The organism is Streptomyces sp. NPDC040545, from assembly GCF_055595065.1.
Genome location: NZ_JBVIWA010000016.1, coordinates 1 through 114,370 on the forward strand (window position 1 = coordinate 1; position 114,370 = coordinate 114,370).

General features: G+C 73.0%; 98 protein-coding genes, 1 rRNA gene and 4 pseudogenes (1 of these 103 cut by a window edge). 60 read left to right on the plus strand and 43 right to left on the minus strand.

Features of this window, described 5'->3' with window-relative positions:
- From rrf to ACZ573_RS26785, 3 genes and pseudogenes are all read left to right on the plus strand, one after another.
- Positions 1-91: ribosomal RNA gene (gene rrf, locus ACZ573_RS26775) — 5S ribosomal RNA — on the plus strand; the annotation flags it as partial.
- A gap of 168 nt (positions 92-259) precedes the next feature.
- A pseudogene (locus ACZ573_RS26780) lies at positions 260-1,441 on the plus strand (hypothetical protein); the annotation flags it as partial.
- 312 nt (positions 1,442-1,753) lie between these two features.
- Positions 1,754-2,566 carry a tetratricopeptide repeat protein gene (locus ACZ573_RS26785; RefSeq protein ID WP_471308827.1) on the plus strand — a complete coding sequence of 271 codons (813 nt, stop codon included), beginning with the start codon at positions 1,754-1,756 and terminating at the stop codon, positions 2,564-2,566.
- 81 nt (positions 2,567-2,647) lie between these two features.
- Here ACZ573_RS26785 and ACZ573_RS26790 read toward each other — a convergent pair whose 3' ends face one another.
- A complete protein-coding gene (locus ACZ573_RS26790; RefSeq protein WP_471308469.1) occupies positions 2,648-3,919 on the minus strand; it encodes a DUF1015 family protein in 1,272 nt (423 codons plus the stop codon).
- 87 nt (positions 3,920-4,006) lie between these two features.
- Between ACZ573_RS26790 and ACZ573_RS26795 the strand changes: the two genes are divergently transcribed.
- The 4 genes from ACZ573_RS26795 (at position 4,007) to ACZ573_RS26810 (ending at position 8,121) form a co-directional block, all read left to right on the plus strand.
- Positions 4,007-5,086: an HAD-IIA family hydrolase gene (locus tag ACZ573_RS26795; RefSeq protein WP_471308471.1), complete on the plus strand. Its 1,080-nt coding sequence runs from the start codon at positions 4,007-4,009 to the stop codon at positions 5,084-5,086.
- A 49-nt stretch (positions 5,087-5,135) separates the two neighbouring features.
- Positions 5,136-6,203: a FecCD family ABC transporter permease gene (locus tag ACZ573_RS26800; protein ID WP_471308474.1), complete on the plus strand. Its 1,068-nt coding sequence runs from the start codon at positions 5,136-5,138 to the stop codon at positions 6,201-6,203.
- A gap of 71 nt (positions 6,204-6,274) precedes the next feature.
- Positions 6,275-7,294, plus strand: coding sequence for a FecCD family ABC transporter permease (locus ACZ573_RS26805; protein WP_471308830.1), 1,020 nt, complete (start codon positions 6,275-6,277; stop codon positions 7,292-7,294).
- Positions 7,295-7,314: 20 nt separating this feature from the next.
- A complete protein-coding gene (locus ACZ573_RS26810) occupies positions 7,315-8,121 on the plus strand; it encodes an ABC transporter ATP-binding protein (protein ID WP_161292528.1) in 807 nt (268 codons plus the stop codon).
- A 214-nt stretch (positions 8,122-8,335) separates the two neighbouring features.
- Here the strand turns inward: ACZ573_RS26810 and ACZ573_RS26815 are convergent, their stop codons facing one another.
- Positions 8,336-8,683 (minus strand): SCP2 sterol-binding domain-containing protein, encoded by a 348-nt coding sequence (locus ACZ573_RS26815; protein WP_471308476.1) that lies wholly within the window; start codon positions 8,681-8,683, stop codon positions 8,336-8,338.
- 64 nt (positions 8,684-8,747) lie between these two features.
- On the opposite strand from ACZ573_RS26815, the gene ACZ573_RS26820 reads away from it, so the two are divergent.
- From ACZ573_RS26820 to ACZ573_RS26840, 5 genes are all read left to right on the plus strand, one after another.
- Positions 8,748-9,017 carry a hypothetical protein gene (locus ACZ573_RS26820; RefSeq protein ID WP_471308479.1) on the plus strand — a complete coding sequence of 90 codons (270 nt, stop codon included), beginning with the start codon at positions 8,748-8,750 and terminating at the stop codon, positions 9,015-9,017.
- 7 nt (positions 9,018-9,024) lie between these two features.
- A complete protein-coding gene (locus ACZ573_RS26825; RefSeq protein ID WP_471308482.1) occupies positions 9,025-9,840 on the plus strand; it encodes a TlyA family RNA methyltransferase in 816 nt (271 codons plus the stop codon).
- Positions 9,837-10,781, plus strand: coding sequence for an NAD kinase (locus tag ACZ573_RS26830; RefSeq protein WP_471308486.1), 945 nt, complete (start codon positions 9,837-9,839; stop codon positions 10,779-10,781). Before ACZ573_RS26825 ends, ACZ573_RS26830 begins: the two co-directional genes overlap by 4 nt.
- Positions 10,782-10,888: 107 nt before the next feature.
- Complete coding sequence (gene recN, locus ACZ573_RS26835) at positions 10,889-12,613, plus strand: DNA repair protein RecN (protein ID WP_471308832.1); 1,725 nt, start codon at positions 10,889-10,891, stop codon at positions 12,611-12,613.
- A 195-nt stretch (positions 12,614-12,808) separates the two neighbouring features.
- Complete coding sequence (locus tag ACZ573_RS26840) at positions 12,809-13,933, plus strand: glycosyltransferase family 4 protein (protein WP_471308490.1); 1,125 nt, start codon at positions 12,809-12,811, stop codon at positions 13,931-13,933.
- Positions 13,934-13,959: 26 nt separating this feature from the next.
- Here the strand turns inward: ACZ573_RS26840 and ACZ573_RS26845 are convergent, their stop codons facing one another.
- The 5 genes from ACZ573_RS26845 to ACZ573_RS26865 form a co-directional block, all read right to left on the minus strand.
- A complete protein-coding gene (locus ACZ573_RS26845) occupies positions 13,960-14,766 on the minus strand; it encodes a hypothetical protein (RefSeq protein WP_471308492.1) in 807 nt (268 codons plus the stop codon).
- 32 nt (positions 14,767-14,798) lie between these two features.
- Entirely contained in the window at positions 14,799-15,305 is a 507-nt protein-coding gene (locus ACZ573_RS26850; RefSeq protein WP_471308495.1) for a SigE family RNA polymerase sigma factor, read from the minus strand.
- Positions 15,306-15,432: 127 nt separating this feature from the next.
- The gene (locus tag ACZ573_RS26855) at positions 15,433-17,058 is read right to left on the minus strand and encodes a PucR family transcriptional regulator (protein ID WP_471308498.1); all 1,626 of its coding nucleotides are present in this window, start codon (positions 17,056-17,058) and stop codon (positions 15,433-15,435) included.
- Positions 17,059-17,093: 35 nt separating this feature from the next.
- Entirely contained in the window at positions 17,094-18,476 is a 1,383-nt protein-coding gene (locus tag ACZ573_RS26860; RefSeq protein WP_471308500.1) for an FAD-binding protein, read from the minus strand.
- A 149-nt stretch (positions 18,477-18,625) separates the two neighbouring features.
- The gene (locus ACZ573_RS26865) at positions 18,626-20,455 is read right to left on the minus strand and encodes a glycoside hydrolase family 15 protein (protein WP_390173241.1); all 1,830 of its coding nucleotides are present in this window, start codon (positions 20,453-20,455) and stop codon (positions 18,626-18,628) included.
- Positions 20,456-20,934: 479 nt separating this feature from the next.
- Here ACZ573_RS26865 and ACZ573_RS26870 point away from each other — a divergent pair, with 479 nt between their 5' ends.
- The 14 genes and pseudogenes from ACZ573_RS26870 to ACZ573_RS26935 form a co-directional block, all read left to right on the plus strand.
- Entirely contained in the window at positions 20,935-22,572 is a 1,638-nt protein-coding gene (locus tag ACZ573_RS26870; RefSeq protein ID WP_471308503.1) for a CTP synthase, read from the plus strand.
- Between the two features lie 83 nt (positions 22,573-22,655).
- Positions 22,656-23,291 carry an NUDIX domain-containing protein gene (locus tag ACZ573_RS26875; RefSeq protein ID WP_471308834.1) on the plus strand — a complete coding sequence of 212 codons (636 nt, stop codon included), beginning with the start codon at positions 22,656-22,658 and terminating at the stop codon, positions 23,289-23,291.
- Positions 23,292-23,453: 162 nt separating this feature from the next.
- Positions 23,454-25,442, plus strand: a complete 1,989-nt coding sequence (locus tag ACZ573_RS26880; RefSeq protein ID WP_471308505.1) for a tetratricopeptide repeat protein — start codon at positions 23,454-23,456, stop codon at positions 25,440-25,442.
- A 152-nt stretch (positions 25,443-25,594) separates the two neighbouring features.
- On the plus strand, positions 25,595-26,710 hold the full coding sequence (gene ald / locus ACZ573_RS26885) for an alanine dehydrogenase (protein ID WP_471308507.1): 1,116 nt from the start codon (positions 25,595-25,597) through the stop codon (positions 26,708-26,710).
- A gap of 368 nt (positions 26,711-27,078) precedes the next feature.
- Positions 27,079-28,197, plus strand: a complete 1,119-nt coding sequence (locus ACZ573_RS26890) for a ParA family protein (protein WP_471308509.1) — start codon at positions 27,079-27,081, stop codon at positions 28,195-28,197.
- On the plus strand, positions 28,182-28,703 hold the full coding sequence (locus tag ACZ573_RS26895) for a hypothetical protein (RefSeq protein ID WP_471308511.1): 522 nt from the start codon (positions 28,182-28,184) through the stop codon (positions 28,701-28,703). Before ACZ573_RS26890 ends, ACZ573_RS26895 begins: the two co-directional genes overlap by 16 nt.
- Positions 28,704-29,006: 303 nt before the next feature.
- A complete protein-coding gene (locus ACZ573_RS26900) occupies positions 29,007-30,158 on the plus strand; it encodes a segregation and condensation protein A (protein WP_471308514.1) in 1,152 nt (383 codons plus the stop codon).
- Complete coding sequence (scpB, locus tag ACZ573_RS26905) at positions 30,155-30,790, plus strand: SMC-Scp complex subunit ScpB (RefSeq protein WP_471308515.1); 636 nt, start codon at positions 30,155-30,157, stop codon at positions 30,788-30,790. The genes ACZ573_RS26900 and scpB overlap by 4 nt, the downstream gene beginning before the upstream one ends.
- Positions 30,790-32,217, plus strand: a complete 1,428-nt coding sequence (locus ACZ573_RS26910; protein WP_471308516.1) for a pseudouridine synthase — start codon at positions 30,790-30,792, stop codon at positions 32,215-32,217. The genes scpB and ACZ573_RS26910 overlap by 1 nt, the downstream gene beginning before the upstream one ends.
- A 145-nt stretch (positions 32,218-32,362) precedes the next feature.
- Positions 32,363-32,971: a nicotinamide riboside transporter PnuC gene (gene pnuC, locus ACZ573_RS26915; protein WP_471308518.1), complete on the plus strand. Its 609-nt coding sequence runs from the start codon at positions 32,363-32,365 to the stop codon at positions 32,969-32,971.
- Entirely contained in the window at positions 32,968-34,047 is a 1,080-nt protein-coding gene (locus ACZ573_RS26920; protein WP_471308521.1) for an AAA family ATPase, read from the plus strand. Before pnuC ends, ACZ573_RS26920 begins: the two co-directional genes overlap by 4 nt.
- Positions 34,044-34,772, plus strand: a complete 729-nt coding sequence (locus ACZ573_RS26925) for an NUDIX hydrolase (protein WP_471308522.1) — start codon at positions 34,044-34,046, stop codon at positions 34,770-34,772. The genes ACZ573_RS26920 and ACZ573_RS26925 overlap by 4 nt, the downstream gene beginning before the upstream one ends.
- Entirely contained in the window at positions 34,769-35,779 is a 1,011-nt protein-coding gene (locus ACZ573_RS26930; protein WP_471308524.1) for an ADP-ribosylglycohydrolase family protein, read from the plus strand. Before ACZ573_RS26925 ends, ACZ573_RS26930 begins: the two co-directional genes overlap by 4 nt.
- A 3-nt stretch (positions 35,780-35,782) precedes the next feature.
- Positions 35,783-35,899, plus strand: a pseudogene (locus ACZ573_RS26935) (DNA polymerase beta superfamily protein); the annotation flags it as partial.
- Between the two features lie 168 nt (positions 35,900-36,067).
- On the opposite strand, the gene ACZ573_RS26940 reads toward ACZ573_RS26935, so the two are convergent.
- The 3 genes from ACZ573_RS26940 to ACZ573_RS26950 all read right to left on the minus strand — a co-directional run bounded on the left by ACZ573_RS26940 (position 36,068) and on the right by ACZ573_RS26950 (position 37,688).
- The gene (locus ACZ573_RS26940; RefSeq protein WP_471308527.1) at positions 36,068-36,748 is read right to left on the minus strand and encodes a nucleotidyltransferase domain-containing protein; all 681 of its coding nucleotides are present in this window, start codon (positions 36,746-36,748) and stop codon (positions 36,068-36,070) included.
- Between the two features lie 28 nt (positions 36,749-36,776).
- On the minus strand, positions 36,777-37,265 hold the full coding sequence (locus ACZ573_RS26945) for a Rieske (2Fe-2S) protein (RefSeq protein WP_471308528.1): 489 nt from the start codon (positions 37,263-37,265) through the stop codon (positions 36,777-36,779).
- An 81-nt stretch (positions 37,266-37,346) separates the two neighbouring features.
- On the minus strand, positions 37,347-37,688 hold the full coding sequence (locus ACZ573_RS26950) for a DUF952 domain-containing protein (protein WP_471308532.1): 342 nt from the start codon (positions 37,686-37,688) through the stop codon (positions 37,347-37,349).
- A gap of 319 nt (positions 37,689-38,007) precedes the next feature.
- Between ACZ573_RS26950 and ACZ573_RS26955 the strand changes: the two genes are divergently transcribed.
- The 4 genes from ACZ573_RS26955 (at position 38,008) to der (ending at position 42,146) form a co-directional block, all read left to right on the plus strand.
- Positions 38,008-39,096, plus strand: coding sequence for a prephenate dehydrogenase (locus tag ACZ573_RS26955; RefSeq protein ID WP_471308535.1), 1,089 nt, complete (start codon positions 38,008-38,010; stop codon positions 39,094-39,096).
- A 158-nt stretch (positions 39,097-39,254) separates the two neighbouring features.
- The gene (cmk, locus tag ACZ573_RS26960; protein ID WP_471308537.1) at positions 39,255-39,962 is read left to right on the plus strand and encodes a (d)CMP kinase; all 708 of its coding nucleotides are present in this window, start codon (positions 39,255-39,257) and stop codon (positions 39,960-39,962) included.
- A gap of 56 nt (positions 39,963-40,018) precedes the next feature.
- Positions 40,019-40,606, plus strand: coding sequence for a lysophospholipid acyltransferase family protein (locus ACZ573_RS26965; RefSeq protein ID WP_373041677.1), 588 nt, complete (start codon positions 40,019-40,021; stop codon positions 40,604-40,606).
- Positions 40,607-40,682: 76 nt separating this feature from the next.
- The gene (gene der / locus ACZ573_RS26970) at positions 40,683-42,146 is read left to right on the plus strand and encodes a ribosome biogenesis GTPase Der (protein ID WP_301372070.1); all 1,464 of its coding nucleotides are present in this window, start codon (positions 40,683-40,685) and stop codon (positions 42,144-42,146) included.
- Positions 42,147-42,179: 33 nt separating this feature from the next.
- Here der and ACZ573_RS26975 read toward each other — a convergent pair whose 3' ends face one another.
- Entirely contained in the window at positions 42,180-42,542 is a 363-nt protein-coding gene (locus ACZ573_RS26975) for a hypothetical protein (RefSeq protein ID WP_471308541.1), read from the minus strand.
- Between the two features lie 209 nt (positions 42,543-42,751).
- On the minus strand, positions 42,752-43,558 hold the full coding sequence (locus ACZ573_RS26980; RefSeq protein WP_373041413.1) for a hypothetical protein: 807 nt from the start codon (positions 43,556-43,558) through the stop codon (positions 42,752-42,754).
- Between the two features lie 296 nt (positions 43,559-43,854).
- On the opposite strand from ACZ573_RS26980, the gene ACZ573_RS26985 reads away from it, so the two are divergent.
- The 3 genes and pseudogenes from ACZ573_RS26985 to ACZ573_RS26995 all read left to right on the plus strand — a co-directional run.
- Positions 43,855-44,601, plus strand: a complete 747-nt coding sequence (locus tag ACZ573_RS26985; RefSeq protein WP_471308544.1) for a transglycosylase family protein — start codon at positions 43,855-43,857, stop codon at positions 44,599-44,601.
- A 103-nt stretch (positions 44,602-44,704) separates the two neighbouring features.
- Positions 44,705-45,259, plus strand: coding sequence for an MTB12 C-terminal domain-containing protein (locus tag ACZ573_RS26990; RefSeq protein WP_471308547.1), 555 nt, complete (start codon positions 44,705-44,707; stop codon positions 45,257-45,259).
- Between the two features lie 37 nt (positions 45,260-45,296).
- A pseudogene (locus ACZ573_RS26995) lies at positions 45,297-46,250 on the plus strand (helix-turn-helix transcriptional regulator); the annotation flags it as partial.
- 313 nt (positions 46,251-46,563) lie between these two features.
- Here the strand turns inward: ACZ573_RS26995 and ACZ573_RS27000 are convergent.
- Together ACZ573_RS27000 and ACZ573_RS27005 are read right to left on the minus strand one after the other, a co-directional pair.
- Positions 46,564-47,694 (minus strand): phosphatase PAP2 family protein, encoded by a 1,131-nt coding sequence (locus tag ACZ573_RS27000; protein ID WP_471308549.1) that lies wholly within the window; start codon positions 47,692-47,694, stop codon positions 46,564-46,566.
- 242 nt (positions 47,695-47,936) lie between these two features.
- Positions 47,937-49,052 (minus strand): hypothetical protein, encoded by a 1,116-nt coding sequence (locus ACZ573_RS27005; RefSeq protein WP_471308551.1) that lies wholly within the window; start codon positions 49,050-49,052, stop codon positions 47,937-47,939.
- A gap of 303 nt (positions 49,053-49,355) precedes the next feature.
- Between ACZ573_RS27005 and ACZ573_RS27010 the strand changes: the two genes are divergently transcribed.
- Together ACZ573_RS27010 and ACZ573_RS27015 are read left to right on the plus strand one after the other, a co-directional pair.
- Complete coding sequence (locus tag ACZ573_RS27010; protein ID WP_471308554.1) at positions 49,356-51,032, plus strand: MFS transporter; 1,677 nt, start codon at positions 49,356-49,358, stop codon at positions 51,030-51,032.
- Positions 51,033-51,237: 205 nt separating this feature from the next.
- On the plus strand, positions 51,238-52,410 hold the full coding sequence (locus tag ACZ573_RS27015) for an acyl-CoA dehydrogenase family protein (protein ID WP_030730023.1): 1,173 nt from the start codon (positions 51,238-51,240) through the stop codon (positions 52,408-52,410).
- 9 nt (positions 52,411-52,419) lie between these two features.
- Here ACZ573_RS27015 and ACZ573_RS27020 read toward each other — a convergent pair whose 3' ends face one another.
- Positions 52,420-52,869, minus strand: coding sequence for a cell division protein SepF (locus tag ACZ573_RS27020; RefSeq protein WP_052875748.1), 450 nt, complete (start codon positions 52,867-52,869; stop codon positions 52,420-52,422).
- 285 nt (positions 52,870-53,154) lie between these two features.
- Between ACZ573_RS27020 and ACZ573_RS27025 the strand changes: the two genes are divergently transcribed.
- The 4 genes from ACZ573_RS27025 to ACZ573_RS27040 all read left to right on the plus strand — a co-directional run bounded on the left by ACZ573_RS27025 (position 53,155) and on the right by ACZ573_RS27040 (position 56,505).
- The gene (locus tag ACZ573_RS27025; protein ID WP_471308557.1) at positions 53,155-54,462 is read left to right on the plus strand and encodes a DUF5685 family protein; all 1,308 of its coding nucleotides are present in this window, start codon (positions 53,155-53,157) and stop codon (positions 54,460-54,462) included.
- Between the two features lie 77 nt (positions 54,463-54,539).
- Positions 54,540-54,905 carry a DUF1684 domain-containing protein gene (locus ACZ573_RS27030; RefSeq protein WP_471308560.1) on the plus strand — a complete coding sequence of 122 codons (366 nt, stop codon included), beginning with the start codon at positions 54,540-54,542 and terminating at the stop codon, positions 54,903-54,905.
- A 135-nt stretch (positions 54,906-55,040) separates the two neighbouring features.
- Positions 55,041-55,928: a S1 family peptidase gene (locus ACZ573_RS27035; protein WP_471308562.1), complete on the plus strand. Its 888-nt coding sequence runs from the start codon at positions 55,041-55,043 to the stop codon at positions 55,926-55,928.
- Between the two features lie 97 nt (positions 55,929-56,025).
- Positions 56,026-56,505 carry a hypothetical protein gene (locus ACZ573_RS27040; RefSeq protein ID WP_393782279.1) on the plus strand — a complete coding sequence of 160 codons (480 nt, stop codon included), beginning with the start codon at positions 56,026-56,028 and terminating at the stop codon, positions 56,503-56,505.
- A 34-nt stretch (positions 56,506-56,539) separates the two neighbouring features.
- Here ACZ573_RS27040 and ACZ573_RS27045 read toward each other — a convergent pair whose 3' ends face one another.
- The 8 genes from ACZ573_RS27045 to ACZ573_RS27080 form a co-directional block, all read right to left on the minus strand.
- Positions 56,540-57,436, minus strand: a complete 897-nt coding sequence (locus tag ACZ573_RS27045; protein WP_471308565.1) for a DUF4231 domain-containing protein — start codon at positions 57,434-57,436, stop codon at positions 56,540-56,542.
- Between the two features lie 85 nt (positions 57,437-57,521).
- Positions 57,522-61,520 carry an FxSxx-COOH system tetratricopeptide repeat protein gene (fxsT, locus tag ACZ573_RS27050; RefSeq protein ID WP_471308568.1) on the minus strand — a complete coding sequence of 1,333 codons (3,999 nt, stop codon included), beginning with the start codon at positions 61,518-61,520 and terminating at the stop codon, positions 57,522-57,524.
- Positions 61,504-62,880: a TIR-like protein FxsC gene (locus ACZ573_RS27055; protein ID WP_471308571.1), complete on the minus strand. Its 1,377-nt coding sequence runs from the start codon at positions 62,878-62,880 to the stop codon at positions 61,504-61,506. Before ACZ573_RS27055 ends, fxsT begins: the two co-directional genes overlap by 17 nt.
- Before the next feature lie 80 nt (positions 62,881-62,960).
- Positions 62,961-63,794 carry an AAC(3) family N-acetyltransferase gene (locus ACZ573_RS27060; protein WP_471308574.1) on the minus strand — a complete coding sequence of 278 codons (834 nt, stop codon included), beginning with the start codon at positions 63,792-63,794 and terminating at the stop codon, positions 62,961-62,963.
- Positions 63,791-66,043 carry a radical SAM/SPASM protein FxsBH, inactivated beta-hydroxylase extension form gene (gene fxsBH, locus ACZ573_RS27065; RefSeq protein WP_471308577.1) on the minus strand — a complete coding sequence of 751 codons (2,253 nt, stop codon included), beginning with the start codon at positions 66,041-66,043 and terminating at the stop codon, positions 63,791-63,793. Before fxsBH ends, ACZ573_RS27060 begins: the two co-directional genes overlap by 4 nt.
- A 28-nt stretch (positions 66,044-66,071) precedes the next feature.
- Positions 66,072-66,236: a hypothetical protein gene (locus tag ACZ573_RS27070; protein ID WP_471308578.1), complete on the minus strand. Its 165-nt coding sequence runs from the start codon at positions 66,234-66,236 to the stop codon at positions 66,072-66,074.
- A gap of 238 nt (positions 66,237-66,474) precedes the next feature.
- Positions 66,475-66,738 carry a hypothetical protein gene (locus tag ACZ573_RS27075; RefSeq protein ID WP_471308582.1) on the minus strand — a complete coding sequence of 88 codons (264 nt, stop codon included), beginning with the start codon at positions 66,736-66,738 and terminating at the stop codon, positions 66,475-66,477.
- Between the two features lie 147 nt (positions 66,739-66,885).
- Positions 66,886-67,788: an alpha/beta fold hydrolase gene (locus tag ACZ573_RS27080; RefSeq protein ID WP_301372113.1), complete on the minus strand. Its 903-nt coding sequence runs from the start codon at positions 67,786-67,788 to the stop codon at positions 66,886-66,888.
- Positions 67,789-68,178: 390 nt separating this feature from the next.
- Between ACZ573_RS27080 and ACZ573_RS27085 the strand changes: the two are divergent.
- The 4 genes and pseudogenes from ACZ573_RS27085 to ACZ573_RS27100 all read left to right on the plus strand — a co-directional run.
- Positions 68,179-68,559 (plus strand): annotated as a pseudogene (locus ACZ573_RS27085) (amidohydrolase family protein); the annotation flags it as partial.
- Positions 68,560-69,295: 736 nt separating this feature from the next.
- The gene (locus tag ACZ573_RS27090) at positions 69,296-72,817 is read left to right on the plus strand and encodes a DNA polymerase III subunit alpha (protein ID WP_471308585.1); all 3,522 of its coding nucleotides are present in this window, start codon (positions 69,296-69,298) and stop codon (positions 72,815-72,817) included.
- Positions 72,814-73,833, plus strand: a complete 1,020-nt coding sequence (locus tag ACZ573_RS27095) for a DinB/UmuC family translesion DNA polymerase (RefSeq protein ID WP_471308588.1) — start codon at positions 72,814-72,816, stop codon at positions 73,831-73,833. The genes ACZ573_RS27090 and ACZ573_RS27095 overlap by 4 nt, the downstream gene beginning before the upstream one ends.
- A 180-nt stretch (positions 73,834-74,013) precedes the next feature.
- The gene (locus ACZ573_RS27100; RefSeq protein WP_471308590.1) at positions 74,014-74,874 is read left to right on the plus strand and encodes an esterase/lipase family protein; all 861 of its coding nucleotides are present in this window, start codon (positions 74,014-74,016) and stop codon (positions 74,872-74,874) included.
- A 32-nt stretch (positions 74,875-74,906) separates the two neighbouring features.
- Here ACZ573_RS27100 and ACZ573_RS27105 read toward each other — a convergent pair whose 3' ends face one another.
- From ACZ573_RS27105 to ACZ573_RS27120, 4 genes are all read right to left on the minus strand, one after another.
- Complete coding sequence (locus ACZ573_RS27105) at positions 74,907-75,986, minus strand: lytic polysaccharide monooxygenase auxiliary activity family 9 protein (protein WP_471308593.1); 1,080 nt, start codon at positions 75,984-75,986, stop codon at positions 74,907-74,909.
- A 221-nt stretch (positions 75,987-76,207) separates the two neighbouring features.
- The gene (locus ACZ573_RS27110) at positions 76,208-76,879 is read right to left on the minus strand and encodes a histone deacetylase (RefSeq protein WP_471308597.1); all 672 of its coding nucleotides are present in this window, start codon (positions 76,877-76,879) and stop codon (positions 76,208-76,210) included.
- A 189-nt stretch (positions 76,880-77,068) separates the two neighbouring features.
- The gene (locus ACZ573_RS27115) at positions 77,069-77,551 is read right to left on the minus strand and encodes a ribonuclease FAU-1 family protein (protein ID WP_471308600.1); all 483 of its coding nucleotides are present in this window, start codon (positions 77,549-77,551) and stop codon (positions 77,069-77,071) included.
- Positions 77,548-78,489, minus strand: coding sequence for a GNAT family N-acetyltransferase (locus ACZ573_RS27120; protein WP_471308603.1), 942 nt, complete (start codon positions 78,487-78,489; stop codon positions 77,548-77,550). The genes ACZ573_RS27115 and ACZ573_RS27120 overlap by 4 nt, the downstream gene beginning before the upstream one ends.
- Before the next feature lie 71 nt (positions 78,490-78,560).
- Between ACZ573_RS27120 and ACZ573_RS27125 the strand changes: the two genes are divergently transcribed.
- The gene (locus tag ACZ573_RS27125) at positions 78,561-78,950 is read left to right on the plus strand and encodes a GntR family transcriptional regulator (protein WP_471308606.1); all 390 of its coding nucleotides are present in this window, start codon (positions 78,561-78,563) and stop codon (positions 78,948-78,950) included.
- Between the two features lie 80 nt (positions 78,951-79,030).
- On the opposite strand, the gene ACZ573_RS27130 is transcribed toward ACZ573_RS27125, so the two are convergent.
- Complete coding sequence (locus ACZ573_RS27130) at positions 79,031-80,128, minus strand: DUF5925 domain-containing protein (protein ID WP_471308609.1); 1,098 nt, start codon at positions 80,126-80,128, stop codon at positions 79,031-79,033.
- A gap of 206 nt (positions 80,129-80,334) precedes the next feature.
- On the opposite strand from ACZ573_RS27130, the gene ACZ573_RS27135 reads away from it, so the two are divergent.
- On the plus strand, positions 80,335-81,141 hold the full coding sequence (locus ACZ573_RS27135; RefSeq protein ID WP_471308837.1) for an SGNH/GDSL hydrolase family protein: 807 nt from the start codon (positions 80,335-80,337) through the stop codon (positions 81,139-81,141).
- Here the strand turns inward: ACZ573_RS27135 and ACZ573_RS27140 are convergent.
- Complete coding sequence (locus ACZ573_RS27140) at positions 81,111-82,928, minus strand: serine/threonine-protein kinase (RefSeq protein WP_471308611.1); 1,818 nt, start codon at positions 82,926-82,928, stop codon at positions 81,111-81,113. The two genes, ACZ573_RS27135 and ACZ573_RS27140, sit on opposite strands and share 31 nt — an antisense overlap.
- Before the next feature lie 279 nt (positions 82,929-83,207).
- Here ACZ573_RS27140 and ACZ573_RS27145 point away from each other — a divergent pair, with 279 nt between their 5' ends.
- Positions 83,208-83,477 carry a hypothetical protein gene (locus ACZ573_RS27145; protein WP_076046471.1) on the plus strand — a complete coding sequence of 90 codons (270 nt, stop codon included), beginning with the start codon at positions 83,208-83,210 and terminating at the stop codon, positions 83,475-83,477.
- 48 nt (positions 83,478-83,525) lie between these two features.
- On the opposite strand, the gene ACZ573_RS27150 is transcribed toward ACZ573_RS27145, so the two are convergent.
- The 3 genes from ACZ573_RS27150 to ACZ573_RS27160 form a co-directional block, all read right to left on the minus strand.
- The gene (locus ACZ573_RS27150; RefSeq protein WP_471308614.1) at positions 83,526-84,728 is read right to left on the minus strand and encodes a CaiB/BaiF CoA transferase family protein; all 1,203 of its coding nucleotides are present in this window, start codon (positions 84,726-84,728) and stop codon (positions 83,526-83,528) included.
- 78 nt (positions 84,729-84,806) lie between these two features.
- Complete coding sequence (locus tag ACZ573_RS27155) at positions 84,807-85,595, minus strand: ABC transporter permease (RefSeq protein WP_471308617.1); 789 nt, start codon at positions 85,593-85,595, stop codon at positions 84,807-84,809.
- Complete coding sequence (locus ACZ573_RS27160; protein ID WP_471308619.1) at positions 85,592-86,608, minus strand: ATP-binding cassette domain-containing protein; 1,017 nt, start codon at positions 86,606-86,608, stop codon at positions 85,592-85,594. Before ACZ573_RS27160 ends, ACZ573_RS27155 begins: the two co-directional genes overlap by 4 nt.
- A gap of 73 nt (positions 86,609-86,681) precedes the next feature.
- Between ACZ573_RS27160 and ACZ573_RS27165 the strand changes: the two genes are divergently transcribed.
- Entirely contained in the window at positions 86,682-87,407 is a 726-nt protein-coding gene (locus ACZ573_RS27165) for a TetR/AcrR family transcriptional regulator (RefSeq protein WP_471308621.1), read from the plus strand.
- Between the two features lie 26 nt (positions 87,408-87,433).
- Here ACZ573_RS27165 and ACZ573_RS27170 read toward each other — a convergent pair whose 3' ends face one another.
- The gene (locus tag ACZ573_RS27170; protein ID WP_471308841.1) at positions 87,434-88,558 is read right to left on the minus strand and encodes a type ISP restriction/modification enzyme; all 1,125 of its coding nucleotides are present in this window, start codon (positions 88,556-88,558) and stop codon (positions 87,434-87,436) included.
- Positions 88,559-88,694: 136 nt separating this feature from the next.
- Between ACZ573_RS27170 and ACZ573_RS27175 the strand changes: the two genes are divergently transcribed.
- A complete protein-coding gene (locus ACZ573_RS27175) occupies positions 88,695-88,856 on the plus strand; it encodes a hypothetical protein (protein ID WP_189739804.1) in 162 nt (53 codons plus the stop codon).
- A 68-nt stretch (positions 88,857-88,924) separates the two neighbouring features.
- Here ACZ573_RS27175 and ACZ573_RS27180 read toward each other — a convergent pair whose 3' ends face one another.
- Together ACZ573_RS27180 and hmgA are read right to left on the minus strand one after the other, a co-directional pair.
- Entirely contained in the window at positions 88,925-89,674 is a 750-nt protein-coding gene (locus ACZ573_RS27180; RefSeq protein WP_471308624.1) for a GntR family transcriptional regulator, read from the minus strand.
- A 96-nt stretch (positions 89,675-89,770) separates the two neighbouring features.
- Entirely contained in the window at positions 89,771-91,084 is a 1,314-nt protein-coding gene (gene hmgA / locus ACZ573_RS27185) for a homogentisate 1,2-dioxygenase (protein WP_471308625.1), read from the minus strand.
- Positions 91,085-91,293: 209 nt separating this feature from the next.
- Between hmgA and ACZ573_RS27190 the strand changes: the two genes are divergently transcribed.
- The 8 genes from ACZ573_RS27190 (at position 91,294) to ACZ573_RS27225 (ending at position 103,325) form a co-directional block, all read left to right on the plus strand.
- Positions 91,294-93,432 (plus strand): right-handed parallel beta-helix repeat-containing protein, encoded by a 2,139-nt coding sequence (locus ACZ573_RS27190; RefSeq protein WP_471308628.1) that lies wholly within the window; start codon positions 91,294-91,296, stop codon positions 93,430-93,432.
- A 148-nt stretch (positions 93,433-93,580) separates the two neighbouring features.
- Entirely contained in the window at positions 93,581-94,453 is an 873-nt protein-coding gene (locus tag ACZ573_RS27195) for a cupredoxin domain-containing protein (protein WP_471308844.1), read from the plus strand.
- A 256-nt stretch (positions 94,454-94,709) separates the two neighbouring features.
- The gene (locus ACZ573_RS27200) at positions 94,710-96,011 is read left to right on the plus strand and encodes a hypothetical protein (RefSeq protein ID WP_471308846.1); all 1,302 of its coding nucleotides are present in this window, start codon (positions 94,710-94,712) and stop codon (positions 96,009-96,011) included.
- A gap of 36 nt (positions 96,012-96,047) precedes the next feature.
- Complete coding sequence (locus tag ACZ573_RS27205) at positions 96,048-96,668, plus strand: TetR/AcrR family transcriptional regulator (RefSeq protein WP_471308848.1); 621 nt, start codon at positions 96,048-96,050, stop codon at positions 96,666-96,668.
- Positions 96,669-96,862: 194 nt separating this feature from the next.
- Positions 96,863-99,061, plus strand: a complete 2,199-nt coding sequence (locus ACZ573_RS27210; RefSeq protein WP_471308630.1) for a molybdopterin oxidoreductase family protein — start codon at positions 96,863-96,865, stop codon at positions 99,059-99,061.
- A 73-nt stretch (positions 99,062-99,134) separates the two neighbouring features.
- Positions 99,135-100,628, plus strand: coding sequence for a CitMHS family transporter (locus ACZ573_RS27215; protein WP_471308633.1), 1,494 nt, complete (start codon positions 99,135-99,137; stop codon positions 100,626-100,628).
- 98 nt (positions 100,629-100,726) lie between these two features.
- Complete coding sequence (locus ACZ573_RS27220; RefSeq protein ID WP_471308637.1) at positions 100,727-102,139, plus strand: aldehyde dehydrogenase family protein; 1,413 nt, start codon at positions 100,727-100,729, stop codon at positions 102,137-102,139.
- A 100-nt stretch (positions 102,140-102,239) separates the two neighbouring features.
- Positions 102,240-103,325, plus strand: coding sequence for a Zn-dependent alcohol dehydrogenase (locus tag ACZ573_RS27225; RefSeq protein WP_471308853.1), 1,086 nt, complete (start codon positions 102,240-102,242; stop codon positions 103,323-103,325).
- Between the two features lie 28 nt (positions 103,326-103,353).
- Here the strand turns inward: ACZ573_RS27225 and ACZ573_RS27230 are convergent, their stop codons facing one another.
- From ACZ573_RS27230 to ACZ573_RS27245, 4 genes are all read right to left on the minus strand, one after another.
- On the minus strand, positions 103,354-104,601 hold the full coding sequence (locus tag ACZ573_RS27230; protein WP_471308639.1) for an FAD-dependent monooxygenase: 1,248 nt from the start codon (positions 104,599-104,601) through the stop codon (positions 103,354-103,356).
- 34 nt (positions 104,602-104,635) lie between these two features.
- The gene (locus ACZ573_RS27235; protein WP_471308642.1) at positions 104,636-107,611 is read right to left on the minus strand and encodes a BTAD domain-containing putative transcriptional regulator; all 2,976 of its coding nucleotides are present in this window, start codon (positions 107,609-107,611) and stop codon (positions 104,636-104,638) included.
- Between the two features lie 65 nt (positions 107,612-107,676).
- Complete coding sequence (locus tag ACZ573_RS27240; RefSeq protein ID WP_471308855.1) at positions 107,677-108,483, minus strand: SDR family oxidoreductase; 807 nt, start codon at positions 108,481-108,483, stop codon at positions 107,677-107,679.
- Positions 108,484-108,613: 130 nt separating this feature from the next.
- On the minus strand, positions 108,614-109,252 hold the full coding sequence (locus ACZ573_RS27245; RefSeq protein WP_471308646.1) for a TetR/AcrR family transcriptional regulator: 639 nt from the start codon (positions 109,250-109,252) through the stop codon (positions 108,614-108,616).
- A 76-nt stretch (positions 109,253-109,328) separates the two neighbouring features.
- Between ACZ573_RS27245 and ACZ573_RS27250 the strand changes: the two genes are divergently transcribed.
- The 3 genes from ACZ573_RS27250 (at position 109,329) to ACZ573_RS27260 (ending at position 111,556) form a co-directional block, all read left to right on the plus strand.
- Entirely contained in the window at positions 109,329-110,480 is a 1,152-nt protein-coding gene (locus ACZ573_RS27250; protein ID WP_471308648.1) for an acyl-CoA dehydrogenase family protein, read from the plus strand.
- 59 nt (positions 110,481-110,539) lie between these two features.
- Complete coding sequence (locus tag ACZ573_RS27255) at positions 110,540-110,827, plus strand: YiaA/YiaB family inner membrane protein (RefSeq protein WP_030720269.1); 288 nt, start codon at positions 110,540-110,542, stop codon at positions 110,825-110,827.
- 93 nt (positions 110,828-110,920) lie between these two features.
- Positions 110,921-111,556 carry a TetR/AcrR family transcriptional regulator gene (locus ACZ573_RS27260; RefSeq protein ID WP_471308650.1) on the plus strand — a complete coding sequence of 212 codons (636 nt, stop codon included), beginning with the start codon at positions 110,921-110,923 and terminating at the stop codon, positions 111,554-111,556.
- Here the strand turns inward: ACZ573_RS27260 and ACZ573_RS27265 are convergent.
- A complete protein-coding gene (locus ACZ573_RS27265; RefSeq protein WP_471308652.1) occupies positions 111,547-112,008 on the minus strand; it encodes a MaoC family dehydratase in 462 nt (153 codons plus the stop codon). The genes ACZ573_RS27260 and ACZ573_RS27265 overlap by 10 nt on opposite strands.
- A 106-nt stretch (positions 112,009-112,114) precedes the next feature.
- Between ACZ573_RS27265 and soxR the strand changes: the two genes are divergently transcribed.
- Positions 112,115-112,558, plus strand: a complete 444-nt coding sequence (soxR, locus tag ACZ573_RS27270; protein ID WP_471308655.1) for a redox-sensitive transcriptional activator SoxR — start codon at positions 112,115-112,117, stop codon at positions 112,556-112,558.
- Here soxR and ACZ573_RS27275 read toward each other — a convergent pair.
- From ACZ573_RS27275 to ACZ573_RS27285, 3 genes are all read right to left on the minus strand, one after another.
- Complete coding sequence (locus tag ACZ573_RS27275; protein WP_471308659.1) at positions 112,539-113,291, minus strand: 3-keto-5-aminohexanoate cleavage protein; 753 nt, start codon at positions 113,289-113,291, stop codon at positions 112,539-112,541. The genes soxR and ACZ573_RS27275 overlap by 20 nt on opposite strands.
- Positions 113,292-113,329: 38 nt before the next feature.
- Positions 113,330-113,929: a hypothetical protein gene (locus tag ACZ573_RS27280; protein ID WP_471308663.1), complete on the minus strand. Its 600-nt coding sequence runs from the start codon at positions 113,927-113,929 to the stop codon at positions 113,330-113,332.
- Between the two features lie 95 nt (positions 113,930-114,024).
- Positions 114,025-114,370, minus strand: partial view of a serine-threonine protein kinase gene (locus tag ACZ573_RS27285; RefSeq protein ID WP_471308667.1) — the final stretch only. It continues 1,004 nt past the right edge of the window; only the last 346 of its 1,350 coding nucleotides appear in the window; the start codon falls outside the window, past its right edge; its stop codon occupies positions 114,025-114,027.

The window sequence follows — 114,370 nt, forward strand, 5'->3', positions numbered from 1 at the left end:
GCCCGGTTACATTCCGAACCCGGAAGCTAAGCCTTTCAGCGCCGATGGTACTGCAGGGGGGACCCTGTGGGAGAGTAGGACGCCGCCGAACAATCTTTCAAAGGACCCTTGGTCCAGCGTTCAACGCTGGACCAAGGGTCCTTTTTTGTTTTTACCTCTTTACGCCGAAGCGCGGCCATGGGTTGGTTGCGCGAGAATGACTAGCGGTACCCCGAAGACAGGAGTCACACCCATGTCCAACTCTCCCGACGATCGTCCGGAGCGCGAGCCTCGGCGCAACGACGGCGGTGACAGGGGCGGCTACCGCGGGGGCCGTGACGACCGTGGTGGCGACCGCCCCGCGTTCCGTCGTGACGACCGTGGTGCCAGTGGCCGACCGTCCAGTAGCGGTGGCGGCTTCCGTCGCGATGACCGCGGTGGTCGCCCGGCCGGCGGTGGCGGCGGCGGTTTCCGTCGTGACGACCGTGGTGGCGACCGTCCGTCCTACCCGCGTCGTGAGGACGACCGTGGTGGCCGTCCCTCCGGCGGTGCCGGTGGCGGCGGTTTCCGTCGCGACGACCGCGGTGGCGACCGTCCCAGCTTCCCGCGTCGCGATGACCGTGGCAGCGACCGTCCGTCGTACCCGCGCCGTGACGATGACCGTGGTGGGCGTCCCTCCGGTGGCGGCGGTGGCTTCCGTCGTGACGACCGCGGTGGCGACCGTCCGTCCTACCCGCGTCGCGATGACCGTGGTGGCAGCGACCGTCCGTCGTACCCCCGTCGTGACGATGACCGTGGTGGCTTCCGTGGCGGTCGTGACGACCGTGGCGGCGACCGCCCGTCCTACCCCCGTCGTGATGACCGTGGCGGGGACCGTCCGTCGTACCCGCGCCGTGAGGACGACCGTGGTGGGCGTCCCTCCGGTGGCGGCGGCGGTTTCCGCCGTGACGACCGCGGTGGCGACCGTCCGTCGTACCCGCGCCGTGAGGACGACCGTGGTGGGCGTCCCTCCGGTGGCGGCGGTGGCTTCCGCCGTGACGACCGCGGTGGCGACCGTCCGTCGTACCCCCGTCGTGACGACCGTGGCAGCGACCGTCCCTCGTACCCTCGTCGCGATGACGACCGTGGTGGCTTCCGTGGCGGTCGTGACGACCGTGGCGGCGACCGCCCGTCCTACCCCCGTCGCGACGACCGCGGTGGCGACCGTCCGTCCTACCCGCGCCGCGAGGACGACCGTGGTGGCCGTCCCACCGGTGGCGGCGGCGGTTTCCGCCGTGACGACCGCGGTGGCGACCGTCCGTCGTACCCCCGTCGTGACGACCGTGGCAGCGACCGTCCCTCGTACCCCCGTCGTGACGATGACCGTGGTGGGTTCCGTGGCGGCCGCGACGACCGTGGCGGCGACCGTCCGTCGTACCCCCGTCGTGAGGACGACCGTGGTGGCCGTCCCGCCGGCGGTGGCGGTGGCGGCGGCTTCCGCCGCGACGACCGCGGTGGCGACCGTCCCTCGTACCCCCGTCGCGATGACGACCGTGGTGGGTTCCGTGGCGGCCGCGACGACCGTGGCGGCGACCGCCCGTCCTACCCCCGTCGTGACGACCGCGGTGGCGACCGTGGCGGGTTCCGTGGTGGCCGCGACGATCGCGGTGGTGACCGTGGTGGCTACCGTGGTCGCGATGACCGCGGCGGCGACCGCGAATACCGCTCCGACCGCGACCCGGTCAAGCGGCTTCCGATCGACGAGGACGTCACCGGCCTCGAGATCGACGCCGATGTGCGCCAGGAGCTGCTGAGCCTGCCCAAGGGCCTGGCCGAAGAGGTGTCCAAGAACCTCGTCATGGTCGCGCGGCTGATCGACGACGAGCCCGAGCAGGCGTACGCGTACTCGCGCATCGCCCTGCGGCTGGCCTCCCGCGTCGCCGCTGTCCGCGAGGCCGCCGGCTTCGCCGCGTACGCCACGCAGAAGTACAGCGAGGCCCTCGCGGAGTTCCGCGCCGCCAAGCGCATGACCGGTTCGGTCGACCTGTGGCCCGTCATGGCCGACTGCGAGCGCGGCCTCGGCCGTCCGGAGCGGGCGCTGGCCATGGCCGGCGAGCCCGAGGTGCAGAAGCTGGACAAGGCCGGTCAGGTCGAGATGCGTCTGGTCGCGGCCGGTGCCCGGCGGGACCAGGGCCAGCTCGAAGCGGCCATCGTGACCCTGCAGAGCCCGGAGCTGGCCTCCAGCTCGGTCCAGCCCTGGACCGCGCGCCTGCGGTACGCCTACGCCGACGCCCTGCTGGCGGCCGGTCGTGAGGACGAGGCGCGCGAGTGGTTCGGCAAGACCCTCGAGGCCGACAAGGACGGGGCCACCGACGCCTCCGACCGTCTGGCCGAGCTCGACGGTGTCGAGTTCGTCGACGCCTCGGTCGACCTGTCCGACGTCGTCGAGGACGAGGACGAGGATGACGACGAGGGCGAGGACGCGGCGGAGATCGCCGCGGCCGAGCGCGCCTCCGACGTCGCCGAGTACTACGACGAGGACGACGAGGAGTACGAGCCGCTGGAGCAGTCCGAGGCGGACGCCGACGTCGAGGGCGACAAGGCCTGAGGCACGGTGACATGAAGAAGGGCGGTACCCCGGTCGGGGTACCGCCCTTCTTCATGTCCGGAAGTTCATGTCCGGAAGCGGTCAGCCGAGGCCGCGCAGGACCAGGCCGGTGGCCGGTTTCGGTCCGAAGGACGTGGACTTGCGGGGCATGGTGACGCCCTGGCGGGCCAGGTCCCGCACGACTTCCTCGCGTACGGGATGCAGCAGGACCGCCGTGCCGCCGTGCCGCTCGGCCATGGCCACCGTGGACGCGGCGTCGTGGATGTACGTGATCTGGTCCGGGGCGTCCGGGATGTGCCAGAGGGCGTCGAGCAGGGTCGCGTGCAGGACGGTGGCGTCCAGCCGGCGCCAGGCCTCCGGGCGGTCGTGGCGGACCGTGGTGTCGAGGAGCGCCAGGTCAGGGTCGGTGACCAGGTGGAAGGCGCCGTCGCCGGCGATCAGGAAGGCGTTGCCGCGTTCCGAGGCGTCCGCGAGGGTGTCCAGGGCCAGCGGGAGCGGTCCGTCGACCGGGCGGACGCGGAAGTGGCCGTCGAGGGCCGCGAGGGCGTCCGGCACCGGGAGGCGGCGCAGCATCCGGTGGATGGCGCGGACCTGGAGCGGATAGCGGGCGGTGTCCACGAGCAGGACCAGGCCGAAGTCCCAGGCGGTGGGAGAGCCGTGCTCCTCCTGGAGGCGCAGGTACGTCGCCCAGCGGTGGTGGCCGTCGGCGATGAGGGCCTGGCGGTGGCTGAGGTCCGCCATCACGGTGGCGAGTTCGGCCGGATCCGTGATGGCCCACAGGCGGTGCTGGAAGCCGTCCTCGGTGGTGGTCGACAGGAGGGGGGCGAGCTGGGCGGTCCGTTCGACGACCGCGGCCGCTCCCGCGCCCGGGTCGTCGCCCCGGTAGGTGAGCAGGAGGGGTTCGAGGTTGGCGGAGGTGGCCCGCATCAGGCCGGCCCGGTCGGTGACCACGTCCGGCATGACGTCCTCATGGGGCAGGACGATGCCGGCGTCGGCGGCGGACAGGGCGAGGGCGCCGATGAGACCGCGCTGGAGCAGGCCGGCCCGGCGCTGCTCGTACACGTAGAGCGCGGGCTCGGGATCGGCGCTGAGGATGCCCTCGGCGAGCCAGTCGTGCAGGGTGCGGGCGGCCTGCTCGTTGCGCGCGGCCGGGGTGCCCGCCTGCGGCAGGATCAGGCGGACGATGTTGTGCGGGTCGGCGGATTCGAGGTGGTCGACTCCGTCGGGGCGCACGACCACGTCGTACGGCGGCGAGGTGACGGCGGCGAGGCTGCCGACACGCTCGGGGACGTAGCGCAGGCCATGAAACGGGATCAGGCGCAGCCCATGCTCCGCGGTACCAGATGTGGTCATTGGTGCATGGTAAGACGCGTCTCGCCATGCGGGATGATCGGGGGAGTACGGAATCGGACAAGGTCGATCTCATGAGGAGCGGACAGGATGACCCGGCAGAACAGGACCAGCCCCGCGGCGAGTGAGCAGAGTCTGCACCAGGCGTACGACACCGCACTGCTGGATCTGGACGGGGTGGTGTATGCGGGCGGCGAGGCCATCGCGTACGCCGTGGAGTCCCTCGCCGCGGCACGGGCGGACGGGATGCACCTCGCGTACGTCACGAACAACGCGCTGCGGACGCCGGACGCGGTCGCGGAGCACCTGGGCGAGCTGGGCATTCCGACGGAGGCGGCGGAGGTGATCACCTCGGCGCAGGCGGTGGCCCGGCTGATCGCGGAGCAGGTGGCTCCGGGGTCGAAGGTTCTGGTGATCGGCGGGGACGGGCTGCGGGTCGCGCTGCGCGAGCGGGGGCTGGTGCCGGTGGAGTCGGCCGAGGAGGAGGGGCTCGCGGCGGTCGTCCAGGGGTACGGGGGTCCCGACCTGCCGTGGGGGCGGTTCGCGGAGGCCTCGTACGCGATCAACCGCGGGGTGCCGTGGTTCGCGTCGAACACCGACCTGACGATTCCGGGGGCGCGGGGCATCGCGCCGGGCAACGGGGCCGCGGTGGAGGTCGTACGGATCGCCACGGGCGCGGAGCCGCAGGTGGCGGGCAAGCCGCTGCCCCCGATGCACCGGGAGACGGTGCTGCGTACCGGGGCGGAGCGGCCGCTGGTGGTGGGGGACCGGCTGGACACCGACATCGAGGGCGCCTTCAACGGGGAGGTGGACTCGCTGCTGGTGCTGACCGGGGTCACGGACGCGGAGCAGCTGCTGCGGGCCGAGCCCAGGCACCGCCCGACCTATGTGGACCGGGATCTGCGGGGGTTGCTGACCGGGCAGCCCGAAGTGGAGCCGTGCGCGGAGGGTTTCCGCTGCGGAGGCTGGACGGCGGTCGCGACGAATGGCGGCGTGCTGGAACTGCGAGAGGCCGGAGAGGGCGGGGAGGGCGGAGAGGCCGGGCAGGGCGGGGAAGGCGGGGATCCGCTCGACGCGCTGCGGGCGCTGTGCGCGGCGGCCTGGACGGTGGCCGGGGACGGGGCCTGCACGCTGGATATGGCGAAGGCGCTGGCCAGGCTGGGTCTTTAGGGTCCTCCGGGGGATCCGCCCGTGTGGAAGGTAGGTTAGCCTAACCTGCGTGTTGGTCGAGAGCCCCCCTGAACCCGAACGGAGCGCGGCGCCCCAAGAGGGCGCCGGCGCCGCCGTAGCCCGCCCGCGCCATGCCGCGCGCGCCGCCGGTCTGCTCGCCGCTCTCGCGGTGCTGGCACTGATCGCCGTCGTGAGCATCGCCGTGGGCGCCAAGCAGATGTCCCTGGACGAGGTCTGGCACGGCCTGTTCGCCTACGCGGGTACGCCCTCCGACGTGGTGGTGCGGGATCTGCGGATCCCGCGCACCCTGCTCGGGCTGATGGTCGGGCTCGGACTCGGCCTGTCCGGTGCCGTGATGCAGGCGTTGACCCGTAACCCGCTGGCCGAGCCCGGCATCCTCGGCGTCAACGCGGGTGCCGCGGCCGCCGTGGTCTCCGCGATCAGCTTCTTCGGCGCGACTTCGCTGAGCGAGTTCGTGTGGTGGGCCTTCCTCGGCGCCGCCTTCGTCTCGGTCCTCGTGTACGTGCTCGGCGGCAGCCGCAGTGCGACCCCGGTGCGCCTCGCGCTCGCCGGTACGGCGGCCAGCGCGGCGCTCGTCGGCTACATCAACGCCGTGCAGCTGATGGACAGCAAGGCGCTGGACAAGCTGCGCTTCTGGACGGTGGGTTCGCTGGCCTCGGCCAACATGGACACCGTCCGGCAGGTGGCCCCCTTCCTGCTCGTCGGCGCGGTGCTCGCGCTGGTGCTGGGCCGGCCGCTCAACGCGATGGCGATGGGCGACGACACGGCGCGGGCGCTCGGCGCCCACCTGACGCGGACCCGGATCGGCGCCATGGTCGCCATCACCCTGCTGTGCGGTGCGGCGACCGCCGCGTGCGGTCCCATCGTGTTCATCGGGCTGATGGTCCCGCACCTGGTGCGGGCCTTCACCGGTCCTGACATGCGCTGGGTGCTCGCGTACTCGGCCGTCCTGGCGCCGGCGCTGCTGCTCGGATCCGACATCGTCGGCCGTGTCGTCACCCGGCCCGCCGAGCTGCAGGTCGGCGTCGTGACCGCGCTCATCGGCGGTCCGGTCTTCATCTACCTGGTTCGGCGCAAGAGGATGGCCCAGCTGTGACCGCGACCGCGTCCGCGCCCACGACCGTGACCGACACCCCCCGCAAGGGCCGCAGGTCCGGCCTCCGTCCGATGCGCCTGCCCGGCGGGGTCTCGTTGCGCGTCGAGCGGCGCGCCCTGGCCGTGGGGGTCCTGCTGACCCTCGTGGCGCTCGCGATGTCCGTCGTGCTCATCGGCACCGGCGACTTCGAGATCGCGCCGTGGGACGTCGTGCAGACCCTGCTCGGCAACGGCACCCCCGCCACCGACTTCATCGTCAACGACCTGCGGTTGCCGCGGGCCCTGGTCGCGCTGCTCGTCGGCGCGGCGCTCGGGATCTCCGGAGCCGTCTTCCAGTCGGTCTCCCGCAACCCGCTGGGCTCCCCGGACATGCTCGGCTTCGGCTACGGCTCGGCGGTCGGCGCGCTCGTCGTCATCGTCCTGTTCAAGGGCGGCGCCACCGAGGTGGCCGTCGGAGCGCTGGCCGGTGGTCTGCTGGCCGGAGTCCTCGTCTACCTGCTCGCCTACAAGCAGGGCATCCAGGGCTACCGGCTGGTGCTGGTCGGCATCGGAGCCTCCGCCATCCTGATCGCCGTGATCCAGTACCTGATCACGAAGGCCCAGCTGTTCGAGGCCACCCGCGCCATGGTCTGGCTGACGGGCTCGCTGGCCGGCCGGGACTGGGCGCAGGTGTGGCCGCTGCTCGCGGTGTGCGCGGTGCTCTTCCCGCTGGTCCTCGGGCAGGGCCGGGCCCTGCGGATGATGGAGATGGGCGACGACGCCGCGTACGCGCTCGGGGTGCGGGTGGAGCGGACGCGGCTGCTGCTGATGCTCGCGGCGATCCTGCTCACCACCGCGGCGAGCGCGGCGGCCGGGCCCATCAGCTTCGTCGCGCTGGCCGCGCCGCAGCTGGCCCGGCGGCTGACCCGCTCGCCCGGCGGGAACCTGGTGAGCGCCGCCCTGATGGGCTCGGTGCTGCTGATGGTGTCCGACTGGGCCTCGCAGCGGGCCTTCGGCGCCGACCAGCTGCCGGTGGGTGTGGTGACCGGCCTCGTCGGCGGTGTCTACCTGCTCTGGCTGCTCGTCACCGAGCGCAAGGCGGGACGTATATGAACCTGATGAGGAGTACGCAAGTGCAGCGGCTGACCGCGGAGAACGTGACCCTCGGCTACGACCAGCGGGTCATCGCCGAGAACCTGTCGGTGGAGATCCCCGACAACTCCTTCACGGTGATCGTCGGCCCCAACGCCTGCGGCAAGTCCACGCTGCTGCGGGCCCTGTCGCGAATGCTGAAGCCGTCCACCGGGCGGGTGCTGCTGGACGGGCAGGCCATCGGGTCGATGCCCGCGAAGAAGGTCGCCAAGACCCTGGGCCTGCTCCCGCAGTCCTCGATCGCGCCCGACGGCATCACGGTGGCCGACCTGGTCTCGCGCGGCCGGTACCCGCACCAGGGGCTGCTGCGGCAGTGGTCGGCCGAGGACGAGCGGATCGTGAACGAGTCGATGGCGTCGACCGGGGTCGCCGAGCTCGCCGACCGGGCCGTGGACGAGCTGTCGGGCGGGCAGCGGCAGCGCGTGTGGATCGCGATGGCGCTGGCCCAGCAGACGCCGCTGCTGCTGCTCGACGAGCCGACGACGTACCTGGACATCCAGCACCAGATCGACGTGCTGGACCTGTGCGCGGAGCTGCACGAGACGCAGGGGCGGACGCTGGTGGCGGTGCTGCACGACCTGAACCACGCGGCCCGGTACGCCACGCACCTGATCGCGATGCGGGGCGGGAAGGTCGTCGCGGAGGGGCCGCCGGCCGAGGTGGTGACGGCGGAGCTCGTGGAGAAGGTGTTCGGGCTGCGCTGCCAGGTGATCCCGGATCCGGAGACGGGGACGCCGCTGGTGGTTCCGGCGGCGCGCAAGGCCCGTGCGGTGGCCCGGGCGGAGTAGTCCCCGGCCGGGCGGGCGGCGCCGGACGCGGGTGCGGCGCCGTTGCCGGGGGCGCCGCCCCCGGACCCCCGCGCCTCAAACGCCGGCGGGGCTGGAAGACCGGGGCTCCGCCCCAGACCCCGCGCCTCAAACGCCGGCGGGGCTGGAAGAGGAGGCCGGCGGGGCTGGAGGGGACCGGCGGGGGTGGAAGGGGTCGGGGCGGGGCTGGAGGAGGCTAGAGCAGCGTCTTGAGGCGGAGGAGGTCGCGGAAGCCGGCCTCCAGTCTGACGCGGCCCGAGGCCCAGGCCTTCGCGAACTTCAGCTCGCCCGCGACCAGCGCCACGAGGTCGTCGCCCGTCATCGCGAGCCGGATCTCGGCCTTCGCCGCGGGCGGGCCCGGGGCGACCGCGTCCACCCGGATCCGGCCCGCGTCGAGGCGGCCCGTGAACGTCTGGTCCAGGTCGGTGATGTGGCAGCTCAGGGAGCGGTCGAACGCGGCCGCGCCGCGTACGCCGTCGTCGGCCCGCGCGAGATTGCCGGAGAGGTTGTCGAGTGCTTCGCGGCACTCCTGGATCGTAGCCATCGTGATCACGACCGTACCGCAGAGCCATGCGTGGTCGCGGGGCGCTTCGAGGTAGCGTCGGGGCATGACCGACGAAGCCGCCGACCCCCGGGTCGAAGCCGCCGCCGAGCCCGTCGAGCCCGTCGAGCCCGCCGGGCCCGCGGCGCTGGGCGTCGTACGCGCGCCCACCGGCCACGCCGGCGTGGACGCGCACCTGGCGCGGCTGGCGGACGCGGACCACCTCGCGGCGGACGGACACGTCGAGGTGTACGAGGATGTCCACCGGGGCCTGCGCGAGGCGCTGACCGCGCTGGACGCACCGCCCGTCCCCGGACCGTACGAAAACAGGAGCTGAACCGAACGTGGCAGGAGTGGCACGCCGCCGCCTGGACGCCGAACTGGTACGCCGCAGCATGGCCCGCTCGCGCGAGCACGCCGCGCAGCTGATCGCCGCGGGCCGGGTGACCGTGGGCGGCACCACCGCGACCAAGGCGGCCACCCAGGTCGAGACCAGCGCGGCCCTGGTGGTCCGCAAGGACGACAGCGACCCCGAATACGTCTCCCGGGGTGGCCACAAGCTGGCCGGCGCGCTGGCGGCCTTCCAGCCGCAGGGGCTGGCCGTCGAGGGCCGCCGCGCGCTGGACGCCGGCGCCTCCACGGGCGGATTCACCGACGTGCTGCTGCGCTCGGGCGTGGCCCACGTGATGGCCGTGGACGTCGGCTACGGGCAGCTGGCCTGGTCGCTGCAGAGCGATGACCGGGTCACGGTCAAGGACCGTACGAACGTGCGCGAGCTGACGGTGGAGCAGCTCGACGGGGTCCCGGTCGACCTGGTCGTCGGTGACCTGTCGTTCATTTCCATCGGTCTGGTGCTGCCGGCGCTGGTGCGCTGCTGCGCGCCGGACGCGGACCTGGTGCTGATGGTCAAGCCGCAGTTCGAGGTCGGCAAGGACCGGCTGGGCAGCGGCGGCGTGGTGCGCAGCCCGGAGCTGAGGGCCGAGGCCGTACGCGAAGTCGCGGCGCAGGCGGCCAAGCTGGGGCTGGGTGTTCTCGGTGTGGCGGCGAGTCCGCTGCCGGGGCCGTCGGGGAACGTCGAGTACTTTCTGTGGCTGCGGGCGGGGGCACCGGCCCTCGACCCGGCGGATGTTGACCGTGCAGTGGCGGAGGGGCCGCAGTGACAGATTCAGCGGGTTCAGCAGGTGCAGCGGGTTCACGGATTTCGGGGGAAGGGCGGACGGTCTTCCTGCTCGCGCACACCGGGCGGCCTGCGGCCATCCGCAGTGCCGAGCTGGTCGTGCAGGGTCTGCTGAGATGCGGGCTGGGCGTACGCGTCATGGAGCACGAGGCGGTGGACCTGCCGCTGCCCCCCGAGGTGGAGCTGGTCACCGAGTCCACCCCGGGGGCGCTCGACGGGTGTGAGCTGCTCATCGTCCTCGGCGGGGACGGGACCCTGCTGCGGGGCGCGGAGTTCGCGCGCGCCTCGGGGGTGCCGATGCTGGGCGTCAACCTGGGCCGGGTGGGGTTCCTCGCCGAGGCCGAGCGCGACGACCTGGACAAGGTCGTGGACCGGGTGGTGACGCGCTCGTACGAGGTCGAGGAGCGGATGACGCTCGACGTGATAGTGCGTACGAACGGCGATGTGGTCCACCGGGACTGGGCGCTGAACGAGGCCGCGGTCCAGAAGGTGTCCCCCGAGCGGATGCTGGAGGTGGTCCTGGAGATCGACGGGCGCCCGGTGACCGGCTTCGGCTGTGACGGGATCGTCTGCGCGACTCCGACGGGCTCCACGGCCTACGCGTTCTCCGCGGGCGGGCCGGTGGTCTGGCCGGAGGTGGAGGCGCTGCTGCTGGTGCCGATCAGCGCGCACGCGCTGTTCGCGAAGCCGCTGGTGACCTCGCCGACCTCGGTGCTGGCGGTCGAGGTGCAGAACGGCACCCCGCACGGAGTGCTGTGGTGCGACGGGCGGCGCATGCTGGATCTGCCCGCCGGGGCACGGGTCGAGGTGCGGCGTGGGGCGGTTCCGGTGCGGCTCGCGCGGCTGCACCACGCGTCCTTCACGGACCGGCTCGTCGCCAAGTTCGCGCTGCCGGTGTCGGGTTGGCGCGGGGCGCCGCACTGAGGCGCAGCTCACACGTCTCTAATAGCACATCCGTTCGAACAACTTGGAGCGGGTGACGTCACATGGCACCCATGAAACCTCGGTATCGTCGTCCCGTGCTTGAGGAGATGCGGATACGGTCGCTCGGGGTCATCGACGACGCGGTGGTCGAGCTGTCGCCCGGATTCACCGCGGTGACCGGCGAGACCGGCGCGGGCAAGACGATGGTCGTCACCAGCCTCGGGCTGCTGCTCGGCGGTCGCGCCGACCCGGCCCTGGTACGGATCGGGGCCAAGGCCGCGGTGGTCGAGGGCCGCATCGTCATGCGCCCCGACGCCCCCGCCGCCGTACGCGCCGAGGAGGCCGGGGCCGAGCTCGACGACGGCGCCCTGCTGATCAGCCGGACCGTGTCCGCCGAGGGACGCTCGCGCGCCCATGTCGGCGGCCGCTCCGTGCCCGTCGGCCTGCTCGCCGAGCTCGCCGACGACCTGGTCGCCGTACACGGGCAGACCGACCAGCAGGGGCTGCTGCGCCCCGCCCGGCAGCGGCAGGCGCTCGACCGGTACGCCGGGGACGCCGTCGCCGTCCCGCTGGAGAAGTACGGCGCGGCCTACCGCAGGCTCCGCGCCGTCGCCGTCGAGCTGGAGGAGATCACCACCCGGGCCCGGGAACGGGCCCAGGAGGCGGACCTGCTGCGCTTCGGGCTGGACGAGATCGCGGCCGTGGAACCGGTGGCCGGCGAGGACACCGAACTCGCCGCCGAGGCGGAGCGGCTCGGGCACGCCGAATCACTGTCCTCGGCGGCGCAGCTGGCGCACGCCGCGCTCGCGGGCAACCCCGAGGACCCGGAGGCCATCGACGCGAACATGCTCGTCGCCGGCGCCCACCGGGCGCTGGAATCCGTACGGTCCCACGACCCGGCCCTCGGCGCGCTCGCCGAGCGGATCGGCGAAATGGGCATCCTGCTGTCCGACGTGGCCGGGGAACTGGCGGGCTACGCGGATGACCTGGACGCCGATCCGCTGCGGCTGGCCGCGGTGGAGGAGCGGCGGGCCGCTCTGACGCAGCTCACCCGCAAGTACGGCTCCGCGGGCACCGTGGACGCCGTGCTGGAGTGGGCCGAACAGGGCGCGGCGCGGCTGCTGGAACTGGACGGCGACGACGAGCGGATCACGGAACTGACCGCCGAGCGCGACGGACTGCGCGGTGAACTGTCCCTGCTGGCACAGGCGTTGACGGACGCCCGGGTGGAGGCGGCCAGTCGGTTCGCCTCCGCCGTGACGGCCGAGCTGGCCTCGCTGGCGATGCCGCACGCACGGGTGACCATCGACATCCGGCAGGTGGAGGACCCCGAAGGAGTGGACGTGGACGGCCGCCCGGTCGCCTGCGGCCCTTCGGGCGCGGACGAGGTCGAGCTGCTGCTGGCCCCGCACCCCGGCGCCCAGCCGCGGCCGATCGCCAAGGGCGCCTCGGGCGGTGAGCTGTCCCGGGTGATGCTGGCCGTCGAGGTCGTTTTCGCGGGCTCCGACCCGGTGCCCACCTACCTCTTCGACGAGGTCGACGCGGGCGTCGGCGGCAAGGCGGCCGTCGAGGTGGGCCGGCGGCTGGCGAAGCTGGCCAAGTCGGCGCAGGTCGTGGTCGTCACGCACCTGCCGCAGGTGGCGGCCTTCGCGGACCGGCAGCTGCTCGTCGAGAAGACCAACGACGGATCGGTCACCCGCAGCGGGGTCACCGTCCTGGAGGGCGAGGACCGGATCCGCGAGCTGTCGCGCATGCTGGCCGGCCACGAGGACTCCGTCTCGGCGCGGGCGCACGCCGAGGAACTGCTGGCGGCGGCGCGCGCGGACGCCTGAGATGACACACGGTGTGAAGAGCCCGGAGCGCGCGGCGTTCCGGGCCCTTCGCCGTCCGAGGATAGTCCGTGTGGGTGAGCCTGAGGCGCGTCCAGCCGTATCTCGTACGGGATCCACACCCGTATGGTCCCGGAACGCGCGTGCGGACTGGCATCCTTGGCGTTCTCTGACTCCCTCACCCTGGAGCTTCGGCCCGTGAGCAGCTCCCCGGTCTCCACCCCCTTCCCGGCCCAGCCCTACGGCCGGCCGCCGCTGCGCACCGTGCAAGTACTCGGCGGCGGTGCGGGCGCGGGCAGCAGCGCGCACGTACGGTCCCTCGCGACCGGCCTCGCCGCGCGCGGGGTACGGGTCACGGTGTGCGCGCCCGTCCAGGCGGAGGGGGAGTACGACTTCACCGGCGCCGGGGCGCAGTTCGCGCCCGACGCGGTCAGCGTGCTGCGGGCCGCCTGCGCCGGTGCGGACCTCGTGCACGCGCACGGCGTGCGCGCCGGGATGCGCGCCGCGCTGGCCATACGGGGGCGCCGGGTGCCTCTGGTGGTGAGCTGGCACGGCGAGGGCCCCACGGCGGCCGGCGCGCTCGGGCGGCTGGGCCGGCTGCTGGAACGGCACGTCGCGCGGGCCGCGGCGGTGGTGCTCGGGGCCTCCTCGGACCAGGTGGACGCCGCGCGGCTGCGGGGCGCCAGGGACGCGCGGCTGGCCCCGGTGGCGGTCCCGGCGGGCCGGGCGGGACCGGAGACGGCGGCCGACCCCGGCAAGGTGCGCGCCGAACTCGGCGCGGTGGAACGGCCGCTGCTGATCGCCGTCGGCAGCCTGGTGCCGCACCGCGGGTACTCCGTACTGCTCGACGCGGCACGAGAGTGGCGCGGCCTGGACCCGGCGCCGCTGCTGGTGATCGCGGGGGAGGGGCCGCTACGGGCGGAGCTCTCCCGGCGGATCGAGGCGGAAGGCCTCCCGGTACGGCTGCTGGGGCGCCGCCGGGACGCGGCGCAGCTGCTGGCGGCGGCGGACCTGGCGGTGCTGCCCAGTCGGTGGGAGGCGCGGGCGCTGCTGGCGCAGGAGGCGCTGCGGGTCGGCGTGCCGCTGGTCGCCACGACGGTGGGCGGTGTCCCGGAGCTGGTGGGGGAGGGCGCGGTACTGGTCCCGCCGGGCGAGGCCGGGCCGCTCGCCTCGGCCGTGACCGGCCTGCTGGCCGACCCGGACCGCCGGGCGGCCCTGGTGGCCGCCGGGCGCGTCCAGGCCGCGACGTGGCCGTCGGAGGACGACACGGTGGCGCAGGTCCTGTCCGTCTACGACGAACTGATGGAACGCACCCGCCGTTAGGGGGTGTCTTGGGGATGTGGGTCGCCTCAGCCGACGGCGCCGAGGATCGGCGCCCAGGTGGCGCCGGTGAGTGCGGTCACCACCTGCTGTTCGGAGAGCGGGGGAGCCGCCCGGGTCGGCTTCGGTGTGTCCGCGCCGCTGCCGCCGCCGGTGCTGTTCCACTGCACCATCTGCAGCTGGGCGCCGGTCGACTTCAAGGTCACCGTCACCGTCCAGCGGTGGGCGGTGCCGGCACGGGCCGGGTGCTCGGCCGCGTTCCGCTCCGACATCACCACGGCCCCGCCGGGAACCGCGGCACTGCTCGGCAGCTCGCTCAGCGTGCAGGTGTCACCTTCGGCACGGGCGGGCGTACGCGCGCAGCTCAACCCGTCGCCGTCCCTGAGCGGCAGTTTCAGCCGCACGGCCGAGACACCGACCATGGCCGCTCCGTGCCCGTCGTCGACGAGGAGCCGCCCGTTGGCGACGTACCCGCCGGACGGATCCGAGGGGTTGTTGCTCTGCCCGGCCGTCTCGCTGAACGTGCCCCCGGGGAGCGTGGCCTTCAGCGCATCGACCATCTGGGTACCGGTGACCGCGGAACGGGGCATCGCCAGCGCCACCGTCTCGATGCCGGATCCTGCGGGGCGGGTCCCGGCGAGCGCGCCGGGGATCACCAGGCCGGCCACGGTCATCACTGTGCAGGCGCCGACCCCGGCGACGACGAGGGCGGCGCCGCGTCGGCGCCGACGGCTGCGTCCGCGCTCGACGGCCCCGCCTAGGAGGGCGGTGAGATCGGGTTCGAGGGAGTCGGTCGTGCGGTCCAAGGCATGGGCGAGGTCTGTTTCGAACGGCATGCTGGCGTCACCTTTTCTGCGTTGACGGGTGCTCAGTGCGGAACCAGGTCGGACAGGCTGTCGCCGAGCAGCAAGCGCAGCCTGCCGAGTGCCCGGGTGCCCTGGGAGCGGACCGCGCTGCTGCTCAGCCTGAGCATCCGGGCGGTCTCCTCGATGCTGCGGTCCTCCCAGTAGCGCAGCAGCAGCACGGCCCGGTCGCGGGGCGGAAGTTGGCCGAGCGCGTCCAGCAGGGCGAGCCGCAGCGCGGTGTCCGGGCCGGACGTCGCACTGTCGGGCATGTTCCCGAGGGGGCGCTCGCCGGTGCTCCGCCGCCGCCGCAGGCTGAGGAAGGTGCGGACCAGAACCGTCTGGGCATAGGCCACGGGGTTCTCCGCACCGGCCACCCGCTTCCAGTGCACGTACACCCGGCTGAGGGTCTCCTGGACCAGGTCCTCGGCAAGATGCGTGTCGCCGGCCGCGAGCACGTACGCCGAGCGGTACAGCGCCTTCGCCCTCGCGGTCACGAACTCCAGATACTCATCCTCCTGTGCTGATTTCACTCGGCCGCCGCCTGTTCTCTTGTCCTGTGATCCCCGTGCATACCCTTCTGACTACGTGAGACCCCGTGGTGTCGCGCGACCGAGGCACCTTCTTTCCGGCCGGACTCCGAGCCGTGCGAGCGGCGCGTCAGGAAGGCGTGGGGGCGTGGCGGCGGGCGCGGAGGGCCAGGCTCAGGGAGAGCACCGTTTCGGGGTCGTCCAGGTCCGTGCCCAGGAGTTCCGAGATGCGGGCCAGCCGGTTGTAGAGCGTCTGCCGGTTCAGATGGAGCTCGCGCGCCGTCTCCGCCTTGCGGCCCGCGTGGGCCAGGTACGTCTCCAGCGTCGGCAGCAGCGGCGGGCGCGACGTCGTGTCGTGCGTGCGCAGCGGCCCGATCGCGCGGTCCACGAAGGCGGCCAGATCGGGGTGTTCGCGCAGCCGCCACAGCAGCAGGTCGATGTCCAGGCGGCGGGCGTCGTACCAGGGGCGGGCCGGCAGGCCGTGGGCCGCCGTCGCGGTCTCCGCGGCGTGCCGCAGACCCGCCGAGGCCGCCGCCCAGCCACCCGCCACGCCGACGACCACGGCCGGCGGGGCGTCGGCCCGGTCCAGGCCCGCGCGCTCGACGCCCGCCCGCAGCGCGGCCGAGACCCGGTCGGCCACCGCCGCACGCTCCGACTCCGCGCGCAGGGAGACCAGCAGCGGCACCCGGCCCTCGACCGGGCGGACACCCAGCAGGACCGGGACCCCGACGGACGACAGCTCCTCCAGCACCGCACGGGCCAGGACGGCCCAGTTCCCGGACGGGCCGAGGTCGGAGGCCAGCCGCATCACCACCGGCAGCAGCGGACCGCCGCCCGGCTTGAAGCCCAGGACGCGGGCCTGCGCCGGTGCGTCCTCCGCCGAGATGCGGCCCTCCGCCAGGTCCGTCAGGAAGTCGCCGCGGCCGCGCGCCGCCAGCTCCTCCTCCTGCCGCGCCTGCATCAGGACGACGGCCAGGACGCCCGCCGTGCGTTCGGCCGCCATCCGGTGCACCGGGAGCAGCGGGGCCGAGACACCGACCAGGACGACCCGGGCCCGGACCGAGCCGGTGCCGTGGCCCCCGCCCGGTACGTCGACCACCACCGTGTTCGTGGAGGGTTCGGCCTCGCGCTGGCCCCGCAGGCCCTCCCACACCTGGAGCGGGTCCGCGCCCGCGTCCCCCGCCGTGCTGCCGGCCGCGTACAGGAGCTGCCCGTCGGGGGTCTCCAGGAAGACCGGGTTCCCCGTGAAGTCGGCCAGGATCCGCAGGACCTGCGGGATGCCCCCGCCGCCCAGCAGCGCCTCCGTACAGCGGCGGTGGACCTCTTCGGCCCGCTGGAGCAGGGCGTAGTGGTGGTTGACGATCTCGGTGTGGACCTCCTCCGTGACCGCCACGAAGGGGACCTCCCGGTGGAGCTGGACCAAGGGCAGACCCGCCGAGCGGGCGGTCTCCACGAGGGTCGCCGGCAGCCGGGTGAAGCGCGGGCCCAGTTCGACCACCAGCGCGGCGATCCCGCGGTCCGCGAGGCGGCGTACGAAGGCACGCTGCTCGGCCGGCCGGGTGCCGAGGCCCAGACCCGTGGTCAGCAGCAGCTCACCGCCCTTGAGCAGCGAGGCGATGTTCGGCACCTCGCCCGCGTGCACCCAGCGGACGGTCCGCCCCAGGCGGTCGGCGCAGGCCACCACCTCCGGCAGTCCGCTGCGCAGCCCCGGCAGCTCCAGTGCCCGCTGAACCGTGATCCCGCCCTGGTTTTCCATATCGCGGGACGCTACCGGCAGAACTGTGCCCATCGTCAGGCGGGCCGGATGTTGTGGTTGAAGCGGAAGATGTTGTCCGGGTCGTACTGCCGCTTCAGCGCGCCCAGCCGCTGCATGTTCTCGCCGCCGAGGCCCGAGACCACCCGCTCCACCCCCTCGTCCCCGGTGAAGTTGAGGTAGACCGCGCCGGTGCTCCACGGCCGGGCGTCGGCGCGGACGTCCTTGACCCACTGCCGGCAGCGCTCGTCGTCGGCCGCGTCCTCCCAGATCCCGAACGGGTGCACCGCCCACGGCGCGTCGCGGTACGGCACCGGGTAGTCGGCCGGGCCGGAGGCGATGGCGCCGCCCTGCGGGAAGACCAGGTGCTGGGTGCCGGTCGGTACCGGCATGGCCTCGGCCCGGGCGCAGAAGACGTCCACGAACGCGTCGGGACAGCCGGTGAGGTACTCGGCCGACCAGTAGTTCCGCATGCCCGGCGGGTCGTCGATCATGCATTGGAGATCGGCGTACGGGATGGCCGTGACGATCTCCGACTCGTGGGGGATCGCCAGCAGCGGCTCGGCCAGTTTCCGCATCTCGTCCTCGGGGCCCGCGTACGTCAGCAGCGCCCCGGCCAGCAGCCGGCCGACCAGGTGCGGCGGGACGAACTCCTCGGGCGGGCCGGTGAGGTAGAGCGCGGCGCCCGAGGCCTCGGGCGGTGCGGCCTCGATGACGTCCCGGTAGGTGCGGACCACCTCGGGCCCGCGCTCCGGCAGGTACAGCAGGAACGCGATCGACATGGCGGGCAGTTCGTACAGCCGCAGGGTCAGCGAGGTGGCGACGCCGAAGTTCCCGCCACCGCCGTGCAGCCCCCAGAACAGCTCCGGGTGCTCCTCCGCGGTCGCGTGGATCAGCTCGCCCTCGGCAGTGACCAGGTCCACGCCCAGCAGGTTGTCCACGGCCAGGCCGAACTTCCGGTCCAGCCAGCCGCTGCCACCGCCCAGGACGTAGCCGCCGACGCCGGTGGTGGATGCCCGGCCGCCGGTGGTCGCCAGCCCGTACGGCTCGCAGGCCCGGTCCAGGTGGCTCATGGTGGCCCCGCCCTCGATGTGCGCGGCCCCGGCCGCCGGATGGACCGTCACCTCGTGCATCCGCCGCAGGTCCACGACGAGGCCGCCGTCGTTGAGGGACATCCCGGCCACGCTGTGCCCGCCGCCGCGCACGGCGACGTTCAGGTCCAGATCCCTCGCGAACCGCACGGAGGTCACCACGTCCGCCGTGCTCTCGCACTGGGCGATGACGGCGGGTCTGCGGTCGATCATCGCGTTGAAGAGGGTCCGGGCCTCGTCGTACCCCGGATCCTCCGGGGCGAAGACCTCGCCGGACAGATCCTCGCGGAGCGCGGTCAGGGCCGCGCCCGCCTTCGACAGGGGAGCCATGGCTGCCCCCTTCCACCGGAGGGAGGGCATAGGACCCTTCCAGGGTAGGCGCGGACGATCACCGGGGCACGGCGAGAAGATCCGCGCCCCGGGCGAGTCGCCCGCGCCCGGCCACGCGCCCCCGGCGAGTCGCCCGCACCCGGGCCGTCCTAGCCTCCGTACGCCCCGCTGGCCGTCAGCCGCAGGGCCGTGTCGATCAGCGGAACGTGGCTGAAGGCCTGCGGGAAGTTCCCGACCTGCCGCTGGAGCCGCGGGTCCCACTCCTCCGCGAGCAGACCCAGGTCGTTGCGGAGCGACAGCAGCCGCTCGAACAGCCGCCGCGCCTCGTCCACCCGGCCGATCATCGCCAGGTCGTCGGCCATCCAGAACGAGCAGGCCAGAAAGGCCCCCTCGTCGCCCTCCAGGCCGTCCACGCCGGCCTCCTCGCCCGCCGTCGGGTAGCGCAGGATGAAACCGTCGGGCGTGGACAGCTCGCGCTGGATCGCCTCGATGGTGCCGATGACCCGCTTGTCGTCCGGCGGCAGGAAGCCCATCTGCGGAATCAGCAGCAGGGAGGCGTCCAGCTCCTTCGACCCGTACGACTGGGTGAAGGTGTTGCGCTCCTTGTCGTAGCCCTTCTCGCACACGTCCTGGTGGATCTCGTCGCGCAGCTCGCGCCACCGCTCCAGCGGGCCGTCCGCGTCCCCGCTCTCGATCAGCTTGATCGTGCGGTCCACGGCCACCCAGGCCATCACCTTCGAGTGCACGAAGTGGCGGCGCGGGCCGCGCACCTCCCAGATGCCCTCGTCCGGCTGGTCCCAGTGGGTCTCCAGGTAGCGGATCAGTTTGAGCTGGAGCAGCGAGGCGTAGTCGCTGCGGGCGAGCCCGGTCATGTGGCCCAGGTGCAGGGCCTCGGTGACCTCGCCGTACACGTCGAGCTGGAGCTGGCCCGCGGCGCCGTTGCCGACGCGGACCGGGCGGGAGTTCTCGTAGCCGGGCAGCCAGTCCAGCTCGGTCTCGCCGAGCTCCCGCTCGCCCGCGATCCCGTACATGATCTGCAGGTTCTCCGGGTCGCCGGCGACCGCGCGCAGCAGCCACTCGCGCCAGGCGCGGGCCTCCTCGCGGTATCCGGTGCGCAGCAGCGAGGAGAGGGTGATGGCAGCGTCCCGCAGCCAGGTGTAGCGGTAGTCCCAGTTCCTGACCCCGCCGATCTCCTCGGGGAGGGAGGTGGTGGGCGCGGCGACGATCCCGCCCGTGGGCCCGTACGTGAGGGCCTTGAGGGTGATCAGCGAGCGGATCACGGCCTCCCGGTAAGGCCCGTGGTACGTGCACTGCTCGACCCACTCGCGCCAGAACTCGGCGGTCGACTCCAGGGCCGCCTCGGCGTCGGGGGTCTCGGGCGCGTCACGGTGCGAGGCCTGCCAGCTGATGCTGAAGGCCTTCCGGTCGCCGGGGCCGACGGTGAAGTCGGAGTACGTCGTCAGGTCCTTGCCGTAGGTCTGCGCGTCGGCGTCCAGCCAGACGGAGTCGGGGCCGGCCACGGCCACGGTGCGCCCGTCGACCTTGTGCACCCACGGCACGACCCGCCCGTAGCTGAAGCGCATCCGCAGGGCCGAGTGCATCGGCACGCGCCCGCTGATGCCCTCCACGATGCGGATCAGCTGCGGCGCGTGATCCTCACGGGGCGGCATGAAGTCGATCACGCGGACCTTGCCGCGCGGGGTGTCCCACTCCGATTCCAGCACCAGCGAATCACCGCGGTAGCGGCGGCGGGTCGCGCGCGGGGCCTCGGTACCCGCCGGGAACGACGGGCCGATCCGCCAGAACCCGTGATCCTCGGTGCCGAGAATGCTCGCGAACACGGCGTGCGAGTCGAAGCGTGGGAGGCAGAGCCAGTCCACCGCTCCGTCCCGGCAGACCAGTGCCGCGGTCTGCATGTCCCCGATCAGTGCGTAATCCTCGATGCGCCCGGACACGTGCATCTCCAGTCGAACGGCCACGTCCGCCCCGAAGGGCGCTTGCATTGCGCGGTTGCGCGGTCTCCTGTGTGCAGGGATCTCCGCGTGAGCCCATGATTCCGTATATCGGCTCGGTTAGGCCGTCTGACGGACTGCCCGGCGGTGATGTGTGCAATATCCGAGCAGGATATGACGGCACCCTAGTGATCTCCGTGAGCCTGTGGAGAATGCGGTTGGGCCGAACGGGTGAACAGCGGCGATGCCGCCCCGGCGCACTTGGGCGCCCCCGCACCGAGCGTGCGCGCCGCGTGCCCGGAGGCGGACCGCTCCGGGCGCTGATAGGCTGGTACCCCGTGGACCGGTGGTCTGCCTGTGCGAATCAGGAGCCCCGAAACCGCAGCTTCGGCGCCCCCTGAGACCCTTCCGGATCGACGGTGGCCGGCGCCGGACGCACCTCACCTCGCGACCACGGGAGCCCCCTCTTGGCGACGCCGCCCGCTGCTTTTCGAAACAGCACAGCCATGACGACCAAGCACATCTTCGTCACCGGGGGTGTCGCTTCCTCCCTCGGCAAGGGCCTGACGGCCTCCAGCCTGGGTGCGCTGCTGAAGGCGCGCGGTCTGCGGGTCACGATGCAGAAGCTCGACCCGTACCTGAACGTCGACCCCGGCACCATGAACCCGTTCCAGCACGGCGAGGTGTTCGTCACCAACGACGGCGCCGAGACCGACCTGGACATCGGCCACTACGAGCGCTTCCTCGACGTCGACCTCGACGGCTCGGCCAACGTCACCACCGGCCAGGTCTACAACACGGTCATCGCCAAGGAGCGCCGCGGCGAGTACCTCGGTGACACCGTGCAGGTCATCCCGCACATCACCAACGAGATCAAGCACCGCATCCGCCGCATGGCGACCGAGGACGTCGACGTCGTCATCACCGAGGTCGGCGGCACCGTCGGCGACATCGAGTCGCTGCCGTTCCTGGAGACCGTCCGCCAGGTCCGCCACGAGGTCGGCCGCGACAACGTCTTCGTCGTGCACATCTCGCTGCTGCCCTACATCGGCCCCTCCGGCGAGCTGAAGACCAAGCCGACCCAGCACTCGGTCGCGGCCCTGCGCAACATCGGTATCCAGCCCGACGCCATCGTGCTGCGCGCCGACCGTGACGTCCCCACCTCCATCAAGCGCAAGATCTCGCTGATGTGCGACGTGGACGAGGCGGCCGTGGTCGCGGCGATCGACGCCAAGTCGATCTACGACATCCCGAAGGTGCTGCACACCGAGGGCCTCGACGCGTACGTCGTGCGCAAGCTCGACCTGCCGTTCCGCGACGTCGACTGGACGGTGTGGGAGGACCTGCTCGACCGGGTCCACAACCCCGACCACGAGGTCAAGGTCGCGCTCGTCGGCAAGTACATCGACCTGCCCGACGCCTACCTGTCGGTGACCGAGGCGCTGCGCGCCGGCGGTTTCGCCAACAAGGCCCGGGTCCAGATCAAGTGGGTCACCTCCGACGACTGCAAGACCCCGGCGGGCGCCGCCGCCCAGCTCGGCGACGTGGACGCGATCTGCGTGCCCGGCGGCTTCGGCGACCGCGGCGTCAACGGCAAGGTCGGCGCGATCACCTACGCCCGAGAGAACAAGATCCCGCTGCTCGGCCTGTGCCTGGGTCTGCAGTGCGTGGTCATCGAGGCCGCGCGCAACCTCGCGGGCATCGAGGACGCCAACTCCACCGAGTTCGACGCCTCCACCCCGCACCCGGTCATCTCGACCATGGAGGAGCAGCTGGCCTTCGTCGAGGGCGCGGGCGACCTGGGCGGAACGATGCGCCTGGGCATGTACCCGGCCAAGCTCGCCGAGGGTTCCATCGTCCGTGAGGTCTACGGCGACGAGGCCTACGTGGACGAGCGCCACCGGCACCGCTACGAGGTCAACAACTCCTACCGCGGCGAGCTGGAGAAGAAGGCGGGCCTCGTCTTCTCCGGCACCTCCCCGGACAACAAGCTCGTCGAGTACGTCGAGTACCCGCGCGAGGTGCACCCCTACCTGGTGGCCACCCAGGCCCACCCGGAGCTGCGCTCGCGCCCGACGCGCCCGCACCCGCTCTTCGCCGGCCTGGTGAAGGCGGCCGTGGAGCGGCAGCAGTCCGCGAAGTGAGAGCCTGACCGCATAACGTAGGCAGCCGGGGCACGGACCGTGTCCCGGCTGTCGCGTTCTCGGGGAAGGTATCGGCCATGGTCATGGGCAACGACATCGTGGACACACCGGAGTCGTGGGAGGTCGTCGCCTCGCGGACCCCGTTCGAGGGCGCGAAGACGGCCGTGAAGTCGGACCAGGTGCGGATGCCGGACTCCTCGGTGGTGCGCCGCGACTACCAGGTGCACCCGGGCTCGGTGTGCGTCCTCGCCCTCGACGAGGAACAGCGGGTGCTGGTCCTCAAGCAGTTCCGCCACCCGGTGCGGCACCGGCTGTGGGAGCTCCCGGCCGGACTGCTGGACGTACCCGGCGAGAACCCGCTGCACGCTGCCCAGCGGGAGCTGTACGAGGAGGCGCACGCCAAGGCGGGCGACTGGCGGGTGCTGGCCGACTTCTTCACCTCGCCCGGCGGATCCGACGAGGCCGTCCGGATCTTCCTCGCGCGGGATCTCGCGGAGGCCGAGGGGGAGCGGTACGCGGTCTCCGAGGAGGAGGCGGACATGGAGATCGCCCGGGTCCCGCTCGCGGACCTGGTCCGCGGAGTGCTCGCGGGCGAGCTGCACAATCCGGGTCTGGTGACCGGGGTTCTGGCCCTCGCGGCGGCCCTCGCCTCCGAGGGCGGCATCGACGCCCTGCGCCCGGCCCTCGCCCCCTGGCCGGCCCGCCCCTACGAGGCGTGAAGGGTGCCCGCAGGACACCGGCCGGGCGCGCCGCGCGAGCGGGGCGTGAAAAATAGGTCCATCTGCTGATCCGATTGGGGGATTTGCCCGCCGCGCTCCACCCGGGTCGTCGCTCTGCGTGAACTACGCTCGCAATCCGGTGGCAGGGAGAGGAGCGGATCCGTGGCGGATTTCGTCGGGCGGCGGCGTGAGCTCAAGGAGCTGCGCGAGGACATCGCGCGAACCGGGCTCGACACCCTCTCCGGCCGCAAGGCCAAGGCGCCCCGGGCCCGGGTGCTGCTCGTCGCCGGGCGGCCCGGCTCCGGGCGCACGGCCCTCGCCGAGGCCTTCGTGCACGAGGTCGCCGAGGAGTACCCCGACGGAGTCATCCGCACCCGCCTCACCGCCCCCGGCGGGGAGACCGTGGCCACCGAGCGGGCCGTCCGGAGCCTGCTGGAGGGACTCGGGCGGCCCACCCCGCCCGGGGCCGGTGAGGACGAGCTGAGCTCCGCCCTGCGCACCGCCCTCGAAGGCCGCCGGGTCATCATCCTCGTCGACGACGCCGCCGACCCCCAGCAGGTGGACGCCCTGCTGCCGGACACCCCCGAGTGCCTCGTCGTGGTCACCGCCGAGGGGCCGCTCACCGGGATCCCCGACGTCCGGCCCTGCACCCTGGGCGGACTCGACACCCCCTCCGCCGTGGAACTGCTCGCCCAGCGCATCGGCGACACCCGCGTCACCGCCGACCCCCGGGCCGCCGAGGCCCTCGCCGAGGAGTGCGGGGGACAGCCCGCCGCGCTCGTCCTCGTCGGCGGGTGGCTCGCCGCCCACCCCAAGGCCTCCGTCGCCGACGTGGCCAAGCAGCTCCACGACATGCCCGCCACCACCGGCGGCCCGCTCGCCCGCGGCTTCCGGCTCGTGTACGAGTCCCTGCCGCAGCCCGCCCAGCGGACCCTGCGGCTGCTGCCGCTCGCCCCGGCCGGCATCGTCGACTCGCACACCGCCTCCGCCCTGGCCGGCTGCTCCGTGGCCGCCGCCCAGTCCACCCTGGACGACTTCGCCGGCCTGGGCCTCGTCCGCCCCTCCCGCGACGGCATCTTCCTGCTGCCCGGCTGCCTCGCACCGCTGCTCCAGGCCCTCCTGGAGGCCAAGGAACGCCCCGCCGAGGTCCAGCTGGCCCGGGCCCGGATGCTGGAGCGCACCGTACGGCTGCTGCACTCCTGCCGGGCCATGGCCGAGGCCGCGGAGCCCGGGGTGGACGCCGCCGTCGACGACGGCCTCCGCGAGCTGCTGGACGGCCTGCCGCGCGCCCTGCGGTTCCCCGACCGGCGGGCCGCCGCCACCTGGCTGGACACCCGGCTGCCCGCGCTCACCGCGGCCGCCTCCCTGGCCGTGGCCGACGGGGAGCTGGACACCCTGGCCCGCCGGCTGGTCGCGGCCCTCGTACGGGCGCTGGCGGACCACCGGGGCACGGCCGGGGCCGCCCCCGAGCTGTACGGGCTGCACCGCCTGGTCCTGGACGTGGCCGAGCGGCGCAACCTGCGCCGCGAGCAGGCCGCGGCGCTGCTGAACCTGGCCGACCTGGACGCCGAGACCGGCCGGACCCATGAGGCCCTGGAGCGCTACCGGGCGGCGCTGGACGCCGGACGGGCGGCGAACGACCCGTACGCGACGGGCCGCGCGATGGAATCCGTAGGCGGCGCCTACCAGGAGCTGGCGGACTGGCACCGGGCCTCCGACTGGTTCGGCCGGGCGCTCTCCCAGGCCCTCGCGCGGGGCGAGCGCGCGGACGAGGCCAGGCTGTACGGGCGGCTCGGGAACGTCCACACCTACGCGGGGCGGTACGGGGACGCGCTGCGCAACTGGCGGGCGGCCGCCGCGGGCTACCGGAAGCTGGCCGATGTCCCCGGTCAGGCCAAGGCGTTGAGCGAGATGGCCCGGGTCCAGGAGTACGCCGGCCGGCCCGAGGAATCGCTGCACACCTGCCGCGAGGCGGTGGAGCTCGCCCGCAGGGCGGGCGACCAGCGACTTCAGGCCGCACTGCAGGTCCGGCTGGCCGACACGCTGGACAGGCTGGGGGACCCCGCGGCCGCCAGGCTGCACCGCTCCGCAGCCGACAGATTGCTGGGAGATGACCCCGCAGCCTGCGAAATCCGTAGTGCTTCCGACTGAGATTATTGGTTTGCAAGGCTAGACAGCGACTCATCCTTCATTAGACTGGGTTCACCGCGGCATCCCGTGGTGCATCCCGTTGCGCGTTCTTGTGGGCGGGTATGTATGGAAGTGCCCCGTAATATCCCCTGAGCCAAGGACCGTGATCGACGATGAAGGTCGGCATCCCCCGCGAGGTCAAGAACAACGAGTTCCGGGTCGCCATCACGCCCGCCGGCGTGCATGAGCTGGTCCGTAACGGCCACCAGGTCTTCATCGAGCAGAACGCCGGTGTGGGTTCCTCGATCACGGACGCCGAGTACGTCTCGGCCGGCGCCGAGATCCTCGGTACCGCGGACGAGGTCTGGGCGACCGCCGACCTGCTGCTGAAGGTCAAGGAGCCCATCGCGGAGGAGTACCACCGCCTCCGCAAGGACCAGACGCTCTTCACCTACCTGCACCTGGCGGCCTCCCGCGAGTGCACGGACGCCCTGCTGGAGTCCGGCACCACCGCCATCGCCTACGAGACGGTCGAGCTCGCCAACCGCGCGCTCCCGCTGCTCGCCCCGATGTCCGAGGTCGCGGGCCGCCTGGCCCCGCAGGTCGGCGCCTACCACCTGATGCGCTCGGCCGGCGGCCGCGGCGTCCTCCCGGGCGGTGTCCCCGGCACCCACGCCGGCGAGTGCGTCGTCATCGGCGGCGGCGTCTCCGGCTGGAACGCCGCGCAGATCGCCATCGGCATGGGCTTCCACGTGACCCTGCTCGACCGCGACATCAACAAGCTCCGCGAGGCCGACAAGATCTTCGGCACGAAGATCAAGACGATCGTCTCCAACGCCTTCGAGCTGGAGAAGGCCGTCGTCGAGGCCGACCTCGTCATCGGCGCGGTGCTGATCCCGGGTGCGAAGGCCCCGAAGCTGGTCACCAACGAGCTCGTCGCCAAGATGAAGCCCGGAAGTGTCCTTGTCGACATTGCGATCGACCAGGGCGGCTGCTTCGAGGACTCCCGTCCGACCACTCACGCCGAGCCGACCTTCATGGTCCACAACTCGGTCTTCTACTGCGTCGCCAACATGCCGGGCGCGGTTCCGAACACCTCCACCTATGCGCTGACGAACGCGACGCTGCCCTACATCGTGCAGCTCGCCAACCTCGGCTGGGCCGAGGCGCTGCGTCGTGACGCCGCGCTCGCGCTGGGCCTCAACACCCATGACGGCCAGGTCGTTTACGGTCCCGTCGCCGAGGCCCACGGCCTCGAGACCCTCGAGCTGAGCACGCTGCTCGGCTGACACGTCAACGACTGACGTCAATCTCACGTATCCGGCCGGACCTTGCCCGCAAGGTCCGGCCGGGCGCGTTTGCGGTGTGCCCAGGGACCCCGCTCAACTCGCCTCGAACGTAACCCTTTAACCCTTTCGCGCACCCGCGAAACTTCGCAGCGACAGCTCGTGCGCCCTTGACAGAGTGGTGTTCGGTTGCCGACACATCGTGCCGGGTCCGGCGGATTGTGTTGCCGCTGGGCGGTGACACGCCATAGAGTCGCCAACCGTCGGCATGGTGCCACGCTGACCTATCGATAAGTGTCCTGGTCACGTCCGAGGAGGTAAGACGACTTGTGAATGAGTCGACATTTGCTCCTGGGGGTGGTCGAGCAGGGATGCCTGAGCGGGGCCAGGGCCCTAGCGGGCTCGAAGCTGTCGGCTCCGTCGCAGTACGCACCTTCGCAAACCACCAGCACATGACGACGCCCCAAAAGAGCATGGACGGCCTAGACGTGAACTCCAGGGCCGGCGACCTGAGCGGCGAAAAGCCCGCGGGTTTCGCCGACTACGACAATGTGCCCGAGGGGCACTTCTACGACCCCGACGCGGAGTACGAACCGGACCCCGAGTACGCGGCCACTCTCGCGCCCGACGCTGCCCGTCAGCGCCGTGAGCGGATCGGCCCGACCGGACGCCCGCTCCCGTACTTCCCGATCCCGGGTCCGCTGACCGACCACGGTCCGGCGAAGATCATCGCGATGTGCAACCAGAAGGGCGGCGTGGGCAAGACCACGTCGACCATCAACCTGGGTGCCGCGCTCGCCGAGTACGGGCGCCGCGTGCTGCTCGTCGACTTCGACCCGCAGGGCGCGCTGTCCGTGGGTCTCGGCGTGAACCCGATGGAACTCGACCTGACGGTCTACAACCTGCTCATGGAGCGGGGCATGTCGGCCGACGAGGTGCTACTCAAGACGGCGGTCCCCAACATGGACCTGCTGCCGAGCAACATCGACCTGTCCGCTGCCGAGGTGCAGTTGGTCAGTGAGGTCGCGCGCGAGTCCACCCTGCAGCGGGCCCTGAAGCCCCTGATGGCCGACTACGACTACATCGTGATCGACTGTCAGCCCTCGCTCGGCCTGCTGACCGTGAACGCCCTGACGGCGGCTCATAAGGTCATCGTCCCGCTGGAGTGCGAGTTCTTCGCGCTGCGCGGCGTGGCGCTGCTGACCGAGACCATCGAGAAGGTGCAGGAGCGGCTCAACCCCGAGCTGGAACTCGACGGCATCCTCGCCACGATGTACGACTCCCGTACGGTGCACAGCCGCGAGGTGCTGGCGCGCGTCGTCGAGGCCTTCGACGACCACGTCTACCACACGGTCATCGGCCGCACGGTGCGCTTCCCGGAGACCACGGTCGCCGGTGAGCCGATCACGACGTACGCGTCCAACTCCGTCGGCGCCGCCGCCTACCGCCAGCTGGCCAGGGAGGTGCTCGCCCGGTGTCCCGCCGAGTGAGTCTGCCCGGAGCCGACGAACTGTTCCGTACGACCGGGGGGATGGCACTCCAGTCGTCCTCACCGCGGCGCGGGGTCGAGGAGACGCCCGCCGCGGAACACTCGGCCACTTCGGCCGAAGGCGCGGCGGGTGAGGGCCGCGGCCGGGAGGCCGCGGACGCCGGCGGGCCCGTCGTGGGGCAGCCCAGGCGGCCGCAGGAAGGTTCTGCCGGACCGGCCGGCGCCGTGGGGTCCGCCCCGGCCGGCGCGGGCCGCCGGGGCAAGGGGCAGGGCCGGGGCGCGAACCGGCGCCCCAGCGGCCGCGAACGCCACGACGAGAAGATCACGGTCTACGTCTCCGCCGAGGAGCTCATGGACCTGGAACACGCGCGGCTGGTGCTGCGCGGGGAGCACGGACTGGCGGTGGACCGGGGCCGCATCGTCCGCGAGGCGGTCGCGGTCGTCCTCGCCGATCTGGAATCCCGCGGCGACGCGAGCATCCTCGTACGACGCCTGCGCGGCCGCTGACCGCCCTGCGGGCCCCGCCCTGCCGACGCCCCGGCCCGTCCGGGCCGCCGGCGCGCCGCTCCTTGGCCCGCGGCGCGCTCTCCCGGAGCCGGGCCCCGGCGGCTGTCCGCCCGACGACCGGCTTCCGGGCGATCTGAGCCCCGGCCCCCGGAACTCCGTCCCGCCGCGGGAGCGCCGGTCCGGCGGTGACGCCGTGCCGGGCGGTGGTCCACCGGGGAGTGCGGGGGAGCCCGTAGGCTGCTGGTGGCCGCGGCCACGGCGCCCGGCCCTCCACGCCGCCCCCCATGCACCTCCTGGACCGCGATGCCCTTCCCCGCCGAACCCGGCCGACCGACCCGGCGCGTCCTGGGCCGCGGCCCCGGCGCTCCCGACGCGGCCCGGCGACCGGAGGCGTACGACGGGGGAGCGGACCGCGAAGGCCCGGAAGGCCCGGGAAGCCCGGAGGCCCCCGAGGTCCCCGGAGCGCCCGAGGTCCCTGGGACCACCGAAGCCTCCGAAGCCCCTGAGGCGCCCGCTGCGCGCCCCGCGCCGGTGGCGGGCGGTACCCAGCCGGAACGTTCCCCCGGGCCCGCAGCCGGGCAGCAGCAGCCCCCTGAGTCCCACCCGGGCCCGGACGCCGGGGCGGCCGTCCGCCTGGAGACCGCGCCCCCCGCGGGCGGCGACGGGCGGTTCACCCTGCGGCTCGCCAACTTCGAGGGCCCCTTCGACCTGCTGCTCCAGCTGATCTCGCGGCACAAGCTCGACGTCACCGAGGTCGCGCTGTCCAAGGTCACCGACGAGTTCATGGCGCACATCCGCGCCATGGGGCCCGACTGGGACCTCGACCAGACCACCGAGTTCCTCGTGGTCGCGGCCACCCTCCTCGACCTGAAGGCCGCCCGGCTGCTGCCCGTCGCCGAGGTCGAGGACGAGGCGGACCTGGCCCTGCTGGAGGCCCGGGACCTGCTCTTCGCGCGCCTGCTCCAGTACCGCGCGTACAAGCAGATCGCCGAGATCTTCGAGCGGCGCGCGGAGGCCGAGGGCAGGCGGTACCCGCGAACGGTCGGGCTGGAGCCGCACCACGCGGACCTGCTGCCCGAGGTCGTCATCAGCATCGGGCCGGAGGGGTTCGCCCGGCTCGCGGTGAAGGCCATGCAGCCCAAGGCCAAGCCCCAGGTGTACGTGGACCACATCCACGCCCCCCTGGTCAGCGTGCGCGAGCAGGCCGGGCTGGTGGTGCGGATGCTGAAGACGCGCGGGGAGGCCACCTTCCAGGAGCTCACCGAGGACGCCGGGGACACCCTCACCGTCGTCGCGCGCTTCCTGGCCCTGCTGGAGCTCTACCGGGAGAAGGCGGTCGTCCTCGACCAGGAGGAGGCCCTGCAGACCCTCACCGTGCGCTGGAGCGGCGGGGACGGCGACGGCATGCCGACCGTGACCGACGAGTTCGACCAGATCGTGGAGGCGAAGGAGTGAACGGCGACGTGAGCGCGGTGGCCGAGCTGGAGCTGAAGCCGGCCCTGGAGGCCGTGCTCATGGTGGTGGACGAGCCGGCCACCGAGGCGCACCTGGCCAAGGTGCTGGAGCGCACCCCGCGCGAGGTCGCGCAGGCGCTGCGGGAGCTCGCCGACGAGTACACGGCCGCCCGCCGGGGCTTCGAGCTGCGGCTGGTCGCCGGCGGCTGGCGGTTCTACACCCGGGCCGCGTACGCGCCGGCCGTGGAGGGCTTCGTCCTGGACGGCCAGCAGGCCCGGCTCACCCAGGCGGCCCTGGAGACCCTGGCGGTCGTCGCGTACCGCCAGCCGGTCAGCCGATCGCGGGTCTCGGCGGTCCGCGGGGTCAACTGCGACGGGGTCATGCGGACCCTCCTCCAGCGGGGTCTGGTGGAGGAGGCGGGGACGGAACCCGAAACAGGTGCGATCCTGTACAGGACGACGAACCACTTTTTGGAGCGGATGGGCCTGCGCGGTCTTGACGAGCTCCCGGAGCTCGCGCCCTTCCTCCCCGAGGCGGAGGCGATCGAAGCCGAGACGCAGGAAGGTGTTCCGTCGTTCGATCCGGACGCACCGGACACAGATGCAGACGACGACAAGACGACGGAACTTTGATGCGAAGCAGCGGCAACGGCAACGGTGGCGGCAACAGGAACAGCGGCGGCGGTGGCGGCGGGCGCGGTAACTCCCGCGGCGGCTCCTCCAGCGGCGGCGGTGGCTACCGCGGGAGCGGCTCCGGCGGTGGCAGCGGCTCCGGCGGCTCCCGCGGCGGCAGCTCCGGCGGCGGCTCCCGCGGCGGCAGCTCCGGCGGCGGTTACCGGGGCGGCAGCTCCGGCGGCTCCGGCGGCGGCTCCCGCGGAGGCAGCTCCGGCGGCTCCCGCGGCGGCTACCAGGGCGGCGGCTACCAGGGTGGCGGCTCCCGCGGAGGCAGCTCGGGCGGCGGCTACCAGGGCGGTGGCGGCTACCAGGGCGGCGGCTCCGACTCGCGCGACCGCGACCAGCCGGCCCCCCGCATCCGCAACCCGCGTCCCGAGGAGCGCCGCTACGACGTAGGCCCCGAGGGCGAGCGCAGCGGACGCAGCGGCCCCAAGGCGGGCGGCGGCGGTGCCCGCGGCGCCGCGGCGCGCGGCGGCGCCAAGGGCGGTCCCCGGACCTCCAAGACCCCCGGCATCGGCGGCGCCGGCGGCCCGCGCAGCGGACCCGGCAGCCGCAGCGGCCAGTCCCGCCCGCGCGAGCTGGACGCGCGGATCGAGGAGCGCGTGCGCGACCGGTACGCCGACAAGCCCGTGGTCAAGACCCCGAAGACCTTCCCGGGCGCCGAGGAGGAGGGTGAGCGCTTGCAGAAGGTGCTCGCCCGCGCCGGCATGGGGTCGCGCCGCGCCTGCGAGGAGCTCATCGAGCAGGCCCGCGTCGAGGTCAACGGCGAGATCGTGCTGGAGCAGGGCAAGCGCGTCCTGCCGAAGGACGAGATCAAGGTGGACGGCCTGACCGTCGCCACCCAGTCGTACCTGTTCTTCGCGCTGAACAAGCCCGCCGGTGTCGTCTCCACCATGGAGGACCCGGACGGCCGCCAGTGCCTCGGCGACTACGTCACCAACCGTGAGACCCGTCTCTTCCACGTCGGCCGGCTCGACACCGAGACCGAGGGCATCATCCTGCTCACCAACCACGGTGAGCTGGCCCACCGCCTCACGCACCCGAAGTACGGCGTGAAGAAGACGTACGTGGCGGCCATCACCGGCCCGCTGCCGCGCGAGATCGGCAAGCGGCTCAAGGACGGCATCGAGCTGGAGGACGGCTACGCCCGCGCCGACCACTTCCGCGTCGTCGACCAGGTCGGCAAGAACTACCTGGTCGAGGTCACCCTCCACGAGGGCCGCAAGCACATCGTCCGCCGCATGATGGCGGAGGCCGGCTTCCCGGTCGAGAAGCTCGTCCGGACCTCCTTCGGTCCGATCGAGCTGGGCGACCAGAAGTCGGGCTGGCTGCGCCGCCTGACCAACACCGAGGTCGGCATGCTGATGCGCGAGGTCGGTCTCTAGGACGCAGGCCGGCCGCCGCGCAGGCGGCCGGTCCGATCGCAGAAAACCCGCGGTGCCCCAGGGCGCCGCGGGTTTTCTGCTTGTCGGGGGCCCCGATCACTGTTTATAGTCAATCTGACCATTAAATAGTCCGAGGGGGGTCGTCATGAGCTGGACCATGAGCTGGACCGAGGTGCTGGGCTTCGCCACCGGCGCCCTGTGCGTCTGGCTGGTCGCCCGGCAGCACGTGGCCAACTGGCCGATCGGGATCGCCAACAACGTCTTCTTCATCGCGCTCTTCGCCCAGGCCGGCCTCTACGCCGACGCCGGGCTCCAGATCGTCTTCATCGCCCTCGCCGCCTACGGCTGGTGGTCCTGGACCCACGGGGGTGGACCAGGATCCGCCGAGGCCCTGCCGGTACGCCGCACCACGCGCACCGAATGGGCCGCGCTCGCCGCGGCGGGGGCGGTGGGGGTGCTCGCCCTCACCCTGCTGCTGAGCCGGGCCACCGACTCGACCGTGCCCTTCTGGGACGCAGCTACCACCGGGCTCTCGCTCGCCGCCACGTACGGACAGTGCCGCAAGCTCGTGGAGTCCTGGTGGCTGTGGATCGCCGCCGACCTCGTCTACATCCCGCTCTACGCGTACAAGGGGCTCTACCTGACCTCCGCCCTCTACGTGGGCTTCCTCGCCCTGTGCGTGGCCGGACTCCTCGGCTGGCGGCGCACCCTGCCCGCGCGGGACGCCCGTACGGCGGCGGAGGCGACGGCATGAGGCGCCACGGGCACGGCCTGGTCCTCGGCAAGTTCTACCCGCCGCACGCCGGGCACCACCACCTCGTACGCACCGCCCAGGACCAGTGCGAACGGCTGACCGTGCTGGTGTGCGCGGCCTCCGTCGAGTCGGTCCCGCTCGCCGACCGGGTCGCCTGGATGCGCGAGGCGCACCCCGGGGCCGACGTCGTCGGCGCCGTGGACGACATCCCGGTCGACCTGCACGACCCGGAGATCTGGGAGGCGCACATGGCCGTCTTCCGCGGCGCCGTCCCCGGGCGGGTGGACGCCGTGTTCACCTCCGAGGAGTACGGCGGCGAGCTCGCCCGGCGCTTCGGCGCCGAGGAGGTCCTCGTGGACCGGGAACGGACCCTGTTCCCGGTGTCCGGTACGGCCGTGCGCAAGGACCCGGCCGGCTCCTGGGAGTTCCTCGGGCCGGCCGTCCGCGCCGCCCTGACCCGGCGGGTCGTCGTCCTCGGCGCGGAGTCCACCGGGACCACCACGCTCTCGCGGGCCCTGGCGGACCACTACCGGCGGCGCGGCGGCGTCTGGGCCAAGACGGGCTGGGTCGCCGAGTACGGGCGCCGGTACAGCGAGGAGAAGCTGGCCGCGGCCCGCGCCGCCGACCCGGCGGCCTCCTGGGCGGACGTGTCCTTCACCTCGCGGGAGTTCCCGGTCATCGCGCGCCGCCAGGACGCGGACGAGGAGCACGCCGCCCGGCTCGGCTCCCCGGTGCTGTTCTGCGACACCGACTCCTTCGCGACCGCCATCTGGCACGAGCGGTACACGGGCGGCCGGAACGCGGAGGTCGAGCGGATCGCCGACCTCACCCGGCGCGACCTGTACCTGCTCACCGACCACGCCGACGTGCCCTTCGAGGACGACGGACTGCGGGACGGGGAGCACCTGCGGCCCTGGATGACCGAGCGGTTCAGGTCGGAACTGGAGCGCACCGGGCGGCGTTTCCTCGTCGTACGCGGGGACCGGGCGGCCCGGCTGGAGGTGGCCGTCCGCGCCGTGGACGCGCTGCTGGCCGAGGGCTGGCACTTCACCGACCCCCTTCCGGAGAACCGATGACCGCCGGCTATGACCCGTACGCCTTCGAGCCGTTCGCGGTGACCGTCGACCTGGCCGTCTTCACCGTGCGCGGCGGCGCCCTGCACGTCCTGCTGATCCGGCGCGGCCAGGAACCGTACGCCGGGGCCTGGGCGCTGCCCGGCGGGTTCGTCCTGCCGCGGGAGTCCGCCGAGGCCGCCGCCCGGCGCGAACTGGCCGAGGAGACCGGCCTGCCGGACCGCCTCGTGGCCGCGCTCCACCTGGAGCAGCTGCGCACCTACAGCGAACCGGACCGCGACCCCCGGATGCGGGTGGTCTCGGTGGCCTTCACCGCCCTCGTCCCCGACCTGCCGGAACCCTCGGCCGAGGGCGGCGGGGACGCGGCGCACGCCCGCTGGACCGCGCTGGACGAGGTCTCGGAACTCGCCTTCGACCATGCGGTGATCCTGGCGGACGCACGCGAGCGGATCGGCGCCAAGCTGGAGTACACCTGCCTGGCCACCGGCTTCTGCCCGCCCGAGTTCACCCTCGGCGAGCTGCAGTCCGTCTACGAGACCGTCTGGAACACCACCCTCGACCGCCCCAACTTCCGCCGCAAGGTCCTCGCGACGCCCGGATTCGTCGAGGCCGTGCCGGGCGCCGCCCGGCTGACCGGCGGCCGCGGCAAACCGGCCGCCCTCTACCGGCCCGGTCCGGCGACCACCCTCCACCCTCCCCTGCTGCGACCGGAAGGATCCACCCGATGACCAAGCGAGCCGCTACGGGCGCCCTGATCGGCCTGGCCCTGGGCGACGCCCTCGGCTTCCCGACCGAGTTCAACGACGTGCCCTCGATCCTGGCCAAGACGGGCCCCTGGCGCGAGATGAGCCTGCCGCGCCCGGCGATCGTCACGGACGACACCCAGATGACCCTCGCCCTGGCCCGCGGCATGCGCACGGCGGCCGGGCGCGGCCCGGTGGGCCCGCTGCGCCTGACCCGGCCGGTCCGCGAGGAGTTCGTCGACTGGTACCACTCCCCGGACAACAACCGCGCCCCGGGCCGCACCTGTATGACGGCCTGTCGGCTGCTCGACACCCCGGACCGGGACTGGCGCGACGCCAGCCAGACCGGCTCCAAGGGCTGCGGCGCCAACATGCGGGTGGTCCCGGTCGGACTGGTACCGGAGTGGACCGAGGAGGAGCGGGCCGGCGCCGCACAGCTCCAGTCGGCCCTCACCCACGGACACCCGACGGCGCTCGCCGCCTCCGACCTGACCGCGCGCGCCGTGTACCTGCTGGCCCAGGGCACCGAGGTGACCGGGCTCGTCGGACGGCTGCGCTCCTACGCCCTGGAGAACCGCACCCGCTACCACGAGCGCTGGCTCGGCGACCTGTGGATGCGGACCGCGTCCGACGCCTCCCCGGCGTCCTTCATCGCGCGGGGCTGGGACGAGTGTCTGGCGGTCCTCGACCGGCTCGCGGCCGCCCTGCGGTCCCCCTCCCCGGAGACCGACCCCTGCCTGACCACGGGCGACGGCTGGATAGCCGAGGAAGCCCTCGCCACCGCCCTGCACTGCTTCCTGCTCTTCCCCGACGAGCCGCTGACCGCACTGCGCCGGGCCGCCTGCACGCGCGGCGACTCCGACTCCATCGCCTGCCTCGCGGGCGCCTTCGCCGGAGCCCACCTCGGCGCGGACGTCTGGCCCCGCGAATGGGAGGGCCGCATCGAGTACCGGGACGAACTCCTGGCCTTCGGCGCCCTCTGGGACGCTTGACCCATGCTGGACGCACTGAGTATCGACCTGACCCCCGTCGTGGCGGAGCAGCCCGACCCGCTGCTCTTCGCCACGGTCTCCGGCGCGCACCTGTACGGCTTCCCGTCCCGGGACTCCGACAAGGCGGCCGCCGAGCACGGGGGCTACGAGGGCCCGCCCGTCGGCGGCGTACGCGAGGACTTCGAGGCGCTGCATGCCGTGCTGGACGCGGGGCAGGCCGCGTCCGCGCTGCCCGAGCAGGCGACGGCGTACGACGCGCTCGACGAGTTCGTCGTACGGCGGCGCACGCTACGCGGCTGACGCGCGGCGGGTGCGGACCAGGAAGTCCTGCACCCGGGCGTGGTCCGGCTCCGCGGGCAGCACGGTGGAGGCCAGGGCGCTCTCCGTCTCCTCCTGGAGACGGGCCATCCAGGCGTCGGCCTCCTCCCAGGTGAGCTCGCCGCGGCGGACCGCGAGCAGGCGGTCGCGGTACGGGCCGGCGTCGATGGTCAGCCGGCCCGTGCGCAGGAGGTCACGGCAGGACAGCAGCAGGCGCAGCAGGTGCATGGCGTGCTTCCAGCGCGGGGCGCCGTGGACGCGGACGTCCGCGAGGAGCTTGCCGCGCTGGGAGGCCGCGTACCGGCTGAAGCTGGCGTGGGCCCGGCGGGAGAGGAAGGCCCCGCGGAGGGAGAGCAGTTCCTCACCGACCGGGGTGACCTCTTCCAGCAGGGGGGAGTGCAGGCACTCCAGGATGTTCGGGTTGGCCCGCAGGGCGAGTTCGCAGAAGCGCTCCAGCTCCCAGGAGAACTCCTCGTCCCGCGGGCCCTCCACGTGCGTGGGCGGCTTCTCGAACCGCCAGAACAGCGGCGTCGGGGCGAGGTAGACACCGCGCAGGTCGGTGTCGCTCGCCTCCGTCGCCAGTCCGAACGCCCGGGAGCCCATCACGCACCGGTAGACCGTGTGGTCCCGTACCAGCGTCAGATCGTCCATCCCGGGAGCGTAGGCGTCTGACCTGCCGCTATGCGAGCGAGATATTGCCGTCCGCCGCGACCTTGATCTTCTTCTCGGCCAGCCCCTTGGTGGCCGGACCCTTGGTCACCGCGCCGTCGGCGATCGCGAACTTGCTGCTGTGGCAGGGGCAGTCGATGGTGCCGTCCTCCACCTTGTTGACCAGGCACCCCTGGTGGGGGCAGACCGCCGTGAAGCATTTGAAGGTGCCGGCCTTGGGCTGGGTGACCACGACCTTCTCCTCCTTGAAGACCTTGCCGCCGCCCACCGGCACGTCCGCCTTCTTGGTGAGGGTCTTGCCGGCCGCGGCGCCCGTGTCCGCCGACGTGGCGGGCGCCGGGGCGGCGGGCTCGGCGGGCTGGGCGGGCACCTCGTTCGGTTCCCCCGGGGAGGCCTTTTCGCCGCTGTTGCTGCCGCAGGCGCTGATCGCGCCGCCGGCCAGGGCGGCCGCGCCGATCGTCAGTACCGTGCGCCGGGCGGTGTGCGTGAGGTCGCTCATGAGTCTCTCCTCGCTTCGTGGCCGGATGGCGTGCAGCATCCTGGCCTGCGGCGGGCCTCAGGTGAAGCCTGCCGCGCCGGTTCATCGGCCCGGTTCCCATGGGGCCAGTGAGGCAGGGCTGCCGGGTGTGCGTACGACCTCCCACACGTGGATCACGGCTTCCCGGTTCAGCGGACCGTGAACATGTGGATATCGGCCACCGGAATCACTCTCCCGGCGGACCTCGGCGGTCAGCACGCCCTCGTCGAGCTCCACCGCGAGCAGGATCCCGGGTACCGACCGGTAGTGCGCGTCGACGATCGCGAGTGCCGTGGGCCGGTCCGCGGAACAGTGGACGAACCCCTCGGCCTCCAGCGAGGGCGGGGCGTACGGGCGCTCGGGCGCGGCGGCCCAGTCGGCGAGCGGGACGATGTGGAAGATCATGCGGATCGTTCTACCCCAGGGGGAGCGGACGTGTGCGCCAGGTGGCGGCATGGTCCGCAATGGGTGACATTGTCCGTGTCCCGAAGCCGGGAGCGCCGCTTCCGCGCGGCCCGGCCCCTCTGCGAAAGGCGTGACGATGGCGGGTGACGACCTCGGCTCCCTGCTCGGCCGCGCGCAGAAGTTCTGACCGTCCGGCAGCGCCGCACGAGGGCCCGGCCGCCGTCCCACGGGATGGGCGGTCGGGCCCTCGTGCCGCGGGTGCTGGATACCCTGGCCGGACAGTCCGTCAGCTCGCCTTTTCGTCCCCTGGGAGTGCCTCGTGAGAACCGCCGTCGTCATCGGAACCGGACTGATCGGCACCTCCGCGGCGCTCGCCCTGTCCGCCCGGGGGATCACCGTCCACCTCGCCGACCACGACCCGGACCGGGCCCGTACGGCGGCCGCCCTCGGGGCCGGCACCGACGAGGCCCCCAAGGAGCAGGTCGACCTCGCGATCGTCGCCGTACCGCCGGCCCACGTGGCCGCGACCCTGGCCGACCTGATCGGGCGCGGGGTCGCGCGCGCCTACGTGGACGTGGCCAGCGTCAAGGGCGGACCGCGGCGGGAGCTGGCGGCGCTCGGCGTGGACGTCACCGCGTACATCGGGACGCACCCGATGGCCGGCAAGGAGCAGTCGGGGCCGCTCGCCGCCACCGCGGACCTCTTCGAGGGCCGCCCGTGGGTGCTGACCCCCACCCGGGACACCGACCACGAGGTGCTCAACCTCGCACTGGAGCTGGTGGCCCTGTCCCGGGCCGTGCCGGTGGTCATGGACGCCGACGCCCACGACCGCGCGGTGGCACTCGTCTCGCACACCCCGCAGCTGGTCTCCAGCATGGTCGCGGCCCGGCTGGAGGAGGCCGACGAGACGGCGGTCCGGCTGTGCGGGCAGGGCATCCGCGACGTGACCCGGATCGCGGCCTCCGACCCGCGGATGTGGGTGGAGATCCTTTCTGCCAACCCGGGACCGGTCGCCGACGTCCTCGCCGGGATCGCCGCCGACCTGGAGGAGACCGTGGAGGCGCTGCGGGGCCTGCAGTCCGCCGACGTGGAGAAGCGGCGCGGCGGCGCCGCGGGCATCGAGGACGTGCTGCGCCGCGGGAACGCGGGCCGGGTCCGGGTGCCGGGCAAGCACGGCGCGGCCCCCACGGTCTACGAGACGGTGGCCGTGCTCATCAGCGACCAGCCCGGTGAGCTGGCGCGGATCTTCGCCGACGCGGGGCGGGCCGGGGTCAACATCGAAGACGTACGGATCGAGCACGCGACGGGCCAGCAGGCCGGCCTCGTCCAGCTCATGGTGGAGCCGCGGGCGGCGGCGGGCCTGACCGCCGAGCTGCGCGAGCGGGGCTGGGCGCTGCGACAGCAGTAGCGGAGCGGCGGGGCGGCGGGGCGGCGGAGCAGCCCGGAGCGGCCGGCCGGCCCCCGGAACGAAGGGCGGGGACGGGGGCCGTCCGGGGCCGGTAACCTTGGGGAGGGGCGCTTTGCCGCGCCCGGACACGTACGCGCAACCAGGAAGGTGCCCGCACCGTGGAAACCGCAGCTCCGTCCGCCGTGATCGTCGCCATCGACGGTCCCTCCGGCACGGGCAAGTCCAGCACCTCCAAGGCCGTGGCCGCCAAGCTCGGGCTGCGCTACCTGGACACCGGCGCCCAGTACCGGGCCATCACCTGGTGGATGATCACCAACGGCGTCGACACCGACGACCCGCAGGCCATCGCGATCGCCGCCGGCAAGCCCACCATCGTGTCCGGCACCGACCCGGCCGCCCCCACCATCACCGTGGACGGCCTCGACGCCGCCGGTCCCATCCGGACCCAGGAGGTCACCTCCAAGGTCAGCGCCGTCAGCGCCGTCCCCGAGGTGCGCACCCTGATCACCGACCTGCAGCGCTCCATCTCCGCCGAGGCGGCCCAGGAGGCCGAGGGGATCGTCGTCGAGGGCCGGGACATCGGCACCACCGTACTGCCCGACGCCGACCTCAAGATCTTCCTGACCGCTTCCGCCGAGGCGCGCGCCGCCCGGCGCAGCGGCGAGCTCCGCGGCAAGGAGGCTGCCGACCTCGCGGCCACCAAGGAGGCGCTGATCAAGCGCGACGCGGCCGACTCCGGCCGCAAGACCTCCCCGCTGGCCAAGGCCGACGACGCCGTCGAGGTGGACACCACCGAACTCACGCTCGACCAGGTGATCGAGTGCGTCGTGACGCTGGTGGAAGAGAAGCGGGCGGGCCGCAAGTGAGCCAAGCGCCCTCCCTCAAGGGTGCGGCGGTCGGCAGGCGCATCGGAATCGGGCTCATGTACGGGCTCTGGAAGCCGCGCGTACTGGGGGCCTGGAAGGTGCCCGCCTCGGGCCCCGTCATCCTCGCCGTGAACCACTCGCACAACATCGACGGCCCCATGGTCATGGGCACCGCGCCCCGGCCGCTGCACTTCCTGATCAAGAAGGAAGCGTACGTGGGCCCGCTCGGCCCCTTCCTCGAAGGGATCGGGCAGGTCAAGGTCGACCGCGGCGGCCCCGACCGGACGGCGATAGGCCGCGCCCTCGGCGTGCTCGACAATGGAGGGGCCCTGGGGATATTTCCCGAGGGCACCCGGGGCGAGGGCGACTTCGCCTCGCTGCGCGCCGGTCTCGCGTACTTCGCGGTCCGCAGCGGCGCGCCCATCGTCCCGGTGGCCGTCCTGGGCAGCGGGGACACTCCCGGCCGGGTCGTCAAGGGCCTGCCGGCCCTCAAGAGCCGGGTCGACGTCGTCTTCGGCTCGGCCTTCGACGCGGGTGACGGCAGTGGCCGCCGGACCCGTACCGCGCTGGACGAGGCCACCGTACGCATCCAGGACCGGCTGACCGCCCACCTGGCCGACGCCAAGCGCCTCACCGGGCGCTGAGCGAGACTTGAAACCAGTAGTGGAACCGCGCTGCGCGGGCACCACCGATCACCACGAACGACGAGGAACGGACTTCATGAACGACCAGCACGACCACGGAGCACTTGGCGACGCCGAGTACGCGGAGTTCATGGAGCTCGCCGCGGAAGAGGGCTTCGACATCGAAGAGGTCGAAGGCGCGATCGAGGAGGCCGGTCACGGCCCGCTTCCCGTCCTCGCCGTCGTCGGCCGCCCGAATGTCGGCAAGTCGACCCTGGTGAACCGGATCATCGGCCGCCGTGAGGCGGTCGTCGAGGACAAGCCCGGCGTCACCCGCGACCGCGTCACGTACGAGGCCGAATGGGCCGGCCGCCGCTTCAAGGTCGTCGACACCGGCGGCTGGGAGCAGGACGTCCTCGGCATCGACGCCTCCGTCGCCGCCCAGGCCGAGTACGCCATCGAGGCCGCCGACGCGGTCGTCTTCGTCGTCGACTCCAAGGTCGGCGCCACCGACACCGACGAGGCCGTCGTACGGCTGCTGCGCAAGGCGGGCAAGCCCGTCGTGCTGTGCGCCAACAAGGTCGACGGCCAGAGCGGCGAGGCCGACGCGGCCTCGCTGTGGTCGCTCGGCCTCGGCATGCCGCACCCGGTCTCCTCGCTGCACGGCCGCGGCACCGGCGACATGCTCGACGCCGTCCTGGAGGCCCTGCCCGAGGCCCCCGCGCAGACCTTCGGCGGCGCCGCCCCCGGCGGCCCGCGCCGCATCGCCCTGATCGGCCGCCCGAACGTCGGCAAGTCCTCGCTCCTGAACAAGGTGGCGAAGGAAGACCGCGTCGTCGTCAACGAGCTGGCCGGCACCACCCGCGACCCGGTCGACGAGCTGATCGAACTCGGTGGCATCACCTGGAAGTTCGTCGACACCGCCGGTATCCGCAAGAAGGTCCACCTGCAGCAGGGCGCCGACTACTACGCCTCCCTGCGCACGGCCGCCGCCGTCGAGAAGGCGGAGGTCGCGGTGATCCTGATCGACACCACCGAGACCATCAGCGTCCAGGACCAGCGCATCATCACGATGGCCGTCGAGGCGGGCCGCGCGATCGTGATCGCGTACAACAAGTGGGACGAGCTCGACGAGGAGCGCCGCTACTACCTCGAGCGCGAGATCGAGACCGAGATGCAGCAGGTCTCGTGGGCGCCCCGGGTGAACGTCTCGGCGCTCACCGGCCGCCACATGGAGAAGCTGGTCCCGGCGATCGAGACGGCGCTGGCGGGCTGGGAGACGCGCGTCCCCACCGGCCGGCTGAACGCCTTCCTCGGTGAGGTCGTCGCCGCCCACCCGCACCCGATCCGTGGCGGCAAGCAGCCCCGCATCCTGTTCGGTACCCAGGCGGGCAGCAAGCCGCCGCGGTTCGTCCTCTTCGCCTCCGGCTTCCTGGAGCACGGCTACCGGCGCTTCATCGAGCGCCGCCTGCGCGAGGAGTTCGGCTTCGACGGCACCCCGATCCACATCTCGGTGCGGGTGCGCGAGAAGCGCGGCGCCCAGTACAAGAAGAAGAAGTAGGACCGGGCGGGGACTCCGGCGGACTCAGCGGGGTCAGTAACCCCGGCGCGGAGCGGGCGGCAGGGCCGCCGGGATGTGTGTCATCCCGGTCTGGTGCTGCCGCCCGTCGGCGTATCCGGGGCTGCCCGCGTACGAGTACGCCGGCAGCGGCTGAGGGGTGTACGAGGGCTGCCAGCCGTCCACGCGCTGCCACGCGGAGCCGCTCCAACCGCTGCCGTACGAGCTGCCGCCCGTGTACGAGGCCCCGTAGGAGAAGGACGTGAACCCGTGGTCCTCCTCGCCCGTACGGTCGCCCGGCAGCGCCCGGAAGGCGCGCAGGTACTCCGAGTACAGCGTGTCGTAGATCGGGGTGTGCGAGACGGCCGGAGGGGTGTCCCGGTCCCGTGCGGGACGCATCGCGGGGACGGTGCTCGAATAGGACGGGGCGCGGGAGGAGTCGTATGAATGCACGTACCAGCCAACGAAACCGGCGCGCTGCGGATGCGGGCTGACAGGGGACGAAACGCAGATCGCCGGAGGTGTGCGGGACGGACCGCACACCCCCGGCGCACGCCGCCCGGCCCCCTCGGCGGGGGGCTGGGCGGCCGTTCTCGTACCGGCTGGGATCAGGCGCCGGGCGTACCCGCCAGCGGCATCGCGGCGGCCACGAGCTTGCCCGCGGCGGCGGCCTTGTCCAGCGCGTCGCGCAGCAGGTCCTCACGGGGCTGCTGGCCGATGGAGCCGACCGGGGCGGCGTAGATCAGCACGCGCTGGGTCTTGTTGACGGCGGCCCGCCAGCCGTCGGTGACCGACAGCGCCTGGTGCGCCTGCCACCAGGCGACCTGGCCGCCGTCGTTGCCCGGCTGCAGCACGGCGTGCAGCTGGCCCGCGGCGAGCAGGACCGACCAGCCGCCGAGGACGGTGGGGACCTCGGAGGTGTCGGTGACCGGGATGAAGCCCTGCTCGATCAGGAGCGGCAGGAAGTCGTCGCCGGGGCCGTCGCTGCCGGGGCGGGCGATGGGCGCGGTCGGCTCGACGACCAGGGCGGGGTGCAGCTCCCCGGCGATCAGGATCAGGCCGCTGGTGATGCCGAGGACGGCCTGGCCGCCGGGCACGTTCTGCGGGGCGGCGCCGGGGCCGCCGGCGGCGGCCGGGCTGTCGCCGGTGATGCTGCGGACGGCGCCCTGGAGCTGCTCCTCGGAGACCGAGACCACCTGCGAGGGGATGCAGGTGGCGTGGGCGAAGGCGAGGACGGCGGTCTCCTCGCCGACGAACAGCACCGTGCTGGTGCGGTCGTTCTCGGGGTCGCCCGGGGTACGGCAGGAGGTGCAGTCGTAACTGCGCGGCGCGTCCTCGCCGACGAGCAGCCTGTCGGCTTCTTCGTCACCGATCTCGGCACGTACCTCATCACTGACGTCGAGCATGCGCGGCACGGGGTGGCTCCTCGGCATAGGTGCGGGTCCGGGAGGCTCCCGGCTCGCCGGGCTCAACGGCCGAGCGGCGGCCGGGGTCACGCCATTTGAGGGAACGGATTCGAACCTGGCCCCCGGAAGGGTGAACCGTGCGACCGGAGCTTCGCTTCCGTGCCAACTGTTTTCTGCTTGTGCTCAGTTGATGCCCAGGTGTGGCCGTTTGGGGCGGTGGTGGCGGTCGGCCGACCGGGTGGGATGCGGTGACCTGCCGCGTGGCGCGCCGCAGGGAGCCGCGGATGGCTGCGTAGCGTGACCCGATGCCCCACCACCGGACCTGTCGGGCCGTATCCGGCGGCGCCGTCGTGCTCGCCGCCGTGCTGGCGCTCGTACTGCCCCGCGCGGCCGCGGCCGTGGCCGCGGCTCCCCCGCCACCGGCGCCCGGGCCGGCCGGGGCGGCGCACCCCGGCTCGCCCGGTGTGATCGGGGACGGGCCCGGGGACTGCGGACCGGGCGGGCAATGGCCCTGGGACTGCGTGGCCGACTGCGAGAGCGGCGGGCGGTGGGCGGTGAACACCGGCAACGGCTTCTACGGGGGGCTGCAGTTCTGGCAGCCGACGTGGGAGGAGTTCGGCGGGCCGGCGTTCGCGAAACGGGCCGACCTGGCCAGCCGCGTGCAGCAGATCCGGGTCGCGGAGGACGTCCTCGGCTCGCAGGGATGGAACGCGTGGCCGGTGTGCTCCAAGCGGTACGGGCTGGCCGGACGGATGCACGCGGTGCGGGACGGCGACACGCTGGTGTCGGTCGCCCGCAAACACCGGGTCCGGGGCGGCTGGCGGGCCCTGTACGAGGCGAACCGGGAGCGGATCGGGCCGAAGCCGGAGGCCCTCGCGGTGGGCATGCTGCTGGTCCTCCCGAACCCGGAGCCCGCCGCCCCGCCGCAGGCCCCGGCCGGGTCGGCGCCCGCGCCGGTGCCCGCGCTGACGCCCGCGCCGGTGCCCGCGCTGACGCCCGCGCCGGTGCCGGTCACCGCTCCGGCCGCTCCGCCACCGGCCCCGCGCCCCTGACCGGGGCCGCCCCGGGCCGTCCGCGCGTTGCGGGATGCCGTGCGGGCGCCGACCCTGGAAACGACGAGCCGAACGGCTCGCCCGGACACCGGCGGTGAGCCAGATGCTCCAGAGCAGACACCCGCGCGCCCACCCACACGTACACCCGCGCGCACCCGCACGCGCCGCGGCCTGCACGGCGGCCGCGGTCCTGCTGGCCGTCCCGGCGGCCGTGGGGTGGTCCGCGCCCGCGGTGGCGGCGGGGCCCCCGGAGCCACCGTCCGCCGCGGTCCTGATCCTGCCTGCCGCGGACGGGCCCGCGGATCCCGCGGCGGCCGAGAATCAGATCGAGAAGAACTGGACCGCGTTCTTCGACCCGCAGACCCCGACGGATGAGAAGGCCGGGCTGCTGCAGCACGGCGACCTCCTCAAGGTGCTGCTGGACGGCTTCTCGGCCGGTGCCGAAGCGGCCAAGACCTCCGTCGAGGTCACCGGCGTCACCTTCACCTCGCCCACCGAGGCCGAGGTGACCTACGACCTGAAGGTCGGCGACGAGACGGTACTGCCCGGCAGCAAGGGGACCGCGGTGCTGGAGGACGGGGTCTGGAAGGTCTCCGCGAAGACCCTCTGCGCACTCGTCGAGCTCAGCGGCGCCGAGGCACCCCCGCTGGTCTGCTGAGGCCCGGCCGGTCGCGGCGCGCTGGCAGACTCTGGGGATGCTCGACACCTCCGCACGACTCCTGCGCCTGCTGTCCCTGCTGCAGGCCCACCGCGAATGGACCGGGGCCGATCTCGCGGACCGCCTCGGGGTCACCGCGCGGACGGTCCGGCGCGACGTGGACCGCCTGCGGGAGCTCGGGTATCCGGTGAACGCCAGCCCCGGGACCGGCGGCGGCTACCAGCTGGGCGCGGGGGCCGAGCTGCCGCCGCTGCTGCTGGACGACGACGAGGCCGTGGCCGTCGCCGTGGGCCTGCGGACCGCCGCCGGGAACGGGGTCGAGGGCATCGGGGAGGCCTCCGTACGAGCCCTCGCGAAGCTGGAGCAGGTACTGCCGTCGCGGCTGCGCCGCAGGGTGTCGGCGCTCAACGAGTTCACCGTAACGATGCTGCGCGGCGCCCAGCGCTCCACCGTGGACCCCTCGGTGCTGACCGAGCTGGCCTCGGTCTGCCGGGACGGCGAGCGGCTGCGCTTCGGATACCGCGACCACGGAGGCAACGTCAGCCGCCGCACCGTCGAACCGCACCGGCTGGTGTGCACGGAGCGGCGCTGGTACCTGGTCGCCTGGGACCTGGACCGGGAGGCGTGGCGGACCTTCCGCGCGGACCGGATCGAGCCCAGGCCTCCGCACGGGCCGCGGTTCACCCCGCGCCCGGCGCCCGCCGAGGACCTCGCCGCGTACGTCTCCGAGGGCGTGTCGCAGCGGGTGTACGCGGCCCGCGCGGTGGTGCGGCTGAAGGTTTCGGCGCAGGACGCGGCACGGATCATCGGGCCGAGCGACGGGGTCCTGGAACCGGTCGACGGGCAGAGCTGTCTGCTGCGTACCGGGGCGGTCAACCTGGACGTTCTCGTGATTCACGTCATGCTGCTCGGTTGTGAGTTCGAAGTGGTCGAGCCGCCGGAGCTGACGGATCGGATCAGGGCCGCACGGGATCTCCTGGGGAGGGCCGTGGAGACCGGAGAAGTGAAGGAAATGTAGGGGAGCTGAGGGGGATTCAACTGGTCTGGTCCAAGAGGACCGTGGCAATCCCGGACAGGAATTCGGCAGGGTTCGGCGCAAATTCCAAACCCTCTGAACCCCGGGCGTGTCGCGGACCGGTAAACAATGTGCGGCTGTTGATATTCTGTGACACAAGCGTGACCCGGGACGGACGAACGTCCGGGCGTGGTGCTGACGAACGGCGAAGGCGGGCCAGGTCCGAGGACCTGGCCCGCCTTCGTGTGTCGCGGGGAGAGGTGGTGCGTACCGCCCCCGCGGCGGGACGTCAGCCGCCGGCCACCGGACGGGCCGCGGCCCCCCGGGCGGGGGCCCGTTCGGTGTGCGCCGGGCGGCGGCTGCCGACCGGCGTGACCGGGGTCCGCTCGGAGCGGATCACGTGCGGCCGGCCGGCCGGGTGCGCGGAGGGCCGGGCGGTGGGGGAGTGCGCGGTGGCGTTGCCCGCGGCGCTCGTGGTGGTTGCGGCGCCCGAGGTGGCCGCGGTGGCCGGCACGGCCGCGGTGGCCGTGACGGGCTGCGGGACCGGCTTCCCGGCGGTGTCGGCAGCGGTCCCGGCGGGGAGCCGCAGCTGCCACTTGCCGCCGGCCGAGAGCAGCGGGGTGAGCACGGAGACGACCGGCGCGGGCATCCGGCCGGTCTCGGCGCGGCGGCGCAGCAGCTCGCGCACGTCGAAGACGTAGGCCTCGGTCCGGGCGATGAGCGGCTCGAACCAGGGGAGGGCCAGCAGGATCAGCAGGCCCGCGGACCATCCGAGCAGGACGTCGCTGACCCAGTGGGTGCCGAGGTACACGGTGGTGGCGCCGACGCTCAGCGAGACGACTGCGGACACCACGGACAGCACCCGGCGGGTGACCCCGGTGGAGGCCAGGTAGGCCAGGATTCCCCACGTCACCACGGCGTTGGCGGTGTGACCGGAAGGGAATATATCGCCACCGGCGAAGAGTTCGGCGGATCCGATCTCCGTGGCGTAGTGCGGACCGAGCCGGCCGAGGCCGAGCTTGACGGAGCCGACGGTGATGTTGAGCAGCAACAGCGCCACGCCGAGGGTGATCAGCGGGCGGAGGGTGTGCTGCCGCCAGGAGCGCCAGCCGAGCCAGGCGGCGACCATGACCGCGGTGGGTCCGCGCTGGCCCAGCACGACCAGATAGTCGAGGAAGGCGTGCAGCTGCGGCCACTGCTCGTAGGGCCGGAAGAACATGATCTGCCAGTCCAGGCGGACCAGCCAGGAAGTGGTCAGTACGGCAACCACGATTGCGAGATAGAAGGCGAGGGTCGATCCCAGGAGTACGACGCGGTGCCGGCTCATCTGCGGGGTTTGCAGATGAGCCGGTCGCTCTGGTTCCCGGTCCAGCCGGGCGAACACCCGCTCCAGACGGGTCAGGATTTGGTCGGTACGCACTCAATCGACGTTACCGCCCGTCGATGGTCGGCCCGGGCGAATCGCGGGCTTTGTGATGACCATGTGATGTGGAGTTGGTCTCATGCGGGACTTAATTCCCGCTATTTCGACAGCGGTTGGCGGCTGCTTGATCCACTGCCTCGCTGAATTGTTTCGGTCACTTATCCGGACTTTATTGCCGCGCGGGCCATTTCTTTTGCTGAAAGATGGACCGGAATGATCCGTTCCGTGACGTGGGGGCTCTAGGGAGGACCCGAGCCGTTCAGCCAGAACGCCCCGTAGACCGCCGAGGCCAGGGCCAGCGCGCCCACCACCGCGGCCGCCCGCCCGGTCCGCCACCGCGCCAGCGCCACCGCCGGCGGCAGCATCAACGGGAAGGCGGGCAGCAGCAGCCGGGGCTTGGACCCGAAGTACCCGGACGCGCACAGCGCCAGCGCCACGACGATCCCGCAATACACGAGCAGCGGCACCGGCTGCCGCTGCTGGACACACTTCGCGTACAGCCACAGCACCAGCCCGACCCCCGCGATCAGTCCCACCCCGGCGAGGAACGCGGACGAGGCCAGCTTCGCCCCGATGAACCCCGCGAACGCCCAGCCGCCGTCGAAGCCGTTGCCCCAGCCGCCCTGCACGTCCAGGTAACCCAGCAGACCGCCCCCGGTGCGCGCGCCGACCCACAGCACGTATCCGGCCGCGCCCGCCGGAGCCAGCAGCACCCCCGCGACCGTCCGCCAGGACCGCTCCCCGCGCCGCCAGGCCATCGCCGCGGCCACCCACACCGCCGCGACCACCGCCGCGCCGACCGGGCGGGTCAGCCCGGCCCCGGCCGCGAGCAGCCCCGCCGTCAGCCACCGCCCGCGCAGGGCCCCGTAGAGCGCCCAGGCGGCCAGGGCGGTGAACAGTGACTCGCTGTACGCCATGGACTGCACGATCCCGACCGGCAGCGCCGCCCAGACCGCGACCGCGAACACCCCCGCCCGGCGGCCGTGGACCCGATCGGCCACCGCGAAGATCCCCCAAGCCGCGGCGAGCCCCGCGACCACCGACACCACCAGACCCGCGGAGCCGTACGAGAGCCCGGTCGCGGCGGACACCACCCGTTCCAGCCACGGCAGCAGCGGGAAGAACGCCAGGTTCGAGTGAACGTGCCCGTTCGGGAGGAGCACCTCGTACCCGTACCCCTCCGCGGCGATGCGGGCGTACCAGAGCGAGTCCCAGCGGGCCGACAGCAGCGTGTGCGGGCTGCTGCCGACCGCCGCACCCCACACCGCGAGCACCGTCAGCCCGAGCAGCCGCACCGCCGCGAAGACGGCCAGTGCGGGCGCGGCCCGGCGAAATCCAAGATCTTCCACAGACATGATTATCGGTGGAGCCGGCGATACGCCTTTGAGGGGCAGGGAACGTGGCGTGCGGAAACCACGAGCCGTGAGCGCGCGTGTACACGGGGGAAGGAAGACCGTGGAGGGAGTGGTATACGCCACACCGGGGCCGCAGCCGGGATGAGAGCTTGACCACGTGCCGGTCAGACGAACTCGCGTACGCTGACCGTTCACTCGCGTGTCGATGCCGGACCCCGTTGGACGCCGCACAGCGCACCACCCCCCGTGGCTCCACAAGACGCTGGTCCGCCGAGCGCGAGGGATCACCTGGGAGGTACATGCATGTCGGGGACGAACGCGGCCGGGGTCCGGACCCCTTCCCCCTGGCAGCGGCTGAACGCCGCCTCCGGTGGGACCAACCGCTGGGTCGTCCTGGCGGTGCTCTGCGTCAGCCTGGTCCTCGTCGCGCTCGACGCGACGGTCCTCCACGTCGCCGTCCCCTCCGTCACCGAGGACCTGCGCCCCGGCTCGATCGAGCTCCTGTGGATCGTCGACGCCTACCCGCTGGTCTGCGCCTCGCTGCTCATCCTCTTCGGCACCCTCGGTGACCGGGTCGGCCGCCGCCGCGTCCTCCTCCTCGGCTACGGGCTGTTCGGCGTGGCCTCCGCGATAGCGGCCCTCGCCGACAACGCCCAGGTCCTCATCGCCGCGCGCGCCCTGCTCGGCATCGGCGGCGCGATGATCATGCCCGCCACCCTGTCGATCCTGCGGCAGGTCTTCCCCGACCGGCGCGAGCGGGCGCTCGCCATCGGCATCTGGACCGCCGTCGCCGCCATCGGCGCGGCCAGCGGCCCGGTGCTCGGCGGCTTCCTCGTCCAGCACTTCTGGTGGGGCTCCGTCTTCCTCATCAACATCCCGCTGATGGCACTGATCCTGCCGCTCGGCCGCTGGCTGCTGCCGGAGTCGCGCGGATCCGCCGACGGGCCGTGGGACGTCCTCGGCGCGCTGATGGCCGCCGCCGGCGTACTCGGCACGGTGCTCGGGATCAAGCGGCTGGGCGCCGAACGCCGGCTCCTCGACGCCGAGGCACTGATCCCGCTGCTGCTGGGCGTGGTGCTGCTCGTGCTGTTCGTGCGCCGGCAGAAGCGGCGCGAGCACCCGCTGATCGACATGCGGATGTTCTCGCGGGCCGCCTTCTCCACCTCGGTCGCCTGCATCGTCCTCGCCATGCTGGCCCTGGTCGGCCTGGAGCTGATCGCCGTCCAGTACCTGCAGCTGGTGCTGCACCTCAGCCCGCTGGAGACCGGCCTGCGGCTGCTGCCGCTGACCTTCGCCGCCATGGCCGCGGGCGCCACCGGCTCGTACACCCTGGGGCGGGTCGGGCCGCGCACGATGGTGTCGCTGGGCTTCGTCCTGACCGCCTGCGCCGTGCTGATGCTGACGCTCATGGGCCAGCACGACCGGCCGCTGCTGCTGACCATCGGCTTCATCCTGCTCGGCTTCGGGCTGCAGACCACGCTGTTCGCCGCGTACGAGTCGATGCTGAGCGAGGCCCCGGCGGCCACCGCGGGCGGCGCGGCCTCGATCGGCGAGACCTCGTACCAGCTGGGCGCGGGCATGGGCATCGCGCTGCTGGGCAGCGTGATGAACGCGGCGTACCGGCCGGGGCTCGTGGGCGTGCCGGGGGTGACGGCGGCGGATTCGGCGGGCGCGGCGAATTCTCTGGGCGAGGCGTACCAGATCGCGGCGCACCTCGGGGGGCCGGCGGGGGCGTCGCTGTACGCGGCGGCGCGGCAGTCGTTCGTGCACGGACTGCATGTGACGCTGCTGGTGAGCGCGGTGCTGTTGGTCGCGGGGGCGGTGATGGCGCTGAAGCTGCCGCGGGTGATGGATTGCGGGGCGGCGGAGGACGAGGCGGCGCCGGCCGCCGGCGAGGCGGTGCGGTTGCCCGGGCAGGCGAAGGGTGAGGTGCGGGCGGCTTCGGCCACGGCCCCGGCCCCGGCCGAGCAGGCGGGCTGACGGTCTCGCCCGCGGGTGCGGCGCCGTTGCCGGGGCTCTGCCCCGGACCCCGCGCCTCAAACGCCGGCGGGGCTGGGTGGGTGCGGCGGGCTGGGTTGGCGGGGCCGGGTCGGTGGGGGCTGGATTTGCCCGGCCCGGGCGAATAGCTTCGGGCGAGCGCAAAACTTGCGCTGCTAGGTTCTGTCTCAGGCCGCCGGGAGGCCCAGTGTCCGCGTTCCTGCCCCACGATCCGCTCGGGCTCGACGAGCTCCTCGGGCCCGAGGACCTCGCCGTCCGGGACACCGTCCGAGCCTGGGCCGCCGACCGGGTGCTGCCGAACATCGCGCAGTGGTACGAGGACGGCGAGCTGCCCGGGATCCGTGAGCTGGCCCGGGAGCTCGGTGGCATCGGAGCGCTCGGGATGTCCCTCCAGGGCTACGGGTGTGCCGGTGCCAGCGCCGTGCAGTACGGGCTCGCCTGCCTGGAGCTGGAGGCCGCCGACTCCGGGATCCGCTCTCTCGTGTCGGTGCAGGGTTCGCTCGCCATGTACGCGATCTGGAAGTACGGCTCCGAGGAGCAGAAGCAGCGCTGGCTGCCCGGCATGGCCGCCGGCGAGCTCATCGGCTGCTTCGGGCTGACCGAGCCCGATGTGGGGTCGGACCCCGCGGCGATGCGGACCTACGCCAAGCGCGACGGCACCGACTGGGTGCTGAACGGCCGCAAGATGTGGATCACCAACGGTTCCGTCGCGGCGGTCGCCGTGGTGTGGGCCCAGACCGACGAGGGGATCCGCGGTTTCGCGGTGCCCACCGACACCCCCGGGTTCTCCGCGCCGGAGATCAAGCACAAGTGGTCGCTGCGGGCCAGCGTCACGAGCGAGCTGGTGATGGACGACGTACGGCTGCCCGCCGACGCGGTGCTGCCGCTGGTCACCGGGCTCAAGGGGCCGCTGGGCTGCCTGAGCCACGCGCGGTACGGGATCATCTGGGGATCCATGGGCGCGGCGCGGGCCAGTTTCGAGTCCGCGCTCGACTACGCGAGGACGCGGGAGCAGTTCGGCAAGCCGATCGGCGGTTTCCAGCTCACCCAGGCCAAACTGGCGGACATGGCCCTGGAACTCCACAAGGGCATCCTGCTCGCCCACCACCTGGGCCGGCGCATGGACGCGGGCACCCTGCGGCCGGAGCAGATCAGCTTCGGCAAGCTCAACAACGTCCGCGAGGCCATCGAGATCTGCCGCACCGCGCGGACCATCCTCGGCGCCAACGGGATCTCCCTCGAATACCCCGTCATGCGGCACGCCACCAACCTCGAATCGGTCCTCACCTACGAGGGCACCGTCGAGATGCACCAGCTGGTGCTGGGCAAGGCGCTCACCGGCCTGGACGCCTTCCGGTGAGAGCCCTGCTCAGCTCTGGTTGAAGAAGTCGCGTGAGCGGCCGCCCGCTTCGCCGCTGACGATCTGGGTGTCGGCCGGGGTCAGGAGGAAGACCCTGGTCGCCACCCGCTCGATCGAACCGCGCAGCCCGAAGGTCAGTCCGGCCGCGAAGTCGACGACGCGCTTCGCGTCGCCCGGGTCCATCGACGACAGGTTGACGATCACCGGGACCCCGTCGCGGAACAGCTCGCCGATGCCCCGCGCGTCACGGAAACCGTCCGGGGTGACCGTCGCGATGCGACGGCCGTGCTCCACGGCCGACTCGGATGCCACGCGGACCCGCGGGTCGGTGACCCACTGCTCGCCGGGGCCGGCCACCGAACCCTGGGCGGCCTCCGCGTAGTCGTCGTCGTAGTAGCGCTCGTCGTCGCTGTCCTCCACGAGACCCAGCCAGGCACTCGCCTTGCGCACCGAACCCATGGACTGCCTCCTTTCACCGCGGTCAGTCTGTCTTCTCTCCGCTGCCCCTATGCTCGTCCATGATGCTGACAACGCGCCAAGTGGATAGTCGCCGCGCAGGGGTTTCGTGACGGTACTGGTGCAGAACATCCGTTGCACGGTCAAGGATCCTGGTGGCTACCACTGCTGACTGAGTGAAAATACGACTGCCGCCGCCGTACGGGTGAGCGACGCGGACGTACGGGTGAAACGGGCGGGTCGATACGATGCCCGGCAGGCACGCGTACGACACACGGGGGAAGCAGCTTGTTCGGCATCGTGAGACCTTGCACGCACCGCTTGGGAGAGCGGTTCAAGGCGGAGTGGATGGCCCATCTGTGCGGGCTGTGTCTGGCACTTCGGGGAGATCACGGACAGTTCGCCCGGATCGTGACGAACTATGACGGGCTGCTCGTCTCCGTCCTGACGGAGGCTCAGTCGGGTACCGCGCCCGAGGCCCGGCGCACCGCCGGGCCCTGCCCGCTGCGCGGGATGCGCACCGCCTCCGTGGCCCAGGGCGAGGGGGCGCGGCTCGCCGCCGCCGTCTCGCTCGTGCTCGCCTCCGCCAAGGTGCGCGACCACGTGGCGGACCGGGACGGGCTGTTGGCCCGCGCCCCCATAGCCGCCGCCGCGCGCAAGGTGGCCCGCGGCTGGGACCGGGCCGGAGCCCGCACCGGGGCCTCGCTCGGCTTCGACACCACCGTGCTCGTCGACGCCGTGGACCGGCAGGCGGGCATCGAGACGCTCGCGGGCCCCGGCACTCCCGTGCTCGTGGTGACCGAGCCGACCGAGACCGCGACGGCCGCCGCCTTCGCACATACCGCGCAGCTGGCCGGACGGCCAGGCAACGCACCCGCACTGGCCGAGGCCGGCCGGTACTTCGGCCGGCTCGCGCACCTGCTGGACGCGGTGGAGGACCAGGGCGCCGACGCCGTCGCGGGCGCCTGGAACCCGCTCACCGCCACCGGGACCTCGCTCACCGAGGCCCGCAGGCTCTGCGACGACGCCCTCCACGGCATCAGGCTGGCCCTGGGCGAGGTCGAGTTCACCGACGCGGGTCTCGCCCACCGGCTGCTCGTGCACGAGCTGCGCACCTCGGTGGACCGGGCCTTCGGCACCGGCAGCTGCGGCCACACGGCGACGGCCTCCGCAGGCCAGGGCGGCAACCCGTACGCGGGCCAGCCGTACGGTGGTCAGGGCGGGAACCAGTACGGCCAGAACCCGTACGGCGAGAACCCCTACGGCGGGGCCCCGTACGGCGGTGGAGCGGGCGGCCCGGGGATGCCGCCCACGGGCCCGGGCGGATTCGGTGGCGCGCCGCCCCCGCAGCGGCCGCGCCGCGGACTGCTCGCGGGCTGCGCGGTGGCCATCGGGCTCTTCTGCACCTGCCAGATGTGCTGCACCGAGCACGAGGGCCCGTGGTCCCGGAAGAAGCGGGACCCGTGGTGCGACGCCTGTGAGTGCTGCGAGTCCTGCGACTGCTGCAACGGTTCGGGTTCCGGCGGCGGCAGCGGGGGTGGCGGCGGCGGTGGCGACGGCTGCTGCAGCTGTGACTGCTGCGGCTGCGACTGCTGAGGCTCTTTCAGATTTCACAGGTCCGGACGGCGTACGCGGGGATTCCCGCCCGGACCCGCGTGGAAGGGTTGAGCGGGATGAGCGACGACGCAGACGACCCGCACGCCGCGTGGCGGGAATGGCACGAGCGCAGGGCGGCGGCCGCGTCCGCGCCCTACGGACCCCTCGCGCTGACCGGTCCCCTCTGGCTCGCCGACGACCCGGAAGGTCGAATTCCGGCCGTTCCGGGGCAGTGGCGCCGGACGGAGACGATCGTGTTCCTGAAGCCCGGCATACCCGACGCACGAGGCGCGGTCGCAGTGGATCTCAATCGTCAACTGCTGCCTCCCCGCGCCTTCGCGGACCACTTCATCCGGCCTCTGCCGCCGCCCGGGTGCCCGCTGCCCTCCGAGGTGGCGACGGGCGAGCGGAGGCTGAAAGCCGCTCTTGCGACCGGTATCTGACGACAGGACACTCCCGACAGCGCTTGTCAGGGGCACGGCCAAAGTTCATGCGCCCGCCGTGCCCCCGGCTGCGCCTCACGGGCTCTGGCACCCCCACGACCGCCGGGCCCCCGACCCTCTCCAGGAGGACGAGAAGTGAGGATCAAGCGCATGACCCGTACCAGGCTGCTCGCGGCGGCCACCGGCCTGGCCGCCGCCGCAGCGTTCGCCGTCCCCACGGCGGCGACCGCGGACCCCCAGGACGGCGGCGGATTCACCGCCGACCGGCTCGCGTCGGCCAGCGCATCCGTGCTGCGCGCCAACGTCGGAGGCACCGCCTGGCACACCGACCCCGCCACCGGAACCCTCGTGGTCACCGCCGACTCCACCGTCTCCGCCGCCGCCATCGACAGAATCAAGCGCGAGGCCGGAGCCGACGTCGGAGCCCTGCGCATCGAACGCATCCCCGGCAAGCTCACCAAGCTGGTCTCCGGCGGCGACGCGATCTACGCCAACAGCTGGCGCTGCTCGCTGGGCTTCAACGTACGCAGCGGCGCCAACTACTACGCCCTGACCGCCGGGCACTGCACCGACGGCGCGGGCACCTGGTGGACCAACTCCGCCCGCACCACCGTGCTCGGCACCACCACCGGCTCCAGCTTCCCCACCAACGACTACGGCCTCATCAAGTACGCGAGCAACACGCCGGTGCCCCCCGGGACCGTCGGCAGCCAGGACATCACCAGCGCCGTGAACGCCACGGTCAACATGTCCGTGACCCGGCGCGGCTCCACCACGGGCATCCACAGCGGCCGGGTCACCGGCCTCAACGCCACCGTGAACTACGGCAACGGCGACATCGTCTACGGCATGATCCGCACCAACGTGTGCGCCGAACCCGGCGACAGCGGCGGCCCGCTCTACTCGGGCACCCGCGCCGTCGGCCTCACCTCCGGAGGCAGCGGCAACTGCTCCTCCGGCGGCACGACCTTCTTCCAGCCCGTGGTCGAAGCCCTCAACGCCTACGGTGTCAGCGTCTACTGACGGTGACTCACGCGCCCCCGCCGCACCCCTGGACGTCCTCCCGCCTTCTGGGAGGATGTTCCAGGCGGCCATGTCCACGGGGGAGGCTGGTTTCTGCATGAAACGAATCGGCGTGACCGGGCACCGAGCCATTCCGGACTCGGTGCTCGGCCATGTGGAGAGCGGACTGCGCGCCGTACTGGGCGGCCACGAAGGACCGCTGGAGGCCTTCTCCAGCCTCGCGGAGGGAGCGGACCAGCTGTTCGCCGCCATCGCCCTCGAACACGGCGCCGACCTCACCGTGGTGATCCCCAGCGGGGACTACGAGGACGCCTTCGAAGGTGCCGAGGCCCTCGCCCGCTACCGGGGCCTGAAGAACCGGGCCACCCAGGAGGTCCGGATGGACTTCGCCCGCTCCACGGACGAGGCCTACTACGCCGCCGGCACCTACATCGCCGACTCCTGCGACCGGCTCGTCGCCGTCTGGGACGGACAGCCCGCCCGCGGGCACGGCGGCACCGCCGAGATCGTCGCCTACGCGCGGGCGCTCGGCAAACCGGTCACCGTCATCTGGTGCGAGGGCGTGACCCGGGACTGAGCCACACCCCTCCCACCCTCCCACCCTCAGCACCTCAACTGCTGTGCCGCGCCAGCCAGTCCGTGTGCTGCGGCGACACGTACCGCTCCGTCTCGTACACCGAAGAAGGCCACTGCGACTCGGTGATGGTCGTCTGCATCACGACCATCATCGCCGCCAGATCCTGCTCGATCAGCGTGTGGGCCTCGATCAGCGGATGGTGGCGGCGCACCTCGTTCCAGGCGATCCCGGCCGCCGCCGCCGCGCTCAGCAGCGCGGTCAGCCTCGGCCCCGGACCCGAACCGAACGACCCCAGCAGCGCGAACAGCAGCGCCAGGCAGGTCAGCAGCACGATCGTCCACGACCACAGGTTCGTCGCCCGCCGCGACACCTCCGTACGCCGCCGGTACCAGTTGCGCTGCTCGATCAGCCGGTCCCGGACGTACGTCTCGCGCCGCGCCTGGTAGTCCATCCCACGCAGCCGCTGCATCGCGCCGGTGATCTCCCCGCCCTCCGGCACCGTCCCGGCGGCCCGCGGATCCTCCCAGCCCATCTTCCGCAGCTCGGCCAGACCCGCCTCCAGCCGGGTGCGGTACGTCGCCTCGGGCGCGGCGACCTCACTGCCGAACGGCGCCCCGTGCACCGCGTACCGCCAGGCCAGGGACTTGATGAACTCCGCCGCACTGCGGTTGAGCTGCCACTGCGGGCGGGCCCGGCGCCGGGTCGCCCGCATGCCCACGCCCAGCACGCCCACGTACGCGAGCACGCTCAGCAGCCCGAAGAAGTACATCGAGCCCAGCTTCGGCCCGGCGGGCAGCGCGGCGGCCGCCGCGGCCGCGACCAGCAGCAGCAACTGGGCCCGGGTGGCCTGGGTGGACTCCCGCTGCCGGGAGATCGCCGCCTGGTCGGTGTGATGGAAGAGGGCCGGCAGGTCCTCGTTTCGAAAGGTCATGCTGTCGGTCACAGCGCCCCCCTGCTGTCGGGTGGAGGGCGGCGGGGCCCCCGCGGTCGCGGAGCCCCCGCCGCCCTCCGTCGGATCAGACGGCGAGAGGCTCCAGGTCGCGGTGGACCCGCCGCTCGTCGCGCGCGTACCGGGTCAGGCTGTGGTCCTCGCCGAGCAGCCGGGTCAGCTCGGACACCGCCTCCGCCCGCAGCCGGGCCGCCTCCTCCTTGCGGCCCATCGAGTCCAGGCTGACCGCCATGTTGGAGCTGCTCGCCAGGGTCTCGGGATGGTGCGCCCCGAGCACCTCGCGCAGCCGCATCACCGCGAGCCGCTCCAGCTCCAGAGCGCCTTCCGGATCGCCCAGGTCGGCCCGCGTGTTGGCCAGGTTGAGATGGGCGAAGACGGTGTGCGGGTGGTTGTCGCCGAGGACGTCCCGCATCCCCCGTATCGTCTGACGCAGCATCGTCTCCGCCGTCTCCGCCGCGCCCGTGCCCCAGTGGAAGACCGCCAGGTTGTTCACGGCCGCCAGCGTGTACGGATGCCGCTCGCCCGGCACCTTCATGTACTCGTCCACCACCTCCTGCGCCAGGTCCCGCGCCCCGCCCGGATCCCCGGTCGCGAACAGGTCCGAGGCCAGATTGAGCTCGCAGGACAGCAGGTCCGGGTTGACGGAGGTGTACTTGGCCCGGTAGCGGGCCCGGGTGGCCGTGGTCAGCCGGAGGGCGTCCTCCAGCTGGCCGGCCCGGCGCAGCGACACCGCCAGGTTCTTCGCCGCCGACAGGGTGCCGGGGAAGGCGCTCCCCAGCGTCCGCTTGTAGGTGTCGTACGTCCGGCTGAGCAGCTGCACCGAGTCCTCGTACCGGCCCACCTCGCGCAGGTCGCGCGCCAGGTTCTGCGCGGAGGACAGGGTGTACGGGTGCTCCGGCCCGAGCACCTCCGTACGCAGGTCGTGCACCTCCTGGTCGATCTCACGGGCCCTGGTGTACTGACCCACGAGCCGCAGGTTCAGCGCCAGGTTGTTCGCGGCGGCCAGCGTGCGCGGGTGCGCCTCGTGGAAGATCTGGCTGAAGCCCTCGTGCGCTTCGGTCGCCAGCTCCATCGCCTGTCCGTAATGGCCCAGCGCGCCCAGCGTGTTGGCCAGACCGCTCATGGTCATGTACGTGTGCGGGTGCGAGGGGCCGAGCACCGCCTTCTGCCGCTCCAGCGTGACCTCGTCCAGCTCCTTCGCCTCCACGAACCGGCCCTGCGAACGCAGGATGTTCGACAGGTGGAAACGCAGGTACAGGTACTGCAGGTCGTCGTTGCCCAGCATCTCCTTCCAGGCCTCGCGCAGCTCCTCGCCGAGCGCGTACGCGGCCTTGAAATCACCGCGCTTCCACAGGTAGCGCACCCGGTCGATCAGCAGCCTGCGCGTCTCCGGTTCCTTGCAGTACCGGGCCTCCGACGGGGTCAGGTGCGACCAGATGGTGTTGAACCGCGGCCACGTCTCCGGGTTGTCGATCGGCTCGTCGTCGTCCGGCCGGGCGCCGGCCAGGATCCGGTGGACGGCGTGCCGGGCCTCCCGCTGGTCCTCCTCCGGCATCTGCGACCGGATCACGGCCTGGACCAGCCGGTGCACCTGGATGCTGTTGCTGACCTGGTCCACCTTGGCCAGCGCGAACCGGCCGATCTCCCGGATCACCCGGCCCAGCACCAGCTTCTCCTGGAGCGAGGCGTCGTAGGGCTTGAGGGCGTCGATCATCTCCTTGCTGTAGAGCAGGTTCGCGGAGATCGGCTCGGGAGCCAGGAAGGCGCACAGCTGGAGCAGCCGCACGGCCGCCGGGGAACGGGACTGCAGCCGCTCGATGGAGATGTTCCAGGTGGCGGCCACCGGCTCCGGATACCCGGGCGGCTGGTTCAGGCCCAGGACGCTCGCCGCCTGCTGGGCCAGCTGCTCGATGTACGCGGCGACCGGGGTCGCGGTCTCCGCGATCCAGGCACCCGCCTGCTCGACGGCCAGCGGCAGGTCGCCCACCGCCACCGCCACCTGCTCGGCGTCGTCCTTGCTCAGCCCCGGGGCCCGGCGCTGGAGGTGCTCGATGGACTCCTCCCGCAGGAACACATCCACCGGCAGCGCGTCACCGTACTGCGACCAGGACTGGTTGCGGGAGGTCACCAGGACATGGCCCGGCCCGCCCGGCGGGAAGAACCGCTTGAGCGTCTCCGGATCGTCCGCGTTGTCGAAGACCAGCAGCCAGCGCGAGGAGGGAACCCCGCGCCGCAGCAGGTCGATCGCCTCCTGGGAGGCGGCCGCCATGTCCTCGCCGGTCTGCGCGCCCAGCCGCACCGCCAGCTCCGCGAGGGCCGCGACCACGTCGTCGGTCTGCTCCGAGGAGATCCACCACACCAGGTCGTAGTCGGCCATGAACCGGTGCACGTACTCCAGCGCCACCTGGGTCTTGCCGACGCCGCCGAGCCCGAACAGGGTCTGCGGCTGGGGCAGCACCACGGCCATGCCCCCGCCGAGCTGGTCGCGCATCCGCTCCAGCACGATGCTGCGCCCGGTGAACCCGGGGTTGCGGGGCGGCGCGTTCCAGATCTTCGGGACGGTCCCCGGGAAGCGGGGACCGGGCTGCGAGGCACTGCTGCCGCTGTCGGGCAGGGCCATGGGCCGCTCCACCGCACGCAGCAGGGCGGTCGTCGCGTGCGGCTCGTCGAGCCGGAACAGGTCCACCGGGTTGCGGTCGATGTACGGCGTGGAGAGCCGTACGTCGCCCACCCTCAGCGGCACCAGCTGGCGCCGGCCCCCGGTCGGGTCCTCGGCGGCCGCGCGCTCCCACACGTCCACGGCCCGGGCCGACTTGAGGTAGGCCGTGGAGAGCAGCACCACGGTCCGGGCGGCCGTGTCGATGCTGATGCCCGCGCCCCCGAGGGTGTCCCCGGCGGTCGCTCCCGGTGCCCGCTCGGCCGAGACGTCCTTCGGTACGACCCGGAACCCGGCCCGGGTGAGCACCGACTCGATCCAGTCGGCCCACATCCGGTTCTCGGCGACGTAGGACAGGAACAGGTCGGCGGGCAGCGCCGGGCGGCGCCGGGTGAAGGCGTCCCTGATGCGCAGCCGGACCTCCTCGCCGATGACCGGCATGGAGGTGATGTGCCCCTCGGTGACCACGGCGGTGAGCCGTTCGAAGGCGGAGAGCAGGGAGTTGGTGAGCCCGGCCTCGTCGCCGAAGGTGGCCAGCGTCTCCTCGTAGGCGTAGTAGGGGCGGTACGGGATCTCCACCGCGCCCCAGTAGGAGGTGAGCTCGTCCCCGACCAGGCCGTTCGGGAAGCGGTCGAACTTGATCCGGGCCAGCGCCCGGCCGGCGTCGGCCTTCTCCTTCTCGCCCTCGTCGATGCGCATCGGGACCGGGTAGATCTTGATGCCGCGGTCGTTGAACCGCTCGTCGATCTGGCGGGCGACGGACGCGGCACCGTCGATGGACTGGTCGGACAGCGTGAAGCAGTCGACGAGGATGTCCGGGAGGTGGACCGTGCAGATGTCGGCGATGTCCGACAGGCCGGTGCGGCTGTCGATCAGGACGTAGTCGTAGTTCCGCTTCATGTCGGCGCGTAAGGCGTCGAAGAAGAGCCCGCCGCCGAGCCGGTCGTAGAAGTTGTCCCAGTCGAAGGTGGAGACGGTCGCCGAGTACTCGCGGTTCTGCCGGCCCGCCGAGACGAAGTCCAGGGTGCCGCCGTCCGGGAACTCCCAGCCGTGGGTCTCCGGGGTGAGCGAGACGGCGTGCGGCTGTATCCGCGCGTAGTCCTTGTGCCAGTCGTCGGGCCGCTGCACCGGGCTGGTCGCCGCCCAGGCGTACTCGCTGATCAGATCGATGACCCCGGTGGTGGCCCCCAGCGTGGAAGGGTCCAGGAAGGGGTGGAAGAAGCGGTGCAGGCCGGGCGCCTCCAGGTCCCAGTCCACGGCGAGGACCCGCTTGCCGTTCGCCGCCAGGATCCAGGCGGTGTTGGCCAGTGCCATGGTGCGGCCCGTGCCGCCCTTGTACGAATAGAAGGTGACGATGCGTCCGTCACGGCTGTCGCTGTCGCCGCCGCTGTTGTCACTGCTCGCTGTCATCCGCGTCCCCCCGGTCGGTGTCGTGGTCGTCGTTGTCGTGGAGGCCGGCCCCCGCCGGCCCGGCCCGGTGCCGGTCGGAGTCGGGCGGGAACGGGACACGGGGCGATGGCGGCCCTGGCGGCCCGTTCATCCCCATCGGCCCCAGCAGCCGGGGCCGTTCGATGGAGGTGTCGCCCTTCGGCGGATACGGCTGCGCGTGTCTGAGGAACTGCTGGGCGGCGGCCTCGACCACCTGCGGCAGGATCTGGCCGAGGGTCTCCACGTTGGCCACGCCGTTCGCGGCGGCCCGGCAGGCGGCCCGGCCCTGGCTCATCGTCTTGGGCATGGTGTTCTCCAGCCGGTCGGCCAGCTCGCTCTCCTTCGACCGGCTCTGGTGGTCGTACCGGTTCCACGGCACGACCACGTTGACCCAGGGCCGGGGCTCCCGGTCGAAGGCGGCCAGGCGCCGGCGCCGCTGCTCGTCCTCCACCGCCCACCGGTCGACGATCAGGATCTCCGGCCGGGTCGGCAGCTGCTTGCTGTCCAGGTGCCCGGCCTCGTCGTCGAAGGAGGACATGGTGGTCTGGTAGTTGAGGTTCTTGACCAGGTCCTCGGCGACGTAGGCGATGGGCCGCTGGGCGACCGGGTGGTACGGATTCCACTCCATCGCGGTGTCCCCGTAGTACTCGGGGGTGCGGCCCTCGGGCAGATCGTGCCGGGAGGCGGCGGCCACGGTCACGTGCAGGGTGCGGGCCGGACTGCCGCTGGAGCCGAACGCGCTCGGAACGTTGCGGTAGTCCAGCGGGCGGATGGGGTCCAGATGGGCGGTCTCGGCGACCTGGACGATGCGCCGGGCGAGCTCGTACACGGCCTGCTCGTACTGCTCGGCGTAACCGCGCAGCTTGATCAGCCCGTACAGGCCGTCGGTGACGTAGCGCTCGCCGAAGGTGTTGTGGTTGAACTGCAACCGCTCGGCCGGGCCCGGGAGTTGCTCCGGCGGCACCGGCACCCATAACGCGGGCACGATGGCCTCGGCCTGTTTGTTGCTGACCGCGCCGTGCTGGACGGCGCGCTGCGCGAAGGCGAACCACTCCTTCCCGCACATCTCGCTGGCGAAGTAGCGCGGCGAGAACAGGGGAACGAAGACCCTGCAGTTGGCGAGTGCCCGGGCGAGCCGTTCGGACCAGCCCTCGCCGCTGCGTATCTCCCGGTCCATGAACCCGACGTCGTACCCGGCACGCAGGTCCGTCAGCGCCATGACATGCCCGCAGAGATCACGGAACAGGCGCTCGACCCACATGTCCGGGTCGGGGCCCCCGGCCCCGAACCTCGGTGTATGTGCGTAACTGAGAAAAAAGTACGGCTCCCCTGATGCGGGCACACGACCCCCGTCCCGAAGATGCGAAGCGAAGAAACATCATTCCGGAGCTGCTTCGCCACATCCCCTCATCGTTCAGTCAATCAGCGTCTGTTTTCGGTCATCCAGTCAAGGGCGTGATCGACGGCCTCCGGGAGGGAGAAGAGCATGGTCGACGCACCTCCCACCCGCCCCCTGCGCACCCGTGAATCCGGGAACGCGTCACCGATCTCCGCGAAATCGCCGTCGTCCAGCGCGACGTCCTCGTATGCCGTCCACTCCCCCTCCTGCCGGTGCCTTTGCGGCCCCGGAAGGTTCACCTTCACCACACACTCGTACATGCGCAAGGGGGGCTTCGGAATTCGGTACTCCGCGAGATGGAAAGCGGTGCAGACCGAAAACCCCACATTGATCATGAGTACCTGGCCGCCCTCCCAGCACAGCTTTCCCAGGGGTGACTCTTCCCCCAGATGGCTTTCGAGGCGATGACCCGAGCACAGCCGCTCCGCCTCCGCCCCGAGGGCCGCGAAGGAGGTCTGCGGGTGGGCGCTGCGGGCGGCGCCCCGCGCGGTGCGGACGGCCTCCGCCAGGGACCCCATGCCCTGGCTCGGGGTGCTCGCCGGGTCGAAGGCGGACATCCGCTCGCGGAAGGCCCGCACCCCGGCCTCGTCCAGACCGCGGATCCGCTCCAGGTGGGCGGTGGAGGTCTTGGAGTTCTCCGGGGTGAACGCCGGGACCACCAGGGTGCCGCGCGGGCCGAGGACGCCCGTCAGGGCGTCGCGCAGCAGCTCCGCGCGCAGCCCGGTCCCGCCGAGGGAGGAGTGCACCATGAGCCGCATGCCGGGGCGGACCCCGGCCAGCCGCAGCTGCACGGCGAGCCGGAGCCTGCCGGGCGCGGAGGATGGCGCGGAGGGCCGCGCCGGGGAGGGCGCGGTCACGCGTCGACCGTCTTCAGTTCGTAGCGGAGCTCCGCCACCAGGCTCTTCCCGGTGACGGTCAGCTCGGCCGCCTCCGAGAGCTGGTCCAGGGCCCGGTGGATCCGGTCCGAGCCGCCCGGCTCGGGCGTCGCCGTGGCTCGCCGGTACGCCTCCACCGCCACCCGCTCGTGCACGTCCGCCAGCAGCCGGGACACCGGTACCGGCCGCTCCCGCCACGGCGAGCGGTGCTGCCACTGCCCGTCCAGCGCGTACAGGTCGGCCACCTCGGTCAGCGCCCGCAGCCTGGTGCGCCGCCGCCCGGTCAGCAGCGCCAGCGCGGTCTCCCGCACCCCCGCCGCGTACGGCACCCCGAGCGCCCCCGGCCCGTGCCGCCCGGCCTCGCCCCAGCCGCCCGACCGCGGGCCGCCCGCGAGCGGGGTCAGCGTGGTCAGCCCGGTGGCCGCCGCCCGGGCGAACTCCGGCACCGCCTCGTGCAGCAGCGCCCACGCCCGGTCCAGCCTGCCCCGCCACTCCTCGGCCTCCCCGGCGCCGAGGCGGAGCCTGGGCGGGCGGGGGAAGCAGTTGCGGTACGGGTCGAGGTCCTCCAGGGCCACCGGGGCCGCGTCCGGCCCGGGCGACCAGGTGCGTACGGGCTGCCAGCGGGCGTCCCCCGCCGTGGGCCCGAAGCGGTGCTCGGCGCGGCCGTCCCGTACGGCGTACCCCCCGTCGGTGACGTGCAGCGCGGCCCGGCCTTCCGTGCCGGGTTCCCCGAGCCGCAGCAGCCCCAGCGTCGGCAGGTACACCTCGCCGTCCCGGTAGGCCACCTCGGCCGGCAGGTCCAGCCCGCCGCGGAGCACGGCCGCGGCGGCCAGCGCGGTCAGCCTGCGCGCCGCCTCCGGGGCGTCCTGGCTGCCGTCGCGGGCGGCGTCCAGGGCCGCCAGTACCCAGGTCCGGGTGAAGGGGTGGTCCAGTACGGCGTCCAGCGCGTCCGGGCCCGCCTCCCCGGCGCCCTCCACGGCGGCCAGCAGCTCCCAGGCGTGCGCCCAGGCGGGGTCGGCGGCGAGGTCCGCGTGCAGCCGGGCGAGCAGGATCCGGGTCAGCTCCTCCTGGGAGCGGGCGAGTTCGGCCGGGTCGGTCAGCTGCGGCGCGGTCTCCCGCGGAGCGGTGCGGCCCTCGACCCCGTCCACGAGCTCGCGCAGGTCGGTGCAGTAGACGGAGGGGTTGTCGAAGCCGTTCCGGTCGCGGTAGCGGTGGGTGTAGAGCCCGCCCCCGCACGAACGTACGACGGGGCACCGGCGGCACGAGTCGCTGACGCCCGCGAGGCCCAGCTGCCGGGCGCGGACCCCGGGATGGGCCGCGACCTGGTCGAACGCATGGTCGAAGACATTGAAGCCGGTGGCCGCGGCCCCCTCGAAGGCGCTCTTGAGGGAGTCGACCTGTTCCAGGGTCCCGTCGGTCTCGACGACGACGAGGTCGGTGGGCGCGAGGCCGAGCGACTCGGTGAGGCTGGGGCCGCCGCGCAGGGTGGAGAGCAGGGACTCGAAGAGCCGTACGGGCACCGGGCGTCCCAGCCGGTCCCAGTGGTCGAAGATCCGCAGCAGCCAGCGCGCGTAGGCGTCGGGGGCACCGTCGGGACGGGCCGGGGGTGTCTCCCAGGTGGCGTGGGGGAGCAGGAAGTCCACGCGCGGGGGCTCCAGTTCGACCAGCGCGTCCAGGACGGCGACGGGGTCGTTGGCCACGTCCACGGTGCAGAGCAGGCCCTGGTAGAGGTGGCGGTACGGCTCGGAGCGGAGCAGGGCGACGGCGGCCAGGACCAGCGGGTGGCTCGTACGGCCGTCGGCGAAGCGGCGGTGGCGGTCGTTGGCGGCGCGGTCCCCGTCGAGGGAGATGCCGACCCGGACGCCGTACTCGTCGAAGAGGTCGAGGTAACGGGTGCTGAGCTGGAGCCCGTTGGTGTGGATCCGCAGATCGAGGGTGGCGATCCCGCTGAGTGCCCGGCTGAACTCCTCGCACACGAGGCGGAGCCGGGACGTGCCCGCCAACAGGGGTTCCCCTCCATGGAGAATCACCGTGACGGAGGGGAGTGCATGGTCACGGGCATGTTCGGCGAGCCTGGACGCGGTATGCGAAATAACCTCGGGGGAGATCACTTTCGGCCGGGCTCGCCAGCTCTGATCTGCATGTTCGTAGACGTAGCAATGATCACAAGCAAGATCGCACCTGCTGTGAACCTTTAGGACGATCTCGCGAAATGCGATCAGGCCGGTCATTCCACCAGTCTAGAGCGCCGAGTTCGGGTCAGAGCGCGGAGTTGAAGATCGGTGCCTGAACCGGACGAGCAGATTCGGCCGGCAGCACGCGACCGAGCGTCTTCGCCGCGGACGCGGTGTGGACGTCGATCTTGCCGAGCGGGACCCGGTGGGCCTTGACCGAGCTGGTCGCGGGGGATGCTGAAGTGTTCACGGCACCGTCCTTGGGGAAGCCATGTGGAATGGACATGTGAATGACAACGGCTACATGCTGCTGTCAAACAGGGACTTTACTAGGACAGTCCCCCTTGGCAACACGAGACATGACGCCTGGTCAAGACTTCCATGCAATGCGTGGCGGATTTCTCAAGAGGGCGGATTCGGCCGTTTGCCGGAAGGAAAGATCCTTTTCATCGCCGGGGGTCCCGGCCACGGCCCTGTCCGGACCGGACCTACGCCGGCCGCACCCCGCTGACCTGGTGCGATGCGAGGGCGTGTCCCGCCGGCCGGGAGTCCGGCCCGGCCGACGCGGAACCGCTCCCGCCGAACAGCAGGAAGAGCGCGGTGATCACCGCGGCGGCGGCGCCGATCGCGCCGACGATGTCCCCCTTGGAGGTGGCCCCGGAGGCGGCCCTGGTGTGCTTGTAGACGGCGTAGCCGACGAGGAGCCCGACGGCGAGGATGAGCAGGCCGACGTCGTCGATGTGCAGGGTCATGGGACAGCCTCCACGGCTCATGGGGCCCCCTGTCGAGTGGTGGCGGGCCCGGCGGCGTGGACTTTACTGCGAGGAGCCCCATGCGGAACGGCGCGGTGATTACTGCGCGTTCGGATGTGGTTCGGGCACGTGTGGAGTCAACAACCCCTATGCGGGCTGCTGTTCGTTGAGATCCGGTGCCGGGAGGTCGCGCAGCAGCCAGTTCAGTACGTCGGGCAGCGCGCGCAGGGAGGCGAAGTGCGCGGCGGCGGGAACGATGTTGGTCGTGGCCCCGGGGATGCGGCGGGCCAGCCAGCGGGAGTGGCCGACGGGGGAGAACACGTCGAGCTCGCCGTGCCAGATCAGCACCGGACAGCGGATGTCGGCGGGGTCGAAGCCCCAGGGGCGGCTGAAGGCGAGGACGTCGTCGATCCATCCATACGCCGAATGGCGCAGCCCCTCGCGGTAGTTCCGCAGGAGCATCGACCGCAGGCCGGCGTCCGAGACGATCATGCGGTCGTTGTCGGTCAGCTCCCGGCGCAGTTCGTCCAGCAGCCGGCCGGGGTCCTTGCGGATGCCGTCGGCGCGCGGGATCAGCCGGGCCGCCAGCTCCTCGGGGTCGTCGGTGGCGGTGGTGTACTCCCGTACGTTCGACGCGGCCATCCCGGCGAACCAGTCCAGGTCCTCCGCGTCCCGGGGGGCGAGGCCGACCATTCCCGCGGTCCGTGTGACCCGGTCCGGGAGGAGGGCGGCGCAGGCCAGTGCTCCGGCGGCGCCGCCGGAGCGGCCGGCGACCGCGAAGGTGTCCAGTCCGAGGGCGTCGGCGATGGCGGCCACGTCCTGGGCCACGTCGGCGACGGTGCGGCCCACGTGGCGGTCGGAGCCGCCGTAGCCGGGTCTGTCGTAGGCGATGAGCTGCATCCGGCGCTGGTAGAGGACCATGCCCCGGGGGGCCGGGCCGAGGCGGCTGCCGGGCATGCCGTGCAGCAGAAAGACGGGTTTACCGTCGGGGTCGCCCCAGCGCTCCACGGTCAGAGCGCGCCCGTCCGCTGTGCGCACCTGATTGCGCACGCGCTCCCTCCTTCACGGTCGGTGTGAGCCGTCATCGCGATTGTGCGCGCTGGGGGAGGAGCGCGGTAGGGCGCACTTCCGGCGGAATTCTTGTGAATGCCTTCACGAGCCCGGGAAGGCCTTTGTTCCTCTTGCATATGCCCTGGTCAAGGGGGTGGACCGGGGGTGTGAACGGGCGTGAACGGATGCCCGATCGCCGTGAAAGGCCTTTTCGGTGCGGCGGCTTCCGCTTTTGGCCGTCGAATTGACTCGCCGGGCCGAGTCATCGGGCCGAGTCCGCAGATCGAGTCGTCGGGTCGCCGAGTCGAGTCGGCGACCCGGGAAAAGGAGGGGAGTTCCTGACCCGCCGGTGCGAGAAGCGCCGATCGGGAAGAGCGCGGCGAGCGAGCCGACGGCGGTGACGGCGGCGCCCCGATGCGGAGCCTGCGCGAGGCGGGGGCGGTGCTGGCGTTCTCCAGCGACTGGAATGTGGCGGAGATGGACCCGATGGTCGGCATCTACACGGCGGTGACGCGCCGCCCGCTGTCCGGCGGCGGCCCGGTCTGGCAGCCGGCCGAGACGGTGGACGTGGCGACGGCCGTGTACGGCTACACGATGGGCTCGGCCCACGCCAACTTCCTCGAACGGGAACGCGGTTCCCTCACGGTGGGCAAGGCGGCGGACTTCGTGATCCTGTCCCGCGACATCCTCACCGTCCCGGCGGACGAGATCCCGGGCACGGTCGCCGAGACGGTCGTGGTGGCGGGCGAGGTGGTCCACCGCAGGTTTTGACCCCGACCGGGTGCCCTGCGGTGCCCCTGCGGGGGGCTTGGCGATCGGCTCGGTGGTGTGGCTTCCCTGCCGAGGTGGGTCGCCTCAATCGCCGGCCGGTCCCCTGCGGGGTGCCCTGCGGTCGGCTCGGCGGCACGGATCCCTCCTGCCGTGGTGGGGCGCCTCAATCGCCGGCGGGGCTGGGTGGTGTGGGGCGGTGCCCCGCACGAGGGTCTCCTCGGCTCGGCGCGTGCGGGCTTGTCCCGGCCAGACGGCCGTGGTCGCGCCTCGTCCTGCGGGGACCCTCCTGCGTGTCCCCGCCCCACGGCAGGGCTCCGACAGCCCGGCTTCCGTCCCCCTGTGGGCTTCGACAGCCTGAGGGGTGGGGGACGGGGCGGGGTGTCCCCGCAGGACGAGCGCGCAACCACCGCGCACAACCGAGACAAACCCGCACGCGCCGAGCCGAGGAGACACCCCGCCCCGGCACCCCACCCCGCCCCCCTGCCGACAGGCCCGCGCATTCAGCCCCGCCGGCGTTTGAGGCGCGGGTCCGGGCAGCGCCCAGCACACGGCCTGAACGCACCGCCGAGCCGCCCGCAGGGTCCGGGCAGCGCCCGGCACACGGCCCGAACGCACCGCCGAGCCGCCCGCAGGGCAGACGTCAGGTGATCGAACAAGTGTTTCGCACGAATATTCGAATTGCTCTATGGTGGAGAGCGGGGGAGGTGTTCATTCGAGCGAAAGCAGGAGGCCGCGGGTGCCTGGTTTTACGCATCTGCACACCGTTTCGGGGTTCTCCATGCGCTACGGAGGTTCACACCCGCAGCGGCTGGCGGAGCGCGCCGCCGAGCGGGGCATGGACGCCCTCGCCCTGACCGACCGCGACACCCTCGCGGGCGCGGTCCGGTTCGCGAAGGCGTGCGCGCAGGCGGGCATCCGGCCGTTGTTCGGAGTGGACATGGCGGTCCCGCCCGCGGCGGATCCGGCCGGGTCGGGGGGCCCGGCCGGATCCGCCGCGGGCGGCGGGTCCGGCGAGGCCTCGTACCGGCGGCGCACCCCCGTCAAGGGCGGGGCCTTCGTGGACGAGTCCGCCGCGCGCGCCGTCTTCCTGGCCCGGGACGGCGCCGCCGGGTGGGCCGAGCTCTGCCGGATGGTCACCGCCGCACACGCGGGGGCCGCCGAGGTCCCGCTGGTGCCCTGGGAGGCCCTGCGCGGGGAGGGCGTCTTCGTCCTGCTCGGGCCCGGCTCCGAGGTGGGGCGGGCGCTCGCCGCGGGCCGCCCCGACCGGGCCGCCCGGCTGCTCGCACCCTGGCGGGAGATCTACGGCGACTCCCTGCGCCTGGAGGCCGTCCACCACGGCCGCACCGGCACCGGACCCGGCTCGCTGCGGCTGGCCGCCCGTACCGTCGGCTTCGCCGCGGAGCAGGGCGTCCCGGCCGTGCTCACGAACGCCGTCCGCTACGCCGACCCCGGCCAGGGCCCGGTCGCCGACATCCTCGACGCGGCCCGCCGCCTGGTTCCCATCGACCGCCGTGGCCCCCTCGACAGCGGCGAGCGCTGGCTCAAGGCCCCCGCCGCCATGGCCGAGGCCGCCGACCGGATCGCGCAGGCGGCCGGCCTGCGCCCCGCCGACGCCAGGCGCCTGCTCGCGGAGACCCGGCGGACCGCCGAGGCCTGCTCCGTGGACCCCGAGGACGACCTCGGCATGGGTTCCGTGCACTTCCCCGAGGCCCGGCTCGTCGGCGCGGCCCACCGCAGCGCCCAGCGGGTCCTCACCTCCCGGGCCTCGGCCGGCATGGTGCTGCGCGGCTACGCGGGTGACCGCGCGTACTGGGAGCGGATGCACCAGGAGCTCGACATCATCGCCTACCACGGCTTCGCCACGTACTTCCTGACGGTCGCTCAAGTCGTGGACGACGTGAAGGAGATGGGAATCCGGGTGGCCGCCCGCGGCTCCGGCGCCGGTTCCCTCGTCAACCACCTGCTCGGGATCGCGCACGCCGACCCCGTCGCCCACGGCCTGCTGATGGAGCGCTTCCTCTCCAAGCGGCGGCGCGTCCTGCCCGACATCGACATCGACGTGGAGTCCGCCCGTCGGCTGGAGGTCTACCGGCGGATCATGGACCGGTTCGGCACCGAGCGCGTCGCCACCGTCTCCATGCCCGAGACCTACCGGGTCCGGCACGCCATCCGCGACGTCGGCGCCGCCCTGTCCATGGACCCGGCCGTCACCGACCGGCTCGCCAAGGCCTTCCCGCACATCCGGGCCCGTGACGCCCGCGCCGCGCTGGAGGAACTCCCCGAACTGCGCGACGTACAGGGGGAGTCGTACGGGCGGTTGTGGGAGCTTGTCGAATCGCTGGACGCGCTGCCGCGCGGGATCGCCATGCACCCGTGCGGGGTGCTGCTCTCCGACGACTCGCTGCTCGCCCGTACACCGGTGGTGCCCACCAGTGGCGAGGGCTTCCCCATGTCCCAGTTCGACAAGGACGACGTGGAGGAGCTCGGGCTGCTCAAACTGGACGTGCTGGGCGTGCGGATGCAGTCCGCGATGGCCCACGCGGTCGCGGAGATCCGCCGTGGCACGGGGGAGGAGCTCGACCTGGACGACCCGGCGCAGGTGCCGCCGGGCGACCGGGCCACGTACGAGCTGATCCGATCCGCCGAGACGCTGGGCTGCTTCCAGATCGAATCGCCGGGCCAGCGGGACCTGGTGGGGCGGCTGCAGCCGGCCACCTTCCACGACCTGGTCGTCGACATCTCGCTGTTCCGGCCGGGGCCGGTGGCCGCCGACATGGTGCGGCCCTTCATCGAGGCCCGGCACGGGCGGGCGCCGGTGCGCTTCCCGCACCCGGACCTGGCCGACGCGTTGCGCGAGACGTACGGGGTGGTGGTCTTCCACGAGCAGATCATCGAGATCGTGCACGTCATGACCGGTTGCGGGCGGGACGAGGCGGACCGGGTGCGGCGCGGGCTGTCCGACCCGCAGTCGCAGCCGCGGATCAAGGTCTGGTTCGCGGCGAAGGCGGCCGAGCGCGGCTATCCGGTGGAGGTGATCGGCCGGACCTGGGAGATCGTGGAGGCCTTCGGGTCGTACGGCTTCTGCAAGGCGCACGCGGTGGCCTTCGCGGTGCCCACGTACCAGTCGGCCTGGCTGAAGGCGCACCACCCGGCGGCCTTCTACGCCGGGCTGCTGACCCACGACCCGGGGATGTACCCGAAACGGCTGCTGCTGGCGGACGCGCGGCGGCGGGGCGTGCCGGTACTGCCGCTGGACGTGAACCGGTCGGCGGCCGCCCATCGTATCGAACTGGTGTCCGATGATGGAGGTGTGTGGGGGCTGCGGCTCGGACTGTCCGACGTCCACGGCATCAGCGGGGCCGAGGCGGACCGGATCGAGGCGGGACAGCCGTACGCCTCCCTGCGCGACTTCTGGGACCGGGCGCACCCGGGCCGCCCGGTCGCCGAACGGCTCGCGCAGGTCGGGGCGTTGGACGCCTTCGGCGCCAACCGGCGGGACCTTCTGCTGCACCTGTCCGAACTGCACGGCGCGCAGCGGTCCGCAGGCGTGCGCGGGCCCCAGCTCCCGCTGGACGGCGGCCGGTCCACGGCCTCCGTCGGACTGCCCGACCTGAGCGACGCGGAGCGGCTCAGCGCCGAGCTGGGCGTCCTCGGCATGGACGCCTCGCGGCACCTGATGGGGGACCACCACGCCTTCCTGGCCGAACTGGGAGTGATCCCGGCGCGCCGGCTGCGGGACACCGAGCACGGGCAGACCGTGCTGGTCGCGGGGGCCAAGGCGGCCACCCAGACCCCGCCGATCCGCTCCGGGAAGCGGGTCATCTTCACGACGCTGGACGACGGGACGGGCCTGGTCGACCTGGCCTTCTTCGACGACAGCCACGAACGCTGCGCGCACACCGTCTTCCACTCCTTCCTGCTGCTGGTACGAGGTGTCGTGCAGCGGCGGGGCCCGCAGAGCCTGAGCGTGGTCGGGGCGGCGGCATGGAACCTGGCGGAGCTGGTGGAACTGCGGGAAGCGGGCGGCCTGGACGCGGTCGCGGTTCGCCTCGCCGAGCCGGCGGCCGAGCCGGCCGCCCCGGGCGCCGAGGACGGGGAGCCTGCGGCGAAGGGCCCGCAGGGTCCGCGAGGTCCCGGCCGCAGGATCCGCATGTCCACGGGGTACGAGATGAACCCCTGGGCCGACCTCCAGCCGCCGGGCACCGGCCCCGCGACCGGCCGCAAGCTGTGGCACTCCAGCCCGGGGAGCGCGGGATGACCGCCGGGACCGCCACCGAGCGGGTCGTGATGTGCCTGCGCCCGTACCCCGCCGACGGGGGCCCGCTCGGGGCCCGGGAGTACGCCGGGGTGCTCGCGCTGCTCGGCGGCATCACCCCGGCCGTGCAGGCGCTGGCGCCCGACACCGTCCTCGCCGAGATCCGGGGCGCGCTGCGGTACTTCGACTGCGACGCCGCCCGGCTGGCCGCCGTGATCCGGGTCCGGGCCCTCGCCCTGTACGGCGTGGACGCCGCCGTCGGCGTGGCCGGCAACCCCATGCTGGCCAGGGCGGCGGCCCGCGAAGCCCGGCCCGGGGAGACCCTGGTGATCCCCGCGGAGCCCGCCGCCGTACGGGACTTCCTGGCGGGCAAGCCCGTCACCGCCCTCGACGGGGTCGGGCCGAAGGCCGCCCGCACCCTGTGCTCCTACGGCCTCGATTCCGTCGGCCGGGTCGCCGCCGCCCCGCCCGCCGCCCTGCGGCGGATCCTCGGCGCCCGGCTCGGCCGTGAGGTGCACGAGCGCGCCCTCGGGATCGACCGGACCCCCGTCCGGCCGGGCTCCGCCGCCCGCGCCGTCGCCGCCGAGCGGCTCTTCGATCTGGACGAGCTGGATCCCGTACGGCACCGGCGGGCGCTGCTCTCGCTGACGGAGGAGCTCGGCGCGAAGCTTCGTACACAGGAACAGGGCCGGGGGCAGGTCTGCCGCGCCCTCACGCTCACCGTCCGCTGCGCCGACCGCACCACGCTCACCCGGACGCGCACCCTGGCAGAGCCCACCGCGCACTCGGCCGCCCTGACCGCCACGGCCTACGCCCTCTACGCGGGCCTCGGCCTGCAGCGGGCCCGGGTCCGCGCGCTGTCCCTGCGCGCCGAGGACCTGACCTCGGCCGATCGGGCCACGCGGCAGCTCAGCCTCGACCCCGAGGACGAGAAGGCCCGCCGCCTGGAGGCCGTCACGGACCGGGTCCGCGCGCGCTTCGGTCCGCACGCGATCGCCCGCGGCGCGCTGGCCGCCTGACGGTCCGTCCGGCGCCTTACAGGCGGTCGCCCGGGCGACGCGCGAGTTTTTACCGACGCGTAACTTCCCTGTGTTGCTACTCACCCGTAATTTAGCGGCAGCAGCTCCCCCTTGTGATCCGGATCACGGGACGAACCCCCACGCTCATCCCCTTGAGCCGACCCGCGAGGAGATCATCCGATGCTGCCCTGGAGACGCCTGCTCCGCCCACTCGCCGTCCTCACCCTCGCCGCCGCCGCACTCGTCGCCCCCACCGGCGCAGCGCAGGCCGCGGCCGCCCCCAGCAGCGGCTGGAACAACTGGTCGTGCAAGCCGTCCGCCGCGCACCCGCGCCCCGTCGTCCTCGTCCACGGGACCTTCGGCAACTCCTGGGACAATTGGCTCGGCCTCGCGCCCTACCTCGTCCACCACGGGTACTGCGTCTACTCGCTCGACTACGGACAACTGCCCGGCGTCCCCCTCTTCAACGGGCTCGGGCCCATCGACAAGTCCGCCGGGCAGCTCGACGTCTTCGTCGACAAGGTGCTCGCCGCCACCGGCTCCGCCAAGACCGACATCATCGGGCACTCGCAGGGCGGCATGATGCCGCGCTACTACCTGAAGTTCCTCGGCGGCGCCTCGAAGGTCAACGCGCTGGTCGGGCTCGCCCCCGACAACCACGGCACCACCCTGCTCGGATTCACCAAGCTCCTGCCGTACTTCCCCGGGGCCGAGGACCTGATCAGCACCGCGACCCCGGGGCTCGCCGACCAGATCGCCGGATCCGCCTTCCAGCAGAAGCTGAACGAGGGCGGGGACACCGTGCCCGGGGTGAAGTACACGGTCATCGCGACCAAGTACGACGAGGTGGTGACCCCGTACCGGAGCGCCTTCCTGGACGGGCCGAACGTACGCAACGTCGTCCTCCAGGACCTGTGCTTCCTGGACCTCTCGGAGCACGTGGCCATCGGGCTCACCGACCGGATCGCGTGGCACGAGGCGGTCAACGCCCTCGACCCGGCACACGCCGAACCGACCACCTGCGCCTCGGTCTTCGACTGACGGAGCGCAGGCGGTCCGGCACCGGACGGGCTCTAGCGGCCGTGGCGGCCCGTCGCCGTACGCGCGGTGCGGCGGCGGCCGGCCGCGAACAGCGCGGCCGCGCCGACGGCCAGGGCGGCGGCCCCGGCGATCGCGATCGTCGGGGTGGCGCTGTTGCCGCCCGTCTCCGCGAGGTTGTCCCTGGCCGCGGCCGGCGAGGAGGAGCCGGCGGCGAGCGGGACGGCGGCGGCATCCGTCGTGCCGTTCGTCTTCGGGTCGTTGTCGCCGTGGCCGTTGTGCTCCACCGTGGACTTGCCGGCGCCGTCGGAGATCTGCTGGTCGGTCGGGGCCGAGGGCTTGTCCGTCGGCTTGTCGCCCGGCTTGCCGGACGGCTTGTCGCCGGGCTTGCCGGTCGGCTTGGCACCCGTCCCGGTGGTCGGAGCGGTACCGGAGCCGCCGCCGTTGCCGCCGCCCGCGCCCCCGTTGTCCTTGCCGAAGACCACGTCCGAGCAGGTGTAGAAGGCCTCCGGGCTGTCGGAGCGCTGCCAGATGCTGTAGATCAGGTGGCGGCCCGACTTGTTCGGGACGGTCCCGGAGAAGACGTAGTCGCCGTTCTGCATGCCCGGGTCGGTGACCTTCGCGAACGGCGCGGGCTCCAGGTCGGACCAGGCCAGGGGCTTGGTCGGGTCGTAGCCGTCCTTCGTCACGTACAGCTCGAAGGATCCCTTGTGCGGGGCCGTGCCCTTGTAGCGGAAGGTGTGCGTGCCGGCGGCCATCGGGCTGGCCGGCCAGTCGGCACGGGCCAGGTCCAGCCCCCGGTACTTGTCGTTGCCGGCCGAGCAGAGCTGGCCGTTCGGGATCAACGACCGGTGGTTGCCGGCCGCGTTGGCGATGTTCACCGCGTTCCAGTCGTAGAACGGCTGCGTCCCGGCGGCCGCGACCGCCGCCTTGCACGCCGCCGACTTCGGGGACTCCGGTCCCTCGGCGTAGCACGCGGCCACCCGGCTGACCGGGTCCGTCATCGAACCGTGGGCGACCGCGGGAGCCGCCGCGTACGCGGCCAGCGCGAGCGGGGCCAGGCCGGCGGCGGCGATACGGGTCAGCGTGACGGCGGTGCGGCGGCGTGCGGGCATGGGTGATCTCCTTCGGGCACAAGGCAGGGGCGTGCCGGTGGAATCGGGCTCCGCGGTGCGCCGCCCCCCGGCGGCGCCGCAACGGGCCCTTCCTGTCCTGGCCCGGCCAAGCTAGCCGCCCCGACCACGGGTTCTGCCGCCTCGGGCCCACCGGAGCGGATCCTTAGGGTCCCCTTAAGCCAGGGACAAGCGCCGCCTCAGGAAGCGGGCCCGGCAGGGCGTCACCGGCCGGTGCCACTCGTCAGCAGGTCCCTCACCTGTGCGGCCGTCCAGTTGCCGGCGGCGCCGGGGCAGGCCGCCAGGTAGTCGGCGATGTCCGGTTCCTCCCAGGGGCCGGACTCCAGGAGCCCTCCGGCCAGGTAGCGCAGGTATGCGCCCGACGGGTTGAGCACCTCGACGTCCTGAAGGCTCCACGGCGCGGTGAAGGTCAGCATGGGGATGCCCTCGATCGTGCCCGGGCAGATCAGGGTCTCGTACCGCCCCGGGCCCAGCTCGTCCCGGCCGTCCCGCAGGGCCGTCGTCAGGTCCAGGTCCGCCCCCGGCTCCTCGTACATCTCCTGTGCGGCGATGTCGGACATCTGGCCGACCGTCACCAGGTGCGCGCGTCCGCGCATGCGCCCGGGAGCCGTGGGGTCGTAGAAGCCCCGGCCCCCCGTCCAGACCGGGGACTCCGTGGCGAAGTACAGGCGGCCTTCCAGCTCGACCGCGATCGAGCGTTCGGGCGCCCTGTGGTCCCGGCAGCCCGGGTACGTGCGTGCCGCACCCGGCGGGGTCCCGCCGGCGATGTACGTGGCGAGGCGGTCCATGTGCATGTTGGACCCGTAGGAGGCGTACCAGACCTTCTCGGGCGTGGGGACCGCCTCGGTGAGCGGGGTGGCGGTGTGGACGGGCATGCTCGGGTCCTCGGGGTCGGGGATGAGGTAGGTGCTGGGCGGCCAGGGATCCGGAATATCCCCTGTCATATGCCTATCGGGCCGCTGAGGCCCGTGCGTATGGTGTGGCCCCGGACCATCCCGGGCCCGGCGCCCTCCCGGCTCCCCACGGGAGGGCCGCCGCGCGCCCCGCGTCCCCACGTCCCCGGACTACGAGAGGAGCGCGGAAAGGCCGGCCGCGGACCGGGCCTGGTCGTCCAGCGCGTCGAGGGCCCGTACGGCCTGGGCCGCGGCCTCCGGGTCGCTCGTGGCGAGCCCGCTCTCGGCGAACTCGTCCTCGTCCAGCCGCAGCACGGAGCTCCCGTCCGCCGAGACCCACAGGTCGAGGTCCAGGTCCTCCACCAGGATCTCCCCGCTCTGCACCAGCGCCGGCCGCGTGACGTCGCAGTACCAGCCCTTGAGGACACCGCCCGCGGTCCACACCTCCTTGACCGCGTACCAGCGGGTCCGCCAGAAGTGCTCGACGAACACGTCGCCCGGCTCGAAGCGCACGAAGCCGAAGTCCCGTACGCCCTCCGCCGCCCAGGGGGCGCGCACGGAGATCCGGTCGCCGTCGTCGCCGACCTGCGCCGCCGGGTAGCGGATCTTGGTCCGTCCGGCCTTGGTCAGGACGACGGTCAGCTGTGCGGTCACGGGGTCTCCAGTTTCTTCGTGTGGCGCGTCTCGGTCGCGCAGATCTCGTAGCCGAACCACTCGTTGACGGCGAGCATCGGGCCGTTGCCCGCGTCGTTGCCGGTGAAGGCCTCGGTGTAGCCGGCCGCGCGGGCCCGGTGCAGGGAGGCCGTCTTGGCGAGCTTGGCCAGCCCCCGGCCGCGGAAGGCGCGCAGGGTGCCGGTCATGGCCGAGGCGTAGCGGGTCCCGCCATCGGTCTGTGCCGCGGTGAAGGAGGCCACGACGCCGTCGACCAGGGCGACGATGGTCAGCTCCTTGTCGAGGGACGGGCTGTTCCACGTGTGCGCGAGCCAGTCCTCGTAGTCGTCGAACTCCGCCGCTACATCGCCCGGTTCGTCGGAGGTCGTCTCGGCGTCGGCCTCGAACAAGGGCCGCGGGTCGGCGGCGAAGGCGGAACCGGGGCGCAGCTCGACCCCGGCCGGAAGGTCCCGCGGGAGCTCGGGCAGCGTGGCCGCCGCCAGGTCCAGGCGCAGGAAGTGCGCCGACCGGCTGGGGCGGTAGCCGTGCCGCTCGGCGAAGGCGCGCGGGGCGGGCTCGTCGAGCACCCAGGCGTACACGTCCACCGCGCTCCGCGCGGTGAGGTGCTGCTCGGCGGTGCGCAGCAGGAGGGCGCCGGCGCCGAGGCCGCGGTGGGCGGGATCGACGTAGGCGTTGACGTACGACTGGCCGGGCTCGGGGCTGTCGTACGCGATGCCGACCTGGGCGGTGCCGATGACGTGGCCGTCCGCGGTCTCGGCGACGAGGATCCGGTGGTGCTTCGCCGGGTGCGCGGAGGAGAGCTCGAAGGCCACCCCCTCCGCAGTGGTGATCATGAACGGCAGGGCGGCGCGGCGTACCCGTACGACGGACTCCGCGTCCGAGGGGTCGTCCGGGTGGAGGTCGCGGATCGATACGGTCATGTGGCAGACGCTACGTGCGCCTTCGCGGCGTGCGCCTCCCAATTAACCGCCGATGGTGGACAATCACCCGCGTGACCTCGACAAACCTGAAGATCACCATCGACGGCTCGGCCGGGTCGGCCGCCCCGTACGAACAACTGCGCGCGCAGATCGCCGACCGGGCCCGGTCGGGGAAGCTCCCGGCGGGCTTCAAACTGCCGACGGTACGGGGCCTCGCGGAGGAGCTGGGGCTGGCCGCCAACACGGTCGCGAAGGCGTACCGGGCGCTGGAGGCGGACGCGGTGATCGAGACGCGGGGCCGGAACGGGACCTTCATCGCGGCCGCCGGGGACGCGGTGTCCCGCGAGGCGGCGTCCGTCGCACAGGCCTACGCGGACCGGGTCCACCGCCTCGGCCTGACGCAGGCCGAAGCCCTCGCCGCCGCCACGGACGCCCTCCGGGCGCGGTACGCCGCCACGTAGCCACCGCTGGTCGGGCCGTGCGCCCCCAGGCCCCGCATTGAGGCGCGGCCGGGCCGAGGAACCGCCCGCCGAGCCGGAGGCTAGAGGTACAGCCCCGCCTCCGAGCTGTGCGGCTGTGGTGGCAGGATCGCCGCCGGGCCCGTGCCGCGGCGCAGGGCGAACAGCTCCGCGAGGCTGGCGCCCTCGCGGGAGACGCCCTCGTCCGTGCCCAGCCAGTCCACCGCCTCCCGGTGGGTCAGCCGGCCGACCTCGATGCGGGCCAGGCAGCGCCCCGGGCGGACCACCGCCGGGTGGAGCCGTTCCAGGTCCTCGTTGGTGGTGACGCCCACCAGGACGTTGCGGCCCTGCCCCAGCAGGCCGTCCGTCAGGTTCAGCAGGCGGGACAGCGCCTGCCCGGCCGTGTGGCGGGCCTCGCCCCGGATCAGCTCGTCGCAGTCCTCCAGCAGCAGCAGCCGCCAGCGGCCCTTCGCCGTGCCCTCGTCCTCGCCGATCGCGATGTCCATCAGGTAGCCCACGTCGTTGAACAGCCGTTCCGGGTCCAGGACGCAGTCCACCTGGCACCAGTCGCGCCAGGACCGGGCCAGCGTGCGCAGTGCCGAGGTCTTGCCCGTGCCGGGCGGCCCGTGCAGCAGGAGCAGCCGGCCCGCGATGTCGTCGGGGGTCACCTTCATCAGACGGTCCATCGCCCCGGCCACCGGCGCGGTGTAGTTGGGCCGCACCTCCGCCCAGGTCCCGGCCGCGATCTGGCGGGTCGTCCGGTACGGGCCGCGGCGCGGGGAGACGTACCAGAAGCCCATCGTGACGTTCTCGGGCTGCGGTTCGGGCTCGTCCTGCACGCCTTCCGTGGCCTTGCCGAGCACACCGGCGGCGAGTTCGTCGCTGACCGCCGTCACCGTGACGTCCGCGCCCCGGCTCCAGCGCGAGACGAGCATGGTCCAGCCCTCGCCCTCGGCGAGGGTGGCGCTGCGGTCGCTGTCGCGCGCCGAGCGCAACACCGTGGCCTCCGGCGGCAGGAGGGTGGCCTCCGCCTTGACCCGCTCGATCGACACGCTGTGCGAGTACGGCTGCTCGCCGGACGCGAACCGGCCGAGGAAGAGCGCGTCGACGACGTCCGACGGTGAGTCGCTGTCGTCGATGTTGAGCCGGATCGGCAGCGCGTCATGCGGGTTGGCTGACATGGCGCCCATGATCCGGCACACGATGCCGTCGTGCACCCGTGTTTCGCTGGATCGGGTGCCCAAGTTCCCTCTTCAAACGCATTCGGAGTGAAGGTTCGGGCTTCAACTCTGCCCTGAACATTCTTGGCATGGACACTTCCAGCGGACCTCGGCTGCTTGTACCACGGACTCAGGAGTAACCCCCACAAGGAGCCGCACACATGAGCATGAAACTGTCGCGCTTCGCTGCCCTGACCTCCTCCCTCTTACTCGCCGCGGGCGCCACCCTGTTCGGCGCGGGCCAGGCGGCCGCCACCGCCCGGGCCGACTTCGGCTACGTCGCCCTCGGCGACTCGTACTCCTCCGGCGTCGGCGCCGGCAACTACGACGGCGCGAGCGGCAACTGCAAGCGCACCACCCGCGCCTACCCGGCCCTGTGGGCCGCCGCCCACTCCCCCCAGAGCTTCTCCTTCACCGCCTGCTCGGGAGCTCGCACCGGTGATGTCCTCGCCGGGCAGCTCGCCCCGCTCAACTCCGGCACCGACCTGGTCAGCATCACCATCGGCGGCAACGACGCCGGATTCTCCGACGTCATGACGACCTGTGTCCTCCAGTCCGAATCCACCTGCGTCAACCGCGTGAACCAGGCCAAGGCCTACGTGGACTCCACCCTCCCCGGCCAGCTCGACCAGGTCTACAACGCCATCGACAGCCGCTCGCCCGGCGCACACGTCGTCGTCCTCGGCTACCCCCGCTTCTACAAGCTGAACGGCACCTGCACCACCGGCCTGACCGAGGGCGAGCGGGCCGCCATCAACGGTGCCGCCGACTACCTCAACGCCGCCATCGCCAAACGCGCCGCCGACCACGGCTTCACCTTCGCCTCGGTCGCCGGCGCCTTCACGGGTCACGAGATCTGCTCCGGCAACGCGTGGCTGCACAGCGTCAACTGGCTGAACATCGGCGAGTCGTACCACCCGACCGCGGCCGGACAGTCCGGCGGCTACCTGCCGGTCTTCACGAACGCCGCCTGATCGGACCGGCCCGCCCCGTCCGCCCCGTCCGCCCCGCCCGTACGGCCGGGCCCATCCGTCCGATCCGTCCGGTCCCTCCGGTCCATCCGGTCCGTCCTGACGGTCCGATCCGGTTCACCGGTCCCGGGAGCCGTTGGAGCGCTCGCCGTCGGCGATGACGGTGACGCACTCGGCCCCGGGGAGGGGGCCCCGCTCGTCGGGGTCCCCTTCCGGCACGTCACAGAGGTGGCCACCCACTGGGTGGCCACCTCGGCCGGCCCCCGCACCTCCAGCCGGACCGCGTCCTCGAAGACCCCGTCCGGTTCGTGCGTGAGCTCCGTGTGCTCCAGCCGCCGGCTCCTCGGCCCGCCCTCCTCGTACGTGACGGAGCGCCAGTCGGGGCCGGACGTCCGCCCGCTCCGCGTGGCCCAGCGGTACTCCAGCACGACCGGGGTGCGCTCCACCTCGACGGTGGCCGTGAAGGCGGGCGCGAACTCGGCGGGCGGCGGACAGCTGCCGGTGTAGGAGGAGCGCACCGTGTCCACGTACACCGAGACGTGCTGCCCCGGCGCGGCCGGGGCGGACGCCGACACCGGCGCCGAGGCTGTCGGAGCCGTCGAAGGGGTCGTCGTGCCGGTCTGGGCGGTGGTCACCCTGCCGGTCGGCGCGCCGCCGTTCCCGCCGCCCTTCCCCTGGGTGTCCTCGCGGTCCCTGAGCAGCAGCCACCCCACCGCGACCAGGGCCAGCAGCATCAGCACGATCCCGGCCGTCAGCACCAGCCCGGCCCGGCTCTCGCGCGCCCCCGGCCCGGACGCGCCCGGTGGCGGCGTCCCGTACGGCGCCGTATGCGCCGCGAGCGGCGCCAGGTGCGGCCCGCCCGCCCCGTGCCCGTGCCCGTGGTGCGCCCCGTGCCCGTGGTGCGCCGCCGTGGCCGTCGGCGCGTCCGGCCCCGACACCGGTCCGCCTGGGGCCCGTACGGTCCCGCCCGCGCCCACCACCCGCAGCATCCGGGCCGCCTCCGCCGCGGGCAGCCGCTCGGCCGGGTCCTTGCGCAGCAGCCCCTCCAGTACGGGCTCCAGTGCCCCGGCCCGGCGTGGCGGCGGCAACTCCGCGTCCACCACCGCCCGCAGGGTGTCCAGCGCGGTGGCCCGACGGAAGGGCGAGACCCCCTCGACGGCGGCATAGAGCATGACTCCGAGCGCCCACAGGTCCGACGCGGGTCCCGGGTCACGCCCCAACGCCCGCTCCGGCGCCAGGAATTCGGGTGAGCCGACCACCTCGCCCGTCATGGTGATCGCCGAGGAGCCCTCCAGGGTCGCGATCCCGAAGTCGCCGAGCACCACCCGGCCGTCGTTGGCGATCAGGACGTTGCCCGGCTTCACGTCCCGGTGCAGCACGCCCGAGTCGTGGGCGGAGCGCAGCGCGGCGAGCACCTGTTCCCCGATGTGCGCGGCCCGCTGAGGGGTCATCGGCCCCTCGGCCTCCAGTACGTCCGCCAGCGAGAGCCCGCGCACCAGCTCCATCACGATCCAGGGGCGCCCGCCCTCGGAGGCCACGTCGTACACGGTGACCACCCCGCGGTGCGAGACCCTGGCCGCGGCCCAGGCCTCCCGTTCCAGCCGCCGGTACAGCCGCTCCAGTTCGGCGGGTTCCAGTCCGGCCGGCGCACGTACCTCCTTGACTGCGACCTCGCGGGCGAGTACCTCGTCCCGGGCCCGCCACACGATGCCCATCCCGCCGCGGCCGATCGGTTCGAGCAGCCGGTAGCGGCCCGAGATGACACGATCGGAGTTCGATTGGTCACTCACGCGCGCCCCCGAGTGTGCTCCCGTGCGCCCGGGTGTCATCGGGCGATCACTCCAAGTTAGCGCAGTGGGGGCCAAGTGGCCCCTGTCGTGACGGGACTGGCGCAGAGACCTTTCGCAGCGTGACGTCTGTGCGGAGAGTAATCGACGACTCCGCTGAGTAATCGTCAACTCCCCGTCGCCACAGGGGTAATTCACACCACCGGGATACCCGGGGGCGATGCCGGGGCGATAGGGTTAACCTGCCCGGGCCGGGTGCCCTCGTACGGGTGGGGAGAGAACATGGAACAGATAGCAATGCGCAGCAGGCCGCCTCGCGTGCCTGCCATCACCTGCGGCAGCAGTGCGACCAGCTCGCGCCTCGACCGCCACCTCGCCGTGCTGGGCGGTCCCGCCGTCCCGCACCGGGAGACCGCCGAGGCGACGCTGCTGATGCGCGAGCTCACCTCCCGCGACCACACGCACCGCCTGCGGAGCCGGAGCGCGCGCGTCTCGCTCTTCGCGCCGCTGCGCCGTCTGCGTCGCACGCTCTTCGGCAGCCGCCGCTCGTAACCGTCCCCATACCGCAGTCGCAGGTCCTCGGCCTCCGGCTCCCCGGCCCTACCCGATCACACCGTCCCGGCGCAGTTCCGAGATCTGCGCGTCCGCCATCCCCAGGGCGCGCAGCAGGGACTCGGTGTGCTCGCCCAGCGCGGGCACCGCACCCATGTGCGGTGCCGCGCCGCCCGGCAGTCCGATCGGCGGCAGCAAGGCCCGCAGCGGACCGGCCGGTGAATCCACCTCCCGCCAGCGGTCCCGGGCCGCGAGTTGCGGATGCCCGGCCAGCTGGGCCACCGAATTGAGCCGCGCGCACGCGATGCCCGCCGCCTCCAGCCGCCCGATCGCCTCGTCCGCGCCGAGCCGGCCCAGTGCCTCCGCCACCACCGCGTCGGTCTTCTCCCGGTTCCCGGTGCGCGCCGCGTTCGTCGCGTACGCCGGATCCTCGGCCAACTCTGGCCGCTCCAGAACCTGTTGTGCCAGACGCCGCCACTCGCGGTCGTTCTGCACCGACAGCAGCACCCGGTCCCCGTCCGCCGTCCTGTAGGCGTCGTAGGGCGCGATCACTGCGTGCGCGAGGCCGGTACGCACGGGCTGCTCCCCGCCGTGCATCGTGTGGTGCAGCGGATGGCCCATCCACTCGGCGAGCGCGTCCAGCATGGACACCTCCACCCGGCCCCCGCGCCCGGTGACCCCGCGGCGCAGCAGAGCGGCCAGGACACCCGAGAAGGCGTACATGGCCGCCGCGATGTCCGCCGCCGGGATGCCCGCCTTGACCGGCCGCTCCGGGGTGCCGGTCACCGAGACCAGGCCCGCCTCGCACTGCACGAGCATGTCGTAGGCGCGCTTGTGGGCGTACGGGCCCTCGGCGCCGTAGCCGGAGACGTCCACGGCGACCAGCCGGGGGTACCGCGCGCACAGCGCGGCGGAGTCGAGCCCCAGCCGGGCCGCGGCCCCCTGCGCGAGGTTCTGCACGAAGACGTCCGCACCGGCCAGCAGTCCGTGCAGGACCTCCCGGCCGCGCGGGTCCTTCAGGTCGAGCGCGATCGACTCCTTGCCCCGGTTGGCCCACACGAAGTGCGAGGCCAGGCCGTGCGCGGCCGTGTCGTAGGCACGGGCGAAGTCACCGCCGTCGGGGCGTTCGACCTTGATCACCCTGGCGCCCAGATCGGCGAGCTGACGGGTGGCGAAGGGGGCCGAGACGGCCTGTTCGACGGCGACGACGGTGATGCCGTCCAGGGGGAGCGGTTCGGTAGCGGTAGCCATGGGCCCTGCCTACCGGGTCGACGGGCCGCTGTCACCACACCGGCGGCGATGCGCGCCATTGATCACATATGACGGCCGCTACCGCGCGCCGTGGGCGAACCGGCGCGTGGCCAGGGGTACGAACAGCGCGAGCAGCAGCCCCGACCACAGCAGCGCCCCGGCCACGGGGTGCGCCGCGGGCCAGGCGGCGCCCGCCGCGGCCTCGCCCCCGGCGTTCCCGCACAGCTCGCGCACGGCGGTGGCGACGGAGCTGATCGGGTTCCACTCGGCGACCGCGCGCAGCCACCCGGGCAGCCCCGCGGTCGGCAGGTACGCGCTGGACAGCATCGGCAGGACGAAGGTGGCGCTGCCGAGCTGGCCGGCCGCCTCCTCGCTGCTGCTCAGCAGACCGAGGTACGTGCCCACCCACGCGGTGGCGAAGCGGAACAGCAGCAGCACACCCAGGGCCCCCAGCGCGCCGGGCAGGCCGTTCTCGATGCGCCAGCCCATCAACAGCCCCACCAGCATCAGCGGCACCATGGACACGCCGGTGGTCAGCAGATCGGCGGCCGTCTGCCCGAGCGGTACGGCGGTCCGGCTCATCGGCAGGGTCCGGAAACGGTCCATCACCCCGCGGTGGGCGTCCTGCGCGGCCGTGAACATGCCGGTCATCAGACCGTTCGCGGCGGTGGCGGCCAGCAGCCCGGGGACCAGGAACTCCCGGTACTCCGCGCCCGGCATGGCGAGCGCGCTGCCGAAGACGTAGCCGAAGAACAGCAGCATGGTGATCGGCATGGTCTGGGTGAGGACCAGCAGCGCCGGGGCGTGACGGGCCTTCTGGAGCTGGCGGGTGAGGACGGCTCCGCCGTCGGACAGCAGGGTGCTCATGCGGCGTACTCCTGATCGCCGGCGCCGGTCTCGGCATCGGCATCGGTGTGGGCGTGGGCGTGGGAGTTGAGGGAACCCCCTGCCTGGGTGAGGCGCAGGAACACCTCGTCGAGGGTGGGCGGGCGCAGGGTCGCGTCCGTGACCGGGACCCCGGCGGTGTCGAGTTCCCGGATGATCCGCGGCAGGGTGAGGGCGCCGTCGAGGACGGTGACGCCGACGGTCAGCCGCTCCTCGTCGAGCACGGGCCGGCCGCCGGTGAGCTGGTCGAGTACGGCGGCGGCGCGGGCGAGCGCCCCGCTCTGCGCGACGGTGACCTCGGCGCGGGCGCCGATCCGGGCCTTCAGCCGGGCCGGAGTGCCGGTGGCGGCGACCCGGCCGCGGTCGACGACCACGATCTCGCCGGCCAGCCGGTCGGCCTCCTCCAGGTACTGGGTGGTGAGCAGCACCGTGGTGCCCTCCTCGGAGAGCCGGCGCACCGCCGTCCAGATCTGCTCGCGGGCCGCCGGGTCCAGGCCGGTGGTGGGCTCGTCGAGGAACAGCACCCGGGGGCGGGTGACCAGGCCGGCGGCCAGGTCCAGGCGCCGCTTCATCCCGCCGGACCAGGTGGAGGTCACCCGGTCGGCGGCCTCGCCGAGCCCGAAGCGCTCCAGCAGCTCGTCCGCGCGGGCCCGGCCCGCGGAGCCGCGCAGTCCGGCCAGCCGGGCGAAGAGCCGGAGGTTCTCACGGCCGGTCAGATCCCCGTCGACGGAGGCGTACTGCCCGGTGACGCCGATGGCGCGGCGGACGGCCGCGGGATCGCGGGTGACGTCGTGACCGGCGACGAGGGCGCGGCCGCCGGTGGGTGCGGTGAGCGTGGTGAGAATCCGGACGGCGGTGGTCTTGCCCGCGCCGTTGGGGCCGAGGAGGCCGCAGACCGTGCCCTCGGGGACGGCGAGGTCGAGGCCGCGCAGGGCGTGGACCTCCCCGTAGCTCTTCTCCAGACCCTCACTAAGTACAGCGTACGTAGTTGTCATGTGTGCCACCGTACCCCACTGCGTACGATGTACGTAACTAAGATGGTGGGGAGACGACGAGGTGATCTGAGCCATGACAGCCGACGGGCGACCCGCTGAACCCGAAGTGATCTGGTCCCGCCCCCAGCGGGCCGGACGCGGCCCCCGGCCCGCGCACAGCCGCGAGTCCATCGCGTCCGAGGCGGTGCGCATCGCCGACGAGGAGGGGATCGAGGCCGTCTCCATGCGCCGCGTGGCGGCCGGGATCGGCGCGGGGACGATGTCCCTCTACAACTACGTGCCGCGCAAGGAGGACCTGTACGAGCTGATGGTCGACGCGGTCAGCGGGGAGTACGAGTTCCCCGCGCCGACCGGCGACTGGCCGGCCGACCTGCTCGCGCTGGCCCGCCGGACGCGCGCGCTGATGCACCGCCATCCCTGGCTGCCGCGGCTGCTGAGCCCCGTCTACGGCTTCGGTCCCAACGCCCTGCGCTACCTGGAGTACAGCCTGGACTGCCTGGCTCCGCTCGAGGTGCCGGACGGCGAGAAGCTGGAGCTCGTCGCCGCGGTCAACGGGACCGTCGCGACCTACGTGGCCAGCGAGCTGGCGCTGGCCGAACGGGCCCGGTCGCTGCCCTGGGGCGAGGCGGAGGAGCAGCGCGTGCGGACGGCCTGGCTCGGCTCCCGGCTGGCCACCGGGGAGTATCCGCGGCTCGCGGCGGCCCTCGGTGGCGGCGGCCCGGTCCCGGGCGCCGGGCTCGACATGGCCCAGGTCTTCGACCGTACGGTGTCCCGGCTGCTGGGGGCGTGGGGAGCGTAGGGGGCCTTGCCGCCCTCCTCGGATCCTCAGAGGAGGGCGAACTGCCCGCCCGGGCCCTCCTCCTGGTGGTCCAGCACCGAAGCCGGGCGCCGGGCCCAGGCCGGCGGCGGCAGCACCCCGGCCGCGCGCAACGCCTCCGCCGACAGCCCCGGCCCGGGCTCGAACGCGGCCCGCTCCGGGGCCAGTTCGGCCAGCAGTGCCAGCGTGGTCACCAGCGCGAGCAGCTCCGAGGTCCAGCTCTGCGGCCACTCGGCCGGCCCGAGCGCGGCCAGACCCTCGGCATCCGGACCCCGGTGTGCGGTGCGGGCGGCGAACCAGGCAGGGAGCACCCGCACGCCCTGCGCCTCGTACTCCCAGGCCCCGGCCGGCACGGGGGAGACCGTCCCGCTGCCGAGGCTCAGTGTCTCGCTCCCGGCGTCGTACGCGAGCTCCCGCGGCCAGCCCGCGACCGCCGAGCGGACGTACGGGCGGCGCCCGCCGGGCAGCCGGGGCGGCTCACCGCCGCGCGCGCCGCGCAGCTGCACGCTCAGCAGCCGGTGCCCCAGCTCCAGCCCGGCCCGCCAGTGCTCGGAGCCGGCGGCGAGCGGGACCTCGTACCCGCGCGGGCCCGGGCGGCCCGCCGCGAGGATCCAGCACAGGACGTCCTCGGGGGTGACCGGGCCGCCGTGGCGCGCACCGAGCAGGGACAGCAGGCCGGGAGCGAGATTCGGCTCGGCGCCGCCGGGGCGCCGGTGCAGGGGACGGATCCGGCCGAGGCGGCCGACCGGGAGGTGCGCGGTGACCAGCGGATCGGGGGTCTCGACCAGGAACAGCTGGTGCTCGTCGCGCACCCGCCAGAGCTCGGGGCGGGCCGCGTCGATGAGCCGCTGGTCGGGCAGCAGCCACTGCTCGTCGAAGGGCTCGCGGAGCACCCGTACGGGGTCGGGGCAGGGGCCCGGGGCGTCGGCGAAACGGGCCGTGGCCGCCGAGCGCTGCCCCGGCAGGGCGGCCGCCCCGGCGTCGGGCCTGCGGCTGCGGCTCGGGCGGAACAGCCGCTCCCGCTCTGCGCCTTCGGAGCCGGTCAGAGCGGCCCAGCGGGCGCGCAGGGCCGCCGGATCGGGCGCGGCCACCCAGTCCCGGCCCAGGCGCAGGCCGCCCACGGACCAGGGCATCAGGTCCGCGATCAGCGGTACGTCTTCGCTCACGCCGCCGATGGTAGCGACGGGATCCGATGGCCGGGCTACGTCCCGGCCGAAGAGCTAGGCTCCTTATGTACGCATACGTACGGTATCGACCGAGGAGGCGGTCATGAGCCAGTACGACGAATACACGACCCCGTCACAGGCCGAGGGCGAGCGCCTCGACGAGGACATGGACGAGGCCCAGCGCAAGCAGCGGCACCCCCAGACGATGCGGACCACGCCGTCCCAGGCGGAGGGCGAACGCACCAGGGAGGACGACGAGAAGTAGTCGCGCGCAGTCGCAGGGGTGCCGGAGGGCGTCAGAGCGTCGTCAGGCGGGGCGTCGTAGGAGCGGCGTCAGTGCGCGTCGACCGTCACGGTGAAGGAGAACCGGTCGCCCCGGTAGCGGATCCGGGCCACGTCCACCACCCGGCCGTCCTCGTCGTACGTGACGCCCGTGTAGTGCAGGATCGGGCTCAGCAGCGGCACCTGGAGCAGCTCGGCCGTCTCCGGGTCGGCCAGCCGGGCCTCCACCGTGTCCGTGATCCGGCTGATGCGGACCCCCACGATGTCCCGCAGGACCTTCGTCATCGGCCAGCGTTCGAGGTCGGCGAGCTCCACCGCCTCGGCGAACTCCGGGAGGACGGCGTTCTCCGCCCAGTTGGTCGGCTCGCCGCTCTCCCGGTCGTGGCGCAGGCGGCGGTAGGTGACCACCTCCGCCGTGTCCGGGAAGTGCTCCAGCAGCTCCCCGGACACGGCCGTGCGGCCGTGCCCGAGGATCGTCGTCCGGTCACCCGACTGCTGCGCCACGATCGCGTCGACCGAGCCCAGCAGCCGGACCGGGGTGCTGCGCAGCGCGCCCGGTTCGATGAAGGTGCCGCGCCGCCGGTGCCGGCTGATCAGGCCCTCGCCCTCCAGCTCCTTGAGCGCCTGCCGCATGGTCAGCACGCTCACGCCGTAGTGCCCGGCCAGCTGCTCCTCGGTGGGCAGGCGCAGCGAGGCGTCCGGGGTGCGCCCCAGTATCGAGGCGCGCAGTGACTGCGACACCTGGTACCAGAGCGGCAGCTTCCGGTTCAGTACCAGCGAGTCGGGGGCGAAGGCGGTCACGGGTGGATCTCCGAAGGCTGGACAGGGGTGGCGTGCGGCGCATGCAGCGTACGGGTACGGGTACCGGTACGGCGCATGCAGCGTATGCAGTGCAGGTCAGGCGTGGAAGTGGCGCTGCAGACCCTGCCACACGTCGTCGTAGCCGCGCTGGAGGTGATCGGCGCCGGCTGCCTGCGCGGTGGCGGTGATCGGCCAGCGGGTCTCGAACATGAAGGCCAGGCCGTCGTCGATCTTCTGCGGCTTCAGCTCGGCCGCACTCGCCCGCTCGAAGGTTTCGTGGTCGGGTCCGTGCGCGGACATCATGTTGTGGAGCGAGCCGCCGCCGGGGACGAAGCCCTCGGCCTTGGCGTCGTAGGCCCCCTCGATGAGGCCCATGTACTCGCTCATCACGTTGCGGTGGAAGTAGGGCGGACGGAAGGTGTCCTCGCCGACCAGCCAGCGCGGGGCGAAGACCACGAAGTCCACGCCCGCCAGCCCCGGGGTGTCGGAGGGCGAGGTCAGGACCGTGAAGATCGACGGGTCGGGGTGGTCGTAGCTGATCGAACCCAGGACGTTGAAGCGGCGCATGTCGTACACGTACGGGACGTGGCTGCCGTGCCAGGCGACCACGTCGAGCGGGGAGTGGTCGTAGGTGGCCGACCAGAGGTTGCCGCAGAACTTGTTGATCACCTCGGTCGGACGCTCGCTGTCCTCGTACGCGGCGACGGGGGCCTGGAAGTCCCGCGCGGCGGCGAGGCCGTTGGCACCGATCGGGCCCAGGTTCGGCAGCTCGAAGGGCTGGCCGTAGTTCTCGCAGATGTAGCCGCGGGCGTCGGCGTCGAGCAGCTCGACGCGGAAGCGGACGCCGCGGGGGATGAGGGCCATGTCGCCCGGGCGGGCGGCGAGCAGGCCCAGCTCGGTGCGCAGGAGCAGTCCGCCGCGTTCGGGGACGATGAGCAGCTCGCCGTCGGAGTCGCTGAACACCCGGTCGGTCATGTCGGCGTTGGCGGCGTAGAGGTGGATGGCCATGCCGGCGCGCTGGGCGGCGTCGCCGTTGCCGCCGAGGGTCCACAGGCCGGAGAGGAAGTCGGTGCCGGGGGCCGGGTCGGGCAGCGGGTTCCAGCGGAGCCGGTTCGGGTCCGCCGCGGACTCGGTGAAGGGCGCGGAACGCAGGGCCCCGTTGTCGATCCGGGTGAAGGGCGGGTGCGCGGCAGAGGGGCGGATCCGGTAGAGCCAGGAGCGCCGGTTGTGGGTGCGGGGCTCGGTGAAGGCGCTGCCGCTGAGCTGCTCGGCATAGAGGCCGAGGGGGGCGCGCTGGGGCGAGTTCCGGCCGATCGGCAGTGCGCCGGGGACGGCCTCCGAGCTGTGCTCGTTGCCGAAGCCGGTGAGGTACTCCAGTGCCTCCGCCGTCTTCCTGGCCTGCTCGCTCATGTGCTGCTCCCGCTCCGTCGAAGGAATCCTATGGTTGACAGTAGGATTCCGCGGCCCGCACGTCAACGGCGGACCCGCGCCCGGTCCGGAGATCGGCGGGAAAGGCCGGAAATGGGGGCAGGGGTCGACGGTGTGCGGGCGGAGCCGCCGGAGCACGGATTCGGTCGAGGGGGATCCCAAAAGATGAACATTGCTCTACTCTCACGCGCATGTCGTGGACCCGCAGGTTCCCTGCCGTGCCGGCGGCGCTCCTCGCCGCCCTTCTCGCTCTCCTGTCCCTCCTCGTCGCGGCGCCCGCCGCCAGCGCGCACGAGGAGCGCCCGATCACCCTCCCGGACGGCTCCGGATCGGTACCCGAGTACCGCACGGCGGAGCCCGACCTGATCGTCTGCAAAACCGGCCGGCCCGCCTTCGAACGCCGGATATCCGCCTTCCCCGACGAGCTCAGGCAGCGCAACCTCGCCCTGTACGAGCGGTGCGAGAAGAGCGGCTACCGGCACCTCCAGGAGGCCGTCGACGCCGTCGACCGGCCCGGGATGAACATCGCGATCCTCCCCGGCCTGTACGAGGAGGAGCCCTCGCTCCCCACGCCGACGGGGGAGTGCGCCGCGCTCAAGGCCCCCCAGTCCTCGCTCGGGTACCAGATCCTGTCCTACGAGCAGCAGGTGCGGTGCCGGCACAACCAGAACCTCGTCGCCATCCTCGGCAAGACGAACCTGCAGATCGAGGGCACGGGCGCGACCCGGCTGGACGTGGTCTTCGACGCCAAGTACCAGAAGCTGAACGCCATCCGCGCGGACCAGTCCAACGGCATCTACTTCCGCAACTTCACCGCCCAGCGCACCACCTTCAACTCGCTGTACGTGCTCGCGGGCGACGGCTTCGTCATCGACGACGTGCTGACCCGCTGGAACGACGAGTACGGCTTCCTGACCTTCGCCAGCGACCACGGGCTCTACAAGAACTGCGAGTCGTACGGGAACGGCGACTCCGGCATCTACCCGGGCAGCGCCTCGAACATCAACGACGGCCGCGGCTACGAGGTCCCGCGGTACTCCATCGAGATCACCGGCTGCCGCAGCCACCACAACATGGTCGGCTACTCCGGCACCGCGGGTGACTCGGTGTGGGTGCACGACAACGAGTTCGACCAGAACATGGGCGGCGCCTCGATGGACAGCGCCTTCCCCGGCCACCCCGGACTCCCGCAGAACCACGCCAAGTTCGAGCGGAACCTGATCCACGACAACAACCAGGACTACTACGGGTACGTCGCCGACGGCACCTGCGCCAAACCGCCGATCGAACGCGGCTACGAGCGGGGCGTGGTCTGCCCGCAGATCTCCATGCCGCCGGGCACCGGCATCATCACCGCGGGCGGCAACTGGAACCTCTACGAGAACAACTGGGTGTACGGGCACCGGCGCGCGGGCTTCTTCCTCAGCGCGGTTCCCGCCTTCATCCGCGGTGAGGAGGCGTGGTCGAAGCAGACCGACACCTCCCACCACAACCGGTACGCCGGGAACGTCATGGGCAAGGACAGGTCCGGTGCCGCCCGCCCCAACGGCATGGACGTGTGGTGGGACGGCCAGGGGCGCGCCAACTGCTGGCAGGACGGACCCGACGGCTCCACCCCCGGGGCGGTCCCGCAGTGCGGCGACCGCCGGGGCGAGGTAGCGGGGGCGTCCGCCCGCCTGGTCGGCGAACCGGTCAAGCTGGCCCAACTCCTCGTCTGCGCGGACTACAACGTCCAGGCGCGCAAACTCCCGTCCGGCTGCGACTGGTACGGCGCGCGCGGACTGGAGCGGGCGGAGACCCAGCTCGCGCTGGCCGTGGCCGCGGTGCTGCTGCTCGTCGGCGGCGTCCTGTGGTGGCGCCGCCTGCGCGGCTCCCGGCTGGGCACGGCCGCCACGCTGGCCGGGCTGGCGGGTCTGGTCCTGGACGTGGCGGGCTCCACCATGCCCCTGACCGCCACCTTCGTCCCGGCACTCGCCCTCCTCCTGCTCGGCCTGTGGTGGACGGGCGCCGGCCTGGTCCTGCGCCCCACCCGCCCCTGGCTGGCCCGGCTGACCCTGCTGCTGGCCGGGCTCACCCTGCTGGACGCCTTCGACAAGGCCGTCCTGATGATCCCCTGGACCCCCCTGAGCCCCGCCTGGGTACGGGCCCTGGTCGCCGTGATCTGGGTCCTGTGGGCGGTGGTGGCCTCGGCCCACCCGGGTACCCCGGCCCGCCCGCCCGGCCCGGGCGGCGATCCCGAGGGCGACCGCGCCCCGGTCCCCTCCGACCCCGCACCGGCGCTGAGCGCGGCCGCCCCCGAGCCCCCGGCGACCCCGGACCCCGCGCCGTGACCCCCGCCCACGCCGCCCCGACCACAGGAGGCCAGCCGTGACCGACCGGCCCGACGACGACAACCGGTGCGACGCCTGCGGTACGCCGCCCCGCGGGACCCGCAGGCTCCGCCGGACCGCCCGCGCCGCGGCCCCGCTCGCCCTCGCCCTGCTCCTCGCGGGCGGCGCGGCGACGGGCTGCGGCGGGCGGGCCACCACCCACCACAAGCCCGGCACCAGCCACGAGCAGGCCTCCGGCGGCGTGGGCACCCTGCTCACGGCCACCGACGCCACCGGCCACCGGCTCCGCGAGGTCCCGGCCCAAGGCGCGCCGGAGGTCCAGCTGACCGTCCGCCCGGACTCGGAGGACGGCTGGAACCTCCAACTGGCGGTGACGAACTACCGCTTCACCCCCGACAGCACCGGCGGCGCCGCCCTCCCGGGCGCGGGCCACGCCCACCTGGAGCTCGACGGCCGCAAGCTGGCCCGGCTGTACGGCCCCTGGTTCCACCTGCCCGCGGCCCAGGTCCCCGAGGGCGCGCACACCCTGACCGTCCGCCTCTACGCGGACGACCACACCGCCTGGGCGGTCTCGGGCAAGCCGGTCGAGGGCACGGCCCAGCTCACCGCCACCGCCCCGCGGCAGCCGGGCGGCCACAGCCACGGGGACACCCCGCCGCCGGGCCAGACCCCGGCGCCGGGCCAGGCCCCGGCGCCGGGCCAGGCCCCGCCGCCGGGCCAGGCCCCGCCGCCGGGCCAGACCCCGGCGGCGGAGCAGGCCGACCGCACGGTCACCATCACCGTCCGGGACGGCAAGGTCAGCCCGGCCCCCGCCCGCACCGAGCTGCGGCGCGGAGAGCGCGTGGCCCTGCGCGTCACGAGCGACCGCGCGGACACCCTGCACGTCCACGGCTACGACAAGGAACTGGTCCTGCCGGCAGGCCAGGAGGCCACCCTGACCCTGACGGCCGACCGCACGGGCCTCTTCGAGGTCGAGACCCACGAGTCCAGCCTCGTCCTGACCCAACTCCTCGTCCGATGACCCCACCCCCACCCGAATCCAGCACCCCGGCCAGAACCGAGCCCGGGCCGACGCCTGGGCCCGCGACCCGGCCCGCACGGCCCGGCGTCCCGACCGCGTTCCCGAGCGGCGTCGCGCCCCGGCCGTCCGGACCCGGGCCGGAGTCCGGGCTGCCGTGCCGTGTCGCCGACGGGACACCGCTCCGGGCGGGGAGACGGTGAGCCCGCTCGGGCCGGATCTCGCTCCGGGCGCCGGCGAGGCGGGCCACGGCCAGGGCGTGGTCCTTCACCCAGCCGATCCGCTCACCTCGCTCGCGCACGGGATCGGGTCCCAGCACGATCTGCCGATCTCTCCCTTCTACGCCTTCGCCGGTGCCTTCGCCGCTCTGTTCGTCTCCTTCCTCGCGCTCGGCCTGCTCTGGTCCACCTCCCGCTTCCGCGGAGCGCGCTCGGGCCTTGCCCTGCCCGCCGCCCTCCAGCGGGTGGCCGACGCGCCCGCCACCCGAACCGCCCTGCGCGGACTGGGGCTCGCCGCCGCGGCGGCCGTCCTTCTCCACCTCCTCCTCGGTCCCGACGACCCCGCCCACAACCCCGCTCCCGGCGCCGTCTACGTCCTCCTCTGGGTCGGACTCGTGCCCGCCTCCCTCCTTCTCGGCCCCGTCTGGCGCCTGCTCAACCCGCTCCGCACCCTGCACCGCCTGCTCACCCGCGCCCTGCCCCGCCGCGGCCCCGGCCGCCCCCTCCCCGCCCGGCTCGGTCAGTGGCCCGCCGCCGCCGGGCTGTTCGGCTTCACCTGGCTCGAACTCGTCGCTCCTGATCCCGCATCCACCACCACCCTCCTGATCTCCATCACCGCCTACGCCACCGCCCAACTCCTGCTCGCCGCCCGCTTCGGCGAGCGCTGGTTCGACGACGGCGACGCCTTCGAGACGTACTCCGGCCTCTTCGCCCGGCTCGCCCCCCTCGGCCGTCGCAGCGACGGCCGCCTCGTTCTCCGTAACCCCTTCCACGGACTCGACGCGACACCCGAGCGGCCCGGACTCGTCGTCACCGTCTGCGTCCTGCTCGGCTCCACCGCCTACGACGGCTTCTCCGACAACCCCTCCTGGATCAACGCCGTACAGACCTCCCCCCTCGGCCGCATCCCCACGGCCACACTCGGACTGCTCGGTTCCGTCGCCCTCGTCGCCACCCTCTACTGCCTCTGCGGCGCCGCCACCCGCCTCGTCAGCGGCCCGCACCCCGGCCCGCTGACCGCCTTCGCGCACTCACTCGTACCGATCGCGCTCGGCTATCTCATCGCCCACTACTTCTCCCTCCTTGTAGTCGAAGGACCACGCACGGTAAGCATGGCACTCGGCACTGACAACGCCCCCGAACCCGTGCCCCCACTGGGTCCCGGCGGCCTCGCCGCCCTCCAGGTCATCGCCGTCGTCACCGGTCACGTCCTCGGTGTCGTCGCGGCCCATGACCGGTCCATGCGACTCTTCCCGCCCGCGAAGGCGGTGGCCGGACAGCTGCCGCTGCTGGCGCTGATGATCACTTACACCGTCGGAGGGCTCAGTCTTCTGCTGAACTGATCCCCCCCACAGAACCGAGAAGCGAGGAGCGGCATGATGGACCCCGTGCCTCCCGCCCACTCCCTGCGCCGAGCGCCCATCCAGCAGCGCAGCGCCGCCCGGCTCGCCCGGATCCTCGACGCCTGCGCCGAACTGCTGGACGAGACCGGGTACGAGAACCTCAGCACCCGTGCCGTGGCCCTGCGCGCCGGCGTGCCGATCGGTTCCGTCTACCGCTTCTTCGGCAACAAGCGGGCCATGGCCATCGCCCTGGCCCACCGCAACCTGGACCGCTACGTCGAAGGCATCGCGGACCGGCTCGCCGACCTCCCGGCCACCGACTGGCGGCCCGTCGTGGACGCGGTACTGGACGAGTACCTGGCCATGAAGCGGAGCGTGCCCGGCTTCGCGCTCGTCGACTTCGGTGTGCCCGCGCCTCCGGCCGAGGGGCCGGAGGCGGATCCCAACCATCAGGTCGCCGACCGGCTGACGGAACTGCTCTCCGCGCATCTCGCCCTGACCCCGGACGCCACCCTGGAGCGCGCCGTCCTCGTCGCGGTCGAGGCCACCGACGCGCTGATACAACTCGCCTTCCGGGCCGACCCGGCCGGGGATCCCGGCATCGTCGCCGAGACCCGCGCGATGATGCACGCCTATCTGGCCCGCGTGCTGGACTGACCCCTTCCGGGCTCCGGCTCCGGCTCCGGTCGCGATGCGTTTTCGTTTCCTCTGCCGGGCCCGGGAGCGGTGCCGACCGTCACCTGTGACCACTCGGTGCCGTACACCCCTCCCCTCCATGCGTACCGGTCGGTATGCTCGATGCGCTCCGCGTACCCGTGCCCGTGCCGCAGACCGCCGCCCCTGGAGGGCCCATGTCCCGCACCGCCCTGCGTATCTGCCCCCTCTGCGAAGCCACCTGCGGCCTCACCCTCACCCTCGCGGACGGCGCGGTCACCGGAGCCCGCGGTGACCGCGAGGACGTCTTCAGCCGCGGCTTCATCTGCCCCAAGGGGGCCGCGTTCGGAGGGCTCGACTCCGACCCCGACCGGCTGCGAGGTCCCCTCGTCCGCCGCGACGGCCGACTGCGGGAGGCCACCTGGGAGGAGGCCTTCGAGGCCATCGCGGCCGCCGTCCCCGCCCTGGTCCAGGAGTACGGGGCACAGTCGGCCGGGGTCGTTCTCGGCAACCCGAACGTCCACACCATGGCCGGCGCCCTCTACCCGCCCCTGCTCCTCAAGAGCCTCGGCACCCGCAACCTCTTCACCGCCAGCACCCTCGACCAGATGCCCAAGCACGTCTCCAGCGGGCTGCTCTTCGGCGACCCCTTCGCCATCCCGGTCCCCGACCTCGACCGGACCGACTTCCTGCTGCTCCTGGGCGCGAACCCGGTCGAGTCCAACGGCTCCCTGTGCACCGCCCCCGACTTCCCGGGCCGGCTCAAGGCCCTGCGCGCCCGCGGCGGCACCCTGGTCGTCGTCGACCCGCGCCGTACGCGCACCGCCGCGCTCGCCGACCGCCACCTCGCGCCGCGCCCCGGCAGCGACGCGCTGCTGCTCGCCGCCCTCGCGCACACCCTGATCGAGGAGAAGCTCGCCGACCCCGGAGCGCTGGAGGAACACTGCGACGGCATCGGGGAACTCGGCGCCGCGCTCGGGAGTTTCACTCCTGAGGCCGTCGCACCCGCATGCGACCTCACCGCTGCCGGGATCCGCACCCTCGCCCGTGAGCTCGCGGCCGCACCCGCCGCCGCCGTCTACGCCCGGATCGGCAGCTGCACCGTCGAGTTCGGCACGCTCGCGAGCTGGCTGGTCGACGTACTGAACATCCTCACCGGCAACCTCGACCGGCCGGGCGGAGCCCTCTTCCCGCTCTCCGCGACGGCTCCCGCAGGCCGCCCCGCGGGACCGGGCAAGGGGTTCGCCCTCGGCCGCTGGTCGAGCCGGGTCGCCGGCCACCCCGAGGTCAAAGGCGAGCTGCCCATGGCCGCCCTCGCGGAGGAGATCGAGACCCCGGGTGACGGGCGGATCCGGGTCCTGCTGGCCATCGCCGCCAACCCGGTCCTGTCCGCACCGGACGGCGATCGGCTGGACCGGGCGCTGGCCGGGCTGGACTTCATGGTCTCGGTCGACCCCTACCTGAACGAGACCTCGCGCCACGCCCACGTCGTCCTGCCACCGCCGCCGCCCTCACAGAGCGCGCACTTCGACTTCGCGTTCAACGGGTTCGCCGTGCGCAACCAGGCCCGCTATTCGCCCGCCGCCCTCCCGCTGGCGGACGGGCGCATGGACGAGTGCGAGATCCACGCGCGCCTGATCCTCGCGGTCTCCGGGCTGCACGGAGCGCCGCCGGGAGCCGTCGACGAGCGCGTCATCGCCGACAGCCTGGCCCGGGCCGTCACCGATCCCCACTCACCGCTCCACGGCGGCGACCCGCAGGAGCTGGCCCGCCGGCTGACCGGCAGCACCGGCCCCGAGCGCCGCCTCGACCTGATGCTGCGCACCGGTCCGTACCACCTGACGCTCGACGATCTGCGACAGGCGCCGCACGGCATCGACCTCGGTCCGCTGCGGCCGCGGCTCCCGGGCGTGCTGAAGACCCGCAGCGGCAGGATCGAGCTGCTCCCGGACCCGATCGCGGCCGAGCTCCCCAGGCTGCGCGCGGCGCTCGCCGACCGCCCCGCCGCCCTGGTGCTCGTGGGCCGCCGCCATCTGCGGTCCAACAACAGCTGGTTGCACAACGTCCCGGCCCTCACCGGAGGTTCCAACCGCTGCACCCTTCAGGTCCATCCGCAGGACGCGGACCGGCTCGGCCTCGTCGACGGAGGGCAGGCCAGGATCACCGCCGACGGCGGGAGCCTGGAGGTGCCCGTCGAGGTCACCGACGCCATCCGCAGCGGCGTGGTGAGCCTCCCGCACGGTTGGGGCCACGACCGGGCCGGCTCGCGGCTGTCGGTGGCCGCCGCGTCGCCCGGCGCGAACGTCAACCAGCTGCTCGACGGCACCCGCATGGACCGGCTGTCCGGCACGGCGGTGCTCAACGGCTTCCCCGTCGAGCTCACACCACTGCCCTGAGCTGGGGTTTTGCTCGTATTGCTCACGCGCAGACGTCTTGTTGGCGCACGGAGGGGGCACCTACCTTCCCCCCATGCTGACCTTCCTCGGCTTCGCCATGATCGCGACATTTCTGGTCCTGATCATGATGAAGAAAATGTCGCCCATCGCGGCGCTCGTCCTCATCCCCGCACTCTTCTGCGTGTTCGCAGGGAAGGGCGCGCACCTCGGCGACTACGTCATCGAAGGCGTCGGCAAGCTCGCCCCGACCGCCGCCATGCTGATGTTCGCCATCGTCTACTTCGGCGTGATGATCGACGTCGGCCTGTTCGACCCGATCGTCCGCGGCATCCTGCGCTTCTGCAAGGCGGACCCGATGCGGGTGGTGGTCGGCACCGCCGTCCTCGCCGCGATCGTGTCGCTCGACGGCGACGGATCGACCACCTTCATGATCACGGTCTCGGCCATGTATCCCCTCTACAAGCGGCTCGGCCTGAGCCTGGTGGTGATGACGGGCGTCGCTGCCACGGCCAACGGCGTCATGAACACCCTGCCCTGGGGCGGTCCGACCGCGCGTGCCGCCACCGCCCTCAAGCTCGACGCCGCCGACATCTTCGTCCCGATGATCCCGGCGCTCGCGGTGGGTCTGCTGTTCGTGTTCGTCCTGGCGTACGTCCTCGGCGTGAAGGAGCGCCGCCGGGTCGGCACGCTGGTGCTGCCCGGCCAGGCGGCGCCGGAGACCGCCGAGGCGGAGCCCGAGGCGGAGCTGGTCCCGGCCGCGCCCGGCACGGCCGCCGCGGCCGTCGCCGAGACGGCGTCCACGTCCGTCGAGGGGGCCGCCGGATCCACCGCTTCCACCGCTTCCAAGGCTTCCACGGCCTCCACCGCAGGTCCGGCCGCCGGCGCCCCGCACGGGACTGGTTCCGCCCCCGCGCCCGAGGACGGTTTCCAGGGCCTGGACCCCGACCGCCCCACCCTGCGGCCCCGTCTCTACTGGTTCAACGCCGGCCTCACCGTGGCCCTGCTCACCGCGATGATCATGGAGCTGCTGCCCATCCCGGTGCTGTTCCTGCTCGGTGCCGCCCTCGCCCTCACCGTCAACTTCCCGCACATGCCCGACCAGAAGGCCCGGATCGCCGCCCACGCCGACAACGTCCTGAACGTCGCCGGCATGGTCTTCGCCGCCGCCGTCTTCACCGGGGTCCTCACCGGCACCGGCATGGTCAAGCACATGGCCGACTGGCTCGTCGGCGCCATCCCCGAGGGCATGGGCCCGCACATGGCGCTGGTCACCGGCCTGCTCAGCCTGCCGCTCACCTACTTCATGTCCAACGACGGCTTCTACTTCGGAGTCCTGCCCGTCCTGGCCGAGGCCGGCGCCGCCCACGGGGTCTCCCCGCTCGAGATCGCCCGCGCCTCCCTCGTCGGCCAGGCCCTGCACATGTCGAGCCCACTGGTTCCGGCCGTCTACGTCCTCGTCGGCATGGCCAAGGTCGAGTTCGGCGACCACACCCGATTCACCGTGAAATGGGCGGCCCTGACCTCGCTCGTGGTCCTCGCCACAGGGATGCTTTTCGGCATCATCTGAAATCCGGTGCCCCCTGGCCGGTAAAAACTACCGACGCTAGTTTGTAGGGTGTTCGGGAGGTCGGATCTACGCGCTCGTGCGTGCTCGGGAGGAATGCCATGAAGGCCCACGACGGGATGTACATCGACGGCGCATGGCGGCCCGCCGCCGGCAGCGGTCTGATCGAGGTCGTGAACCCGGCCGACGGCAAGGTCATCGCCCAGGTCCCGGCCGGTACCGAAGAGGACGTGGACGCGGCCGTACGCGCGGCCCGTGCGGCCCTCCCCGGCTGGGCGGCCACGGCCCCGGCCGAGCGGGCCGCCCTGATCGGCGCCCTCCGCGACGCTCTGCTGGCGCGCACGGGCGAGCTGACCGAGACCATCACCGCCGAACTCGGGTCGCCGCTCGGCTTCTCGAAGGCGGTCCACGTCGGAGCGCCGATCGCCGTGGCCGCCTCCTACGCCGAACTCGCCTCCTCGTACGCCTTCGAGGAGCGGGTCGGAAACTCCACCGTGCTGCTGGAGCCGATCGGGGTGGTCGCGGCCATCACACCCTGGAACTATCCGCTGCACCAGGTCGTTGCAAAGGTGGCGCCCGCTCTCGCCGCCGGCTGCACCCTCGTCCTCAAGCCGGCCGAGGACACCCCGCTGACCGCACAGCTCTTCGCCGAAGCCGTGCACGAGGTGGGCATCCCGGCCGGAGTCTTCAACCTGGTGACCGGTACCGGTCCGGTCGCCGGCCAGGCCCTCGCCGCGCACGAGGGAGTCGACCTCGTCTCCTTCACCGGTTCGACCGCGGTCGGCAAGCAGATCGGCGCCACGGCCGGTGCCGCCGTGAAGCGGGTCGCGCTCGAACTGGGCGGCAAATCGGCCAATGTCATCCTGCCCGGGGCCGACCTGGTCAAGGCCGTCGCGGCAGGCGTCGGGCACGTCATGAACAACAGCGGCCAGAGCTGCAACGCGCTGACCCGGATGCTCGTCCACCGGGACCACTACGAGGAGGCCGTCTCGCTCGCGGCCGCAGCCGTCGCCGACTACCCCACCGGCGACCCCCGCGAGGCCGGTGTCCGCGTCGGCCCGGTCGTCAACGCCAAGCAGCACGAGCGCGTCCGCGGCTTCATCACCAAGGGCCTGGAGGAAGGCGCGCGCCTCGTCGCCGGCGGGCCCGACGCGCCGCTGGAGCAGGGGTACTTCGTGGCGCCGACGGTGTTCGCCGACGTCACGCCCGACATGACCATCGCCCAGGAGGAGATCTTCGGCCCTGTGCTGTCGATCCTCCGCTACGAGGACGAGGAGGAGGCTCTCAGCATCGCCAACGGCACCGTCTACGGCCTGGGCGGCGCCGTCTGGGCCGCCGACGACGAGACGGCCGTGGCCTTCGCGCGCCGGATGGACACCGGGCAGGTGGACATCAACGGCGGCCGCTTCAACGTGCTCGCGCCCTTCGGTGGCTACAAGCAGTCGGGTGTCGGCCGCGAGCTGGGCGCGCACGGCCTGGCCGAGTACCTCCAGACCAAGTCCCTGCAGTTCTGATCCCACCGCCCGACCCGCCCGGCCCGCCGCACCCGCCCGGCCTGCCGCACCCGCCCGATCTGCCGCACCCGCCCCGCACCGGAAAGACGAGATGACGACCATGGTCCGCGCCGCTGTCCTGCCCGCCGTCGGAGCCCCGCTGGAGATACGGGACATCGTGCTGCCGGATCCCGGCCCCGGGCAGGTCCGGGTGCGGCTCGCCGCAGCCGGCGTGTGCCACTCCGACCTCTCCCTCAGCAACGGCACCATGCGGGTTCCCGTGCCCGCCGTCCTCGGCCACGAGGGCGCGGGCACGGTCCTCGCGGTGGGGGAGGGCGTCACCCATGTCGCCCCCGGTGACGGCGTGGTGCTCAACTGGGCACCGTCCTGCGGAGAGTGCCACCACTGCACGATCGGTGAGGTCTGGCTCTGCGCCACGGCGCTCACCGGGGTCGGGGCGGTCTACGCGCACGACGCGCAGGGCACCGCACTGCACCCCGGGCTGAATGTGGCCGCCTTCGCCGAGGAGACCCTCGTCGCGGCCAACTGCGTGCTGCCCGCCCCCGCCGGGATCCCGCTCGCCGAGGCCGCCCTCCTCGGCTGCGCCGTCCTCACCGGCTACGGGGCAGTCCAGAACAGCGCCCGGGTACGCCCGGGCGAGTCGGTGGCCGTCTTCGGAGTCGGCGGGGTCGGCCTGGTGGCCCTCCAGGCCGCCCGGATCGCGCAGGCCGGCCCGGTCATCGCCGTCGACGTGTCCCCGGACAAGGAGGAACTGGCCCGCGCGGCCGGGGCCACGGAGTTCGTGCTGGCCTCCGACACCACCGGCCAGCAGATCCGCGCGCTGACCGGCGGTCAGGGAGCCGACGTCGCCGTCGAGTGTGTCGGCCGGGCCGAGACCATCCGGGGCGCCTGGGAGTCGACCCGGCGCGGCGGCCGGACCACGGTCGTCGGCATCGGCGGCAAGGAGCAGCGGGTCACCTTCCACTCCATGGAGATCTTCCACTTCGCCCGTACCCTCACCGGCTGCGTCTACGGCAACAGCGACCCGGCCCGCGACCTCCCGCTGATCGCCGAGCACGTCCGCGCGGGCCGTCTCGACCTCGGCGCCCTGGTCACCGACCGCATCACCCTCGAAGGCATCCCGGCCGCCTTCGACGCGATGCTCGCCGGCAAGGGCGGCCGCTCGCTGGTCGTCTTCCAGCCGTAGGACACCGCGCGGCGTCGCCACGGAGCGCTCACCCGCCCGCCACCGGGAGGGCGGGGTCGCGCGGCCCGAGCCGGTCCCACGCGCTGTAGTCCCGCAACGTGATGTTCTCGGCGGTCCTACGGGCGATCCTGGCCGCCATGTCCCTGCCCGGCAGATATGGCATGACCTTGTAGTAGCGGTTGAGGAGCGTGGCCGTCAGGCGGCTCCCGGGAACCATGAGCCTGGCGACGCCGTCGCCCATCTTCTGGCAGCCCGCCGCGTACTCCCGCAGTTCGGCCTCGTAGCGGGCGAAGGCGCCACGGTGGTCTCCGCGTGCCGCGGCCAGCTCGCCGGCCAGGACGTAGGCGCCGACCAGGGCGAGTCCCGTACCCATGCCGGACAGCGACGAGGGGCAGTAGGCGGCGTCGCCGAGCAGGGCGACCCGGCCGCGGCTCCAGGAGTCCATGCGGACCTGCCCGACCGAGTCGAAGCAGAAGTCGGGCGCGTACCGCATGTCCTCCAGCAGCCGGTCGCTCTCCCACCCGTTGCCCGCGAACTGCTCGGCGAGGACGGCCTGTTGCCGCGCGACCTCGCGCCGGTCGAGGTCCAGGAGCGGAGAGGCGAAGTAGAAGACGGCCTTGGCCTCGGTGTTGTGGCGGGCGCTGTACATCGCGACGAGCCTGCCCGCGGTGCGGTAGGCGTGTCCGGTGTGGTCGAGCCCGAGTCGGTTGGCCGTGGTGAAGATCGCGCAGTGGACACCGAAGTGCTGTACGAACCGCTCCTCCGGGCCGAACGCCAGGCGGCGGGTGGTGGAGCGCATTCCGTCCGCGCCGATCACCAGGTCGAACCGGCGCGGCGCGCCACGCTCGAAGGTGACGCTCACGCCCTCGGCGTCCTCGGCGAGCGAGGTCACGGAATCCCCGAAGACGTACTCGGTGTGCGGGGCGGTCGTTTCGTAGAGGATCCGCGCCAGGTCGCCGCGGAGGATCTCGACGTCTCCCGCGAACAGATCGGCGGGAAGCTTCGCCTGCGGCTTTCCGGCCTTGTTGACGTACGCCATGGAGCCCATGCCGGTCCGGGCCTGCTCGACCGCCTCCAGGATGCCCATGCCACGCAGGACGGACAGGTGGGCCTCGCCGCGGAAGTCGACGGCGTAGCCCCCGTCGCGGAGGGCGGGCGCGCGTTCCACGACCGTGGTGGTGAAGCCGTACCGGTGGAGCCAGTGGGCCAGCGCGGGGCCGGCGACGGAGGCGCCGGAGATCAGTACGCTGATGTTCTTCGTCTCTGCGGTGTTCATGCGGTGAGCTTCCACGGCAGTGCTCACCGAGGGCTCACCGCGCGCTCACCGCCTCGACGATGCGTTCGGCCACGCTCGCGGGCAGGCCCAGCAGACGGAGCGCTTCCGGGGTCTCGGCCCCCGTGCCGGCAGCGGCCTCGGCGGCCTCCCGGTAGCGGGTCCGGGCCGCCGCACGGTCGCGGCGCGCCTCGGCGACGCGGCCGAGGCCGACGAGCGTACGGACCCGGGTGCCGACGCTCTTGACCCAGTGCGGGTCGGCCCGCTCCAGAGCCTCCTCGTACAGCCGCTCCGCGCCGGCCGGGTCCCCGTCCAGCAGGGCCATGTCGGCCAGTCCGCGCAGCGCCGCCGCGAGGCCGGCGGCACTGCCGGCGCGGCGGGCGAGCGCGGCGGCCTCCGCGTAGTCGGCGCGGGCCGAGGCCGGGTTCTCGCCGACGCGGTGGTCGGCCCGGTTGACCAGCAGGTCGGCGCTGTCGTCCAGGGCGCCGAGCTGTTCGGTGAGCGCGAGGGCCTCGTCGGTGAGCGCGACGGCCCGTACGTGGTCGCCGCGCCCGCCCGCCAGGCCGGCGAGGGCGTCCAGGGCCAGGGCGGTGCCCCAGCGGTCGCCGAGCTCGCGGAACCCCCGGGCGGCGGCGCCGAAGGTCTCCTCGGCCAGGGTGGTGTCCCCCTCACCCAGGGGCCCGAAGCCGGACACGTACCGGGCTGCGGCCCGCGCCCATGGCTCGGGGCGGTCGCGCTGGGCCGAGACGAGCGTGAAGGCGCCCTGCGCGTCGGCCTCGCCCGCGTTCCGCATCATCCACAGGAGCAGGCCGACGGGGTAGCGACCGGGGCGGGCGCCCGACCACGCGGCGGCCAGCGCCCGCCCGGCCGCCGCCCGGTGCCGCTGCCACACCGGGCGCCCGGCCTGGCCGGACGCCGCCAGCAGCACGCACAGGACGTACTCCTCGCCGAGCCCGCCCCACGGCGGGGCCTCGGCCGCCCCACCGCCGGCCACCTCGCCCGTCGCCCCGCCGATCGCCCCGCCCGGTACCGGGCCCATCGTGTCCAGAAGCATGATCGCCTGAGGCGCCACGGAGGCGGACATGCCCCGGATCCACAGGTAGTGCGAGGCCGCGGCGAGCAGTTCGAGGCCGGTCTCCGCGTCCGGCGACTCGACCGCCCAGCGCAGGGCCGCCAGGAGGTTCCCGTGCTCGGCGGTCAGGCGGGGCAGCCACTCCAGCTGCCCGGCCCGCCGCAGATGGGGGTCGGCGGTCCGCGCCAGCTCCAGGAACCGCCGGGCGTGGGCGCGCCGTACCGCATCGCGTTCGCCCGCCTCGTCCAGCCGTTCTCCGCCGTAGGCGCCGATCGTCTCCAGCATCCGGTAGCGGCCGCCCGCGAACTCCAGAAGCGATTTGTCGACGAGCGCTTCGAGCGTCTCGCCGTCGGTCTCGCACACCCGTATCGCCGACTCGGCCGTCGCGCCGCCGGCGAAGACCGTGAACCGTCGCGCGGCCCGCTGCTCCGGCCCGGAGAGCAGCTCCCAGCTCCACGCGACGACCGAGCGCAGGGTCCGGTGGCGCTCGTCGGAGCCTCGGCTGCCGCGGGCCGCGACCCCGAGCCGGTCGTCCAGCCGTCCCGCGAGTTCGTCGACGTCCAGCGTGCGGATGCGCGCCGCCGCGAGCTCGATGGCCAGGGGCAGGTCGTCCAGGGCCGCACAGATCCGCCGGACCACCTCGGGATCGGCGGTGAAACCGGGCCGTACGGCGCCGGCCCGCTCCACGAAGAGCCGTACCGCCGCGTCACCGTCGAGCGGCCGCACGGGCCAGAGGCTCTCGCCGATGATGCCGAGCGGCTCCCGACTCGTCGCCAGGACCCGCAGCCGCGGGCAGGCCGCCAGCAGCCGCGCCGCCAGCGCCGCGATCTCGTCGACGACGTGCTCGCAGTTGTCCAGGACGAGCAGGAGCATCCGGTCCGCCAGCGCGGCGATCAGGCGGTCGACCGGCGTCTGCCCGCCGTCGCCCATGCTCAGCCCGGTGGCGCGCAGGCCGAGCGCGCTCAACAGTGCCTGTGGCAGACCGGCGCCGTCGCGCAGCGGGGCCAGCTCCACGAAGCACACCCCGTCGGCCCCGGGGCCGGTGCCGACGGCCTCCGCGACCTCCACGGACAGCCGCGTCTTGCCGACGCCGCCGGGCCCGGTCAGCGTGACCAGCCGGGCCACCCGAAGCCGCCCCGCGACCTCGGCCACCTCGCCGGCGCGCCCGACGAACGCCGTCAGCTGCGCGGGCGGCGCCGTGGGTACCGGTCCCGGATCGACGCTCAGCAACTCCTCGTACAGCGCCGTCAGTTCGGGGGAGGGGGCGGTGCCCAGTTCATCGGCCAGATGCCGCCGGGTCTCCTCGTACGCCACCAGCGCGGCGGCCGGGCCCCCCTCGGCGAACAGCGCCCGGATCAGCAGCCCCGCCAGCCGTTCCCGCAGCGGATGGCGGCCGACCAGCTCGCGCAGCTGGGGCACGGCGCCGGGACGGCCGCCGAGCAGGAACTCGGCCTCGATCCGGTCTTCGAGCGCCCCCAGTCGGCGCTCTTCCAGACGCGCCGCGGCAGGTCGGGCGCTCTCGCTCTCGGCGAGGCCGGCCAGGGCGGGGCCCCGCCACAGCGCCAGCGCGTCGCGCAGCAGCGTGACGGCCCGCTCGGCCTCGCCGGCCCGCAGCGCGGCCCGGCCCTCCTGGGCCAGCCGCTCGAACCGGCAGGCGTCCACGTCGTCCTGCGGAACCACGATCCGATAGCCGGCGCCGGCCTGCTCGATCGCGGCCCCCGGGCCGACGGCCTTGCGCAGCCGGGACACCTGGGACTGCAGGGCGTGCGCCGAAAGGGTCCCGTCCGGGTCGACGGCGTCGGCCAGCCGGTCCGCCGACACGGCCTCTCCCACGTGGGTCAGCAGCAGGGCCAGCAGGGCGCGGCGGGCCGGTCCGCCCAGCGGAACCTCGGCCCCGTCGTCGTGCCACGCCCGGGTCTCACCGAGGATTCCGAACAGCATGCCGGCAATTATCCACCGGAGCCGATCAGTTGATCGTTCGATTCGTCGATTCGTCGATCGGCCGATCAGGCGGGGACGATCGGGCCGAGGTACGTCCCGCCCGAGACGTCGATCGTCTGGCCGGTCACCCACCGGCCCTGCGGGCCCGCCAGGAAGCCGACGACATCGGCGACGTCCTCGGGCTCGCCGAGCCGGCCGAGCGCCGTGATCGATTCCAGCCCGGCGACCACCTCGGGAACGGCGGTGTAGCCGGCGGTCATGTCGGTCCGCACGGCGCCGGGTGCGACGGTGTTCACCGTGATGCCGCGGCTGCCGAGCTCGTTGGCCAGCGACGGGGTCATCGACTCCAGAGCCGCCTTGCTGATGGTGTAGCCGATCTGGGTGGAGACGGCGAACCGGCTGGCCGTCGAACCCATGTTGACGATGCGGCCGCCGTCGTTCAGCAGCCCCAGCGCGCGCTGGACCACGAAGAACGGAGTGCTGACGTTCACGGCGAGCAGCCGGTCGAGCTCCTCGGGGGTGACGTGCGCGATCGGGTTGCCGGAGCTGATGCCCGCGTTGTTGACCAGGATGTCCAGCCCGCGCCCCGCCAGTCCCGCGGTCAGGCCCTCGAACAGCCGGTCCACGGCGCCGTCCTCGCCGAACCGTGCCGGGACGGCGAACGCGCGGCCGCCCGCCGCCTCGATCCGCGCCACGGTCTCGCCGGCCGCGGCCTCGTTGCCGCCGTAGTGGACGGCGACGAGAGCGCCCTCGGCCGCGAGCCGCAGCGCGACCGCCCGGCCGATCCCGCGCGAACCGCCCGTCACCAGTGCCGTCCTGCCGTTCAGCGTGCCGGTGCCGGTGCCGGTGCCCGTGCCCGTGCCGGCGTCCATGCCCGTGCCCGTGTGCGTCCCCATGGTCCTGCCCCTTGCTCGGCGGCCGGTCCTCGGTGGATCCGGCGATGGGGCAAGACTCACCGGGGCGGCTCACCGCGCGCTCACCGCCGGCTCACCGGATGCCCGTTCAGGAGGCGGGCAGCGCCTCGTACTGGAGGGCCAGTCCGTCCAGCAGCGCCGCCAGGCCCGTCTCGAAGGCGCCCTCGTCCACCTCGCGCCCGCGCTCCGCCAGCAGGTGGGCCTGGCCCAGGTGCGGGTAGTCCGCCGGGTCGTATGCCGTGCGGTCGTCCACGAAACCCCCGGCGAAGGACGCCACCGCCGAGCCCAGGATGAAGTACCGCATCAGCGCGCCGATCCGGGTCGCCTGCGCCGCCGGCCAGCCCGCCGCCGTCATCGCCCCGAACACCGCGTCCGCCAGCCGCAGCCCGGCCGGCCGGCGCCCCGGCCCACGCGCCAGCACCGGCACGATGTTCGGGTGGTCCGCCAGGGCGTCCCGGTACGAGTGCGCCCATGCGTGCAGCGCCGCCCGCCAGTCCTGGCCGCCGTCGAACATCGACAGGTCCACCCGCGCGCTCACTGCGTCCGCCACCGCGTCCAGGATCTCGTCCTTGGTGCGGAAATGGTTGTAGAGCGAGGGCCCGCTGACCCCGAGCGCAGCCGCCAGCCGCCGCGTCGACACCGCCTCCAGGCCCTCCGCGTCCACCAGGGAGCCGGCCGCCTCGATGATGCGGTCCCGGCTGAGGAGGGGCTTGCGCGGTCTGGCCATGCGCCACATAGTAGGGCCTGCCCGCCATAAACTACCGGTGCTAGTTAAAGGCCCGGTCCCGCCCCGGAGGTGCCCGGTGAATCTGGAGCTGAGCGAGGAGCAGACCGCCGTCCGCAGGCTCGCCCGCGAGTTCACCGCGCGCGAGGTCGTCCCGTACGCCGCCGCGTGGGACCGCGCCGAGAGCGTGGACCGGGCCATCGTGAAGAAGCTGGGCGCGCTCGGTTTCCTCGGCCTGACCGTCCCCGAGGAGTACGGCGGCTCCGGCGGTGACCACCTCGCCTACGTGCTGGTCACCGAAGAACTCGGACGCGGCGACTCCGCCGTGCGCGGGATCGTCTCCGTCTCCCTCGGCCTGGTCGCCAAGACCATCGCCGCCTGGGGCACCGAGGAGCAGAAGCGCGCCTGGCTGCCCCGCCTGTGCTCCGGCGACGCGCTCGGCTGCTTCGGCCTCACCGAGCCCGGCACCGGCTCCGACGCCGGCAGCCTCACCACCCGCGCCGTGCGCACGGGTGACGCGTACGTCCTCGACGGCAACAAGATGTTCATCACCAACGGCACCTGGGCCGACGTGGTGCTGCTCTTCGCCCGCACCGGCGACGAGCCCGGCCACCGCGGGGTCTCCGCCTTCCTCGTCCCCACCGACACCCCCGGCCTGACCCGCCGCGAGATCCACGGCAAACTCGGCCTGCGCGGCCAGGCCACCGCCGAGCTCGTCCTCGACGGCGTCCGGGTGCCCGCCTCCGCGATGCTCGGCCCTGAGGGCAAGGGCTTCTCGGTCGCCATGTCCGCCCTCGCCAAGGGCCGGATGTCGGTCGCCGCCGGCTGCGTCGGCATCGCACAGGCGGCCCTGGACGCGGCCGTCTCGTACGCCGCCCAGCGCGAGCAGTTCGGCCGGCCGATAGCCCACCACCAGCTGGTGCAGGAGCTCATCGCCGACATCTCGGTCGATGTGGACGCCGCCCGCCTGCTGACCTGGCGGGTGGCCGACCTCATCGACCGCGGGCAGCCCTTCGCCACCGAGTCCTCCACCGCCAAGCTCTTCGCCTCCGAGGCCGCCGTGCGCGCCGCGAGCAACGCCCTCCAGGTGCACGGCGGGTACGGCTACATCGACGAGTACCCGGCGGGCAAACTGCTGCGCGACGCCCGCGTGATGACCCTGTACGAGGGCACGAGCCAGATCCAGAAGCTGCTCATCGGCCGCGCCCGCACCGGGGTTTCCGCCTTCTGAGTACCCGTATGAGTACGCGTGCGGATGTGCTCTCCCGCCGTCCGCCCGATGCTCGACCCATGAACGAGACACCGGTCAAGCAGCAGAGCACGGGGGCGTACTACGGCCAGGCCGTCGCCTCCTTCGGCATCGCCATCGGCGCCGTGTCCGTGGGGATCTACAACCTGGAGGCGAACGGCTGGGTCCGGGCCTTCCTCGGCATCGCGGTCCTCTACCTCACCACCTCGGCCTTCACCCTCGCCAAGGTGATCCGCGACCGCCAGGAGGTCACGCAGATCGTCAGCCGGGTGGATCAGGCCAGGATGGAGAAGATCATGGCCGAGTACGACCCCTTCGCGCCGAAATAGCCGGCCCGCCGGCCCGGCCGGCCCGAGATCTCTAAGCGCTTGCTCACCCTCCGGTAGGGTGTTCACTTCCACACGGTGAAGGGTGAGTGAGCGATGGGCAGCGCGGAGGAAACGGTCGACGGCTACCGGCCGTGGTCCGAGGTCACCCCCGACGCCGCACGGCGGCTGCTGGTCGCCGCCGTCGAGGCCTTCGCCGAGCGCGGGTACCACGCCACCACCACGCGTGACATCGCGGGCCGTGCCGGCATGAGCCCGGCCGCGCTCTACATCCACTACAAGACCAAGGAAGAGCTGCTCCAGCGGATCAGCCGGATCGGCCACGACAAGGCGCTGGAGATCCTGACCACCGCCGCCGACGGCCCCGGCAGTGCCGCCGACCGGCTCGATGCCGCCGTGCGGTCCTTCGTGCGCTGGCACGCGGCGCACCACACCACCGCGCGCGTGGTGCAGTACGAGCTCGACGCTCTCGCTCCGGAGCACCGCTCCGAGATCGTGGCGCTGCGCCGGCAGAGCGATGCGGCCGTGCGCCGGATCATCGCCGACGGGGTGGCCGCGGGGGAGTTCGACGTCCCCGACGTGCCGGGCACCACCCTCGCCGTGCTCTCGCTGTGCATCGACGTGGCCCGCTGGTTCAACACGGCCGGGCAGCGCACGCCCGACGAGGTCGGCGGGCTCTACGCCGACCTCGTGCTCCGCATGGTGGCCGCGCGGCCGGGCCCTCAGAAGTAGTAGCGCGACACCGACTCCGCCACGCACACCGGCTTGTCGCCGCCCTCGCGCTCGACCGTGACGGTGGCCGTGACCTGTACGCCGCCGCCCGCCTCCGCGACCTCCGTGATCACGCCGACGGCGCGCAGCCGTGATCCGACCGGCACCGGTGCCGGGAAGCGGACCTTGTTCGTCCCGTAGTTGAGGCCCATCCGCATGCCCTCGACCCGCATGATCTGCGGGACCAGGCTGGGCAGCAGTGACAGCGTCAGATAGCCGTGCGCGATGGTGGAACCGAAGGGCCCGCCCGCCGCGCGCTCCGGGTCCACATGGATCCACTGGTGATCGCCGGTGGCGTCCGCGAAGAGGTCGATCCGCTTCTGGTCCACCTCCAGCCACTCGCTGGGGCCGAGCGGTTCGCCGATCCCGGCGTGCAGCTCCTCGGCGGACGTGAAGACCCTCGGCTCGGCCATGCCCTGTTCCTGTCTCTCGCGGACGACTGACGGACGAATAAGCGCTTGCTCAGCATGCTGGGGGGCGTATGCGTATGTCAACGGACCTCCGGCTACGCTCGACCGGGTGCCGCAGATTCCCGAGAAAGTCCACGAGCTCACCGTCGGTCAGCTGTCCGCCCGTAGCGGCGCGGCCGTCTCGGCGCTCCACTTCTACGAGGCCAAGGGACTGATCAGCAGCCGCCGCACCTCCGGCAACCAGCGCCGCTACACGCGTGACGCGCTGCGCCGGGTGGCCTTCGTACGCGCCGCCCAGCGCGTGGGCATCCCGCTGGCCAGCATCCGCGAGGCACTGGCCCAGCTCCCCGAGGAGCGCACCCCCAACCGCGAGGACTGGGCCCGTCTCTCCGAAGCCTGGCGCGCCGAACTCGACGAACGCATCACCCGGCTCGGCCGTCTGCGCGACCACCTGACGGACTGCATCGGCTGCGGCTGCCTGTCGATGGAGACCTGCGCGCTGTCCAACCCGGACGACGCCTTCGGCGAGCGGCTCACCGGCTCGCGGCTGTAGCCGCCGACCGCGCCACCACCTCCCGGGCCGCCACTTCCCGCGCCACCACTTCGCGGGCTGCCGTCACCAGTTCGGCATTCGACCGGGCCGGCCGCCCGTCGGGCAGGTGCGTCACATCGCCCACGCCGGTCCGCACGCCGGTACCGCACCGCGCGGCCAGCCGCAGCACCGGCCAGGCGGCCGCGTCCCGCCCGTACAGCAGCACCGGTACGGGCGGCAGCGCGCGCAGCCCCGCGACCAGGGCCGGATCGGCCGCCGCCAGCTCGGCCCAGAGCCGGACCCGCCCGGGCTCACGCACCGGCCAGGCCAGGAACGCGGCCAGCGGCTCCGGCCCGGCCGCGCCACCCAGCGGCACCACCGCGTCCACAGCGACCCCGCGCGCCAGCAGGGCCTGCGCCAGCTCCGCGGCGCCCGGCTGCCCGAAGTGCACCACCGCCCGGTCCGGCAGCACCGTCCACGAAGCCACCCGCTCCAGCCGCCCCCCGGGATCCGGTTCGGCCGCGATCGCCACCGGCACCGACAGCGCTACGCCGACCCCCGTACGCCGCAGCACCTCCAACACCGGTCCGATCACCCGCGGCGAGATGCTCTCCCGCCCGCACGGTGTCCGCGGATGCACCAGCACCTCCCCGGCGCCGGCGCCGACGGCTGCGAGCGCCGATTCCGCCAGCGCCTGCGGCGACATCGGCACGGCCGGGCCGTCCGCGGCGCTCCGGGATCCGTTCAACGACACCGCCATCGGCATCGGCACCGGCACCGGCGGTGGCGGTCTCACGCGGCTCCCGCCGAGGGGGTGTCCAGCAGCGCCGGGGTGTCCACCAAGGCCGGTCTGGGCACCACGATCCCGCAGCCCGCGCACACCGGCCCGTCCCAGGCCAGCGCCCCCGCCCAGGGGCCGACCGGAGCCACCTCCGGCCAGTGCAGCTCGGGGTCCCCGCACACCGGACACGCCGTCCCCGGCCCCGACTCCAGTGCCCGCACCAGCCTGCGCAGCACCTCGCCCAGCGCCCCCTCCGGCCGGACCCCCGGATCCGCGCACCGCACCACCGCGTCGCCGCTCCCGCCCCACGCCCACTCCGGCCGGCGCAGCCCGTGGTGCTTCTCCCGCCGGCGCCGTTCCGCGAACTGCCGCTCGTACTCCAGCCAGACAGCCCGCGCGTCCTCCAGCTCCTCGAGGGCGGCGACCAGCCGCAGCGGATCGGCCCCCCGGTCCTCCGGGGCGATCCCGTGCCGGTCGCACAGGTGCCACCACGTGGCCCGGTGCCCGTAGGGCGCGAACCGCTCCAGGCAGCGGCGCAGGGAATGGCGCCGCAAGGCCCGGTCATTGCGCGCGTCGCGCACCTGGTAGGCCAGACTCCGGAATCCCGCCATCACACCATCACCTCCGCCGATGTGCCCAACATGCCCGGCCGGAGGCAGGCGCATGCGGGGGCGGTCGAGGCGTGCGGGTGGCACATGGCCAGAAGTCAGCGCCCCATGCGCCCCGCAGTCACCACCACCCGGGCCAGTTCCTCGTGGCAGATATCGCTGTGCGCCCCCGACGGAGCGCCGCCGCGCCGCACCACGGAGCCCGCGTCCACGCTGACGCAACCGGCCGTGGGTACCCCGTCGCGCAGGGCGGTGTCGAGGCTCAGCCGGGGCGCGCCCGGGACCGCCTGGACCCCGTCGTGCCCGATGGCGCCCCACCGCTCGTCGAAACCCAGCAGTCCGGCCGAATCCCCTGCCATCCGGGAGGCCAGCGGATAGAAGACCTTGAGGGCCGAGTCGTGCGCGGAATGGCAGGCGACCACCGGCCCGTCGACCCGGTGCTGG

Bases quoted from the DNA above. Each gene is read 5' to 3' on its own strand.
- ACZ573_RS26945 (WP_471308528.1), bottom strand. From the start codon at position 37,265: ATGAGCGACCTCACGCACACCGCCCGGCGCACGGTACTGACGATCGGC.
- ACZ573_RS27135 (WP_471308837.1), top strand. From the start codon at position 80,335: ATGAAACTGTCGCGCTTCGCTGCCCTGACCTCCTCCCTCTTACTCGCC.
- ACZ573_RS27165 (WP_471308621.1), top strand. From the start codon at position 86,682: ATGACAGCCGACGGGCGACCCGCTGAACCCGAAGTGATCTGGTCCCGC.
- ACZ573_RS26985 (WP_471308544.1), top strand. From the start codon at position 43,855: ATGCCCCACCACCGGACCTGTCGGGCCGTATCCGGCGGCGCCGTCGTG.
- ACZ573_RS26950 (WP_471308532.1), bottom strand. From the start codon at position 37,688: ATGATCTTCCACATCGTCCCGCTCGCCGACTGGGCCGCCGCGCCCGAG.
- ACZ573_RS27010 (WP_471308554.1), top strand. From the start codon at position 49,356: ATGTCGGGGACGAACGCGGCCGGGGTCCGGACCCCTTCCCCCTGGCAG.
- ACZ573_RS26975 (WP_471308541.1), bottom strand. From the start codon at position 42,542: ATGCGTCCCGCACGGGACCGGGACACCCCTCCGGCCGTCTCGCACACC.
- ald (WP_471308507.1), top strand. From the start codon at position 25,595: ATGAAGGTCGGCATCCCCCGCGAGGTCAAGAACAACGAGTTCCGGGTC.
- fxsT (WP_471308568.1), bottom strand. From the start codon at position 61,520: ATGACAGCGAGCAGTGACAACAGCGGCGGCGACAGCGACAGCCGTGAC.
- ACZ573_RS27190 (WP_471308628.1), top strand. From the start codon at position 91,294: ATGTCGTGGACCCGCAGGTTCCCTGCCGTGCCGGCGGCGCTCCTCGCC.
- ACZ573_RS26860 (WP_471308500.1), bottom strand. From the start codon at position 18,476: ATGGCTCCCCTGTCGAAGGCGGGCGCGGCCCTGACCGCGCTCCGCGAG.
- ACZ573_RS27075 (WP_471308582.1), bottom strand. From the start codon at position 66,738: ATGACCCTGCACATCGACGACGTCGGCCTGCTCATCCTCGCCGTCGGG.
- ACZ573_RS27100 (WP_471308590.1), top strand. From the start codon at position 74,014: ATGCTGCCCTGGAGACGCCTGCTCCGCCCACTCGCCGTCCTCACCCTC.
- fxsBH (WP_471308577.1), bottom strand. From the start codon at position 66,043: ATGACCGGCCTGATCGCATTTCGCGAGATCGTCCTAAAGGTTCACAGC.
- ACZ573_RS26790 (WP_471308469.1), bottom strand. From the start codon at position 3,919: ATGACCACATCTGGTACCGCGGAGCATGGGCTGCGCCTGATCCCGTTT.
- ACZ573_RS27205 (WP_471308848.1), top strand. From the start codon at position 96,048: ATGGACCCCGTGCCTCCCGCCCACTCCCTGCGCCGAGCGCCCATCCAG.
- ACZ573_RS26855 (WP_471308498.1), bottom strand. From the start codon at position 17,058: ATGGAAAACCAGGGCGGGATCACGGTTCAGCGGGCACTGGAGCTGCCG.
- ACZ573_RS26920 (WP_471308521.1), top strand. From the start codon at position 32,968: ATGAGGCGCCACGGGCACGGCCTGGTCCTCGGCAAGTTCTACCCGCCG.
- ACZ573_RS27230 (WP_471308639.1), bottom strand. From the start codon at position 104,601: ATGAACACCGCAGAGACGAAGAACATCAGCGTACTGATCTCCGGCGCC.
- hmgA (WP_471308625.1), bottom strand. From the start codon at position 91,084: ATGAGCGAGCAGGCCAGGAAGACGGCGGAGGCACTGGAGTACCTCACC.
- ACZ573_RS27245 (WP_471308646.1), bottom strand. From the start codon at position 109,252: ATGGCCAGACCGCGCAAGCCCCTCCTCAGCCGGGACCGCATCATCGAG.
- ACZ573_RS27235 (WP_471308642.1), bottom strand. From the start codon at position 107,611: ATGCTGTTCGGAATCCTCGGTGAGACCCGGGCGTGGCACGACGACGGG.
- ACZ573_RS26925 (WP_471308522.1), top strand. From the start codon at position 34,044: ATGACCGCCGGCTATGACCCGTACGCCTTCGAGCCGTTCGCGGTGACC.
- ACZ573_RS26900 (WP_471308514.1), top strand. From the start codon at position 29,007: ATGCCCTTCCCCGCCGAACCCGGCCGACCGACCCGGCGCGTCCTGGGC.
- ACZ573_RS26940 (WP_471308527.1), bottom strand. From the start codon at position 36,748: ATGGACGATCTGACGCTGGTACGGGACCACACGGTCTACCGGTGCGTG.
- ACZ573_RS26890 (WP_471308509.1), top strand. From the start codon at position 27,079: ATGCCTGAGCGGGGCCAGGGCCCTAGCGGGCTCGAAGCTGTCGGCTCC.
- ACZ573_RS27130 (WP_471308609.1), bottom strand. From the start codon at position 80,128: ATGTCAGCCAACCCGCATGACGCGCTGCCGATCCGGCTCAACATCGAC.
- pnuC (WP_471308518.1), top strand. From the start codon at position 32,363: ATGAGCTGGACCATGAGCTGGACCGAGGTGCTGGGCTTCGCCACCGGC.
- ACZ573_RS26815 (WP_471308476.1), bottom strand. From the start codon at position 8,683: ATGGCTACGATCCAGGAGTGCCGCGAAGCACTCGACAACCTCTCCGGC.
- ACZ573_RS27220 (WP_471308637.1), top strand. From the start codon at position 100,727: ATGAAGGCCCACGACGGGATGTACATCGACGGCGCATGGCGGCCCGCC.
- recN (WP_471308832.1), top strand. From the start codon at position 10,889: ATGCGGATACGGTCGCTCGGGGTCATCGACGACGCGGTGGTCGAGCTG.
- ACZ573_RS27160 (WP_471308619.1), bottom strand. From the start codon at position 86,608: ATGACAACTACGTACGCTGTACTTAGTGAGGGTCTGGAGAAGAGCTAC.
- ACZ573_RS27280 (WP_471308663.1), bottom strand. From the start codon at position 113,929: ATGGCGGGATTCCGGAGTCTGGCCTACCAGGTGCGCGACGCGCGCAAT.
- ACZ573_RS27105 (WP_471308593.1), bottom strand. From the start codon at position 75,986: ATGCCCGCACGCCGCCGCACCGCCGTCACGCTGACCCGTATCGCCGCC.
- ACZ573_RS27155 (WP_471308617.1), bottom strand. From the start codon at position 85,595: ATGAGCACCCTGCTGTCCGACGGCGGAGCCGTCCTCACCCGCCAGCTC.
- ACZ573_RS27005 (WP_471308551.1), bottom strand. From the start codon at position 49,052: ATGTCTGTGGAAGATCTTGGATTTCGCCGGGCCGCGCCCGCACTGGCC.
- ACZ573_RS27265 (WP_471308652.1), bottom strand. From the start codon at position 112,008: ATGGCCGAGCCGAGGGTCTTCACGTCCGCCGAGGAGCTGCACGCCGGG.
- ACZ573_RS27040 (WP_393782279.1), top strand. From the start codon at position 56,026: ATGAAACGAATCGGCGTGACCGGGCACCGAGCCATTCCGGACTCGGTG.
- ACZ573_RS27150 (WP_471308614.1), bottom strand. From the start codon at position 84,728: ATGGCTACCGCTACCGAACCGCTCCCCCTGGACGGCATCACCGTCGTC.
- ACZ573_RS26870 (WP_471308503.1), top strand. From the start codon at position 20,935: ATGACGACCAAGCACATCTTCGTCACCGGGGGTGTCGCTTCCTCCCTC.
- ACZ573_RS26795 (WP_471308471.1), top strand. From the start codon at position 4,007: ATGACCCGGCAGAACAGGACCAGCCCCGCGGCGAGTGAGCAGAGTCTG.
- ACZ573_RS27170 (WP_471308841.1), bottom strand. From the start codon at position 88,558: ATGCCCTGGTCCGTGGGCGGCCTGCGCCTGGGCCGGGACTGGGTGGCC.
- ACZ573_RS27255 (WP_030720269.1), top strand. From the start codon at position 110,540: ATGAACGAGACACCGGTCAAGCAGCAGAGCACGGGGGCGTACTACGGC.
- ACZ573_RS27030 (WP_471308560.1), top strand. From the start codon at position 54,540: ATGAGCGACGACGCAGACGACCCGCACGCCGCGTGGCGGGAATGGCAC.
- ACZ573_RS27145 (WP_076046471.1), top strand. From the start codon at position 83,208: ATGGAACAGATAGCAATGCGCAGCAGGCCGCCTCGCGTGCCTGCCATC.
- ACZ573_RS26805 (WP_471308830.1), top strand. From the start codon at position 6,275: ATGCGCCTGCCCGGCGGGGTCTCGTTGCGCGTCGAGCGGCGCGCCCTG.
- ACZ573_RS27240 (WP_471308855.1), bottom strand. From the start codon at position 108,483: ATGGACGCCGGCACGGGCACGGGCACCGGCACCGGCACCGGCACGCTG.
- ACZ573_RS26845 (WP_471308492.1), bottom strand. From the start codon at position 14,766: ATGCCGTTCGAAACAGACCTCGCCCATGCCTTGGACCGCACGACCGAC.
- ACZ573_RS27225 (WP_471308853.1), top strand. From the start codon at position 102,240: ATGGTCCGCGCCGCTGTCCTGCCCGCCGTCGGAGCCCCGCTGGAGATA.
- ACZ573_RS27175 (WP_189739804.1), top strand. From the start codon at position 88,695: ATGAGCCAGTACGACGAATACACGACCCCGTCACAGGCCGAGGGCGAG.
- der (WP_301372070.1), top strand. From the start codon at position 40,683: ATGAACGACCAGCACGACCACGGAGCACTTGGCGACGCCGAGTACGCG.
- ACZ573_RS27110 (WP_471308597.1), bottom strand. From the start codon at position 76,879: ATGCCCGTCCACACCGCCACCCCGCTCACCGAGGCGGTCCCCACGCCC.
- ACZ573_RS27215 (WP_471308633.1), top strand. From the start codon at position 99,135: ATGCTGACCTTCCTCGGCTTCGCCATGATCGCGACATTTCTGGTCCTG.
- ACZ573_RS27095 (WP_471308588.1), top strand. From the start codon at position 72,814: ATGACCGCCGGGACCGCCACCGAGCGGGTCGTGATGTGCCTGCGCCCG.
- ACZ573_RS26990 (WP_471308547.1), top strand. From the start codon at position 44,705: ATGCTCCAGAGCAGACACCCGCGCGCCCACCCACACGTACACCCGCGC.
- ACZ573_RS27210 (WP_471308630.1), top strand. From the start codon at position 96,863: ATGTCCCGCACCGCCCTGCGTATCTGCCCCCTCTGCGAAGCCACCTGC.
- ACZ573_RS26910 (WP_471308516.1), top strand. From the start codon at position 30,790: ATGCGAAGCAGCGGCAACGGCAACGGTGGCGGCAACAGGAACAGCGGC.
- ACZ573_RS26875 (WP_471308834.1), top strand. From the start codon at position 22,656: ATGGGCAACGACATCGTGGACACACCGGAGTCGTGGGAGGTCGTCGCC.
- ACZ573_RS27120 (WP_471308603.1), bottom strand. From the start codon at position 78,489: ATGACCGTATCGATCCGCGACCTCCACCCGGACGACCCCTCGGACGCG.
- ACZ573_RS27020 (WP_052875748.1), bottom strand. From the start codon at position 52,869: ATGGGTTCGGTGCGCAAGGCGAGTGCCTGGCTGGGTCTCGTGGAGGAC.
- ACZ573_RS27260 (WP_471308650.1), top strand. From the start codon at position 110,921: ATGGGCAGCGCGGAGGAAACGGTCGACGGCTACCGGCCGTGGTCCGAG.
- ACZ573_RS26930 (WP_471308524.1), top strand. From the start codon at position 34,769: ATGACCAAGCGAGCCGCTACGGGCGCCCTGATCGGCCTGGCCCTGGGC.
- ACZ573_RS26820 (WP_471308479.1), top strand. From the start codon at position 8,748: ATGACCGACGAAGCCGCCGACCCCCGGGTCGAAGCCGCCGCCGAGCCC.
- ACZ573_RS26965 (WP_373041677.1), top strand. From the start codon at position 40,019: ATGTACGGGCTCTGGAAGCCGCGCGTACTGGGGGCCTGGAAGGTGCCC.
- ACZ573_RS27045 (WP_471308565.1), bottom strand. From the start codon at position 57,436: ATGACCTTTCGAAACGAGGACCTGCCGGCCCTCTTCCATCACACCGAC.